Source organism: Streptococcus timonensis, assembly GCF_900095845.1.
Classification (GTDB): domain Bacteria; phylum Bacillota; class Bacilli; order Lactobacillales; family Streptococcaceae; genus Streptococcus; species Streptococcus timonensis.
Window position 1 is genome coordinate 519826 of record NZ_FMIX01000004.1, and the last position, 111695, is coordinate 631520.

At 33.8% G+C, this 111695-nt stretch carries 142 protein-coding genes, 9 pseudogenes and 1 other annotated feature (1 of these 152 running past the window's edge); of the genes and pseudogenes, 79 read left to right on the forward strand and 72 right to left on the reverse strand.

The window, feature by feature from the left end:
• Positions 1-213: 213 nt before the first annotated feature.
• From BQ2679_RS05915 to BQ2679_RS06000, 18 genes and pseudogenes are all read right to left on the reverse strand, one after another.
• Positions 214-726: an SMI1/KNR4 family protein gene (locus tag BQ2679_RS05915; protein WP_083237581.1), complete on the reverse strand. Its 513-nt coding sequence runs from the start codon at positions 724-726 to the stop codon at positions 214-216.
• Positions 716-1123 carry a hypothetical protein gene (locus tag BQ2679_RS05920; RefSeq protein ID WP_006148323.1) on the reverse strand — a complete coding sequence of 136 codons (408 nt, stop codon included), beginning with the start codon at positions 1121-1123 and terminating at the stop codon, positions 716-718. Before BQ2679_RS05920 ends, BQ2679_RS05915 begins: the two co-directional genes overlap by 11 nt.
• A 181-nt stretch (positions 1124-1304) precedes the next feature.
• On the reverse strand, positions 1305-1658 hold the full coding sequence (locus tag BQ2679_RS05925) for a type II toxin-antitoxin system RelE/ParE family toxin (protein WP_006148324.1): 354 nt from the start codon (positions 1656-1658) through the stop codon (positions 1305-1307).
• Positions 1648-1932 (reverse strand): type II toxin-antitoxin system RelB/ParD family antitoxin, encoded by a 285-nt coding sequence (gene relB / locus BQ2679_RS05930; RefSeq protein ID WP_006148325.1) that lies wholly within the window; start codon positions 1930-1932, stop codon positions 1648-1650. Before relB ends, BQ2679_RS05925 begins: the two co-directional genes overlap by 11 nt.
• Positions 1933-2407: 475 nt before the next feature.
• The gene (locus tag BQ2679_RS10965) at positions 2408-2680 is read right to left on the reverse strand and encodes an RHS domain-containing protein (RefSeq protein WP_115253943.1); all 273 of its coding nucleotides are present in this window, start codon (positions 2678-2680) and stop codon (positions 2408-2410) included.
• Between the two features lie 174 nt (positions 2681-2854).
• Positions 2855-3103, reverse strand: a complete 249-nt coding sequence (locus BQ2679_RS05940; RefSeq protein ID WP_075567288.1) for a hypothetical protein — start codon at positions 3101-3103, stop codon at positions 2855-2857.
• A gap of 242 nt (positions 3104-3345) precedes the next feature.
• On the reverse strand, positions 3346-3639 hold the full coding sequence (locus BQ2679_RS05945; protein ID WP_075567290.1) for a hypothetical protein: 294 nt from the start codon (positions 3637-3639) through the stop codon (positions 3346-3348).
• Between the two features lie 76 nt (positions 3640-3715).
• Positions 3716-4279, reverse strand: a complete 564-nt coding sequence (locus tag BQ2679_RS05950; RefSeq protein ID WP_075567292.1) for a DUF4303 domain-containing protein — start codon at positions 4277-4279, stop codon at positions 3716-3718.
• 133 nt (positions 4280-4412) lie between these two features.
• Positions 4413-4775, reverse strand: coding sequence for a cytochrome C biogenesis protein (locus BQ2679_RS05955; protein ID WP_075567294.1), 363 nt, complete (start codon positions 4773-4775; stop codon positions 4413-4415).
• Between the two features lie 49 nt (positions 4776-4824).
• On the reverse strand, positions 4825-5517 hold the full coding sequence (locus tag BQ2679_RS05960; protein ID WP_075567296.1) for a hypothetical protein: 693 nt from the start codon (positions 5515-5517) through the stop codon (positions 4825-4827).
• A 291-nt stretch (positions 5518-5808) separates the two neighbouring features.
• Entirely contained in the window at positions 5809-6714 is a 906-nt protein-coding gene (locus BQ2679_RS05965) for a hypothetical protein (RefSeq protein ID WP_075567298.1), read from the reverse strand.
• A gap of 366 nt (positions 6715-7080) precedes the next feature.
• Positions 7081-7335: pseudogene (locus tag BQ2679_RS10970) on the reverse strand (RHS repeat-associated core domain-containing protein); the annotation flags it as partial.
• A gap of 12 nt (positions 7336-7347) precedes the next feature.
• Positions 7348-7542, reverse strand: a complete 195-nt coding sequence (locus BQ2679_RS11270; protein ID WP_075567300.1) for an RHS domain-containing protein — start codon at positions 7540-7542, stop codon at positions 7348-7350.
• 71 nt (positions 7543-7613) lie between these two features.
• Positions 7614-8195: a hypothetical protein gene (locus BQ2679_RS05980; protein ID WP_075567302.1), complete on the reverse strand. Its 582-nt coding sequence runs from the start codon at positions 8193-8195 to the stop codon at positions 7614-7616.
• A gap of 242 nt (positions 8196-8437) precedes the next feature.
• Positions 8438-8902 carry a hypothetical protein gene (locus tag BQ2679_RS05985; protein WP_244491709.1) on the reverse strand — a complete coding sequence of 155 codons (465 nt, stop codon included), beginning with the start codon at positions 8900-8902 and terminating at the stop codon, positions 8438-8440.
• Between the two features lie 234 nt (positions 8903-9136).
• Positions 9137-9673 carry a hypothetical protein gene (locus tag BQ2679_RS05990; RefSeq protein ID WP_244491710.1) on the reverse strand — a complete coding sequence of 179 codons (537 nt, stop codon included), beginning with the start codon at positions 9671-9673 and terminating at the stop codon, positions 9137-9139.
• Between the two features lie 511 nt (positions 9674-10184).
• On the reverse strand, positions 10185-10529 hold the full coding sequence (locus BQ2679_RS05995; protein ID WP_075567307.1) for a hypothetical protein: 345 nt from the start codon (positions 10527-10529) through the stop codon (positions 10185-10187).
• A gap of 88 nt (positions 10530-10617) precedes the next feature.
• Complete coding sequence (locus BQ2679_RS06000) at positions 10618-10878, reverse strand: RHS repeat-associated core domain-containing protein (protein WP_244491711.1); 261 nt, start codon at positions 10876-10878, stop codon at positions 10618-10620.
• Here BQ2679_RS06000 and BQ2679_RS11155 point away from each other — a divergent pair.
• A complete protein-coding gene (locus BQ2679_RS11155) occupies positions 10822-10950 on the forward strand; it encodes a hypothetical protein (RefSeq protein ID WP_262362235.1) in 129 nt (42 codons plus the stop codon). The two genes, BQ2679_RS06000 and BQ2679_RS11155, sit on opposite strands and share 57 nt — an antisense overlap.
• Before the next feature lie 84 nt (positions 10951-11034).
• On the opposite strand, the gene BQ2679_RS06005 is transcribed toward BQ2679_RS11155, so the two are convergent.
• The 31 genes and pseudogenes from BQ2679_RS06005 to BQ2679_RS11250 form a co-directional block, all read right to left on the reverse strand.
• On the reverse strand, positions 11035-11427 hold the full coding sequence (locus BQ2679_RS06005) for a hypothetical protein (RefSeq protein WP_075567309.1): 393 nt from the start codon (positions 11425-11427) through the stop codon (positions 11035-11037).
• A 145-nt stretch (positions 11428-11572) separates the two neighbouring features.
• The gene (locus BQ2679_RS06010) at positions 11573-11806 is read right to left on the reverse strand and encodes a DUF7660 family protein (protein ID WP_075567311.1); all 234 of its coding nucleotides are present in this window, start codon (positions 11804-11806) and stop codon (positions 11573-11575) included.
• A 27-nt stretch (positions 11807-11833) separates the two neighbouring features.
• The gene (locus BQ2679_RS06015; protein ID WP_075567314.1) at positions 11834-12205 is read right to left on the reverse strand and encodes a DNA polymerase III; all 372 of its coding nucleotides are present in this window, start codon (positions 12203-12205) and stop codon (positions 11834-11836) included.
• A gap of 195 nt (positions 12206-12400) precedes the next feature.
• Complete coding sequence (locus BQ2679_RS06020; RefSeq protein ID WP_075567317.1) at positions 12401-13252, reverse strand: hypothetical protein; 852 nt, start codon at positions 13250-13252, stop codon at positions 12401-12403.
• Between the two features lie 241 nt (positions 13253-13493).
• Positions 13494-13982, reverse strand: a complete 489-nt coding sequence (locus BQ2679_RS06030) for a hypothetical protein (protein WP_075567322.1) — start codon at positions 13980-13982, stop codon at positions 13494-13496.
• On the reverse strand, positions 13960-14694 hold the full coding sequence (locus tag BQ2679_RS10500; RefSeq protein ID WP_167350216.1) for an RHS repeat-associated core domain-containing protein: 735 nt from the start codon (positions 14692-14694) through the stop codon (positions 13960-13962). Before BQ2679_RS10500 ends, BQ2679_RS06030 begins: the two co-directional genes overlap by 23 nt.
• A gap of 287 nt (positions 14695-14981) precedes the next feature.
• The gene (locus tag BQ2679_RS06040) at positions 14982-15314 is read right to left on the reverse strand and encodes a hypothetical protein (RefSeq protein ID WP_075567324.1); all 333 of its coding nucleotides are present in this window, start codon (positions 15312-15314) and stop codon (positions 14982-14984) included.
• Positions 15315-15656: 342 nt separating this feature from the next.
• Complete coding sequence (locus BQ2679_RS06045; protein WP_075567327.1) at positions 15657-15896, reverse strand: hypothetical protein; 240 nt, start codon at positions 15894-15896, stop codon at positions 15657-15659.
• Positions 15897-15989: 93 nt separating this feature from the next.
• A complete protein-coding gene (locus BQ2679_RS11235; RefSeq protein ID WP_142324049.1) occupies positions 15990-16088 on the reverse strand; it encodes a hypothetical protein in 99 nt (32 codons plus the stop codon).
• 14 nt (positions 16089-16102) lie between these two features.
• Positions 16103-16237, reverse strand: coding sequence for an RHS repeat-associated core domain-containing protein (locus BQ2679_RS10975; RefSeq protein WP_316244947.1), 135 nt, complete (start codon positions 16235-16237; stop codon positions 16103-16105).
• A gap of 92 nt (positions 16238-16329) precedes the next feature.
• Positions 16330-16458: pseudogene (locus tag BQ2679_RS11240) on the reverse strand (RHS domain-containing protein); the annotation flags it as partial.
• Between the two features lie 92 nt (positions 16459-16550).
• Positions 16551-16883, reverse strand: a complete 333-nt coding sequence (locus BQ2679_RS06055) for a hypothetical protein (protein ID WP_075567329.1) — start codon at positions 16881-16883, stop codon at positions 16551-16553.
• Positions 16884-16931: 48 nt separating this feature from the next.
• Entirely contained in the window at positions 16932-17492 is a 561-nt protein-coding gene (locus BQ2679_RS06060; RefSeq protein ID WP_209444053.1) for a cation:proton antiporter, read from the reverse strand.
• Entirely contained in the window at positions 17455-17655 is a 201-nt protein-coding gene (locus tag BQ2679_RS10505) for a hypothetical protein (protein WP_083237582.1), read from the reverse strand. The genes BQ2679_RS06060 and BQ2679_RS10505 overlap by 38 nt, the downstream gene beginning before the upstream one ends.
• Before the next feature lie 174 nt (positions 17656-17829).
• Complete coding sequence (locus BQ2679_RS06070) at positions 17830-18405, reverse strand: hypothetical protein (protein ID WP_075567332.1); 576 nt, start codon at positions 18403-18405, stop codon at positions 17830-17832.
• Between the two features lie 115 nt (positions 18406-18520).
• Positions 18521-18706 (reverse strand): hypothetical protein, encoded by a 186-nt coding sequence (locus BQ2679_RS10980; RefSeq protein ID WP_244491712.1) that lies wholly within the window; start codon positions 18704-18706, stop codon positions 18521-18523.
• A 522-nt stretch (positions 18707-19228) separates the two neighbouring features.
• On the reverse strand, positions 19229-19486 hold the full coding sequence (locus BQ2679_RS06085; protein WP_244491713.1) for a toxin C-terminal domain-containing protein: 258 nt from the start codon (positions 19484-19486) through the stop codon (positions 19229-19231).
• Positions 19487-19563: 77 nt separating this feature from the next.
• On the reverse strand, positions 19564-19734 hold the full coding sequence (locus BQ2679_RS06090; protein ID WP_208853955.1) for a hypothetical protein: 171 nt from the start codon (positions 19732-19734) through the stop codon (positions 19564-19566).
• Between the two features lie 151 nt (positions 19735-19885).
• A complete protein-coding gene (locus tag BQ2679_RS06095; protein WP_006148354.1) occupies positions 19886-20569 on the reverse strand; it encodes a hypothetical protein in 684 nt (227 codons plus the stop codon).
• A complete protein-coding gene (locus tag BQ2679_RS06100) occupies positions 20570-20977 on the reverse strand; it encodes an RHS repeat-associated core domain-containing protein (RefSeq protein WP_244491714.1) in 408 nt (135 codons plus the stop codon). It lies immediately after the preceding gene.
• A gap of 67 nt (positions 20978-21044) precedes the next feature.
• Positions 21045-21581 carry a hypothetical protein gene (locus BQ2679_RS06105; protein ID WP_075567340.1) on the reverse strand — a complete coding sequence of 179 codons (537 nt, stop codon included), beginning with the start codon at positions 21579-21581 and terminating at the stop codon, positions 21045-21047.
• A 130-nt stretch (positions 21582-21711) separates the two neighbouring features.
• Positions 21712-22551, reverse strand: a complete 840-nt coding sequence (locus tag BQ2679_RS06110) for a DUF2750 domain-containing protein (protein WP_075567342.1) — start codon at positions 22549-22551, stop codon at positions 21712-21714.
• A gap of 86 nt (positions 22552-22637) precedes the next feature.
• Entirely contained in the window at positions 22638-23006 is a 369-nt protein-coding gene (locus BQ2679_RS10985) for a polymorphic toxin type 8 domain-containing protein (RefSeq protein ID WP_209444054.1), read from the reverse strand.
• Positions 23003-23191: a hypothetical protein gene (locus BQ2679_RS10510; RefSeq protein WP_244491715.1), complete on the reverse strand. Its 189-nt coding sequence runs from the start codon at positions 23189-23191 to the stop codon at positions 23003-23005. Before BQ2679_RS10510 ends, BQ2679_RS10985 begins: the two co-directional genes overlap by 4 nt.
• A 136-nt stretch (positions 23192-23327) precedes the next feature.
• Positions 23328-23492 (reverse strand): hypothetical protein, encoded by a 165-nt coding sequence (locus BQ2679_RS11075; RefSeq protein ID WP_244491716.1) that lies wholly within the window; start codon positions 23490-23492, stop codon positions 23328-23330.
• 223 nt (positions 23493-23715) lie between these two features.
• Positions 23716-24192, reverse strand: coding sequence for a hypothetical protein (locus tag BQ2679_RS06130; RefSeq protein WP_075567280.1), 477 nt, complete (start codon positions 24190-24192; stop codon positions 23716-23718).
• A gap of 111 nt (positions 24193-24303) precedes the next feature.
• On the reverse strand, positions 24304-24600 hold the full coding sequence (locus tag BQ2679_RS10990) for an RHS domain-containing protein (protein WP_075567348.1): 297 nt from the start codon (positions 24598-24600) through the stop codon (positions 24304-24306).
• Positions 24601-24781: 181 nt separating this feature from the next.
• On the reverse strand, positions 24782-25054 hold the full coding sequence (locus BQ2679_RS06140; RefSeq protein WP_075567351.1) for a hypothetical protein: 273 nt from the start codon (positions 25052-25054) through the stop codon (positions 24782-24784).
• A gap of 102 nt (positions 25055-25156) precedes the next feature.
• Positions 25157-25732: a hypothetical protein gene (locus tag BQ2679_RS06145; protein WP_075567354.1), complete on the reverse strand. Its 576-nt coding sequence runs from the start codon at positions 25730-25732 to the stop codon at positions 25157-25159.
• 12 nt (positions 25733-25744) lie between these two features.
• Positions 25745-25993, reverse strand: a complete 249-nt coding sequence (locus BQ2679_RS11245; RefSeq protein ID WP_392392666.1) for a hypothetical protein — start codon at positions 25991-25993, stop codon at positions 25745-25747.
• Positions 25994-26157: 164 nt separating this feature from the next.
• Entirely contained in the window at positions 26158-26322 is a 165-nt protein-coding gene (locus tag BQ2679_RS11250; RefSeq protein WP_392392667.1) for an RHS repeat-associated core domain-containing protein, read from the reverse strand.
• On the opposite strand from BQ2679_RS11250, the gene BQ2679_RS11080 reads away from it, so the two are divergent.
• A complete protein-coding gene (locus BQ2679_RS11080) occupies positions 26275-26550 on the forward strand; it encodes a hypothetical protein (RefSeq protein WP_244491717.1) in 276 nt (91 codons plus the stop codon). The genes BQ2679_RS11250 and BQ2679_RS11080 overlap by 48 nt on opposite strands.
• 64 nt (positions 26551-26614) lie before the next feature.
• Here BQ2679_RS11080 and BQ2679_RS06160 read toward each other — a convergent pair whose 3' ends face one another.
• The 10 genes from BQ2679_RS06160 to BQ2679_RS06200 all read right to left on the reverse strand — a co-directional run bounded on the left by BQ2679_RS06160 (position 26615) and on the right by BQ2679_RS06200 (position 34019).
• A complete protein-coding gene (locus BQ2679_RS06160; protein WP_075567360.1) occupies positions 26615-27148 on the reverse strand; it encodes a CTP synthase in 534 nt (177 codons plus the stop codon).
• Positions 27149-27455: 307 nt separating this feature from the next.
• Positions 27456-27701 (reverse strand): hypothetical protein, encoded by a 246-nt coding sequence (locus tag BQ2679_RS06165; protein ID WP_075567363.1) that lies wholly within the window; start codon positions 27699-27701, stop codon positions 27456-27458.
• Between the two features lie 5 nt (positions 27702-27706).
• Positions 27707-28105 carry a hypothetical protein gene (locus BQ2679_RS11000; protein WP_187364745.1) on the reverse strand — a complete coding sequence of 133 codons (399 nt, stop codon included), beginning with the start codon at positions 28103-28105 and terminating at the stop codon, positions 27707-27709.
• Between the two features lie 51 nt (positions 28106-28156).
• Complete coding sequence (locus BQ2679_RS11005) at positions 28157-28486, reverse strand: RHS repeat-associated core domain-containing protein (RefSeq protein WP_209444055.1); 330 nt, start codon at positions 28484-28486, stop codon at positions 28157-28159.
• Positions 28487-28596: 110 nt separating this feature from the next.
• Positions 28597-29103, reverse strand: a complete 507-nt coding sequence (locus tag BQ2679_RS06175; RefSeq protein ID WP_244491718.1) for a hypothetical protein — start codon at positions 29101-29103, stop codon at positions 28597-28599.
• 222 nt (positions 29104-29325) lie between these two features.
• Positions 29326-29739 (reverse strand): hypothetical protein, encoded by a 414-nt coding sequence (locus tag BQ2679_RS06180; protein WP_209444056.1) that lies wholly within the window; start codon positions 29737-29739, stop codon positions 29326-29328.
• A gap of 114 nt (positions 29740-29853) precedes the next feature.
• The gene (locus tag BQ2679_RS11085) at positions 29854-30276 is read right to left on the reverse strand and encodes an RHS repeat-associated core domain-containing protein (RefSeq protein ID WP_244491719.1); all 423 of its coding nucleotides are present in this window, start codon (positions 30274-30276) and stop codon (positions 29854-29856) included.
• Positions 30206-31684, reverse strand: coding sequence for a glucose-6-phosphate dehydrogenase (zwf, locus tag BQ2679_RS06190; protein ID WP_075567367.1), 1479 nt, complete (start codon positions 31682-31684; stop codon positions 30206-30208). Before zwf ends, BQ2679_RS11085 begins: the two co-directional genes overlap by 71 nt.
• 149 nt (positions 31685-31833) lie before the next feature.
• Positions 31834-32574: an amino acid ABC transporter ATP-binding protein gene (locus tag BQ2679_RS06195; RefSeq protein ID WP_075567371.1), complete on the reverse strand. Its 741-nt coding sequence runs from the start codon at positions 32572-32574 to the stop codon at positions 31834-31836.
• Positions 32574-34019 carry an amino acid ABC transporter substrate-binding protein/permease gene (locus BQ2679_RS06200; RefSeq protein ID WP_075567373.1) on the reverse strand — a complete coding sequence of 482 codons (1446 nt, stop codon included), beginning with the start codon at positions 34017-34019 and terminating at the stop codon, positions 32574-32576. The genes BQ2679_RS06195 and BQ2679_RS06200 overlap by 1 nt, the downstream gene beginning before the upstream one ends.
• 176 nt (positions 34020-34195) lie before the next feature.
• Here BQ2679_RS06200 and BQ2679_RS06205 point away from each other — a divergent pair, with 176 nt between their 5' ends.
• The 8 genes from BQ2679_RS06205 (at position 34196) to BQ2679_RS06240 (ending at position 39998) form a co-directional block, all read left to right on the forward strand.
• On the forward strand, positions 34196-34822 hold the full coding sequence (locus BQ2679_RS06205; RefSeq protein ID WP_075567376.1) for a hypothetical protein: 627 nt from the start codon (positions 34196-34198) through the stop codon (positions 34820-34822).
• On the forward strand, positions 34812-36800 hold the full coding sequence (gene uvrB / locus BQ2679_RS06210; RefSeq protein WP_075567379.1) for an excinuclease ABC subunit UvrB: 1989 nt from the start codon (positions 34812-34814) through the stop codon (positions 36798-36800). Before BQ2679_RS06205 ends, uvrB begins: the two co-directional genes overlap by 11 nt.
• Positions 36801-36809: 9 nt before the next feature.
• Complete coding sequence (locus BQ2679_RS06215; RefSeq protein ID WP_075567382.1) at positions 36810-37373, forward strand: GNAT family N-acetyltransferase; 564 nt, start codon at positions 36810-36812, stop codon at positions 37371-37373.
• On the forward strand, positions 37339-37836 hold the full coding sequence (locus BQ2679_RS06220) for a GNAT family N-acetyltransferase (RefSeq protein ID WP_075567384.1): 498 nt from the start codon (positions 37339-37341) through the stop codon (positions 37834-37836). Before BQ2679_RS06215 ends, BQ2679_RS06220 begins: the two co-directional genes overlap by 35 nt.
• 93 nt (positions 37837-37929) lie before the next feature.
• Complete coding sequence (locus BQ2679_RS06225) at positions 37930-38556, forward strand: NAD(P)H-dependent oxidoreductase (protein ID WP_075567387.1); 627 nt, start codon at positions 37930-37932, stop codon at positions 38554-38556.
• On the forward strand, positions 38553-39074 hold the full coding sequence (locus BQ2679_RS06230; RefSeq protein WP_083237585.1) for a hypothetical protein: 522 nt from the start codon (positions 38553-38555) through the stop codon (positions 39072-39074). Before BQ2679_RS06225 ends, BQ2679_RS06230 begins: the two co-directional genes overlap by 4 nt.
• 2 nt (positions 39075-39076) lie before the next feature.
• On the forward strand, positions 39077-39511 hold the full coding sequence (locus BQ2679_RS06235; protein ID WP_075567390.1) for a hypothetical protein: 435 nt from the start codon (positions 39077-39079) through the stop codon (positions 39509-39511).
• Positions 39512-39530: 19 nt separating this feature from the next.
• Complete coding sequence (locus tag BQ2679_RS06240) at positions 39531-39998, forward strand: 8-oxo-dGTP diphosphatase (RefSeq protein ID WP_075567393.1); 468 nt, start codon at positions 39531-39533, stop codon at positions 39996-39998.
• On the opposite strand, the gene BQ2679_RS06245 is transcribed toward BQ2679_RS06240, so the two are convergent.
• Together BQ2679_RS06245 and BQ2679_RS06250 are read right to left on the reverse strand one after the other, a co-directional pair.
• Positions 39995-40510: a transcription repressor NadR gene (locus tag BQ2679_RS06245; protein ID WP_075567396.1), complete on the reverse strand. Its 516-nt coding sequence runs from the start codon at positions 40508-40510 to the stop codon at positions 39995-39997. The two genes, BQ2679_RS06240 and BQ2679_RS06245, sit on opposite strands and share 4 nt — an antisense overlap.
• A 17-nt stretch (positions 40511-40527) precedes the next feature.
• The gene (locus BQ2679_RS06250; RefSeq protein ID WP_075567399.1) at positions 40528-41055 is read right to left on the reverse strand and encodes an ECF transporter S component; all 528 of its coding nucleotides are present in this window, start codon (positions 41053-41055) and stop codon (positions 40528-40530) included.
• Positions 41056-41227: 172 nt separating this feature from the next.
• Positions 41228-41363, forward strand: a sequence feature (ribosomal protein L10 leader region).
• A gap of 38 nt (positions 41364-41401) precedes the next feature.
• On the opposite strand from BQ2679_RS06250, the gene rplJ reads away from it, so the two are divergent.
• From rplJ to BQ2679_RS06365, 22 genes are all read left to right on the forward strand, one after another.
• Positions 41402-41902 (forward strand): 50S ribosomal protein L10, encoded by a 501-nt coding sequence (gene rplJ / locus BQ2679_RS06260; protein WP_075567401.1) that lies wholly within the window; start codon positions 41402-41404, stop codon positions 41900-41902.
• A 75-nt stretch (positions 41903-41977) separates the two neighbouring features.
• Complete coding sequence (gene rplL, locus BQ2679_RS06265) at positions 41978-42346, forward strand: 50S ribosomal protein L7/L12 (protein ID WP_001196964.1); 369 nt, start codon at positions 41978-41980, stop codon at positions 42344-42346.
• A 201-nt stretch (positions 42347-42547) separates the two neighbouring features.
• Positions 42548-42721, forward strand: coding sequence for a hypothetical protein (locus BQ2679_RS10725; RefSeq protein WP_000159607.1), 174 nt, complete (start codon positions 42548-42550; stop codon positions 42719-42721).
• Positions 42718-43494 (forward strand): replication initiator protein A, encoded by a 777-nt coding sequence (locus tag BQ2679_RS06270; protein WP_075567402.1) that lies wholly within the window; start codon positions 42718-42720, stop codon positions 43492-43494. The genes BQ2679_RS10725 and BQ2679_RS06270 overlap by 4 nt, the downstream gene beginning before the upstream one ends.
• A 98-nt stretch (positions 43495-43592) precedes the next feature.
• Positions 43593-44951, forward strand: coding sequence for a DNA (cytosine-5-)-methyltransferase (gene dcm / locus BQ2679_RS06275; RefSeq protein ID WP_075567403.1), 1359 nt, complete (start codon positions 43593-43595; stop codon positions 44949-44951).
• Positions 44935-45384 (forward strand): hypothetical protein, encoded by a 450-nt coding sequence (locus BQ2679_RS06280; protein ID WP_075567404.1) that lies wholly within the window; start codon positions 44935-44937, stop codon positions 45382-45384. The genes dcm and BQ2679_RS06280 overlap by 17 nt, the downstream gene beginning before the upstream one ends.
• Entirely contained in the window at positions 45377-45757 is a 381-nt protein-coding gene (locus BQ2679_RS06285; RefSeq protein ID WP_001845485.1) for a thioredoxin domain-containing protein, read from the forward strand. Before BQ2679_RS06280 ends, BQ2679_RS06285 begins: the two co-directional genes overlap by 8 nt.
• Positions 45758-45769: 12 nt before the next feature.
• Positions 45770-46003, forward strand: a complete 234-nt coding sequence (locus BQ2679_RS06290) for a hypothetical protein (RefSeq protein WP_000840776.1) — start codon at positions 45770-45772, stop codon at positions 46001-46003.
• Positions 46004-46005: 2 nt separating this feature from the next.
• Positions 46006-46593 (forward strand): CPBP family intramembrane glutamic endopeptidase, encoded by a 588-nt coding sequence (locus BQ2679_RS06295; protein WP_075567405.1) that lies wholly within the window; start codon positions 46006-46008, stop codon positions 46591-46593.
• Between the two features lie 410 nt (positions 46594-47003).
• Positions 47004-47192, forward strand: a complete 189-nt coding sequence (locus tag BQ2679_RS11090; protein WP_075568065.1) for a hypothetical protein — start codon at positions 47004-47006, stop codon at positions 47190-47192.
• A gap of 32 nt (positions 47193-47224) precedes the next feature.
• The gene (locus BQ2679_RS06305) at positions 47225-47812 is read left to right on the forward strand and encodes an ABC transporter ATP-binding protein (protein WP_075567406.1); all 588 of its coding nucleotides are present in this window, start codon (positions 47225-47227) and stop codon (positions 47810-47812) included.
• A 3-nt stretch (positions 47813-47815) separates the two neighbouring features.
• Positions 47816-49024, forward strand: coding sequence for a hypothetical protein (locus tag BQ2679_RS06310; RefSeq protein WP_075567407.1), 1209 nt, complete (start codon positions 47816-47818; stop codon positions 49022-49024).
• Positions 49025-49433: 409 nt separating this feature from the next.
• On the forward strand, positions 49434-50024 hold the full coding sequence (locus BQ2679_RS06320) for a type IV toxin-antitoxin system AbiEi family antitoxin domain-containing protein (protein ID WP_075567408.1): 591 nt from the start codon (positions 49434-49436) through the stop codon (positions 50022-50024).
• Positions 50024-50860, forward strand: coding sequence for a nucleotidyl transferase AbiEii/AbiGii toxin family protein (locus tag BQ2679_RS06325; RefSeq protein WP_075567409.1), 837 nt, complete (start codon positions 50024-50026; stop codon positions 50858-50860). Before BQ2679_RS06320 ends, BQ2679_RS06325 begins: the two co-directional genes overlap by 1 nt.
• A 282-nt stretch (positions 50861-51142) precedes the next feature.
• Positions 51143-51442: a hypothetical protein gene (locus BQ2679_RS06330; RefSeq protein WP_075567410.1), complete on the forward strand. Its 300-nt coding sequence runs from the start codon at positions 51143-51145 to the stop codon at positions 51440-51442.
• On the forward strand, positions 51432-51920 hold the full coding sequence (locus BQ2679_RS06335; RefSeq protein ID WP_000093677.1) for a hypothetical protein: 489 nt from the start codon (positions 51432-51434) through the stop codon (positions 51918-51920). The genes BQ2679_RS06330 and BQ2679_RS06335 overlap by 11 nt, the downstream gene beginning before the upstream one ends.
• A complete protein-coding gene (locus BQ2679_RS06340; RefSeq protein ID WP_075568066.1) occupies positions 51920-53797 on the forward strand; it encodes a VirD4-like conjugal transfer protein, CD1115 family in 1878 nt (625 codons plus the stop codon). The genes BQ2679_RS06335 and BQ2679_RS06340 overlap by 1 nt, the downstream gene beginning before the upstream one ends.
• Positions 53798-53817: 20 nt before the next feature.
• Entirely contained in the window at positions 53818-54060 is a 243-nt protein-coding gene (locus BQ2679_RS06345; RefSeq protein WP_000627865.1) for a hypothetical protein, read from the forward strand.
• A gap of 16 nt (positions 54061-54076) precedes the next feature.
• Positions 54077-54931: a VirB6/TrbL-like conjugal transfer protein, CD1112 family gene (locus tag BQ2679_RS06350; RefSeq protein ID WP_001054257.1), complete on the forward strand. Its 855-nt coding sequence runs from the start codon at positions 54077-54079 to the stop codon at positions 54929-54931.
• A gap of 53 nt (positions 54932-54984) precedes the next feature.
• Positions 54985-55347: a PrgI family protein gene (locus BQ2679_RS06355; RefSeq protein ID WP_001097588.1), complete on the forward strand. Its 363-nt coding sequence runs from the start codon at positions 54985-54987 to the stop codon at positions 55345-55347.
• Positions 55295-57652, forward strand: coding sequence for a VirB4-like conjugal transfer ATPase, CD1110 family (locus tag BQ2679_RS06360; RefSeq protein ID WP_187364740.1), 2358 nt, complete (start codon positions 55295-55297; stop codon positions 57650-57652). The genes BQ2679_RS06355 and BQ2679_RS06360 overlap by 53 nt, the downstream gene beginning before the upstream one ends.
• Before the next feature lie 11 nt (positions 57653-57663).
• Entirely contained in the window at positions 57664-60477 is a 2814-nt protein-coding gene (locus BQ2679_RS06365) for a phage tail tip lysozyme (RefSeq protein ID WP_075567411.1), read from the forward strand.
• 34 nt (positions 60478-60511) lie between these two features.
• On the opposite strand, the gene BQ2679_RS06370 is transcribed toward BQ2679_RS06365, so the two are convergent.
• The 3 genes from BQ2679_RS06370 to BQ2679_RS10730 are packed head-to-tail and all read right to left on the reverse strand — an operon-like array spanning position 60512 to position 61605.
• The gene (locus BQ2679_RS06370; RefSeq protein WP_007520216.1) at positions 60512-61120 is read right to left on the reverse strand and encodes a hypothetical protein; all 609 of its coding nucleotides are present in this window, start codon (positions 61118-61120) and stop codon (positions 60512-60514) included.
• Between the two features lies 1 nt (position 61121).
• On the reverse strand, positions 61122-61286 hold the full coding sequence (locus BQ2679_RS10865; RefSeq protein ID WP_167350217.1) for a hypothetical protein: 165 nt from the start codon (positions 61284-61286) through the stop codon (positions 61122-61124).
• A 55-nt stretch (positions 61287-61341) separates the two neighbouring features.
• Complete coding sequence (locus tag BQ2679_RS10730) at positions 61342-61605, reverse strand: hypothetical protein (protein WP_142324050.1); 264 nt, start codon at positions 61603-61605, stop codon at positions 61342-61344.
• A 141-nt stretch (positions 61606-61746) separates the two neighbouring features.
• Between BQ2679_RS10730 and BQ2679_RS06380 the strand changes: the two genes are divergently transcribed.
• The 4 genes from BQ2679_RS06380 to BQ2679_RS06395 all read left to right on the forward strand — a co-directional run bounded on the left by BQ2679_RS06380 (position 61747) and on the right by BQ2679_RS06395 (position 69092).
• On the forward strand, positions 61747-62157 hold the full coding sequence (locus BQ2679_RS06380; protein WP_075567413.1) for a thrombospondin type 3 repeat-containing protein: 411 nt from the start codon (positions 61747-61749) through the stop codon (positions 62155-62157).
• A gap of 47 nt (positions 62158-62204) precedes the next feature.
• Positions 62205-68423 (forward strand): DEAD/DEAH box helicase family protein, encoded by a 6219-nt coding sequence (locus BQ2679_RS06385; RefSeq protein WP_187364742.1) that lies wholly within the window; start codon positions 62205-62207, stop codon positions 68421-68423.
• Positions 68424-68497: 74 nt separating this feature from the next.
• Positions 68498-68782, forward strand: coding sequence for a DUF5962 family protein (locus BQ2679_RS06390; protein ID WP_000969635.1), 285 nt, complete (start codon positions 68498-68500; stop codon positions 68780-68782).
• A 13-nt stretch (positions 68783-68795) separates the two neighbouring features.
• Positions 68796-69092 (forward strand): DUF5966 family protein, encoded by a 297-nt coding sequence (locus BQ2679_RS06395; protein ID WP_075567415.1) that lies wholly within the window; start codon positions 68796-68798, stop codon positions 69090-69092.
• A 13-nt stretch (positions 69093-69105) separates the two neighbouring features.
• On the opposite strand, the gene BQ2679_RS06400 is transcribed toward BQ2679_RS06395, so the two are convergent.
• Positions 69106-69303 carry a hypothetical protein gene (locus BQ2679_RS06400; protein ID WP_075567416.1) on the reverse strand — a complete coding sequence of 66 codons (198 nt, stop codon included), beginning with the start codon at positions 69301-69303 and terminating at the stop codon, positions 69106-69108.
• Between the two features lie 159 nt (positions 69304-69462).
• Here BQ2679_RS06400 and BQ2679_RS06405 point away from each other — a divergent pair, with 159 nt between their 5' ends.
• The 7 genes from BQ2679_RS06405 to BQ2679_RS06435 all read left to right on the forward strand — a co-directional run bounded on the left by BQ2679_RS06405 (position 69463) and on the right by BQ2679_RS06435 (position 73109).
• Complete coding sequence (locus BQ2679_RS06405) at positions 69463-70104, forward strand: peptidylprolyl isomerase (RefSeq protein WP_075567417.1); 642 nt, start codon at positions 69463-69465, stop codon at positions 70102-70104.
• A 9-nt stretch (positions 70105-70113) separates the two neighbouring features.
• Positions 70114-71199 carry a toprim domain-containing protein gene (locus BQ2679_RS06410; protein ID WP_075567418.1) on the forward strand — a complete coding sequence of 362 codons (1086 nt, stop codon included), beginning with the start codon at positions 70114-70116 and terminating at the stop codon, positions 71197-71199.
• 50 nt (positions 71200-71249) lie between these two features.
• Positions 71250-71483: a DUF5965 family protein gene (locus BQ2679_RS06415; RefSeq protein ID WP_000152419.1), complete on the forward strand. Its 234-nt coding sequence runs from the start codon at positions 71250-71252 to the stop codon at positions 71481-71483.
• On the forward strand, positions 71480-71863 hold the full coding sequence (locus tag BQ2679_RS06420) for a DUF5945 family protein (RefSeq protein WP_075567419.1): 384 nt from the start codon (positions 71480-71482) through the stop codon (positions 71861-71863). Before BQ2679_RS06415 ends, BQ2679_RS06420 begins: the two co-directional genes overlap by 4 nt.
• A gap of 38 nt (positions 71864-71901) precedes the next feature.
• Complete coding sequence (locus BQ2679_RS06425) at positions 71902-72177, forward strand: hypothetical protein (protein ID WP_000495444.1); 276 nt, start codon at positions 71902-71904, stop codon at positions 72175-72177.
• A gap of 81 nt (positions 72178-72258) precedes the next feature.
• Positions 72259-72891, forward strand: coding sequence for a DUF3990 domain-containing protein (locus BQ2679_RS06430; RefSeq protein ID WP_000424174.1), 633 nt, complete (start codon positions 72259-72261; stop codon positions 72889-72891).
• The gene (locus tag BQ2679_RS06435) at positions 72882-73109 is read left to right on the forward strand and encodes a hypothetical protein (protein ID WP_000301903.1); all 228 of its coding nucleotides are present in this window, start codon (positions 72882-72884) and stop codon (positions 73107-73109) included. Before BQ2679_RS06430 ends, BQ2679_RS06435 begins: the two co-directional genes overlap by 10 nt.
• 158 nt (positions 73110-73267) lie before the next feature.
• On the opposite strand, the pseudogene BQ2679_RS06440 reads toward BQ2679_RS06435, so the two are convergent.
• Positions 73268-73444, reverse strand: a pseudogene (locus BQ2679_RS06440) (transposase); the annotation flags it as partial.
• Here BQ2679_RS06440 and BQ2679_RS06445 point away from each other — a divergent pair.
• The 3 genes and pseudogenes from BQ2679_RS06445 to BQ2679_RS06455 all read left to right on the forward strand — a co-directional run.
• Positions 73430-73838, forward strand: a pseudogene (locus tag BQ2679_RS06445) (zeta toxin family protein); the annotation flags it as partial. The pseudogenes BQ2679_RS06440 and BQ2679_RS06445 overlap by 15 nt on opposite strands.
• Positions 73839-74816: 978 nt before the next feature.
• Entirely contained in the window at positions 74817-77318 is a 2502-nt protein-coding gene (locus BQ2679_RS06450) for a class III lanthionine synthetase LanKC N-terminal domain-containing protein (protein WP_083237586.1), read from the forward strand.
• A gap of 1 nt (position 77319) precedes the next feature.
• The gene (locus tag BQ2679_RS06455; RefSeq protein ID WP_075567420.1) at positions 77320-78558 is read left to right on the forward strand and encodes an MFS transporter; all 1239 of its coding nucleotides are present in this window, start codon (positions 77320-77322) and stop codon (positions 78556-78558) included.
• 232 nt (positions 78559-78790) lie between these two features.
• On the opposite strand, the pseudogene BQ2679_RS06460 reads toward BQ2679_RS06455, so the two are convergent.
• Both BQ2679_RS06460 and BQ2679_RS06465 read right to left on the reverse strand, forming a co-directional pair.
• A pseudogene (locus BQ2679_RS06460) lies at positions 78791-79099 on the reverse strand (transposase).
• A gap of 65 nt (positions 79100-79164) precedes the next feature.
• Positions 79165-80061: a tyrosine-type recombinase/integrase gene (locus BQ2679_RS06465; RefSeq protein WP_075567421.1), complete on the reverse strand. Its 897-nt coding sequence runs from the start codon at positions 80059-80061 to the stop codon at positions 79165-79167.
• 95 nt (positions 80062-80156) lie between these two features.
• Here BQ2679_RS06465 and BQ2679_RS06470 point away from each other — a divergent pair, with 95 nt between their 5' ends.
• Complete coding sequence (locus BQ2679_RS06470; RefSeq protein ID WP_075567422.1) at positions 80157-81146, forward strand: hypothetical protein; 990 nt, start codon at positions 80157-80159, stop codon at positions 81144-81146.
• Between the two features lie 20 nt (positions 81147-81166).
• Here the strand turns inward: BQ2679_RS06470 and BQ2679_RS06475 are convergent, their stop codons facing one another.
• Complete coding sequence (locus tag BQ2679_RS06475) at positions 81167-81883, reverse strand: hypothetical protein (protein ID WP_075567423.1); 717 nt, start codon at positions 81881-81883, stop codon at positions 81167-81169.
• 288 nt (positions 81884-82171) lie between these two features.
• On the opposite strand from BQ2679_RS06475, the gene BQ2679_RS06480 reads away from it, so the two are divergent.
• The 3 genes from BQ2679_RS06480 to BQ2679_RS06490 are packed head-to-tail and all read left to right on the forward strand — an operon-like array spanning position 82172 to position 83962.
• Entirely contained in the window at positions 82172-82936 is a 765-nt protein-coding gene (locus BQ2679_RS06480) for a hypothetical protein (protein WP_075567424.1), read from the forward strand.
• Between the two features lie 23 nt (positions 82937-82959).
• Complete coding sequence (locus BQ2679_RS06485) at positions 82960-83529, forward strand: hypothetical protein (protein WP_075567425.1); 570 nt, start codon at positions 82960-82962, stop codon at positions 83527-83529.
• Positions 83507-83962, forward strand: a complete 456-nt coding sequence (locus tag BQ2679_RS06490) for a hypothetical protein (protein ID WP_075567426.1) — start codon at positions 83507-83509, stop codon at positions 83960-83962. Before BQ2679_RS06485 ends, BQ2679_RS06490 begins: the two co-directional genes overlap by 23 nt.
• Before the next feature lie 253 nt (positions 83963-84215).
• Here BQ2679_RS06490 and BQ2679_RS11095 read toward each other — a convergent pair.
• Together BQ2679_RS11095 and BQ2679_RS06505 are read right to left on the reverse strand one after the other, a co-directional pair.
• Positions 84216-85053: pseudogene (locus tag BQ2679_RS11095) on the reverse strand (IS630 family transposase).
• Between the two features lie 62 nt (positions 85054-85115).
• Positions 85116-85967 (reverse strand): helix-turn-helix domain-containing protein, encoded by an 852-nt coding sequence (locus BQ2679_RS06505; RefSeq protein ID WP_075567429.1) that lies wholly within the window; start codon positions 85965-85967, stop codon positions 85116-85118.
• Between the two features lie 79 nt (positions 85968-86046).
• Here BQ2679_RS06505 and BQ2679_RS10735 point away from each other — a divergent pair, with 79 nt between their 5' ends.
• The 29 genes and pseudogenes from BQ2679_RS10735 to BQ2679_RS06645 all read left to right on the forward strand — a co-directional run bounded on the left by BQ2679_RS10735 (position 86047) and on the right by BQ2679_RS06645 (position 110719).
• Complete coding sequence (locus tag BQ2679_RS10735) at positions 86047-86118, forward strand: SHP2/SHP3 family peptide pheromone (protein WP_142324081.1); 72 nt, start codon at positions 86047-86049, stop codon at positions 86116-86118.
• Between the two features lie 398 nt (positions 86119-86516).
• Positions 86517-86657 (forward strand): annotated as a pseudogene (locus tag BQ2679_RS11255) (IS30 family transposase); the annotation flags it as partial.
• A 395-nt stretch (positions 86658-87052) separates the two neighbouring features.
• Entirely contained in the window at positions 87053-87976 is a 924-nt protein-coding gene (locus BQ2679_RS06515; RefSeq protein WP_075567430.1) for a site-2 protease family protein, read from the forward strand.
• Positions 87976-90102, forward strand: a complete 2127-nt coding sequence (locus BQ2679_RS06520) for a hypothetical protein (protein WP_075567431.1) — start codon at positions 87976-87978, stop codon at positions 90100-90102. Before BQ2679_RS06515 ends, BQ2679_RS06520 begins: the two co-directional genes overlap by 1 nt.
• A gap of 1 nt (position 90103) precedes the next feature.
• Positions 90104-90799, forward strand: coding sequence for a lantibiotic dehydratase C-terminal domain-containing protein (locus tag BQ2679_RS06525; protein WP_075567432.1), 696 nt, complete (start codon positions 90104-90106; stop codon positions 90797-90799).
• Positions 90786-92018, forward strand: a complete 1233-nt coding sequence (locus tag BQ2679_RS06530) for a YcaO-like family protein (protein ID WP_083237587.1) — start codon at positions 90786-90788, stop codon at positions 92016-92018. The genes BQ2679_RS06525 and BQ2679_RS06530 overlap by 14 nt, the downstream gene beginning before the upstream one ends.
• Positions 92019-92040: 22 nt before the next feature.
• The gene (locus BQ2679_RS06535) at positions 92041-92634 is read left to right on the forward strand and encodes a hypothetical protein (RefSeq protein ID WP_075567433.1); all 594 of its coding nucleotides are present in this window, start codon (positions 92041-92043) and stop codon (positions 92632-92634) included.
• Positions 92631-94112, forward strand: a complete 1482-nt coding sequence (locus BQ2679_RS06540) for a nitroreductase family protein (RefSeq protein ID WP_075567434.1) — start codon at positions 92631-92633, stop codon at positions 94110-94112. The genes BQ2679_RS06535 and BQ2679_RS06540 overlap by 4 nt, the downstream gene beginning before the upstream one ends.
• Complete coding sequence (locus tag BQ2679_RS06545) at positions 94105-94719, forward strand: hypothetical protein (RefSeq protein WP_075567435.1); 615 nt, start codon at positions 94105-94107, stop codon at positions 94717-94719. The genes BQ2679_RS06540 and BQ2679_RS06545 overlap by 8 nt, the downstream gene beginning before the upstream one ends.
• A 9-nt stretch (positions 94720-94728) precedes the next feature.
• Positions 94729-95433, forward strand: coding sequence for an ATP-binding cassette domain-containing protein (locus BQ2679_RS06550; RefSeq protein WP_075567436.1), 705 nt, complete (start codon positions 94729-94731; stop codon positions 95431-95433).
• A 3-nt stretch (positions 95434-95436) separates the two neighbouring features.
• Positions 95437-96207, forward strand: a complete 771-nt coding sequence (locus BQ2679_RS06555; protein ID WP_142324052.1) for a hypothetical protein — start codon at positions 95437-95439, stop codon at positions 96205-96207.
• Positions 96208-96395: 188 nt separating this feature from the next.
• Positions 96396-96569 (forward strand): thiocillin family RiPP, encoded by a 174-nt coding sequence (locus BQ2679_RS10740; RefSeq protein ID WP_142324053.1) that lies wholly within the window; start codon positions 96396-96398, stop codon positions 96567-96569.
• A gap of 37 nt (positions 96570-96606) precedes the next feature.
• The gene (locus BQ2679_RS06560; RefSeq protein WP_075567438.1) at positions 96607-96786 is read left to right on the forward strand and encodes a thiocillin family RiPP; all 180 of its coding nucleotides are present in this window, start codon (positions 96607-96609) and stop codon (positions 96784-96786) included.
• Between the two features lie 35 nt (positions 96787-96821).
• Complete coding sequence (locus BQ2679_RS06565; RefSeq protein WP_075567439.1) at positions 96822-97025, forward strand: thiocillin family RiPP; 204 nt, start codon at positions 96822-96824, stop codon at positions 97023-97025.
• A 492-nt stretch (positions 97026-97517) separates the two neighbouring features.
• Positions 97518-97962: pseudogene (locus tag BQ2679_RS10870) on the forward strand (XRE family transcriptional regulator).
• An 11-nt stretch (positions 97963-97973) separates the two neighbouring features.
• Positions 97974-98740: pseudogene (locus BQ2679_RS11100) on the forward strand (zeta toxin family protein).
• Positions 98741-98995: 255 nt separating this feature from the next.
• Positions 98996-99679 carry a LexA family transcriptional regulator gene (locus BQ2679_RS06580; protein ID WP_075567440.1) on the forward strand — a complete coding sequence of 228 codons (684 nt, stop codon included), beginning with the start codon at positions 98996-98998 and terminating at the stop codon, positions 99677-99679.
• 2 nt (positions 99680-99681) lie between these two features.
• Positions 99682-101097, forward strand: coding sequence for a Y-family DNA polymerase (locus BQ2679_RS06585; RefSeq protein ID WP_075567441.1), 1416 nt, complete (start codon positions 99682-99684; stop codon positions 101095-101097).
• Positions 101094-101471 (forward strand): hypothetical protein, encoded by a 378-nt coding sequence (locus BQ2679_RS06590; protein WP_075567442.1) that lies wholly within the window; start codon positions 101094-101096, stop codon positions 101469-101471. Before BQ2679_RS06585 ends, BQ2679_RS06590 begins: the two co-directional genes overlap by 4 nt.
• The gene (locus BQ2679_RS06595; RefSeq protein ID WP_037606793.1) at positions 101449-101739 is read left to right on the forward strand and encodes a DUF5960 family protein; all 291 of its coding nucleotides are present in this window, start codon (positions 101449-101451) and stop codon (positions 101737-101739) included. The genes BQ2679_RS06590 and BQ2679_RS06595 overlap by 23 nt, the downstream gene beginning before the upstream one ends.
• Before the next feature lie 295 nt (positions 101740-102034).
• Complete coding sequence (locus tag BQ2679_RS06600; RefSeq protein ID WP_037606791.1) at positions 102035-102391, forward strand: SAG1252 family conjugative relaxosome accessory protein; 357 nt, start codon at positions 102035-102037, stop codon at positions 102389-102391.
• 4 nt (positions 102392-102395) lie between these two features.
• Entirely contained in the window at positions 102396-102761 is a 366-nt protein-coding gene (locus tag BQ2679_RS06605; protein ID WP_037606789.1) for a MobC family plasmid mobilization relaxosome protein, read from the forward strand.
• Positions 102748-104577 carry an SAG1250 family conjugative relaxase gene (locus BQ2679_RS06610; RefSeq protein WP_075567443.1) on the forward strand — a complete coding sequence of 610 codons (1830 nt, stop codon included), beginning with the start codon at positions 102748-102750 and terminating at the stop codon, positions 104575-104577. The genes BQ2679_RS06605 and BQ2679_RS06610 overlap by 14 nt, the downstream gene beginning before the upstream one ends.
• Positions 104578-104680: 103 nt before the next feature.
• On the forward strand, positions 104681-104908 hold the full coding sequence (locus BQ2679_RS06615) for a helix-turn-helix domain-containing protein (RefSeq protein ID WP_037606785.1): 228 nt from the start codon (positions 104681-104683) through the stop codon (positions 104906-104908).
• Positions 104909-105177: 269 nt separating this feature from the next.
• On the forward strand, positions 105178-105447 hold the full coding sequence (locus BQ2679_RS06625) for a DUF3173 family protein (protein WP_000450956.1): 270 nt from the start codon (positions 105178-105180) through the stop codon (positions 105445-105447).
• Positions 105419-106606, forward strand: a complete 1188-nt coding sequence (locus tag BQ2679_RS06630) for a tyrosine-type recombinase/integrase (protein WP_075567444.1) — start codon at positions 105419-105421, stop codon at positions 106604-106606. Before BQ2679_RS06625 ends, BQ2679_RS06630 begins: the two co-directional genes overlap by 29 nt.
• Positions 106607-107265: 659 nt before the next feature.
• A complete protein-coding gene (gene glyQ, locus BQ2679_RS06635) occupies positions 107266-108183 on the forward strand; it encodes a glycine--tRNA ligase subunit alpha (RefSeq protein WP_075567445.1) in 918 nt (305 codons plus the stop codon).
• 212 nt (positions 108184-108395) lie between these two features.
• Positions 108396-110432, forward strand: coding sequence for a glycine--tRNA ligase subunit beta (glyS, locus tag BQ2679_RS06640; protein WP_075567446.1), 2037 nt, complete (start codon positions 108396-108398; stop codon positions 110430-110432).
• 29 nt (positions 110433-110461) lie between these two features.
• Entirely contained in the window at positions 110462-110719 is a 258-nt protein-coding gene (locus BQ2679_RS06645) for a DUF896 family protein (protein WP_075567447.1), read from the forward strand.
• 74 nt (positions 110720-110793) lie between these two features.
• Here BQ2679_RS06645 and BQ2679_RS06650 read toward each other — a convergent pair whose 3' ends face one another.
• A protein-coding gene (locus tag BQ2679_RS06650; RefSeq protein WP_075567448.1) for an NAD(P)H-dependent oxidoreductase crosses the window boundary here: on the reverse strand, positions 110794-111695 show its 3' portion. It continues 307 nt past the right edge of the window; 902 of the gene's 1209 nt are visible here — the last part of the coding sequence; its start codon lies beyond the right edge, outside the window — the gene reads right to left on this strand; its stop codon occupies positions 110794-110796.

Consider the following 111695-nt stretch of genomic DNA (forward strand, 5'->3'; position numbering starts at 1 on the left):
CAACAGATATGGACTTACTCAAACGATTTTTTAAACTTTTTTGTAAATCTCGTACACGCTGTCGCATTTGTGCCTGTAATCGACCATGATATGGTTACGGTAGGCGAAACCGCGTGCGTACAATTTTGCGCACACCTAACATCAGAATTGAAGGCTTCATGCGAGCTATGTCTTGTTACACTTACTATATATACACGACGCTACGCCAGTTTATTAATCATCAGGATTTTCTTCTAAACAATTTAAAAACTCATCAAATGATTTCGCAATAATAATTGAATTTTTTTTAAAATTAGCTTCTCTTGATATATTTTCACTCCATACATCCCTTACATAATAAATAATTTGCCGACTATTTTTTTCTAAACAGAGGTAATTCCCTCCCCAATCAAAAGCAAAAGGAATCAGATTTATAGGTAACTCATTAAGTTTCCATTCATTTATTGCTCTTCCTTCCAATGTAAAATCTGGATCATCCTCAAACTGCTTAGAATATTTCATTGGTATGAAGTCGCGAATTTCAATATAGTCATAATCAATATTATCATTGACAAAACAAGAAAGAGTGGGAGTACCTCCATTCCATTTGAAGTAATGCGACTTGAATGAAGCTGGAAAAGATACTTCTAAATTTTTTTCAACGTCATTGAAATCATTTTCAGATAAATTTTTATCACAATCGTAAAAACTAAGCAGAACAATCTCCTTTAACAATTTAACAAGCACCAGTTTTTTTCTTCTCCATTCTCTTTTGGAGCGGTTTTCCTACCTCAATGTTATTTTTATAAATTTTGATTAGATTTCCCATCTCATCATATTCATAAGCAAAATCCATTACTTTATTATCATTACTATATTTCTCAAATTTAATTAATTTTCCATCTTTATAAAACCCAGTATAATAAGACATAGTCTCTTTGCTTTTTCGGATATTATCTACCTTATCTAAATTGATTTCATCATACAATTTTGCAGGATGGTTATACTTAGGAAAAGTCATTCCTAAATAGTATCTAACAGTCAAATCATTATATTGAGTATTTTTTGTAAGTTGTTGTGACATTTTTAAAGCTCCTGTCAAAAGCAAAATAGTTCCAATCAATCCAATCAGTAACTTTTTCATTTTACTTGCTCCGATTTTAAACCGTATTTTACAAAAATATACTCTATAGTGTTTAAATCTTTATTAAATCAACGTTTCTAAAGGGGATATAGCTGTAAAATATTAGATATATACCGTATTGTTAAACCAAGACGGTACCAAAAATTAAGGTTTCGGAGCTTATAAACTTAAGAAAGTTGTCTCAAGTATTTGGCCTTTTTATATTGTCTTTTTGTAACAAAGTGACGTAGTCACTTTTAGTGTGGAATAGGTGAGATAAAAAAACAGTGTTTCGTTTTTGGTCAATGAAGTAAAGCAAAACATATTGATCTATAATTTTTCCTCGTGAGGGATACTTGCTGTTAATCTTTACTCCGATTTTCTCATCAGCGTCAAAGCCTGCTTCAGGAAAAATCTCTAAACTTTTTAAGCTGTCTAAAATTTTAGCCACAGTATTTTTGGCGGATTGAGGGGATAGAAGTACCGTAGCTATATAGTCGTGTATATTGTCGATAGCTTCCTCGACCTCTTTTGAAGCAATCACTTTATAAGCCATAACGTACCCTCATATCGTCTAGGGCAGTTCCTTCGCCTGCCTCGTATTCTCTCAAGGCACGCTCAGATTGGGCTTGTAATTCTTCAATCAACTGTTCTCTATGTAGATCTTCGGCCGTCTTAATAGGCAAATCTTGCTCCAGGACTATTTGCTCCACAAATAAAGAAATAGCATCTGTCATTGTCATTCCCTTTTCCTTGATAATTTTTCGAGCTTGTTCCATAGTGGCTTCATTCAGTTTAAAATTGTATTGTTTCGATAAAGTTATAGCCATGATATATCTCCAATCTATATGTTATAGATTGATTATATACTAGATATAGATTCTAATCAAGAAAAAAAGTTCTGTTTGATGACAGAACTAAGTTGTTTCAATAGAAGAAGTAGTGCTTTAGTTGACTGAAGTACTGAGCGGTCAAGAAAGCGTAATACAGAACATGCAAGCAGACAACCAAAAAGTGTTTTTCTCATAGCGTTACCTCATCACTAAATATATACCACAACTTATTTTTTAGCTGCGATTTCCTCGACGGTCTTCTTTTGAAAAATTCGATTTTTTCAATCGGAGTCATTTTGCGATATGTTTTGATAAAACCACGATAAATCAGATACCTTTTATCAGGATCAAGTAAGTCATTAAAGAGGTTAATAACTCCAGTTTTAAAGGTATCAATATCCTCAATAACAAGAAGAATATAAAGCGATTTTTTGTATTAATGGATGTTATAGTTATCCTTGAGATGAATTTTTTATAAGGACCTCTTGGGATGTGAGTTCTTATAAACCCGCTCATCTTTTTTCAGACGGACCCAGGAGGTGTATTCGCCGTACCACAAGAGGTTGCCGTCCTTATCGGTCATTTCTCTTGGAATGCCGATTTGGTCGTAGTGGAAGTAGTGGGTTTGTTGGTGGCTTTCGCCGTCTTCGTTGGTCCGGTTGTGTACCTGTGCTAAAGGATCGTAGGAATCCGGGTCGGTATAGATATAGGTATATCTGCCGTCCGGGTGGATTTCTTGCAGCAAATGGCTGCCGTCCTAAACGAATCCAGTTTTCTCTTCGAGGTTGTCTGAAGCTTCTCCGTCTTTCAGACGACCTTGCCTATCCTTTTGCCCAAGGCATCGTAGGTGTACGCCAAAGTTTCTTTCGTACCGTCTTTCTTGAAGATTTTGGCTTTAACCAATTTGTTGAGGCTCGTCTCAATCTACAGCTTGCTTATTATTAATAATAGATTTTTTAGCTATATGTATTAGATCTTTATAATTTTCCATAAAAGGTTCTTCTAATGTGGATTCTAATAAGCATTCTAAGTCATATATTATTTTTTGCTCAGCTTCATCAATAATTTCATTATTTTCAACGAACTTAACAAGCCATTCAAAAAAAACTAATACTTCATATTTGTTTAATTTTATAATATAGTCGTTAGACTCTTTTTTAATTTCCATAATATTATAATGCTCCTCGAGAAACTACATTTTGTAAATGACTGGTAATGAGATTGTTAAAGAACCAATATTTCAGACGACCTTAAAGAGGATAGTGAGGTCGTCTGAAAAACAGGAACCGTGTGCGTGCGTACCGCGAAGACTTTACGTCGGGATTGGAGGTTTCATGCGGGCTACGGCTGTCTGAATTTTTATCTTACAGGATATTGCCGTTGGGTCGGCTGATATTACATGTCAAATAATCATATTCTTGAATATAGAACCGTGTATTGATCTCCTAACTCCAACTTGAGTTTATTAAATAATTTTTCACCTTCGTATTTAAAAATATTTTCTTTCTCTATATTTTCAAATCTAGAGTTCAGAGGTTCATCTATATTTAAGGTTTTATCATATTTATGTGCCCACTCCAACAATTCTTCAGCAAGAGACTTTGATATTAGTAAAGAATATGGATCTATATTTCCAAAATTATCATCCTCCATACCCCATATGGGGAAACAGCCATAGTCAGGCATCAATTTAATTTTTTTCATTTTATCGTCCTATCTTATTACTCCACCTGCCGAATTTGCACCGACTATAACCCCATTACTTCCAGTAGTAACCGCTCTACGGCTTGCTTTGAAATCTATTTTTGAACGTAAGAAATTTATCATATGAATTTAGTTGTTCAGCAGAATAATTTTCCATAATTTCAGCATTATCACTATCTGCAATAGAAACAAAAAATATGACATTTTTTGTTTTTTCCTTATCTACACTTGCTATCGCTTTTTTAAATCCTTCTATAATTGAATCATATACTTCCGCCTGATATTGCTCAAAATTATCTTCTGATATTAATGTATTTGCATCATTAAGAATATTTTGAATCTCATTATTGAATATACTATCTATTTTCTCAGGAACCTCTCCAAGTCCTATTGCAAATTGAGGGTAATACCATTTAATAAAAGGCTGATCTTCTTTTGGGTAGTTTACTTTTTCTATTTCGTAGTGAGAAATAGTGTTAGCAGCCCAACCCAGATATGAACAATAGTCATCAATATATAATGTATAGGCAAAAACTTCATTAGAATTATATCTTTCTAATACAAATTTAAATGTCTCTGTAACTCCTTTAGATACATTCTGGATTAAATCTTGAATTATATAATTACTTAAAATACTCATTTTTATTTTCCTTTTATAAATTTTTGTTATCAATCAGTTTCTATGCACATTTACTACGTGATCCGTATTTTCAAAAACCTAACCACCAATTCTAGTTAATTGCTTGCTCATATATCTATCTGCTTGAGCTTTATTATACATAATTTCCTATCTTTTTTCTTAAAAATAAAAATATTTTAATCCAAAAGGGTGTTGTTAATCCCCAAATTCCTCCGAATATCAATCCTTCAAGGAGCATAAAACTCTCACTTTCGATTTGTATAGCTAATCCCAGCAGCATCCCAATTAACATTTGAATTATGGATAGATATTTAATATTTTTTCTTTCTAATTCCAAATGAAATAAAATAACTAGAAAGAAAGAGATAATCGGAAACACAATCAACTTAACTATCGTGTTATCCCCATAATAAGCCATCCATAACCAAATGAAAAACCAAGAAATTAAAATACTTATCCAATACTTTTGAATAAATTCTTTGACTTTAATTAACATGGAAGTCCTCCTTTGGTTATGATGTTTACAGTATATTCTTGAGATATATTTATTCATATAAAGTTAAATTCTTTTCTGTGCTTTTATATATATCTGTATAGAAATAAATTCTATTATCATTTATCTCTTTCAGATAAACCAAGTCTTCGATACCTCCAATATACTCAATTGATAAATCATCTAAATTTAATATTGCAAGCCTAAATCCAACAACCCAAAATCGTCTAATGAAAACAGGAATATATATTTTCCTATTGAAATACAACAAAGGCCCTCCAAAACCCTGTTCTTGAATAATAACTTGACCGTTAATGGACAGACTTCCAACTAGGGGAGAACCTTGATTAACTTCCATCAAATCAAGGTAACTAACTTCCCATTTGTCAAAAAAATTTTTTTCTTGAAAGTCTAAAGGAGTTTCATTCGAAATTTTTAACTTAGACATTTTTATTTTTTTTCTTGTCAAAGAATTGAAATCTTCTTCTAATTCTACAAGGAGTTTACCAACTTCATTATTAAATGGCCAAGAATCAATTACTATCCGAGACAATAAAAATTCTTTTCCTTTTTTTTGTTGAAAAATACTTTCTGAATTTAGATAATTAATCATGTCATATAGTTCATTTTTTATAGAAATCAATTGCTGTTTATTTGTATAACTATATTCATCACAATTATTAATCATTTTATCAATTTCGACTAAAACAATATTAATCTTTTTTATAAATTGCTCCTGATTCATTGTCTTATTAACCTTTCCAAGTCATTCATATATTTTTGTGTTTGTCCACCAGGAAACCCCAAACCTTGAGGTGCAGCTTTACTTTCAATAACAGTTGTTCCTAATAGCCATCGCGGCAGAAGCCGTGTAAATCGGGTTATTAACGAATATGATTACTTACGCCGTCTAACAAGTTTTTCAGATGGCCTGGTAAGCCATTGAAAGAAGAAACTGGGGCCGTACCTTGAGGCACGCACCCTACATGCGGGCTACAGTTTGCTACACTTGCTCTTCTAAAAGTTTACACTACGATTATTTAGTAAAACCAATTTCTTTTATTAACCTATCGACTAAATTATTTAAATTAATTCCTTTTGGTACTTCAATTTTAACATTATCACAAAATTTGAATAATAATTCCAAGAGGTATTCCTTATTATTTATATTAGGGATATATGGCATTATTTGTATACTCTCCTTTACAAAGGTACCAAAAAGAAATTTTTTACTCTTCTTTAATATAATCGGATTTAATAAATCTCCATTTCTATTAAATATTTCATAAGCATTTTGTTTGACATCGTCTGGTTCTAAATATAATTCAGCATCTTTGATATCGGCAAATAGACTAACGTCTCCACTATCAATTACAATAATTGGTATAATATTTCTATTATCGTTAATAATATATTCATGAGAATCTATTAATCTATCCACCCAAAAACTTGTCATAGTAACTATCTCTTCAAGATTAATACCATCATCAATATCACTAATTCCAATAGTGTAGATTAAAGCGGAGGGGTCTTTGATTACGCTTGCTTCAAAATCATCTGGAACAGGCGAAGCTTGAAATGATTTTATAAAGTCTTGAATTTTATCTTGATCTTTCATAATCACTATAGATACTGTTGAAGGGCCGCAGTCATATAAAGTATCTTCAAAAAAAAATTCATCAATTGGTTTTAAAAATTCAACTATTCCTATGCGATCAGGAATAAATCCCAATAAAAATCCTAATATTCCTTTTTTAAAATTACCATTCCATACTAAATTAACTTTAGTATTTTCTTTTAGCTTTCTAAAAAAATCTAAATCTTGACCACTTGTACCAAGAAAACAACGATAACAAGAAGAATTATTTACTATGTTCAGAAGAGTTTTCAAATTGTTTTGTGTCTCTTTTTCACTGCTCTCTCTTTTAATCTTTGTATACATAGTTCACCTTAATTTATATATTTACCTTTTAATATTGAAATGTCCAGGGTCTCGTGTCCTCCACCATAATCGACCTGGAGGAAGTCTTTTATTGCGTATATACTGATTAAATTGACGCAATTTGGGATTTCCTATTTGGTTAACATATCTACCATTTCTAGCCGGAGAAGCTTCCCACGAAATAGAGTTATTAGTTCGAAACCCTCCTGATCTACTATAAGATGGTTTTCTCCTATACCAGTTTCTAAAAGGACCAAAAGCGTTTCGGCATTTACCTATGGCCAATTTACCTACCTTGCCTAATACAGGGCCTGCTATCGCACCAATACCGGCACAGAGTGCAACACTTTCATAATCAATGTCGTTCTAATCTTTACCATTAATCACATTAGAAGCGACTTGCATACCCGCATCAGTTGCCGCACCCGTGAGTGCGCCCACTCCCATTGCAATCAGAATTGGTACAAAAGCTATATTTCCACTTGGGTCTATCCAGTCTTGAGCATTCGGCGCAAACTGATAAACGTTAAAGCCTCCTTCCAAACCAATCGGGTCCGGATTAACAAACCGCCCCGCATCAGGTTCATAATACCTGAAGAAGTTGTAGTGCAGCCCCGTTTCACGGTCGGCATACTAGTTTTGCAGGCGAAAGGGTTGGTAAGCACTATCCGTTACTCGAGTTTCTTCTTTCAGACGACCCCAGCCGGTATAGTTGCCGAACCACAAGAGGTTGCCGACTTTATCGGTTATCTCTCTTAGGATGCCGATTTGGTCGAAGTGGGAGTAGTGGGTTTGTTGGCCGCTTTCGCCTTCGTGCGTACCACACATGCCCTACGTCAGGATTGAAAGTTATATAATGACTACTGCTTGTTACTAATAAAAATTATATTATTGATCAATTAAGAATATTGCCAAAATCCAGCTATTACATCAATATTATCTTTCTTATCTTTTTCTTTATAATATATATATAATTTTCCATAATCAAACGGGTAATTACCATTAAGAAGATTATCTGGGTAATAATCTTCGTCTATACTCATCAAGTACAAATATCCATCTTCTTCTAGATTTTTATAAAAATAATCTTCTTCTTGAATTAGTTGCAATTCTCCTCCTACTGTTACTAAACCTGATAAATCATTACTATTTACTTTCCTATACGGTTCAAAATAAATCCTATTTAAGTTCATATTTGTAAATGAAGTAATTTTACTTTCCTCAGATTTTGGATGAGTAAAAACTTTTATTGCACAATTAGGATAAATATTATTATCAAGCATAATATCATGATTTTTAGGCAAGAAAATAGATAAGACAAAATTAGTTTTTAATGGATGTTCAAAACATCCATAAAACATCATTTCTGAAATACAATCTTGTTTATCATCAAAATATTTAGGAATATTTCCTCCTATTCGATTAAGGCTAATCTCCTTAATCTCGTTCAAAATAACTTTTTCTTGAATAGCTTTAGTCATTTTTAATTCCTTTCTTGTATTAAACTTATAAGTTGTTTTTACTAGCAAAATTTATTGCTAAAGCTCTTAAATTTGAAGCAAGTTTGGTTGCATAAGCACGAGCAGATGATTTTTCCCATCCTCTTCTTGACAAGCCTATATAGATTCCATATCTAGTTAAATTTGTATTTAACTCAATGTTATTCGTTGCCGATACTAGAAACCTTGGCTTATGTATTCGATTAACAAAATAATAAGTAGATTTAGGAATTATTTATTAACTTTTCGAGATATTCAATACTTCTGAGTAAATAATGTTCACCTATTTGCTGTATCAAATTTGATGAGTCCCCAAATAATATTTTTTCTAAATACTTTTTTAGAATTATAAGCTCATCTTTTTTTAAGAGATTTAAAGCGTGAGTGATGTTTTCTGCGGTAGGTATATTTATAATAAATTCTTCTATATTTACTGGAATATCATCATTTCTAATGCCATTGCTGATGCTATCAATAATTTTAGGCATTAAATAATTTATTCCTTCTGGTGAAAAAAAGATGAATGGTACTAAATTATGTTCATCAATAATAATTTTCTCTATTGGGGTATGTTCGTAATACTTAAATTCATCTTTAAATTCATCTATTTTATAGATGTTTTCTCGATAAAGGTTTTTGAACAATCCTTCTTTAGGGTAATCTCTGTAGGTAATTTTTAGGAAGGGCATATTTACCTCCATTATCTTAGATACTTTTACATTTATAATGATTTTTCCATGCGGTGTATTCGCCGAACTACAAGAGTATGCCGTCTTTATTGGTTAAATCTTGAGATACCGATTTGGTTGCAGTGGAAGTAGTGGGTTTGTTGGTCGCTTTCTCCGTCTTTGTTGGTCCAGTTATGTACCTGTGCCAAGGGTTCGGAAGAACTGGAGGTTTTGCTCGGGTTACGGCTTGCTATTTTATCTAGGGTAGCTCAATAATTTTATGAAATCATTTATTTCATCTTCATTAAAGCCATTTTCAAGATATTCTTTCTCGTAAAAAATAAAATCTAATAAATATTTTCTTGAATAATCATCTAAATTATTTTTAATTTTCTCAACTTGCATAAAAAATTTATTAGGTTCTATTAATTTTGTTATTAGTACATTTAACTCAAAATCACAATTTTTGCTTAAAATATTTAGATTTTGAAAAATCAAATCAGAAATATCCTGTTTTTGTAGGTCATTAAAGTTGAGTATAGATATTGCTCTCAGAAAATCAGAGATGCTTTGAACTACTATAAATTTATTATTGGATAATATACATTTAATAAATTTAAATTCATTCTCAGTAATTTCTATTTTATTTGGGAATATTTTTGATAATAAATACAATGCTCTACGTATATTTTTAGATGGTAGTGAATCTAGTAGTATAATTATTTGACTGAAATCTTCTTGTTCTAAAGAAGTTTCAATCATATTTTGTATATAAAAATCACTATTGCTCATAATTATCATGCTCCTATATCAATATTAAACTTCACATTGTTCCTACAAGACTTCCTCCTACCACAAAAGCACCACATACTCCCGCCGTTGAATATATACAAACACTAACTAGAACAACAGTTCCAACAAGGGCGACTGCTCATCAGCCACATTGCCGAAGTTCAGCGAGAATACCCGTCCGTTGCCGTTGGCGTCTTCCACCTCGTCCAGTGGGAAGAGGTGGAATCTTCATCAGAACCGTCTTCAGCAACCACCAAAGGGGCAAAATACAGCGCTATCGAACCGTCCAGAGAAGCAATGACATAATGCCCGTCCGGATTCTAACCGAGGAAGAATGGCGCATCGCCGAGATCGGCAAAGAGTGGGAAGGGGATGGGGGGAACGGAAGACGGAGCGGGTGGAGTCGGCCATGGAGTACTCCTGTTGGGGGATGGGGTTATCTAAAAATGTATTTCAAATAACCCTTTTATATTTTACAGGTAGTATTGAAGTTTGATTCCGTCTTGGCTAATTAGTTATGCCATATGATTTCCCTTGCAGAGCCAAAAGTAACTTTACTAATATTTTTGCTAACAATAATTCTTTTGTCTAATTTCCCAGAATATTTTGATTCTGCTAGTTTCTGAAATAAAACAACATTTAATTCATTGTCATTGTAAATAGTAGTTTCTATACTTGATATTCCCATTGCACTATTGCCAAGTAAACCTATCAAATGAGCTTCTCTATTTCCTTGAGCTCCAGTAATAGTAATTTTAAAATTCCAAATGTCATTAATATCAATTTCATTATTAGTTAACGAACAACCAGATGATATTATACTCATAAGAAATGGGATAATTGCTTTAATTTTCATAATGAACCTTATGATGAATTTAATGATGAAGAACCTGAAGATCTACCACTTGAGTGAATTGTTAGAGTACCAGATAAACCATAAATATCTATCCATAAGGTAGTATTAAATCCAAATTGATATAAATTAGTTTCCCTCCGAATCTAATCGGATCCTGATTAACAAACCGATCCGCATCAGGCTTATAATACCTGAAGAAGTTGTAGTGCAAGCCCGTCTCACGATCGACATATTGGTTGTGCAGTCTGAACGTCTGGTGCACGTTCTTGTAAACCCGCTCATCCTTTTTCAGATGACACCAGACTGTGTAGTTGCCGAACCACAAGAGGTTGCCGTCTTTATCGGTCATCTCTCTTGGGATACCGATTTGGTCACAGTGGAAGTAGTGGGTTCGTTGTCAGCTTTCGCCGTCTTCGGTTGACCAGTCGTGGACTTGCGTCAAGGGTTCGTGCGTACCTCACATACCCTACGTCAGGGTTGGAGGTTTCATGGGGGCTATAGTTTGCTAATTTTGGTTCGATTCCTGATATTTTGTTATATCAGAAATAGTGATATCTTCATTATTAAACATATCATCCCAAATTTGCTTATAAAGTTCTTTTGCGGTCATTTGTTGAGGTATTTCAAAGGCTGCGTCGGTACTAGGAAATTGATCATGTAGTCGTTCTTCTGTCCAGAAATTTAATCCAAATCTCAAACTTTCTTTAATTTTGAATTGGGTTGATATTGTAAAATTTTGATACTCGGGGTACAGATATTCTTTGACTAATCTCTTTACGCTATCTCGATTAACCAAATTCAGACCTGATAAGTCTTCAAGTTTGCTATCTATACCTTCGTGTAATAGTCCAAGAAAAAGTCTGATATATTCAGGACTGACTTTATACTTTTTATTCATTTAAATATCCCCCGAATTGAAACTAATTGACCAACTTTATTGAATATGGCTTGTACTTGAGATGTTTGGATTAAGGGTCCTCTTTGTTGGAATTCAATCCAAACTATAGTAGACTGAACTCAGTTCAACCTACGTTTACTTATTGCTATTCATATATTCGTGAGGCATTCAAAATGTCTGCTAACATACTCCAATTTAAAGTTTTGTTGTTATATTCTCTCATACCTATATTTTTATAGTATCCATCCATATCTTCAATCCAATTTTTCATGGCTTCTAAAAAGCTATCTAGTGTATTATTTTCAAAATCTTCTGTATGAATTTCAGTAATGAATTCTTTTAAAAAAACTAGAAAGTCATCTCTATTTTTAATTTCCATAATATAGTCCTCCTCGAGCAATGTCTTTCAGACGGCCTCAAAAGAGATATTGAGGCCGTCTGAAAATATAAAATTACTTTTTCGTAGCACGAATTTTTTTTTCAACCCATTCTCCAAAATAGTAACTTTCTCGGGAGGAGTTCCCCTATCCAAAGCATTCCACCAGTTATTTACTGGTTTAACAAATAATTGGAATCCTTCATCGGTTACATTGGATTTTCGGATGATCAAATCTTCTTTGATAGAGCCATCCTCATTAAATGGGTCAATATCAACAAGTAAGTTATTGTTTTTGAGAAACGTCATAAGTGCAATAGACATTCTGATAATATCTTCACGATAATCTTCATCAGCATTTGCTTCCCAAAATGTCTTAAAATTAAATAATGTCATATCCATGATAATCTCCTAAGGTAGTCTAATAATTTCAAATAATTCATCTGAAGGTGACGGAAGTGAGGTTGTGCGTCGCATTCGGGTTAGGCGATTTGACAGAGGTCGTCTGAAAGGCAGAAACTGCGTGCGTACCGCACACACCTTACGTCGGGATTGGAAGTTTCATGTGGTCTACGGCTTGCTATGGCTTACTTGTGATTACCAGCTAGTAATAGGTCTATGCAAATTTACCCAAAATTTTAATAATGATTGTTCAAAAAAACGAAATTCGGACAGATCTTTTTCTACAACTAGACCTAATTCTTTGAAAAGATATTTAGATTTCGTTCTCTCAATAACATCATATTGACTTAATAGCTCAGCAAGCCCTTTTTTTGATGATATATTGATTTCATTATAGTATATTGCAAGCTCTACTTTCTTATCATTGAAAATTGTAACCTCAGTTAACTTTTCATTATCAAACCTTAGTACAAAATTGTTTATCTCTATAATATTTTTTACCTTCGGGATAACATTGTTTGATATGTCATATTTTTTTATAACATCTGATAGAGAACAATTTAATTCAAAATCGCCTATGCTCTTATAAGGAATAAATATTAATTTTTCATGATTTAAAGTTGGGTTTTTAAGTTTACTTTTTTGAAAGTATGAGTACTTTTTACCTTTATTATCATATAAATCTCTTATAGTCTCATCGTAAATTAATATCTGCAGAAACAAATTATCCTTATAGTCAACATATAAAACTAAATTATACTTTGGAAAAATATAAAAATAATTTTCTTCATCCGAAACTTCTATTAGAGGATCCTCCTCTTCTAAAAATTTTTCAAGATTTGAAAAGTTAATAACTTTTCCATTTAAGCAAAATTCATCACAATTCCTCAAGGAAGATACAGTAATCAATTCTGAATCAGATTGTATCTTGTGTTTTCTATCAAACTCTAATGAATAATTGGGATTGTTTAAAATAACATCATCAAAGTCAGCCTTTTTTTGACCCAATACAATTCCATCCAATGAATTATTTAATATTTTCAACATAATATATATCCTTTCCTGTATTCGTCTATGTCAATTAGCTTCTCAGCCATCAGGAAAAACGACCTCTAGATAGAATGCCATTGCTAATGGTAATGAGATTGTTAAAGAACAAATGTTTCATACGACCTCAAAGAAGATAGTAAGGTCGTCTGAAAAGTGGAAACCGCGTGCGTGCGTACCGTACACACCCTACGTCAGGACGGAAGGTTTTGTGCGGGCTACGACTTGCTATAAATTTTTGTTAATTAGCCCACGTTTTTATATCATCTCTATAAGAATCTATTTTTTCTAGCTCCTGAAAATACTCATCAGAACCATTGCTTCTATTTTTTTTTGCACATAATAATCTAATTAATGAAGATGTTAAATCAATCATATCCATATTTTGATATTCTTTATCCAATAAGAAATTAGATATCTTTCTAAAATCTTCTTTCCCCAAATCAAAAAACGTTAACAGCTGTGCTGCAATAGATAAGGTCATCTCTTCATTATCTATGTATTTTTCTACTATTAGTTTTACTATTTTATCTTTTGTTTCTCTATTATCATGCCGAAATCTAGATAAAAATTTTAATATTTCAACTTTTACAAATTCATCTACATTTATAGAAAATAGTTCTTCTTCCAAATAATTCAAAAATTCTACAGACGGATTACCATCAAAATTATCGAGAAAATCCATTTTGCCATCATCATCCATTTTTTTATAATGTTCTATACTTTTCATACTTAAATTCCTTTAAATATAATGTTAAAAATATTAAATCAATATACCTCTTCAATTTTAATTGATACGTAATTTTAGTTGTTTCGTCAGGCATTTTTAATATATTCCTAGCTATTCTATCTGCTTGTCCTCCCCAAATAGAGTTTATAAGTTTGTCACCTACCTTCGTTACATCCGTTGGCTTGCCTCCTGTCCTCATATCCGGCTCATGTAGCCATGCCTTACAATCACCAGCAGGTTCTAATGTTTTGACAAAATTACGTCTTTCTTTTTCTACATCTTCGTTGTAAGTCCTAATTCTAGCTTTTAATCCAATCATACTCTCTTCTTGAATAATTTTATTCATAGCCTTTATTTGTCCTCTAATTTGCCTACGCAGTTCTGATATATTAGTATTTTTATCTGGTTTTATTGTATGACGATAAGTCAAACGAGCAAGCCCCCAATAATCAATCCAAATCTGCGCATTAGGCACAAAGAGATACAGATTCTCCCCACCCAACAACCCAATCGGGTCCTGATTCATAAACCTCACGGCCTCGGGCTCGTAATACCGCATCAGGTTGTAGTGCAGCCCGGTTTCTTCATCGAAGTATTGGTTTTTCAATCGGAAGAGTTTGTGAGCAGTTTCGGATATGTTGGTTTCACTCTTCAGGTTACCCCAACCGTAATAATTGCCGAACCAAACTAGGTTGCCATCCTTATCGGTCATCTCTCTCGGGATGCCGATTTGGTCGCAGTGGAAGTAGTGGGTTTGTTGTCAGCTTTCGCCGTCTTCGGTTGACCGGTCGTGGACTTCGCCAAGGGTTCATAGCTTTCGGGATCGGTGTAGATATAGGTATATTTGCCGTCCCAAACGAAGCGGGTTTCATCTTCGAGGTCGTCTGAAAGGCAGAAACTGCATAGGAACGTACTGCACTCACCACGCCAGAATTAAAAGTTTTATATATGTTACGCCTTGCTGGCGTTGGTAACCCAAACTACTCTTGCAGACTACATTTACAATAAATCAATGATATCCAAAGCTAAAATATCTTTTTTTGTGAGCTTTTTCCTGTCTTTATGCCTTAGATTTAATTTTACATTTTTGAATTTTATATTATCTATAAAAGAAAATTGATAAATTTTATTCTCTGTTTTATTAAAAATATACCCATAATATTTATTTTCATAGGTAGAATTTTCAACAAATTCTAGAAAGTAAATAACAGAATGTGGAGGAAAATGTTCTATTACGGCTTTTACCAAGTTTCTTTTTTCAGAATGTACATATTCATTAGTATCTAAAATATCTTCTAATAAGATTTCATTTGATAAATTTAGTGGTTCCATAAAAATCCTTATTTTTTAAATGCGGTAATTACACGGCGTAGTATACCCATACGTTTAGCACCTTTTTGAGAACTGCCACACATAGGTCTACTTGCAGCCATTGGGCGTTGTAGCCGTAGTTTGTGGTGTAACCAACAAGAGAGAATTTTGGTAGAGTTCGCGTGAAAGTATGTTTTCAGACGAACTCTACATCAATCAGTAATGAAATTGCTAAAGAATCGATAGCTCAGAGGCCTTCAGAGAAGATTTAGATGTCGCTTAAAAAGTAGAAGGCGCGTGTATGTTACGCACATCCCCCATACCATAATTAAAAGTTTCATACAGGCTACAGTTTGCTTTTTTTCATTCGAAAGAAAATTTTAACATTTTTGATAACCGATTTATAAAATATAGAATTGCCAAATGTTCATCTTGGTAACAGTATTCTTCGGTTCTCAATCCTCTTTCAGAATAGAATATATGCCATTTTTTATTTTCTTCAACAATACATAATGATTCATCATTTACTTCATTGATTGAGTAACTATCTTCTGGTACTCCTTTACTTTTAAGATATGAATTCAATTCATTAATTTTTAACATTTTCCTATTTTCACCTCTTCCAGATGCCCAGATTCTATATGATTTAACAGATTTTGGTAATTCATACTGTGTCCCTAATCCAATCTAACCGAATCACGGCATAATTTTACTTGCAGCTACATTATCAATTGGTTCCAGTACCCTATATATGGTATAAGGCTTTCCATTAGAACCAGGAGGCAAGACTCTCATAGGATATGGTGTTCCTACTGGAGATACAGATTGTCTCCGCCTGAAAGCCCAATCGGGTCCTGATTCACAAACCAACCTGCATCAGGCTTATAATACCTGAAGAAGTTGTAATGCAGCCCCGTTTCACGATCGGCGTACTTGTTTTGCAGGCGGAAGGGTTGGTATGCGCATCTTTATAAACCCGCTCATCCTTTTTCAGACGACCCCAGCCGGTATAGTTGCCGAACCACAAAAGGTTGCCGTCCTTATCGGTCATCTCATGCGGGATGCCGATTTGGTCGCAGTGGAAGAAGTGGGTTTGTTGTCTACTTTCGCCGTCTGAGTTGATGTGGTTTTGATAGGCGAAACCGCGCGCGTACGTACCGCACATATCCTACGTCAGGACTGAAGATCTCATACAGGCTAAGGCTTTCTACTACTTGCTTACATAAAAGTACGAGACCAATCATAGGTATATCTAGATTACAATAAATCTATTATAGGTAATTCGAGAATATCTTTCGTTGTTAACTCTCCAATTTTCTTTTCAATAAGAGACAACTTCCTATTTTTCACTAATTTGTCATCATGGAACACATATTCGTAGATTTTTCCATTTGTTTTATTATAGACATATCCATAATAATCATCCTGATTATCCTCATCTTCAACAAAATTCATAAAGAATACTTCATCGTCTTGCTTTAATCTCTCTATTACTGCACTGTATAAATTTGGCACCTCATTTACTACAAAATTTGTACATTCTAAAACACTTTCCAGCAAAATTTTAGAAGTTAATTCCTCAGACTCCATCAACTCAACTCCTATCTTTCTAAATAGTCTACTCAGGCTTGCATCCATTTATCTATATTTCTTAATATCCTGTAAGGTAATTATACTATTTCTTAAATCTTCTAAAAATAACAATTGAATTTCATATTCACGTTTTAAATTTTCGTCCTCTATTTTGCCATCTTCGGAATATGGGAAATTCGCTAAAGCATCTTTCCAGTTAATTATGTTTTCAGCACATGCAGCAAAGTAATAACTATCAGATGATTTTTGTTGTATACCTAGTAACATATTTCGAATTGAAGCTAATAATTCTATAGTTCCTTGTGTTTCTATCATATCATTCAATGGATCATCATCATCCCAATTTATATCTTCTATAGCTTTTTGAGAGATTCCAATATTTATTTGGGAGAAATCATACCAACCAGCTTTAATGATAGCATCACAGAGTTGGTAGTTCACATTTGAATTAGTTATTTTAGTCATATTTTCTTTTATTTTTTTCTCAAGGAGCAGTGCATTACAGCACCAAGCTGAAAATTTACATTTCTTTTGTAAATCAATTTGATCTAAAAGAGATTGTACTCTTTCAATATGCAATTCTATATTCATAATTTTTTCTTTCATTAATCATATACACCGCTAGCATCGTCAACACTTGGTCATCGAAGTACTGGTTCTGCAATCTGAACGGTTGATGTACATTCCGATAGACGCGCTCATCCTCTTTCAGACGACCCCAGCCGGTGTATTCGCCGTACCACAGCAAATTGCCGTCCTTATCGGTCATCTCTCTCGGGATACCGAGGTCGCAGTGGAAGAAGTGGAAGAAGTGGGTTTGTTGTCTACTTTCGCCGTCTGAGTTGATGTGGTTTAGACAGGCGAAACCGCGTGCGTGTCACATACACCCTTACGTTAGGATTGAAGATTTTGTGCAGGCTACAGCTTGCTACGACTTGCCCATTTATAGAGACTGTATGACTTCTGTATATCTATCTGATTTTTTATCCCAAAAAATGTACAAATAAGTAGTATCATGCTTCAACTTCGATATATCTAACTGTCCTAGAAACATTGCGGGAATATTATCGACGATAGGCCAATCAGGCTCCTGTAACCATTTGGGATATTTATCCATACAAATGAAATGTTCCTTAATAATCTTTTTAAAAGTGGTCGCAGTCTTAGGTTTGTACTTATCATACAAGAAATTTAAATAACCCATATCAGCAGGTATCCAGTTAGGAATAGTCTCCAAAATTAAATCGAATTTTTTTTCTGTCGTTGAATTCGAAGAGTACGGGATATGCTTGTAATCTAAAATTTCCCTGAAAATATCCATCAAATTCAACTTTGCATCAAGAAATGTCAAATCCTGACTAATTAAATATTCATAAGTGGAATTACTATTCATATAAGGTTTGGCTTTAGTACTTTCCAACAGGGAAATAAATTCTTGATTGGAAGACAATGCCATTTCCAATTCTTCAGTTGATAATTTTTCTTCCACAAAATTCTTTAAAATTTCTATTGCTTTCATAGCTAATCTCCTAGATTCCTATAAGGGTCAAGCGCTGCATGTTGTTCTCTAGTTACTTCTCTCAAATTAAAAGGACTATGCCTATTCTTCTACCCAAGGCGTCGTAGGTGTAGGATCAAGTTTCTTTTGTGCCGTCTTTTTTGAAGATTTTGGCTTTAACCAGTTGGTCATGCAGGTCGTAGAAAAAGTTCTGCACCTCGCCGTCGGCCAGTTCGCGGTGGATGAGGTTGTCGAAGTAGTCGTATTCATCATTTTTTTGTATTTCTAAAGTGTTTGGAGTTATATTTTCTTTGGGATCCATATCTTTTGTTAATTAATAATTTGGTTTTAAAATGGTTTAATTCTCTTAATTTGTTTGTATTTTATATATGGAGATATATATTTTTCAATATTTAATGTCGTTGATGAAGTATTAAAAAAACAGTATAAATCCTTATTGCATATGCAATATAAGTAATAATCATAGCCAAAATGGAACTCACAATTTCTGGAACATAATTTACACCAAATTTTTTCTCTCAAGATAAGTTTTAATAACTTAATCAAATCTTCTTCATTGGTTATTTTCTGATTGTTACTATATTGTTTTAAGTTATTGAAATTATCTAGTTCTTTTATTTTTAGAGATTTGATCTTATGTAATTTACAAATTTTTAATATAAGACAGATATATTCAGATTCAATTTTTGTGTATTCATTAAGAGAGACTATCCCTTTTCCTACATCAGAAAAACTCGTCCATTCTTCAGGCGAGGTACATAATATCTTTTTATCTTCGTTTGAGTATTTATGGTATTTTGTGATTCTATAAGAGAACTTCATTTTAATCTCCAATTCGTTTAAGTGCTGCATCATACGTACCTGAGCGTATTTGCTTACTATCCAATGCCTTAGCTGAATCAGCACCATTCCAAACACCTCCATTATGACTATCTACATCAGTAGTGATAAATATAGGACATCCCGATGGAGCAGTTTTTGTTTTCTTAAGAACGGGTCGTCCATGCGATATCACACTTGTTTTCGTGTATCCCAATGCTTTTGTAGCCTTATTTTCCTCTGAAGAGGTTATAAGTCCCAAAGGATCAATCCATTCTTGAGCATTCGGTGAAAACTGATACAGATTATCCCCACCCAACAACCTAATCGGGTCCTAATTCACAAACCGACCCGCATCAGGTTGTAGTGCAACCCAGCTTCATGGTCGCAAAACTGGTTCTGCAGACTGAACGGCTGGTGAGTAGTTCCGGATATGTTGGTTTCACTCTTCAGTTTACCCCAACCGTAATAATCTCCGAACCAAACCAGGTTACCTTCGCCATCGGTCATCTCTCTTGGGATACCGAGGTCGCAGTGGAAGAAGTGTAAGTAGTGGGTTTGTTGTCTACTTTCGCCGTCTGAGTTGATGTGGTTTTGATAGGCGAAACCGCGTACGTACCACACATACCCTACGTCAGTACTGAAGGTTTTATGTTAATTATTAAGTGTTTTGAATAAAGAAAATACCTGCTTGACTTCCAGATAGAAGTTTTTTCTTAACATTTTGGTCATAATAAAAATAACCAATGCCATTCTGAAAAATATGTAACTTTTTATCTATATCTTCTTCTAATAATTGCAAGCAAAAATTAAACTTAGGAGAAGGATATATTATATCTTGTTCAAAATAAGGATTGCCAAAAATTTTGGATACATCCAATCCCATCCCATTATCTTCAAAGAATAAATGTTCATTTTCATTGTATTTCGCATCGGCTTCTTTATCAACTTCATCAAGTCTTTCAAAAAATTTTCTTTCCAAAGAAATACTTCCTAAATCTTGCTTGCCGGTATCTTGTTCCCTTTCATAAAGAACAGCACAACTAAAACCATCATTTAGTAAAATTAAATCACCCTGACAATTAACAGTATATTTAGATGAAATAGAGTCTTTTACTCCTCCCAGTGCATGCTCCTCTATGGAAATAAAAACAGAGATATAATAATTTCTACGAGGAAATACATTTTCAGGTAAAAAGTCAGAATAAAGAGTAAATAGATGCGTTTGATAGGCATCAGAATTTGGAACTTTAGGCCATAATTCTAACGGAATATGGTCAGCTCCTCCTCCAATATAACCGATACTATGTGATGTTTTAGAAGAAGTAAAAAGTAATTTTGACATTTAAATTTCCTTAATAGCATTTATTTTTTTGCAAATTTTATTGCCTATTTGCGCATTTGGAGTAAACTGATACAAATTCTCTCCACCCAACAACCCAATCGAATCCTGATTCACAAACCGCCCCGCATCAGGCTTATAATACCTGAAGAAGTTGTAGTGCAGCCCCGTTTCAAGGTCGCAATACTGGTTTTGCAGGCGGAAGGGCTGATTCGCATCCTTGTAAACCCGCTCATCCTTTTTCAGATGACCCCAGCAGGTATAGTTGCCGAACCACAAGAGCTTGCCGTCCTTATCGGTCATATCTCTTGGGATGCTGATTTGGTCACAGTGGAAGTAGTGAGATTGTTGTCGGTTTTCTCCGTCTTCGTTGATGTAGTTTTGATAGGCGAAACCGCGTACGTACCGCACATATCCTATGTCAGAACTGAAGGTTTTGTGCGGGCTACGGATTACTATAACTTACTTACAGAATATTTCATGTTAGAGGTAGAAATTCCATCTTCAAATTATTACTCACAACTAATTCTTTGAATTTATCAGAAAAAGCCCAAATTAAATCATCATTTATATCTTTTGCACAAAACTCGAAGCCAGATATATTTTCAAAGAATACAGGTGGATAATCGATAAATTTCTCTCCATCTATTTCATAAAAATTTGATTTTTCCAAATTTACCAATTCAGCAGTTAATTTAATTTTTCCAAGGAAAAATTTAAATTCATCATTCTTAATTCTAAGTTTAGCTGGAAAAAAATCTAATTCATTTTTTAATGTATCAGCTAATTTATTAATAAAAGTTTCAGAGAACAATAACATCTTAGGAATTGTTTGAATATAATCTGTTTTAGAAATATTTTTGGAGGTATATCCACTCTGAGCTATAAAAACTGCTTCATCTGTATAATTGCCTTTATTGTAATTAATAAATTCCACAATTTTTCTATCATCCTGTTTTAAGTCCGCATAAGCATCTTTATTATCAACAGCAGAGTATATTTGATAAAGAGTCATCATTTTTTTCCTTTTTTACTATTACTTTTAGAAATTGGTGCAGTACAAGTATATTTTTAAAATGTTTATTTAAAGAACAAATATTTCAGACAACCTTACGGTTTGGTTAGATCTTGAACTGACTATTCGTTTAAAGATAAGGCAAATCTAAGGCCTCATCATAACTTTCATCTAAGATTTTATTGACTGAGGCGGCAAACTGAATAGCCTTCATATCAATAGTTTCAGGATTGTCAGAAATCGGAAAGACAGCTATACCTATATTATTTTCTATCAACCATGGTATTCCATCCTCTAAAAATTCTTCTATCTCAATTTCATAAATATCAGAATTCTTATCTTCAGAATTTGCCATAATTCTTGCGAATTCTAATTCAGGCCATATGGCTAAAGATGAATTTTTCTCATCTCCCCATAATATCCAATCTCCTTCTTCGTCTGCTAAAACATATAGAACTCCAGAGTCAGCTATCCTTTTTAAAGTATGCTCACAACGTTCTTGACTGGACAAATTAAGAATTGCATTTATTGCTTTTTGTTGTAAAACCATCGACAAATAAGGTAAATCAAATTCTTCCCCATACCACTCATAAAAATAGTCATTGATCATCTTAGCAAATTCAATTGGATCCAAAATAATAGTTTCTTTTTTTTCATCTATAGGAAAAATAGCTAATCTAATATTATTTTCAGACATTAAAGGAACGGTATCTTCTAAGAAGTTCTCTAGTTCCATTTCATCTATTCTCAATGCTTGAGGATTCCATTGGAGAGCTAACTCCGCAAACTCATATTCTGGAAAGATCATTAGATATTCTTTTCCTTCATCATCTTGCAAACATATCCAGTCATCCTTTCCATTTAGTAGGTATAAAGTTTCGATACCAGATATAGTTTTAATAGAATAATCCAATCTTTCTTTAGCTGATAATTTAACAATTGAATCAATTGCTTGTTTTGGCAGGCCCATTATTTAAATCCTTTCTACTTTCGTGAATCTTTGATTTCTTGCTCAGATTTTCCACCACATTTTTTTGATGCTCGCAAAGGTTGTCTTCAACCACCATTATCTTTTTTATGCTGAAGTCTATGTAATATTCTTGTCAAAAGACTCGTAAAGGTATAGCTAAACCCTTTCTTACTCTCATATCCTCTCCAGTGAGCTAAATCAAAGCTAGGTAGTAATCTCAAGGACAATTTAGTAGTTTTACCTAGACTCTTACGAGTCTCTACTCTTCTAATTTCATTCTGCACCCAGCCACGGACAAAACGAGGTTGAGATTTATCAGTTGCAAGTGCCCTAATACGTTCCTGTTTTCCTGCATAACTTCTTCGCAGTCCTAAAAAATCAACCCAATTTTGAATATTAGGAGTAAACTGATACAAATTCTCTCCACCCAACAACCCAATCGGATCCTGGTTCACAAACTGCCCTGCATCAGGTCGTAATACCTGAAGAAGTTGTAGTGCAGCCCGTTCTCATGGTCGCAATACTGGTTTTGCAGACGGAAGGTTTGGTAAGAGCTATTCGTTACCTTGGTTTCTTCTTTCAGACGACCCCAGCCGGTATAGTTGCCGAACCACAGTAAATTACCGTCTTTGTCGGTCATCTCTCTTGGGATGTCGATTTGGTCGCAGTGGAAGTAGCGGGTTTGGTTTTCGAGGTCGTCTGAAAATCGATTTCAGATAACCTTGATATTTAGCGTAACTCGACCTAACCTACGACTACTGTTTGTTAAGAGGAATTTATTGTCCTTGACCAAGAATTTCTTCTCCAATTATTGAATCTAACTCTATCCATGCTTCTTCAAGTTGATTAACAATAGAAGATTCATTTTTATTTGGATCGTCTTTTAAATTGAGATACCAAATATGTGTTAATTTCGGTATTTCATATAAATAAGACGCCAATCTTTTTTCAATTAGATTATGATTATGAGTATAATGCTTTATTTCATTTAAAATTTTTTATAATTCTTGATAGTCCTTTACATCGAATTCAAGATCCATTCTGACCTTATCAATAAAACTATTATTTTCAAGTTTTTCTAATAATTCTTTCATAGTAACCACCTTTAAGTTATACAAAGCCAAGGATTGCTTCTGCTGGAATAGTTTATTTATTTTAAAAAAGTTAAGCATTCACTCCAATAGAAATAGATAACACATCTTTCTCATTGTCGAGTAGAGATATATCGATGACTTTATCTATTTTATGACTAAAGAATTTTAAACAATAAAAATTAGGTTTGTTTATTAATTCTAGCCAATTGCTAATATTTTTTATTTTGATAATAAACAAGGGGAATAATTCTATTGGTATTTCAGCCGAATCATTTATTCCTCCATAAAAGTATACATAAGCAATATCATTTTCCTCTGGTGCAAAAAAATTTAATATTTCATTTTTTATCGATAAACTAAAATTTTCTTTTGATAATTCTATATTTCTATAGGGGGTAAAAGTACGATTTATTATGTCACATGAGAGTGGATATGGAATAATTTTTTCAGAATCTAAAATTAAATTATTTAAAAAATGAATCTCTTTCATTTTTTTCATTAAATTTTTTTGTTTTAAAGTAAAGATCTTATCTTCTAAAGTTGTCATGATACTATTTCCTATGTTGTACGGTTACATTATCTTTGTAGCACTTCCAAGAAAATGTACCATTCCCATTATTTCTTTTTTGACTAAGATTTCCATCCATTTTGGTAGTGGCTACATGCCAGTGCGGACAAGGATGTTTTGCAATCGGAAGGGTTGATATGCGCTATCCGTTACCTTGATTTCCTCTTTCAGACGACCCCAAGCGGTGTATTCGCCGTACCAAAAGAGATTGCCTTCATCATCGATCATCTCACGCGGGATGCCGATTAGGTCGCAGTGGAAGTAGTGGGTTTGTTGGCGGCTTTCGCCGTCTGCGGTTGTCCAGTTGCGTACCTGCGCCAAGGAGTCGTAGCTGTCGGGATCGGTGTAGATATAGGTATATCTGCCGTCCGGGTGGACTTCCTGCAAGAGGTGGCTGCCGTCCCAAACGAAGTGGGTTTGGTTTTAGAGGTCGTTCCCGCTTAAATAATGCGGGAATGACGTTTCTGAAATTTCTTCGTTTTTCAGACGACCTTTTAAATTGTAAGAACAAAACCCGCGTGCATGCCTTTGGGCACACATATTACGTGCGGGCTACGGTTTGCTAAAATCAATCATATTTACCATAAATTTCATGAATATAATCTTCTCCTAATATTTCTTTTCTTTGTTCTATTGTTAATGCATTCCAAAGAGTTTTGTAGTACAACTTATGGATAATAGGATAATATGTATCCCCAAATTTTTTAATGATATTAATATCTTCTGAACGACTTGGATCGTGAAAAATTTCATTTAGTTTATCCATTAACAGATAAATTTCCATAATATCTTCTTTATTCAGAATTTTCATATATTTTTTTCTTGTGTATTCTTTTTTCATAAAATCTCCCAAAATAAAACATTTTTATTTAAAAATTGGATTTCTACCATTTAAGATTAAATATCCTTTGTAGACTACGCTTGTTAAATAAAAAAATAAGTTTCAAAGTTCGTTATATTTTAATGGTAAGCATAAAGATTCCATGAAGATTTTAGCTTTTTCGGAAACAAAAACTCCTAATTTATCCCCAGCACCATAATAAAAATCTGATTCATTATTAATAACATAATCCCATTCTTGAGAAGAATTTTTATGAAAACTAATAGAATCATTAGCTTTTATCCACCACAAATTTGGCATTTTGTCTGCAATTGATTGATTGTGCCTACCTTTCTCAATTACATCATCAATGGAGTAATATTTTTCAAAATAATCTTCTGAAAGATTTTTCCAATCACACTTAATAATTTTATTTTTGACTGCAAGAATTGGAGTAAATCCAGTTAGTCCTGAGGCAAATAAAGAATCTTTAATTTTTTGGGAAACTATCAAGTTTCTATTTGATACATAGGCCTCTGGTACATCAGGACCTAGTCGATCAATATATATTTCAGGGCTAGGAACATTTCTAGTTTTTTTAGAGGCATTTCCTTCCCATAAAATATGAGCAAAATCGCCGTAAATATCAGTTTTTTTAGAAAATGAGGAAAGATCGCTATAAACTTCAAATAATTTCATAATTATCACCTTTTACAAAAAATCTATTATTTTTTTTCCAATTATAAAGGCAGTTGGCCCATTTTGTTTATATTTTCTAATATAATTTCTAGTTGCTCCAGGAATGTTGTGTTGTTTCATCATAACTTGTATTTGATCCAATATGTCAGATAATTTGAAATTAGGATTATTACTAAACCAAGTTTTCCATTGCTGGTTCCAACCTCTCCTATGTATATTATCATGTTTTTTTGCATCAATACGTACTATTTGCTGATCTATAAATTGCCGTCTTGCCTTTTTACTTTTAAGTCTACATTGTTCTAATTAAGCTACAAAATCTTCATCTTTAAGCATTTCTTGAGGAACAGTACGATGATCTCGCATCGCATTAGGCCTTTGTGATCTTAAGCGGTGGTTTGGCTTTCTATCCAAACCCCATGGATCTATCCAGCCTTGTATATTAGGCGTAAACTGATACAGGTTCTCCCCGCCAAACAACCAATCGGATCCTGATTCACAAACCGATCCGCCTCAGACTCATAATACCTGATGAAGTTGTAATGCAGTCCGATCTCTTCATCGAAGTATTGGTTTTGCAGTCTGAACAGCTAATGCGCATCCTTGTAAACCCTTTCATTCTTTTTCAGACGGCCCCAGGCGGTGTATTCGCCGAACCACAAGAGCTTGCTGTCCTTATCGGTCATCTCACGTGGGATGACGATTTGGTCGCGGTGGAAGTAGTGGGTTTGTTGGCGGCTTTCTCCTTCTTCGTTGATGTGGTTTTGACAGGCGAAACCGCGTGCGTACGTACCTCACATACCCTACGTCAGGACTGAAGGTTTTGTGCGGGCTACGACTTACTTTACATCGTAATTGGAAGTTTCATTGGCTACAGTTCGATTACACCTCGATAAAACATTCAAAAAAATCAAAGTGATTTTTATCGAATGCAATTAATAACTTGCCTTCAGGTATTTTTTTCCCTGTCATACCTCCTATGCAAATTCCGAGGTTCTTAAAAAGAATATATTTTTTTCCTTCAATAAATTCTGAATCGATGGCTTTAAGGTCTTCGATTGAATTTTTAAATATATCAATATCTCCTAATATGGGATTAGAATCTTTTAAGCAATATCCATAAACTAGTTTATCGTTTTCATAAACTAACTCACAAGCATTTCTATATTCCACCTTATTATTCATAATATTATCTTCAACCATTCTTGCTGGTTTTCCATATTTTTCTTGTACGTCCTCAAGAGAAGTACCAAATACAAAATCACCAATTGATTCATATGGCTTAATCAAGTAGTTCATATTAACCCTTTCCAATATATTTACATTAATAAAATTAGGAACATTTACCAATAATTCTACGAAATCTTGTTGCCTGTTTCCTAGAAATTCTTTCTGCCGTTTGGTTTCCGAAATCATCCTTCCTACATGATTTTATAAACGCCTTTTATTCTATTTCAAAGGCAACAGTATGATATGAAAATCTTTTTGTGCGTATATTTTTGACGAAATAAGATGAAAGTCGCCTGAAAGTTCGTTTTCAGACGACCTCTATGTCAACTGCTAATGAGATTGTTAATGAACAAATGATTCAGACAGCCTCAAAGAAGATAGTGAGGTCGTTTGAACAGAACCCGTGTGCGTGCGTACCGCACACCCTACGTCGGGATTGGAAGTTTCATGTGGTCTACGGCTTGCTTGGGCTACTTTACAGTTGATAATTAAATTAGAAAATTATGTCTAATACTCTATTTTTTAAAATAAATTCTTTTTTTAAATGTTCTAAAATATTATCTAACTCTCCCTTGCTTAAAATTTGGTTGGTCTTAGTAAATTTTGCTGTTTTCGCATATAGGGAAAAGTGAAACTCATTATTTGGAAAGGACATTTCTCCTTCAAATGAAATTTCATGTCCATTTAAAGAAACAATTAACATACCTCTTGAAATTTTTTCAATTACGAAATCATCCATAGTAATTACCTTTGAAATATAACAGTTGAAATCTTTGTTTTAGGATCTATTATTACTATTTTTATTATATTAGGATTGTTCTTCAAAGCGGGTAATTCTCTATTTTCCCATATATTTCCTGGTCGCAGATCTTTGCCAATAACGCCTGTTAGAGTACCAGAAGCGCATGTTGCATACTCTGATGAAATATCTTCCCATGCTTTAATGCTTGCTTGGTTATTTTGATCCCACGTAGGCATGATAATTTTTCTAGCTTCAATTAACATTTCTAATATTGTTCCTCCATTAGATTTGGCAATATCGGCAGCAATATGTTGTCCACCAATACCATTTGTTCTACCTGACCAAAAAAATGCTGTGTTTGGTTCTGTTTTAACTTTGCTATTTTCACAGCATTTATTCAAACCTAGAGGATCAACCCACTCCTGCGCATTCGGCGCAAAAGCATAAAAATTCTACCAGCCCACTAATCCTATGGGATCTTGATTGTTAAACCGTCCGATTCTACTGTCGTAGTACCTGAAGAAGTTGTAATAAAGCCCCGTCTTACGGTCGGCATACTGGTTCTGCAGGCGGAAGGGTTGGTAAGCATTATCCGTTACTCTAGTTTTCTCTTTCAGACGACCCCAGCCGGTGTAGTTGCCGAACCACAGCAAATTACCGTCCTTATCGGTCATCTCTCTAAGGATGCCGATTGGATCGCAGTGGAAGTAGTGGGTTTGTTGGCGGTTTTCGCCGTCTTCGTTGATGTGGTTTTGATAGGCGAAACCGCGTGCGTACCGCACACCCTACGTCGGGATTGGAGATTTCATGTGGGCTACGGCTTGCTACGTTCATTAATTTATGCCAACCTACGTTTTCTTTAATCTAAATCGAATTAACAAGAGCTTGGTTATTAATTACGGCCATTAAAGTCAAATTCTGTTGGATAATTTTCAATATTTTTTATATTTACTCGTTTAAAATTTATTAAAAAGCCAAATTCAGGTAATTCTTTTTCTTGCTTATTGTACTGCATATTATTTAATACAGATATGTTTAATTCATATGTTCCTATTTCTAATTCTATTCTATGGGCAATTAATTTTGAATCGCCATCAATTTCTATTGTTATTTGATTTGACTCTTTAAAATTATTGTATTTCCAATTATATAATTCACTATCACTCACTATCCATAGTCTGGTTTCAGGTTGGATATTAAAGTAAAAATCTGAGAAAGCTCTTTTTGATGACCAATTATTTGGAATATTTTCTTCATTGATATAGAAACTAAATTCTCCTGAATTTATATCTTGGATAGGAAATAATGAACCCTCCTTGCATAAGGTAATATAATGTTCTATATTTTTTTCCCAAAAAGATAATATATTTTTAGTTCTTAAACTGCTAATTTTTTTCATTGATACTTCTAATCTGTTGCTATCAATAATAAAAAATTTATAATCATAATTACTAATATTTAAATACATGTAAAAAACCTTAATCGTTAGTTTAAGATGAAGGTCGCCTGAAAGTTCGTTTTCAGACGACCTCTATGTTAACTGCCAATGAGATTGGTAAAGAACAAATGGTTCAGACGACCTCAAAGAAGATAGTGAGGTCGTCCTTACACAATTTAGATTCTAAATAGGGTTATCTTGTAGAAAGGTGTACCACATATCATCTATATCAGCACCATCAAATATATATTTATATCTACTTCCAAATATATATTCCTCAATAAATGAAGAGAAAGGAATACTTTTTCTACTATCAACATTAAATGTTACTTGATCATTGAGCCTATTTAAAAAAATTGGTTCATATAAAACTTGTCCTATTTCATAAGTATAGTCTTGTATATTTTTTGGTACTCTATATTGTCTATCCAATATCTCTTCTGTATTCCATAATTCTATATCTCCAAAAGAACCCCCATTACATAATAATAAAAATTGTTTATGTTCAGGTGCCAAAAATTGCTCTAGATGTTCACTTATCCTATCCGCACCTTGAGGAATATTTCCGTATAAAGGAGCATCAGGCAAGTCAGACAAACAATTTCTATAATGTTTAATTATTTAAGATAAATTCATAACAATTTCCAAATCAGGTTGCATTATTCTTTTTACCCTCTCAATTAATTTATTTGCAAAGTCTCGATTTCGGGCTTAATATTGTCTCCAAACTCTTTTAATTAAATCACTTTTGTAACATTTAGTTACAGAGGGATCTCGTTTAACTTTTTCTATTGTTACTAATTTTCCTGCATCACCGAGTTTTTTTAATGTTTCTGCTTTTCGTTGGAATTCTCGACGAGACATTCCAGTAACAAATTTTAATGTAATAGTAACAGGTGTTGATGACAAACCTAAAAAGTCAGCCCAGCTTGGCGCAAACTGATACAGGTTATCCCCACCTACCAACCCAATCGGGTCTTGATTTACAAACCGCCCGGCCTCAGGCTCATAATACCGCATCAGGTTGTAATACAGCCTGGTCTCTTCATCATAATACTGGTTTTCACTGTCGGTCAGCTGGCTGTAGATCAGGTTGCCATGTCCATTTAGCACCGTATTTTTCAAGTAAATCAAAGCTGGCTTGTGGTCCCATGCTACCTGATTTATAATCATGAAGAGGAACGCCATTATCAGCCCACAACTTCTCGATACGGTCAATCAATTCCCAAGAAGCGCTAACTTCTTCCCAATGGCTAAAGTTAGTTGAATCGTTATTCAATACATCGTAGATTAACTTTTCATAAGGATCTGGTGAAGCACCTGTAGCTGTAGCATCAGTTCTGTAGTCAAGCGAATTGTGTGCAAGTTTGAACTCTTCTCCAACTTCTTTACCGTTAAGACTGAGAGAGAAACCTTCTGTTGGTTGGATATAGATGGTCAAAATATTTGGTGCTAGAGGCTCTCCAAAAATGGAATCCATTTGCTTAAAGACGATATTGACATGCGTTCCCTTTTCAGTCATTCGTTTACCTGTACGGAAGAAGAATGGAACACCACGGAAACGGTCACTTTCAACAAAGAAAGCGCCTGAAGCAAAGGTTTCTGTCATTGATTCTGGGTTAACATTTGGTTCACTACGGTAAGAAATGTACTTCATACCATCAATTTTACCAGAACGGTATTGGCCTCTAATGAATTGTTCTTTGAGTTCTTCATCTGTTGGATGATAGAGGTTTTTAAAGACCTTGATTTTTTCAGCTCGAATATCATCTTTGGTAAAACTTGCTGGTTTGTCCATAGCAAGTAGAGAAAGAAGTTGAAGTGTGTGGTTTTGTACCATATCACGAAGGGCACCAGACTCATCGTAGTAGCCTCCACGCTCTTCAACACCGAGGCGTTCTGCAAATGTAATCTGAACATTATCGATGTGGTCACGATTCCAAACATTTTCAAAGATCATATTGGCAAAACGAACTGCAAAGATACTCTGAATCATCTCTTTACCAAGATAGTGGTCGATACGATAGATTTGCTCTTCGTTAAAAGTAGCTAGAAGCTCTTCATTTAGTTTGCTTGCGGTCTCATAGTCAGTACCGAAAGGTTTTTCAACAATCAAACGTTCAAAGCCTTTACCGTCAACGATTTGCTCTGACTTGAGATGTTTAGCAATAGTTCCAAAGAACTGAGGTGCCATAGATAAAAAGAAGAGTTTGTTGTTTTCAGTTTGATACTTTTCATTTAACTCTGCCTGAAGTTTGCGTAATTCGATATAGTGTTCTGTATCATTGACATCATGGCTTTGATAGTAGAAGTGACTAGCGAACTCTTGAGCCTCTTCTGCGCTATCTGCCAAGTCTAAAATAGATTCGACAACAACAGATTCAAAATATTCTTTACTCCATGGTCGACGAGCAGTTCCAATTACAGCAAAATGCTCTGAAAGATTACCTGATTTATAGAGTCTAAAAAGTGAAGGGTAGAGCTTGCGATGGGCCAAGTCTCCACTAGCACCGAAAATTGTAACAATAACTTTTGATGACATCCAGCTACCTAATTTCTATTTACTTTCCTAGATATTCTAGGCATGAGGAAACCCTCATTTTGATACCTTCTATTTTATCATAATTTTCAAAAAAATCCAAAATCCCAATATAAGTAAGAAAAAAACTGCAAGGTTTCCCTTGCAGTTTTTTAAGCATTGAGGACCTTGTCCAAAAATTCTTTTAGACGAGGGTGTTGTGGATTGTCAAAGATTTGATCAGGTGTCCCATCTTCTAGGAATTCACCGTCTGCTGTAAAGATAACTCGATTGGCAACCTTACGAGCAAATCCCATTTCGTGGGTTACGATAATCATGGTCATGCCTTGTTCAGCCAACTCTTTCATAACCTTGAGAACATCACCGACCATCTCAGGGTCAAGGGCAGAAGTTGGCTCGTCAAAGAGCATAATATCAGGGTTCATAGCTAAACCGCGAGCGATAGCTACACGTTGTTTTTGACCACCGGATAGGCTTTCAGGATTGGCATTGGCCTTGTCAGCAAGCCCAACTTTTTCAAGGAGTTCCATACCCAATTTTTCAGCTTCAGCCTTAGTCATTAATTTATGTTCTACAGGAGCGAAAGTGATATTTTCCAATACGGTCATATGTGGAAAGAGATTGAAGTGCTGGAACACCATTCCGATATTTTCACGAACATGGTCTACGTTGGTAGATTTATCCGTCAAATCATAGCCATTAACTGTGATGCTTCCTTTTGTTCCTTCTTCGAGGAGATTTAAGCTACGCAAGAAAGTTGACTTACCTGAACCAGAAGGTCCAATGATACAAACAACATCTCCTTCATAGAATTTTGCTGAAATTCCTTTAAGGACTTTGTTTTTACCATATTGTTTATGTAAGTTATGAACGTCAATTTTTAAATTTGCCATTATTGAATCCTCTTTTCTAAGCGTTTTGCTAGTCTAGTTAGAAGAGTGATAATCACAAGGTAGAAAACTGCGAGAATTGCATACATTTTGAAACTTTGGTAGTTACGAGCAATGATAATCTTACCAGTCTGGAAGAGTTCTACCAAACCGATTGCAGATACGATCGTTGTATCTTTCAAAGCGATAACAAATTGGTTGACGAAGTTTGGAAGCATGAGCTTGGTTGCTTGTGGCAAGACAATCTTACGCATGGTTTTTCCATATGAAATACCAAGACTTCGACTGGCTTCCATTTGTCCAACAGGAACAGCCTTGATACCACCACGAACAATTTCAGCAATGTAGGCAGCTGAGTTTAGGGAAAGTGCGATAGTACCAGCGACAAAGTCGTTGATTGGACTTTGTTGGCCTGTAAGAGATTCGATAAAGTTAGGAATTCCCCAGAAAATGAAGGCTGCGAGAATCATCAATGGAATACCACGGATAACGTCAACGAAAATCTCTGAAATCAAACGAAGTGATTTATAAGGGCTGACACTAAACATACCAAAGATGATTCCGATGAAAATCGCAATAACAAATGAAATGAGTGCTAATGAGAGGGTAATTCCAAGTCCGCTGAGAAGTTGTTTGTAGTTGTTTTTCAATAAGCCCCAGATAGTTGTTTCATCAGCGGTTGAAGTTGTAGTAGTAGAACCGCTAGCTAAATACTTATCAAGAATCTTTTGGAATTCTCCATTCGCCTTAAGGTTTGCGAGTCCCTTGTTAAACTTCTCTAGCAATTCTGGATTACTTCCTTTTTTAACTGCAAAGGCAGTTTCTCCGATTGGTGTACCTGCGATTGGTGTTTTTAACTTTTGTCCTTGACCGATAGAATATTTAATAACAGGTTCGTCATCCATAACGGCATCAATTGAACCAGTGTTTAAGCTATCATACATAGATGCAGCATCGGAAAAAGTTTTGATCTTGTAACCGTACTTGCTTTGATTCTCTGTTAAGAAGGTTTGTGAAGCAGTACCATTTTTCACACCAACAGTCTTACCATTCAAATCTTCATAAGAAGAAATGGTACTTGATTCTTTAACACCAAGAATGGTATTTGCTGTATAGTAAGAATCAGAGAAATCAAAAGTTTCTTTACGAGCATCAGTCACTGACATACCTGCAATGATACCGTCTGCTTGTCCAGATTGGACTGCGTTAATAGCAGCATCAAAACCTGGATTGGTAACCTCGATTTCAAAACCTTGGTCTTCAGCGATTGCCTTGATTAGATCCATATCGATACCAGTGTATTGATTGCTTGAGTCCTGGAAAACAAATGGCGCAAAAGATGAGTCACTGGCGATAACATACTTGGTTTTTTCTGTGTCGGCTTTTGCTATTCCTAGTGAAAGAATAGGAAATAAAATTAGCAAACAAGCTAGAATTTTTTTCTTCATGTGATGTCTCCTTTCAAGATATTTTCAAATTATATCAAAAAATTTAAAGAACGGCAAATGTTTTATGTTTTCATGTCAGAAGATATAACATATGGCAAAATGAGGTAGTCTGTTGAGAAAAAGAAACTCTTTCCTTTTTATGGTAAAATAGAAGGAGTACTTAGAAAGGAGAAAAGATGATTGTTAAGTTTGACAGAGGCTTGCTTAAAGTTCAAATTGCATTGGGCCTGTTTTTTTCTCTCGTTCCATTGTGGTTGATTATTTCTTCCCTTTTAAATGATTCTTTGTATGATGATTATTTTGGTAAACTCTTTGTCTTTTTCCTTCTTCTGCTTCCGCTATATTTCGGTATTTATGCGGTAGATGGTATGATGAATTTTAGTAAAACAAAGAAATTAATAGAAGTAGATGAGCAGACCTTCACCTATTATGGAAAACTTTTTGGCCGAAAAACGTTTGAAATCCCCTTATCTGATATCGACCTTGTCATGAAAGATTGGTCAAGTCCCATAGCCGATATTAAGCGCTCTTCCTCTCTTCTTTATTATTTGAAGCGGATTGAATACTTTTTATACCCCCAATTTGAATTGGGTGATAATAAAAGATACCGGGTTCTGATGATACTATTCAAAGATAGTGAGACGGCGATCAAATTCGATAAAAAACTTGGTTTTCAGTTGCCAAAGAAGAGAAAATATGTTGCAAAGAACCAAATCATACGAATTCCCGTTGATAGAGGAGAGGTTTTCTCAGATCAAGAAATGAATGACTATATAAACGAAAGGAACGGTCATGATAGATAGAAAAGTAAATAACAAATTTAAACTTGTCTCCAAATACCAACCGTCTGGGGATCAACCGCAGGCCATCGAGCAGTTGGTGGATAACATCGAGGGTGGTGAGAAGGCGCAAATCCTGATGGGAGCGACTGGTACGGGGAAGACCTATACCATGAGCCAGGTCATTGCCCAGGTCAATAAACCGACCCTGGTCATCGCCCACAATAAGACACTAGCAGGCCAGCTCTATGGGGAGTTCAAGGAATTTTTCCCTGAAAATGCTGTTGAGTATTTTGTATCTTACTATGATTATTACCAGCCAGAAGCCTATGTGCCTTCAAGCGATACTTATATAGAAAAAGACAGTTCAGTCAATGATGAAATTGATAAACTTCGCCACTCAGCAACTTCAGCTCTCTTGGAGCGTAATGACGTTATCATTGTGGCATCAGTTTCTTGTATCTATGGTTTGGGTTCGCCGAAGGAATATGCTGATAGTGTGGTAAGTTTGCGTCCGGGTCTTGAGATTTCTCGAGATAAATTGCTCAATGATTTGGTGGATATCCAGTTTGAGCGCAATGACATCGATTTTCAGCGTGGAAGATTCCGTGTACGTGGGGATGTGGTGGAGATTTTCCCAGCCTCTCGTGATGAGCATGCCTTTCGTGTTGAGTTCTTCGGAGATGAGATTGATCGTATTCGTGAAGTCGAAGCTCTAACTGGTCAAGTTCTGGGCGAAGTGGATCATTTGGCGATTTTCCCAGCTACCCACTTCGTGACCAATGATGACCATATGGAAGTAGCCATTGCTAAGATTGAGGCTGAGTTGGAGGAGCAGTTAGCTATCTTTGAGAAGGAAGGTAAGCTCCTTGAAGCGCAACGTTTGAAACAACGGACAGAGTACGATATCGAGATGCTCCGTGAGATGGGCTATACAAACGGCGTTGAAAACTACTCCCGTCACATGGATGGACGGAGTGAAGGAGAGCCTCCTTATACTCTTCTGGACTTCTTCCCAGATGATTTTTTGATTATGATTGATGAGAGCCACATGACCATGGGACAGATAAAGGGCATGTATAATGGAGACCGTTCACGTAAGGAAATGTTGGTGAATTATGGTTTCCGTTTGCCATCTGCCTTGGATAATCGTCCTCTCCGTCGTGAAGAGTTTGAAAGTCATGTTCACCAGATCGTCTATGTTTCAGCGACACCTGGTGATTATGAACACGAGCAGACTGATACCGTTATTGAGCAAATCATTCGTCCAACTGGTCTTTTGGATCCAGAAGTAGAAGTGCGCCCAACTATGGGACAAATTGATGATCTTTTGGGTGAAATCAATGCCCGTGTTGAAAAGAACGAACGTACCTTTATTACAACCTTGACCAAGAAAATGGCTGAAGACTTGACTGATTACTTCAAAGAAATGGGTATCAAGGTTAAATACATGCACTCGGATATCAAAACCTTGGAGCGAACGGAGATTATCCGTGACCTGCGTTTGGGTGTATTTGATGTCTTGGTCGGAATCAATCTGCTCCGTGAAGGGATTGACGTTCCAGAGGTAAGTTTGGTTGCTATTCTCGATGCCGACAAGGAAGGTTTCCTTCGTAATGAGCGTGGACTTATTCAGACCATCGGTCGTGCAGCTCGTAATAGTAAGGGGCATGTCATCATGTATGCTGATACTATGACTCAATCTATGCAAAAAGCCATCGATGAAACAGCTCGTCGTCGGAAAATCCAGATGGCCTATAATGAAGAACACGGTATCGTGCCACAAACGATTAAGAAAGAAATCCGTGACTTAATCTCTGTAACCAAGGTAGTTGCCAAGGAAGAGGACAAGGAAGTCGATATCAATAGCCTTAACAAACAAGAACGTAAAGAATTGGTTAAGAAACTGGAAAAACAAATGCAAGAAGCCGTCGAAGTGCTTGACTTTGAACTAGCAGCCCAGATTCGTGATATGATGTTGGAAGTCAAGGCGTTGGATTGAGGAATAAATATGATCGATTTAAGAAAACTAATTGAAGAAGATTTGGTGTCTTTGTGGGAAATTGCTTATTCACAATCTAATCCAATTTGGAAGCAGTATGATGCTCCCTATTATGACGATTATCAGCATTTTCCTAATTTTCAAGAATTTAAACTACAAAAATCAGAATCTACCCTAAACAACTCAAATCGCCTTGGTATTTTTGTTGATGATAAATTAGTTGGGACTGTTTCGCGCTACTGGGTATGTAAACAAACAAGATGGATGGAATTGGGAATTTGTATTTATGATAACAAATTTTGGAACTCTGGAATTGGAAAAGCTGCTATGCTACAGTGGATAGATCGGACATTTCAGGATTACTTGGAGTTGGAGCATCTTGGTTTGACAACTTGGTCAGGAAATTTTGGTATGATGAAATTGGCTGAGAAATTAAGAATGAAAAAAGAAGCTCATATTCCAAAAGTTCGTTATTATCAAGGCAAATATTTTGATAGTATTAAATATGGCATTTTGAGAGAAGAATGGGAGGAAGCAAATGGTCATCACTGTCAAACAGATGGAAACTCCTGAAGAGATAGAAGGCAAGTCCCTCGTTCACTGGCAAACGTGGAGAGAGGCTTATGATGACCTTTTACCTGCAGAGTTTCAGGAGACGATGACATTAGAAAGATGTCGATTCTTTAGTCAAAAATATCCAGAAAATACATTTATCGCGATGGATGGCATGAAGGTAGTTGGTTTTATCAGTTATGGAAACTTTCGTGATAAGGCCATTCAAGCTGGTGAAATCATAGCCTTATATGTTTTAAAAGATTACTATGGAAAAGGTGTGAGTGAACAGTTAATGCATGCTGCATTTGTTGCTCTCGATCATTTTTCTGAGATTTATTTATGGGTATTGAAAGAGAATAAGCGAGCCATTGCTTTCTATCAAAAAATGGGTTTTACTGTTGATGGTCAAGAAAAAATACTTGAACTTGGAAAACCTGTTAAGGAATTGCGGATGGTGTGTTCTTTAAATAAAGATTCCTAAAGACATATCTATCAATATTTGAACTATTATCAATTAATCAAGTGTAAAGAGTGAAAGAGATAGAATGAAACAAAGAAATGAAGGTGAGAACGAATGAAAATTCTAGTCATCAATGGACACCCTGATAAGGAAAGTTACTGTCAGGCTATTTTTCAAACCATTGTAGAAAACATTGACTCAGGTCGCCATGAACTTGAAGTCATCAACCTTAATGAAGAGGACTTTGATCCTGTTTTACGTTATGGCTATCGAAAACGTATGGACGAAGATTCTTTTATCCTTCGTTCTCAGGAATTAATTCAGTGGGCAGATCATTTCATTTTTGTTTATCCAATTTGGTGGAGTAGTATGCCTAGTTTATTGAAGGGTTGGATTGATCGTGTTTTCACGCCAGGAATTGCGTACTCTGCTAATGATCAGGGGAGTTTTATCTGGAATTACCTTAGAGGTAAGCAGTTTAAAAAGTTATTAAAAGGGAAAACAGCCAGTATTTACGCAACCTCCATGGCGCCCACTTGGTGGTACAAAATCTTTTCGGGTCCTATCAACATTCCAGATAGCTATGGCATCTCAGTTTTGAAAAATGCCGTCTTGAATCACTGTGGAATTAAAACCAAGCGGGTTTGCATACTAGGTGAAGTCGGCCGGGATGTGAATACCGCTAGTATGCGGGAACAGCATCTCAAAAAGGTCGCAGCAGAAGTGAAGAAACTATCATGAAACAAGATAATAAAAAAGAGAAAAAATCAAAAAAGTCCCATAAGCCAAATCGAAAAATGAGCTGGCTAGATAAAGTAAAATTGTGGTTGTTACAACATTCAAAAATAGCTTTTCTATTAGATAGTAGTATATTTTTTTTATCAGCTTTTGGGGTATTCTATTTGTTGTTTGGAACAACTCTTATTCCAAAACCCTATCAAAACTTCAATTATGTCTTTCCGCTCTTTCTGAATCTTATATTCTTAGCGAACATGCTTTATCACGGTGTTTTTAGATATACTTTTGATGGAATGCTGACAGTACATGATTTTGCAGATCCATTCTTGTACCTAAATGGAGTAGGTCTGTTGTTTCACTTGTTTTTTGGAATATCGAGTCGAAACAGAAAGAGTATTCCTTCCTTGCTAACCTTAGATCATCGCTATATTTGGTTCCCAATTCTTACTTATATAACCTTCTTCTTAGTGGCTACTTTGATCATTTTAATTTCCAAATATATTAAAAAGAAAAGGAGTTAATCATGCTAAAACATCTAACTATATTTAGGATTCTTTACCTTATGTTTCTTGTATTTGTCCTGATTCATTTTATCTTAGGCTTGTTCGGTTTTGCTTTTACACCTATTGTGTGGAACATCTGGTTATTTTGTCTTTGCCTTACTTTATTTATTCATCCATGGACTATCTTCTATAAAACTAGAATCTTTCAATGGCATCATTTAATTTTTCAGACTCTCAGTGGCTTTTTCGCTCTTTTAATCTGGTTAGTGATATTCTTTTTCCTATCTTTTATTCCAGACTCAGCTATGCCTATCAGTATAGACTATCAAGTCAATAGTAAGGACAAAGAGATAAGGATTAATAGAGGATTTTTTCTTGATGATATTCGAGAGTATCACGACTGGATTAATCCTTTGATTATGAAGTCTGAAGTTAAGTACATGATAGAAAATTAACCCTTAGAAAGTGAATCCTATGTCTCGAGCACAATTAACGATTTTAACAAATATTTGTCTGATTGAAGATCTTGAAAAGAAGCGCGTGGTTATGCAGTATCGATCACCCGAAAGTAACCACTGGTCTGGTTATACTTTTCCAGGAGGTCATATTGAAGATGGAGAGGCCTTTGCAGAGTCTGTTATTCGTGAAATCTATGAAGAAACAGGTCTAACTATCAGAAATCCTCAACTAGTTGGTATTAAAAATTGGCCACTGGATACAGGTGAGCGTTATATTGTCTTTTGTTATAAGGCTACTGAGTTCTCTGGTACCCTTCGTTCCTCAGATGAAGGAGAAGTTTCCTGGGTACAAAAAGACCAGATTCCAAATTTGAATCTGGCCTATGATATGTTACCCTTGATGGAGATGATGGAAGCTCCAGATAAGTCAGGATTTTTCTATCGTCATCGTACAGAAGATGGATGGGAAAAGAAGATATTCTAATCCTTTACTAAATAACCTAACTTGTCCAAGGCCTTCTCGATATAGAGGAGGTCTTGTTCGTTTTCAGCTTCGACTAGGTGATAATGGACGCCATCTGTTAATTCAGAAAGTGCTCTAAAGTCAGACCGTTCGACTTGCTCTAAAAAATGCTGAACGTCACGGCGACAAGAGAGTTTGAGCAAGGTTTCAATTTCCCCGTAGACAGGATGATCAATCAAGGTGTTCTGAACACGCCCCCCATTATCGACGATAGCTAGAAGTTCTTGACCGATTTCTTCCATCTCGTGCTTTACTTTAAACAGCTTGTGAACATACGGATTGGTTTTGCTTTCTTTATAAATATAGCCACGATTGGTTGATAAGATAGGAGCACCGTCTGCACGAAGAACTGCAATGTCCTGAACGATAATCTGGCGAGTGACATGAAAATGTTCTGCTAAGCTTTTTCCGTTTAGAGGTTTTTGAGCTTTTTCTAAGAGTTGTAGAAGTGCTTCTTTTCGATTTTTTGTCATATTCTTCTTTCTTAAGCTTAACGGCGTTTTTTCAATGCTTTATAAACAGCTAATGCTAAGTAATAGTCTACCATACTATGAATAATTGTACCAATACCGACCAAGACAAATAAGACATAGAACATATTTTCTACATTTGTTCCAGTTCCCGCATAAAAGATAATACAAGCAAAAACTTCTGCGATGGCATGAACCAAACCTAGTATAAAGTTAAAAATCAAAGAGGATTTTGGATTATCTAAGGTTTGAGGATGTTTTTGCAGATAGAAGGCTCCCAAAGTTCCGAAAAAGATATGGGAGAAAGCTCGAAGTACAATGACAATTGGATAACCAGCCATGAGGAATCCTAGGCTAGAAGCTATAATGACAAAGATTGCCATCCAAGGAGAAAGGAACATAGCAATAAAGATTGCAACGTGGCTTCCTAGAGTGTAAGAAGCGGGTGGAATAACAATCTTGAAGGGCATTATTAAGGGGATGAGGATTGCGATTGCAGTCAGCAGTGCTGTCAAAGTCATAAATTGTGTTTTCTTATGTGTATTCATAATAACTCCTTTTTAAATGTATATACAGTTGTATAGTACAATAAATAAACAGACATGTCAAGTATAGAAACTCATGTCACATGTACATTTCAATCTAAAATAAAAAAGACAAAATTTTTAAAAAAACAGGAGAAAACTCTTGCTTTATATTCTCAAGTATGTTAAACTAATTGATGGTTTGAAAAAACTGCCTAAGACAGTAGGGGAGCAAGACTCATAAAAATCCTACCGAGGACAAAACGTATCATGTAAAAAGAAGCGTATTGTACTTTCGTGTCTAGGTTTGGGCGCGTTTTTCTTTTGGAAAAATTCCCCAAGCAAAATAATTACGGAGGTGAACACACTAATGAGTGAAGCAATTATTGCTAAGAAAGCGGAACTAGTTGACGTAGTGGCTGAGAAAATGAAAGCTGCTGCATCTATCGTCGTTGTAGACGCTCGTGGTTTGACAGTTGAGCAAGATACAGTTCTTCGTCGTGAGCTTCGTGGAAGCGAAGTTGAGTATAAAGTTATTAAAAACTCAATCTTACGTCGTGCGGCTGAACAAGCTGGACTTGAAGATCTTGCATCTGTTTTTGTTGGACCATCTGCAGTAGCATTTTCTAACGAAGATGTTATCGCACCAGCGAAAATCTTGAACGACTTTGCTAAAAACGCTGAAGCACTTGAAATCAAGGGTGGTGCAATCGAAGGCGCTGTCGCATCAAAAGAAGAAATCGTTGCTCTTGCAACTCTTCCAAACCGCGAAGGACTTCTTTCTATGCTCCTTTCTGTACTTCAAGCGCCAGTGCGCAACGTTGCTCTTGCAGTCAAAGCGGTTGCAGACAACAAAGAAGACGCAGCTTAATTATAAGCTACGCAGCGTAGCCTAGCTACAAAAAAATAACAAAATTAAATTTAAACTTATTTGGAGGAAATAACAATGGCATTGAACATTGAAAATATTATTGCTGAAATTAAAGAAGCTTCAATCCTTGAATTGAACGACCTTGTAAAAGCTATCGAAGAAGAATTTGGTGTAACTGCAGCTGCTCCTGTAGCTGTTGCTGCAGCTGGTGCTGCTGACGCTGGTGCTGCTAAAGACTCATTTGACGTTGAATTGACAGCTGCTGGTGACAAGAAAGTCGGCGTTATCAAAGTTGTACGTGAAATTACTGGTCTTGGACTTAAAGAAGCTAAAGAACTTGTTGATGGTGCACCAGGTGTCATCAAAGAAGGCGTTCCAACTGCAGAAGCTGAAGAAATCAAAGCTAAATTGGAAGAAGCTGGAGCTTCAGTTACTCTTAAATAAGAGGCATATACCAATTAGAATTCGGAATACTATAGTATCAGCCTTTTAGAATCGTGAACACATTTTAGAAACTGATAAATTAATTTAGTTTCCTGCCAAAAACCCTACCAAAAATTAATTTGGCAGGGTTTTTCTTTTTAATAAAATTATTTTGGAGAACAGTTGAATATTGTTCTCCTTTTTTTATTTTATGGAGGGAAAATGACAAAAGAATTACAATCATCACGCTATATTGTCATTTCATTTTTAGTACGTGAAATGGGAATTGACATTGTTGAAGCCATCTCTCTTATGGCTGAATTAGAAAAAAGTGGCTTGGTTCGATTGGAATCAAGTGGAGATTTAATACTCAAAGAACTTGGAGGAGCGCTATGAAACGAATTACCGCAAATCAATACCAAACTTCAGAAAGGTATTATAAATTACCTAAAACTCTTTTTGAAGATGAGAAATATATGGATATGAAACTAGAAGTAAAGGTGGCTTATTCTATTTTAAAAGATCGTTTAGAATTATCTCTCAATCGTGGTTGGATAGATGAGGAAGACGCGGTCTATTTAGTATTTTCTAATTCTAAACTGATGAGGCTGTTAGGTTGTTCGAAGTCCAAATTACTGTCCATCAAAAAGACTCTTAAAGAATATGACTTAATTGATGAAGTTCAACAGTCTTCAAGTGAGAAAGGAAGACTAGCTAATAAGATTTATTTAGGGGAATTATCTTCTACCCCAGTATCTATTTCTGACAGGCCTAGTGTTAAAAAGAGACTAGGGCAGGTTGAAAATGAAACGGCCCCCGTCTCATATTCAGCCCCTAGTGAGACTGAAGTTAGTGAGACTAAATATAGTGAGACTGATTCTTTATTTAGTGAGGAGGAGGATAGGAATACTCAACCTATCTTGAAAAGAAAAGTAGAGAAGGTCACAAAATATGATCGAGATTATATTTGTGGATTGGTGCAAGATCAATTTAGACGAGAGGGTTTTTCTGAAACAGCCAGTGAAATTGCTATGACTGATTTTGAGAGAATCTATCGGTATGCTCTAGATAATGTTCGCTTTGTTAGACGAGCGGAAGTGCTTGCTGAATTTGTGTTTAACGGCTTGTATTCTGTTTGGAATAACCGTGTTAGAAAAGGAGGTGGTTAAATGTCGCCAATCGAGTGGATATTAGTTATGATCATTTTAATTTCAAGTGGTTTGACTCTTTGGACATTGATTGTAGATCAGAAAGGGGTGATCAAGAAATGAGATTTATTGATTTATTTTCAGGTATAGGTGGATTTCGGCTTGGAATGGAAAGTGTTGGACACGAGTGTATTGGATTTTGTGAGATTGATAAATTTGCTAGAGAATCTTATAAGTCCATTTTTCAAACGGAAGGAGAAATTGAATTTCATGACATACGAGATGTTTCAGATGACGAATTTAAAAAACTTAGAGGGAAAGTCGATATCATCTGTGGGGGATTCCCTTGTCAAGCATTTTCTATCGCAGGAAGACGATTGGGATTTGAAGATACTAGAGGAACTTTGTTCTTTGAAATTGCTCGGGCGGCCAAACAAATCCAACCACGTTTTCTTTTTCTTGAAAATGTTAAAGGCCTACTCAATCACGATAAGGGACGGACGTTCACCACAATCCTTACCACACTTGATGAGTTGGGGTTTGATGTTGAGTGGCAGGTGCTTAACAGTAAGGATTTTGGCGTTCCCCAAAACAGAGAGAGGGTGTTTATTATCGGACATTCTAGAAAGAAAAGTACCAGACTCTTATTTCCTTTCAGACGAGAAGGTCAAGCAACTAACTCTGAGATTTTAAAAACATTAGGGAATTTGAATCCATCAAAAAGTGGAATGAGCGGTAAAGTCTATTATTCAGAAGGTCTTGCGCCAACCTTAGTTCGTGGAAAAGGAGAAGGATTTAAAGTTGCGATTCCTTGTATGACACCAGACAGATTAGAAAAAAGACAAAATGGTAGACGTTTCAAGGATAATCAAGAGCCAATGTTTACTTTAAATACTCAAGATCGCCATGGTATTGTCGTTGTTGGAGATTTACCAACTAGCTTTAAGGAAACTGGTCGAGTTTATGGAAGTGAGGGGTTATCTCCAACACTGACTACAATGCAAGGTGGAGATAAAATTCCCAAAATACTAATTCCAGAACCAATCAAATTTCTAAAAGTACGGGAAGCAACGAAGAAAGGATACGCTCAAGCAGAAATAGGAGATTCAATCAATTTGGAAAGACCAAGTTCTCAGTATCGTCGTGGTAGAGTTGGAAAAGGTATAGCGAATACGTTAACAACTAGTGGACAAATGGGAGTAGTAGTTGCTAGTTATGAAGGAGAAGATAAACAAGTTTATCATGTAGCCGGTGTATTAATAGATGGACAATTTTACCGTTTGAGGATACGACGAATCACTCCTAAAGAGTGTTTTCGCTTGCAGGGCTTTCCTGATTGGGCTTTTGAAGCCGCTAGAAAAGTCTCTAGTAATAGTCAGCTCTATAAACAAGCTGGTAATAGTGTAACCGTTCCTGTGATTGCCGCAATCGCAAAGAAATTAAAAGAAATAGAGGAAAAAGATGAAAGCATTAAATAAAGAATCAATACTAGATTGTGATGAATTAGAAACAGAATTACATGATGCAGAAATCAAACAGCTGGATGAACAATTATTTTTGATACCCAATTATCCATGTGAGTTTGAAGTAACATTTTTAGATGATTACCATAAAAAACACAACTACCCACTATTTTACGAGTCCTATCTTCAAAACGTTATGGAATTCCTTGAAAGTCAAGACATAAAGAATGGGGTTGATGCCTTTGTAGATGATCATCAAAATCTCGTTTTTATTTTATATGGACAAGGCTATCGAGCCGAGGGAAAAGAGGGAATACTTACAACCCAAGTAACTGTAAAAGCTTCTGATGAAGATAAGAAACCGATTAACTTCTCAAATTTATTAGATTCCTTAATCGTCTCAGAATATCAAATGGAACCGAATCTTTGGGAGGTCTCCCATGATTGATCTCTATCTAAGTAAAAATAGCCAAAGAAATCAACTTCTTTTAGACTTCTTCCAAAACTATGGCATAGAGGTATCTTGTCATTCAGTTTCTGAAATGACAAAGGATAAATTAATTGAGATGATGAGCTATTCTTCAGATTGTTTTGAATTTTTATCTCCCAATTTATTACGATTTAAGAACCGTGACAATCTAAGATTAACGGATTTCGTTGAGATGATTTTAAAAAATCCTGAACTAACCATCAGACTTCCTCTTGCGGTTTCAAATAAGCGGGTTTATCCAAATCTGAATTTGGAAGAGGCTAGAGCTTTATTGCCAAGAGATACGAAACAATTGATTTACATGGCACAAACACATTATTTATCTAACTAAAGGAGAAGTAATATGGCTGAACGATTTTGGGAGAACTTGTCCATTATTTTGGCTGAAAGAAATATCAGCTGGATTGAGTTAACCAGAAAAATGTTTGCGGGAGAGTTTCACTATCCAAGTGAATTGAATCGTTTGTATCAAAAGATTCGCCACTATAAGATGGAACAACGAATGCCTCAAAGTCCATGGGTAGAAAGGATTGTGCAGGTATTAGATTTAGATTATGAAGATTTATTTCGGAGGTAACTATGAAAAGAATAATTCCAGTTTATATATTCCAACAAGTTAATGTCCTATTGCTATCTCTATACTTACTGAAATTGCTTTGTATAGGTGAGTTAACTATACTACAGATTCTTTATGGTGCGTCGCTCATTTCTTTTTTATGGATGTATGGTCAACGTAAACAAGCGCATAAGGTCAATATGAAAACTAGGATGAAATGGCTTGGTATTGGATTCGTTAGCCTACTGATTATAAGTCTATGTTTTAGTCTGATTCATGCTCAAGGAAGCACGAATCAAGCAAACTTAATTGGGCTTCAACATCAAGTTCCTTGGTTTTCATTTTTATTGTTCTTAATCAATGCGAGTATGGTTGAAGAATTTTTGTATCGAGAAATTTTATGGAACTTGGTTAGAAAATTAGATATTCGAGTTGCTTTGACAAGTGTTTTATTTGCCTTAGTACATCATCCAGGAACCATTTTAGCTTGGTGTTTATATGTTTCACTTGGGATGTTTTTAGGGATGGTGCGCTATAAATCGGACTTATGGGGCAGTATGGAGCTACATTTGGTGTGGAACCTACTAGTTTATAGTTTGCTGCTTTTTTAAAATAGGTGACCTGATTTTTAGGTAACTTCTAAAACTAACTTCCAGTTTCCCACAACCTAGCTTTTAGTATGAGAAAAACACGTGAAATCAGTGGAAATTTGTCTTAGACTAACCTCCACTGGTTTTCTTTTTCTTGATATATAAGAGTTCAAAAGCGAAAAGACTCAGAAAAAGGTGCACGACAAATAGCTCTAAAACAGAGTCGTCTTAGAGTAAATTTCAGTTGCTAGCGTTTAGTGTGAAACTTTTCAAATCAAACAAACTATTGCATAACAAATAAAAAAATGGTAAAATTAAAGCGCTTTCTAAAGTAAATATATTAGTGAAGTGAAAACCATGTGAAATTAGCAAAAGTCGTTTTATTAGCTAGTTTGTTATCTATTGGTCTTTTTCAATCCACTGTATCTGCTGTGACAGTCACTAAGAGTTATCGGTATGATTGGAATACTGTTTGGGAGTATACTACCAACTATCACGACCATCAATATATTTGGATTCCGTCAGGGTCTCGTTATGAAAGCTATTCTGAGTATAGAGTTGGCGGAGGCTGGAATTATGAACGTTTTGAGGTCATAAACTACTATACTGGCGGATATTAATAGTTAAACGTTTAGAAGAAGGAGAGATGGATATGTTAAGGCTTACTCATGTTACCTTAAAAACGCGACAAGTCATCTTGCAAGATGCGGATTTCACCTTTAAAAAGGGTAGGATTTATGGCCTTCTTGCTATCAATGGCTCTGGAAAGACGACACTATTCCGCGCCATTAGCAACTTAATTCCCATAAGTAGTGGAAATATCGCAGTCCCTCCTTCTTTATTTTATTATGAAAGTGTTGAATGGCTGGATGGTAACCTAAGTGGGATGGACTACCTTCGTCTTATAAAAAACATCTGGAAGTCAGACCTGAACTTGAGGGAGGAAATCGCCTACTGGGAAATGTCTGATTATATCAGCCTTCCCATTCGCAAGTATTCCTTAGGTATGAAGCAACGCTTGGTGATTGCCATGTATTTTCTCAGTCAAGCGAAATGTTGGCTCATGGATGAGATTACAAATGGCTTAGATGAGTATTATCGACAGAAATTTTTTGATAGGCTAGCAGAAATCGATAGACAAGAGCAGCTGGTTCTTTTAAGTTCCCACTACAAAGAGGAGTTAGTGGGGATTTGCGATAGCATCGTAACCATTCGTCAGGGACAGGTAGAAGAGGTTTAGTTTATGAAAGATGTTAGTCTATTTTTATTGAAAAAAGTTTTCAAAAGTCGCTTAAACTGGATTATCTTAGCTTTATTTGTATCTGTACTCGGTGTTACCTTTTATTTCAATAGTCGGACTGCAAACTCAGTTAGCTTGGAGGGAGAGTTGGAAACTCGTCTTGTAGCAATTGAGAGAGTCATCAATGAATATGAAGAGAAACTCTCCCAAATATCTGACACCAGCTCGGAGGAATACCAAATTGCTAAAAATAATTTAGACGTGCAAAAAAATCATTTAACTCAAAAGACAGAAATTCTGACTTTATTAAAAGAAGGGCGATGGAAAGAAGCCTACTATTTGCAGTGGCAAGATGAAGAGAAGAATTATGAAAGGATATCAAATACCCCGACTTCTAGCTCTGAACTAAAAATGGGGGTTGACCGCGAGCGAAAGATTTACCAAGCCTTATATCCCTTGAACATAAAAGCGCACAATTTAGATTATCCGACCCACGGGATTGATCAGATTGTCTGGATTTTAGAGGTTATCATCCCAAGCTTGTTTGTGATTGCTATTATTTTTATGCTAACGCAACTATTTGCAGAAAGATATCAAAATCATCTGGACACAGCTCAGTTATATCCTTTTTCAAAAGTGACATTTGCAATGTCCTCTCTTGGAGTTGGAGTGGGCTATGTAACTGTGCTGTTTATCGGAATCAGCGGATTTTCTTTTCTAGTGGGAAGTCTGATAAGTGGCTTTGGACAGTTAGATTATCCCTACCCGATTTATAGCTTAGTGAATCAAGAGGTAACTATTGGAAAGATACAAGATGTGTTATTTCCTAGCTTGCTCTTAACTTTCTTGGCTTTTATCGTTATTGTGGAAGTCGTTTACTTGATTGCTTACTTTTTCAAGCAAAAAATGCCTGTCCTCTTTATTTCCTTAATTGGGATAGTTGGCTTATTGTTTGGTATCCAAACCATTCAGCCTCTTCAGAGGATTGCGCATCTGATTCCCTTTACTTACTTGCGTTCAGTGGAGATTTTGTCTGGAAGATTACCTAAGCAAATTGATAATGTCAATCTAAATTGGAGTATGGGGATGGTTATACTTCCTTGCCTGGTTATCCTTTTGTTAGTGGGGATCTTATTTATCGAAAGGTGGGGAAGTTCACAGAAAAAAGAAATTTTTAATAGATCCTCGCTTTCCTATAGGGAAAATAAGTAAAAACTAACATAGAGAGGGAATCAACTTGATTCTCTCTTTTTTAGGAGAAAATTCAAATGACTTATACTTTGGAATAGCTAAAGACTTTTGATGGACAGATTGATATTCTCAATGTTAAGATGGATTGCTTGGCCAATACTATTGAGAAAAATGTTTCTCAGTATAAATATATTTATCAGACAGATATGGAGAACTGTCCTGGAATTATTCTATCAGTCCCAAACTCCTCCATTCCTCATCTATTAGGATTATCTAGAGAATATCGGATTACTTCTTCTTTATAATAGCTGGTCTGTCTTACGTATGGATTAATTTTGAAATAAAAAAACTAAATGAATTGATTTTAAAGAAATAAAATGCTAACATTTATAGTAGATGTTAGCATTTTATTTCTAAAAAGGAGAATAATATGGTTGATAAAAGAGAGAAACTGATGAACTCTTTCAATCAGTATGGTTTTTTAACTTTTAAACAAGTAATAGATGAAAATTTACACTACAAAACCTTATTAAAAATGGTTGCAGAAGGAAAAATCGATGCTGAAGAAAAAGGGTTATATCGCTTACCTGATATTTATTTAGATGAGTGGTTTGTCCTTCAGTATCGATTTCCAAAGGGAATCTTTTCTTTGGAGACAGCACTTTGGTTACATGGTTTATCTTTGACTATCCCTTCTAACATGACGATGAGTTTTCCTTATGGTACGAATACCAAAAACATTAAGGAAGCAGATATATGTCCTATTATTTTACGCTCTCACTATAGTGAAGGAATTATTGAAATAGAGCGCCTTCCTGGTCAATTTATTAAAGTTTATGAAGTTGAACGAGTTTTGGTTGAATGCCTAAGACCAGTTCATCAGGTGGATCTTCAAATTATTGCACCAGCGTTTAAAAAATATTTTCAACAAAATAAAATTCATTTACACAAATTATTTTATTATGCCCAGCTATTTAAAGTAACTGATAAGTTACAATCTTATACGGAGGTACTATCTTAATGTTTTCAAATGCGAATGGCTTTAAAGCAAAAATCAAAAACATTTCAAAAGATAAGGGAATTCCAGCTCAACAAGTACAACAACATTATTTAATTGAGCAAGTGTTAAAGCTGATTTCTACTAGTTCTTATAGAGATTCGTTCATTGTAAAAGGAGGGTATCTAATAGGTCAAATGATTGGACTAGATAAGCGAACCACAATGGATTTAGATGTCACTCTGAAGGGAACCGAAATGAGCAGAGAAAATTTGATTCATATCTTTGAAGAGATTCTTTGTTCTAAAACTGATGGATTTTCATTTTCAGTAGATAAGCTAGAACCTATTCGCCAAGATGATGAATATGGAGGATTTTCATTAAAATTAAATGCAACTTTTGATACATTAAAGGAGGTTGTTTTTATTGATATTACTACTGGTGATAAGATCACACCAAGAGAAATTACTTATTCAATGACTTCTATCTTTACTAATGAAAGCATCAAGATATGGACATATAATATAGAGACTGTACTTGCTGAAAAGTTAGAAACGATCATTAGTAGGGGATTAGCTTCGACACGCCCACGTGATCGATATGATCTTTTCACCTTGTATAAACTTAGAAAAGAAGAGATTAATCTTGAAGTATTAAAAAATGCACTTGAGAATACGGCAGAAAAACGTAAAAGTAAAGATACTATTTATAATTGGGAAGAACAAGTGAGAGGAATTGAAATTTCTGATTATCAGAAAGAGCTATGGATTCGTTATCAACGCCAATTTAAGTATGCTAAAGATATCTCATTTGATAACTCTGTTCAGGCTATTAGGGAAATTATGCAACAAATATTTTAGTGCAAAAGTAACTCATTCGTAAAGCAGTGAGTTGCTTTTTTTATTCCAACAATCTCAAAAATGTGATAAAAATTTCAACTACTCTTATCTATAATAAAGCTACCTGTTCTTTGAAAATTGAATCCACTCCGTCTTGATTAGCGTGCCTGTGTAAGTAGGGACTGAGAGTTTTTCCCTGTGAAGGGCAACTGGCACAAGACGTGTGTGAGAATTTTCTAACAGACACGGAGTTTATCGTTACCAGACTTAAACGATGCGACAAACTAGATAAAGGAGTTAATCATGAAGGTAGTAAACTTGTATGATTTGAAACAAATGGGAAATAAAGGTGGTTGTACCATCCAATTGATTAATCACTTTCCTTTTGGTATGGGCTTAGGACATCTCAAAAAAGACTACATTGAATTTAAACGTGTTGGTATCTTTAATGGGAAAGCAGTAGAAGTTACTCTTCGAGAACCTTATTCGAGAGATCTACTGAAGGTTGTCAAGTCGATTAAGCAACGTCAGAAATTGATAGCTTATCGTTATAAAGAAGGAAAGCTGCTATTTGTGAAGAAGGAGGCATCAGATGTCCTCTGAACAACAGGAACGAATGGCAGTTCAATATGCTGAGCGTAGTCTTTTATTCACTGTCAAAAGTCTTTTAAAGATTCTAGAATGGTCTAGACGTCAGGCTTTAGCACAGGATTCCGCCTATAAGATAGGGGTGCAGAAATTAGAAGAATTGCTACAATCTCCTTATTCGATTGATACGATTAATCTGAAAAAAGATTTTTTAGACAAACCAATTGATATAGAGAAATTTAAAGCTTTTTTAGAAAAAGAAGAGATTCCTTTAGCCATCGCTTGGCAAGGGGATTCTCTACATTTCTACACGAAAGACCGTTCGATTCTAGACAATCATTTAGACCATCTGTTAGAAAAAATGGTTAATGATCCGGAGAAATTAGCTGATTTTACCATGGATAAGTCATTAGACGATGCAATTGATGAGGCTAAATCCCAAATTACCTTTAGACAAGAAGGTGCCGTCAAACAGAAAGAGATGGTGAGATGATGTACAGTGGAAAGAAATTCCTACTATTCTCACTGTTAGGTATCTTACTAGGCTATCTTTTTCATCGTTTGACGCTTTTGTATGATTCCTATTCTGGAAATACATTAGATAAATGGACTCATCTCCTGATGGAAGGTCAAGATGAAGTTCTTCAGTCGCCATGGAATGTTTCTTTTACTGGAAAATCAAGTGCTTTTTTTCTACTAGGTTTTGTGATGATGCTGCTGGTTTATCTCTATTTAGAGACTGGAAAAAAACAATACCGAGAAGGGGTAGAATACGGGAGCGCCCGTTTTGGAACTCTAAAAGAAAAGAAGCACTTTTACGGTAAGGAATTTTCTCATGATACGATCTTAGCACAAGATGTTCGTCTGACATTATTAGATAAAAAACCAGCCCAATATGATAGGAATAAGAATATTGCGGTGATTGGAGGTTCAGGAAGTGGGAAGACATTTCGCTTTGTGAAACCCAATCTGATTCAGATGAATAGTTCTAATATTGTCGTGGATCCTAAAGATCACTTGGCCGAAAAGACAGGCAAACTCTTTTTAGAACATGGCTACCAAGTAAAGGTGCTAGATTTAGTCAATATGAAGAACTCAGATGGCTTCAATCCTTTTCGCTATATAGAGACAGAAAATGATTTGAATCGCATGCTGACGGTTTATTTCAATAACACCAAAGGCTCTGGCTCCCGTAGTGATCCATTTTGGGATGAAGCTTCTATGACTTTGGTACGAGCTTTAGCCTCTTACTTGGTCGATTTCTATAATCCACCCAAAACAAGAGAACAGCTCATAGAAGAAAGTCGTTTAAGTCAAAAAGAATACCAAAACTTGTTGAAACGTCAAAAAAAAGAGGTGGAAGAGCGAAAAAAACGAGGGCGTTATCCAAGTTTTTCTGAAATCTCAAAACTTATTAAACACTTATCCAAGGGTGAAAATCAAGAAAAAAGTGTCTTAGAAATTCTATTTGAAAATTATGCTAAAAAGTATGGAACTGAAAATTTTACCATGCGAAATTGGGAAGATTTTCAAAATTATAAGGATAAGACTCTGGATTCTGTTATAGCTGTAACCACTGCTAAATTTGCTCTCTTCAATATTCAAAGTGTCATGGATTTGACCAAAAGAGATACCCTTGATATGAAGACATGGGGCAAGGAAAAATCAATGGTTTACTTAGTTATCCCAGATAACGATAGTACCTTTCGCTTTCTTTCAGCCCTCTTTTTTTCAACCGTATTTCAAACCCTAACAAGACAAGCAGATATTGATTTTAAGGGTCAATTGCCTCTTCATGTGAGAGTCTATTTAGATGAGTTCGCAAATATCGGAGAAATTCCAGATTTTGCTGAACAAACCTCAACAGTCCGTTCTCGGAATATGAGTCTCGTTCCAATTCTACAAAATATTGCTCAACTTCAAGGACTCTATAAAGAAAAAGAAGCTTGGAAAACTATTCTTGGGAACTGTGATAGCTTAGTCTACTTAGGTGGTAATGACGAAGATACCTTTAAATTTATGAGTGGCTTACTCGGTAAACAAACCATTGATGTTCGAAATACTAGTCGTTCCTTTGGTCAAACAGGTTCAGGATCCCTTTCTCATCAAAAGATTGCTCGTGATTTAATGACACCTGATGAAGTCGGAAATATGAAACGGTATGAATGCTTGGTTCGAATTGCCAATATGCCTGTCTTTAAAAGCAAAAAGTACAATTCAACTAAGCATCCAAACTGGAAGTACCTAGCCAATCAAGAAACCGATGAACGGTGGTGGAACTATCAGATCAAACCTTTGAATCAAAGTCAGGAAAATCATCTTGAAGGCCTTAGAATTCGTGATTTAACTTTTGAATCTAGTTTAAAATAAAAATAGAAAAGAGGAAATAGATGATTACGCATTTTAAAGGTTTTGTTTATGGAGTAGACGCAAGTGCTATGTTTGCACAAGCTATGTCTTTGTTACAGAAGGGATTGATTGCGGTTGGTGCCTTTCTCGTTGTTGTAGGGATTGTCAACCTTGCAACCAATATTAAAGATGGTGGACCAGGTGTTCGGAATGCCATTCTTGAAATTGTCGGTGGTGTTATGGTCGGGGCTGCTGGAGCCTTTGTAACTCAAATTTCAATTTAGGAGGATAAACAATGACATGAATCTTAGTTTAGTCTCACCCTTTGTTTACCTTGCATCTGAAAAAATATCAGCTGAAAATTTATTTGAAGGATTTAATGTGGATTTACAATCTACGGTAGATCTGATTAAATCTCTATCTAGCTACAATCCAACAGTTTGGACTTATATGTCTAGTATTACTAAAAGCGTCATGCAGCCTCTTGGAGTTGCGATTTTATCAGTTGTTCTCATCTTAGAATTTTCGAAGATGGCAAAGAAAATTGCTAACTCAGGAGGAGCGATGACCTTTGAAGCATTAGCACCGATGTTGATTAGTTATATTATGGTCGCAGTTGTAATTACCAACACTACCGTGATTGTAGAAGCCATCATCGGGATTGCGAGTCACGCCATTGAGCAAGTGGCCTCGATTGTGGCTCACGGTGGGGCAAAGTATGATACCATCTCTGGATTAAAAGGGTCAGGATTTATTGGCCGGATGATTGTGGGCTTTTTCGCCCTCCTCATTTGGCTTGTTCGGATAGTAAGTGCTGCCATGGTTAATCTTTTGGTATCTATTCGATTTATTCAACTCTACCTTATGATTCCATTTGCCCCTCTTACGATTCCAACATTTTTAAGTGATGAATGGAAGTCTATTGGTATTGGCTATTTAAAAAATATTATGGTCTATGCGGTACAAGGGGTTCTTATTTTTCTGATTGTTTCTCTTGTTCCTTTGTTTGAATCTGCTGGGAAAATAGCTGTTTCAAATGGTGCAGGAGTCTTGCAATCACTTGCGATTATGTTTGGTAGTTTGGTACAAGCTATCTTACTGATTATTGCCCTCGTTGGTTCTCAACGTACGGCTCGCTCAATCTTAGGTATGTAATTAGATAAAGGCTAGGAAGTAATTGCTTCTTAGCCTTTTTAGAAAGGAAAGTCATGAATACACGTGTCTTTAAAGACATCTCAAAATACCAACATAGGGCTTGGTTAGGTTTCACTACAAGGCAAATCATCTTTGTTTTACCAGCCTTTATTGTCACAATTATTGTTTTGGGCTTGAATCTCTTTTTCTGGCAATTTGGAGATTGGTTTGTTTACGGTTTTGTGTTTGCCTTTACCATCCCCCTCATGCTTTTTGGAGTCTATAAACCCAATGATTTATATTTTGAACATTATTTGAAATACCGTCTTCATTTTGAATTAACGGTTCCCCTACGCACAATTACAGGAAAGAAAGGACATGAACATGAAAAGAAAATCAAATACATTAAAGAAACAAAAAGCTTCAATGACTTATAAAAAGGAAGAAGTTAAAGGGAAAAAAGAGGAAGTGTTACCCTCTACGGCGAATACCATTTCCTATCAAGCCCTGTATCAAAATGGTCTGATGCAGGTAAAAGAAGATTATTTCTCACAAAGCTATTTACTTGGTGATGTCAATTACCAGACCGTTGGTTTAGAAGACAAGGGGGCAATCATTGAGAAGTATTCTGATTTGATTAACTCCCTAGATGACCAAACCAACTTCCAATTGACTATCTTTAATAAAAGATTGAATTTAGAAAAATTCAGACAAAGTGTTTTGTATGAGGAAAAAGAAGATGGATATGATAGCTATCGTAAAGAATTGAATCGGATGATGAATCAGAATTTAGACAGTGGTGAAAATAATTTTTCAGCTTTGAAACTGATTAGCTTTGGTAGAAAGGATGCTAATCCCAAACAAGCCTATCGTTCCTTGTCCCAAATTGGAGAATATTTCAAGAGTGGTTTCTCAGAAATTGATGCACGTTTTGAATCCTTGGCTGGTGAAGAACGTGTCAACTTGTTGGCGGATATGCTTAGAGGAGAACACCATCTTCCTTTTTCTTACCGTGATTTAACGAGATCGGGTCAGACAACTCGTCACTTCATAGCACCTAATCTCTTGGATTTTAAAAACAAGAATTACCTACAAATCAATGACCGCTTATTGCAGATTGTCTATGTGAGAGACTACGGCATGGAATTAGGGGATCAGTTTATTCGAGACCTCATGCAAGGAGATTTGGAATTGATTGTAAGCCTTCATGCTCAAAGTTCGACTAAGGCAGATGCTATGAAGAAACTACGAACAAAGAAGACCTTGATGGAATCTCAAAAGATTGGGGAACAACAAAAACTAGCTCGTACAGGTATCTATTTGGAAAAAGTAGGTCATGTATTAGAAAGCAATATCGATGAAGCTGAGGAACTCTTAAAAACCATGACCGAGACAGGAGATAAACTATTTCAAACGGTCTTCTTGATTGGTGTTTTTGGTCAGGATGAAGAAGAACTCAAACAAGCCCTAGACACGATTCAACAAGTGGCCGGCTCAAATGACCTAATGATTGATAAACTTCCATATATGCAAGAAGCAGCTTTTAATAGTTTGCTGCCATTTGGTTGTGATTTTTTAGAGGGAGTATCACGGAGTTTATTAACATCTAATGTAGCAGTGAACTCACCTTGGACTTCAGTAGATTTACAAGATCGTAGTGGGAAATATTATGGTATCAATCAAATCTCAAGCAATATTATTACCATTGATCGTAGCCTATTAAATACACCGTCTGGTTTGATTTTAGGGACATCTGGAGCTGGAAAAGGGATGGCAACCAAGCATGAAATTATCACGACCAAAATCAAGGAATCTGGTGAAAATACAGAAATTATCATTGTGGATCCAGAAGCGGAGTACAGTGTCATTGGACGGGCTTTTGGTGGAGAAATGATTGATATTGCGCCCGATTCTCAAACTTATCTCAATGTCCTTGACTTGTCTGAGGAAAATATGGATGAGGATCCTGTAAAGGTAAAATCAGAATTTCTTTTATCCTTTATCGGTAAGTTATTGGATAGAAAAATGGATGGGAGAGAAAAATCGATTATCGACCGAGTTACCAGACTCACCTATCAGTCATTTAAAGAGCCTTCTTTGGAAGAATGGGTCTTTGTCTTGAGCCAACAACCAGAAGAAGAAGCGCAGAATCTGGCACTTGATATGGAACTGTATGTCGAAGGTTCTCTTGATATTTTTTCTCATAAGACCAATATTCAGACAGGATCTAACTTCTTAATCTATAACGTTAAAAAGTTAGGAGATGAGCTGAAACAAATCGCTCTTATGGTAGTGTTTGATCAGATATGGAATCGTGTTGTTCGGAACCAAAAATTAGGGAAGAAGACCTGGATTTATTTTGATGAAATGCAGCTTCTCTTATTAGATAAATATGCCAGTGATTTCTTCTTTAAATTGTGGAGTCGTGTCAGAAAATATGGAGCCAGTCCGACTGGGATAACCCAAAATGTCGAAACCTTATTGTTAGATCCAAATGGTAGACGGATTATTGCAAATAGTGAATTTATGATTCTCCTCAAGCAAGCAAAAAATGACCGAGAAGAATTGGTTCAACTCTTAGGATTGTCAAAAGAACTTGAAAAATACCTAGTCAATCCAGAAAAAGGTGCAGGACTGATAAAAGCTGGTTCCGTTGTAGTTCCCTTTAAAAATAAGATTCCTAAAGGTACTCAATTGTTTGATATCATGAGTACAGATCCTGATAAAATGGCTTCTAATTAAGGGGAAGGTAAATGAAGGATAAAAGAGAAATCATACGTGCCCGAAAGGCATTTAGAAGAAGTCTAAAAGATGAGAAGAAATTCTTGAAAAAAGGAAAGAAGGAGGTGAAGAAACAGAAAAAAGATTCCGCTGTACTGGATGAAAAAAGATGGAAAAAAGAGATAAAGGAAAAGTTAGAGGAGATGAGAGAAGCTTCAAAGGCTAGAGTAAAACAAGCAAATGAAGACTACAATCATATTCTTCAAAATAGTCCTCCATCTCTTTTAAATCGCAAAGAACTAAGAGACAGACGATTGCCTCATGCTAGGAAACGATTGAAAATAGCCAAGAAGCAATTTAAGGAAGCCAAGGTAGAAGCAAAAGAAGAAAGAAAAGAGAGTCGTAAAGAAAGAAAAACCAATCAAAAATTTTTCTACGGTCAGGAATCGAAACATAAATCTAATTTTTTCTTTCAAGGGAAGAGTTTAGAAGAATTAAAAGCTAAGAAAGAAGTCAAGGCCGCAAAAGAGAATCTAAAATCTACTAAACAAGCCTATAAGTCCAAAAAAGTCAGTAGGAAAGCCAAAACTTTTCTTTATGTCCTTGGACGTGAAGGTGGAGAGTTAGCTTCAGATAATGAAGATTTAGAAGGCTATCGCACACTTCAAGAGACAATTAGAAAAGGAAAACGCTACAGTCGCCTTTCTTATAACCTTGGAAAAGCTAGTGTCAAAACAGGACAAGCAACAGGTCGTTTTACCAAGAAAAGACTGACCAACACAAAAGAGCGATACCATCATTTTAAGGATGGAAAAGGATGGAAACTATCGAAAGATAACCCAAGTTCCCTTAAAAATCGGTTTCGAAAATTAAAGAAACAAAGTCTTACGAGTGTCCGAAATATCTATCAAAAACTAAAAGCAGCCTTTTCCTTCTTTACATTTACGGCTGGAAATCCTGCAACATGGATAGTTGGAGGATTAGTCTTTCTTCTCTTACTTATGATGAGCTTCTTTTTAGGATTTTCATCTGCTAGTTTGATTCAACAAGATGAATTTGAATTAACAAAAGCTTATACCCACCTAACTTGGGAAGACGCAGAACATACTCGTACAAATGACAAAGGAATTACCTATTACACAAAAGTTGATGATGTGATGGGGTATATGAACTTTAAATTCCATGACTATGAGTTACACAAACCAGTTCACTTATTTAGTTCAGAAACTTACAAGGATTATCTATCTACTTTGTGGCATGATTTAAACGATGGGGAAGATTTGAAATCCATGCAAGACCTCTATGAAACTCCTAAGTATAAACTATCGAAAGACGATCAAGAGGAAATGAAGGAACTAAAAGAAGAAGGTATCTATGCTTCCATGCAGGAATTGGACAATCCATTTGAAGGGAAAAGTAACGAAGATAGTTTGACCATGACTTATCGTTACGGATATTATGATCTAGACGGAAAACCTACCCTTCAGGAGTACATTCTACTAGAAGCAAAGGCTCACCAAACAATTGTCGCACCAATGGATGGAGTTGTATCTCTAGATGGAGACAATGTTATTCTCACTAACGGAAAAGGAGAGAATGAGAGTCGATTGACCTTGTATTCTATTCATAATGGCCGTGCGATTGAGGGAACAAGAGTCCTAACAGGTGATATTATTGGTGAAACACCAGACGATACAGGTTTGAAAGTTTCCTATCAAAAGTATAAGAACAAGAAAGAAAAATTGGTGTATGTCAATCCGCAATTTTATTTTCCAAAAGTCATTCAACTTCAGACCACTATCTTACCAGCCATTGGTCAGTTTGGTGGGGATGAGTTTGAACGAGCAAAACATATTTATGAGTTTTTGAAATCTCAAGGGGCAAGTCCCCAAGCCATTGCGGCTATTTTAGGAAATTGGTCGGTAGAGTCTTCTATCAATCCTAAACGAGCTGAGGGAGATTATTTATCTCCTCCAGTTGGCGCTACCGATTCCTCATGGGATAATGAAACCTGGTTAGCGATAGGAGGACCAGCCATTTATAGTGGTGCTTATCCTAATATTCTTCATAGAGGTTTAGGTTTAGGGCAATGGACGGATACTGCAGATGGTTCAACACGTCATACAGCTTTATTGAATTATGCACATAGCAAAAATAAGAAGTGGTATGATTTAGACCTCCAACTTGATTTTATGCTTCATGGGGATAGTCCTTACTATCAAAGTTGGTTAAAGGATTTCTTTAAAAATACGGGCAGTGCAGCCAATCTCGCCCAACTCTTCCTTACCTATTGGGAGGGAAATTCTGGTGACAAACTACTGGAAAGACAAACCAGAGCAACGGAATGGTATTACCAAATTGAAAAAGGTTTTAGCCAAACAAATGGAGGTCAGGCAAAAAGTGACCCGCAATCCCTTGAAGGTGTTCGTGGAGACTTGTATGATCATTCTGTTCCTGGTGGTGGAGATGGTATGGCTTATGCTTATGGACAATGTACATGGGGTGTTGCGGCTCGTATGAACCAGTTAGGCTTAAAATTAAAAGGTAGAAATGGAGAAAAGATTTCAATCATTAATACCATGGGAAATGGTCAGGACTGGGTTGCGACAGCTTCAAGTCTTGGTGGGGAAACTGGCTCTACACCAAGAGCAGGTGCCATTGTTTCTTTTGTGGGAGGTACACATGGCACACCAGCCATCTACGGTCATGTGGCTTTTGTAGAGAAAGTGTATGATGATGGTTCTTTCCTAGTTTCTGAAACAAACTATGGTGGCAATCCTAACTATACCTTTAGAAAAATCTCTCAAGCAGATAGTGACATCAGTTTTGCTTATACGGTGAAATAAAAGAATCATGTCATCAGTTTAGGTGACATGATTCTTATTTTTTATAGAGTGACATATTTAACGCCATAGGCTGATAACTTACTTGATGATCGTCTTTAATCAATTGACTGTAAGTAACAAATCCGAACTGTTCATAAAATTGAATGACTTTAGGATGATTGATACTATCTAAAAATACCATCTGAGTTCCTACAATTGCTCGAAATTCTTCAATTTTTTGAATTACAATTTCAAATAACTCTTGTCCTGATAGTTTATTTAGCTTTGTGTTTTTGCCGAATTGACCGATAAGTAACACAGGGAGATAATCAATATTTTTGGGACTTTTCCCTTTTAGGACGAGTTTCTTTTTTAAGGATTCCTCTAAATCAGAAATATCAACAACTTTGAGAGATAAACTAAAGAATCCTATGATGTTATTTGTTTCAGTTTCTTCAACGATAAAATTACGAGAACGATGTTGTTTTTCAAAATTGGGAGCTTTATCAGATAGATAAGTCAACATCTCTTCATTATCTTTGAAATTAACATTTTCTAAAATGATAGTTTTAAATAGCTCCTGAACTTGTTTCTCAGTTTTATCAGGAGCCAGCACTTGAATATTTTCAAGATATTGCTTAAGTGGTGTTACTTGAATTGTCATCTTACAGATACTTTAAAATGAGTTTATTTTTCGTTGGAGCGGTAGCGTCTTGTGATTCAATAGATTTCAAGACTGCTTGTAGCTTTTTAGATGGTTCATGATTAAGAATTTTTAGAGCATCTTCGTTTGTTAGTTTTATATCACGTGTTAAACTGATTGTAGCCATTTGTTCTACCTCCTGTTTCTACTTAAATTCATTATAGCTTATTTTGAACAAAAGTTCAATCTAAAGATAGTGTATGTTTTCTATAGTGTATAAATCCAAAATAAGTTTTTCTCTTGCGTTTGTAGCTCATATTCGTTAGAATAATGGTGTAGATGAGTGGTCGGCTCATGGTCAATCTGATAGTAATCTTGGACATAAGGGCCAAGCGGTGGCGGACACCAGAACAAAATCCGATAGCAATCTTGGACGTAAGGGCCAAGCGGTGGCAGACACCAGAATAAACCGACTGACTAGGTGGCTTACAGGTTCTGTAAGTCATCTTTTTACTTTGATAATAATGTTTTATCATTTTAAGGAGAACGCAGTTTTGGCTCGTTCTCTTTTTTGTTGTGATACTTCTTTCAAGGAATATTTGGTAGGATTGGAGTGAAAAAAGATTAACTAGGAAAGAAGGAAGTATATGGAAGCCATTTATCAACGTGATTCGGATCAAGATGGATTAACTGATGCTCAAGAATTGGCGCTAGGAACCAATCCTCTTAGCGCAGATTCTGATGGTGATGGACGTTCAGATTTAGTGGAAGTAGAAGAAGGAACCAATCCCTTAGAAAAAGATTTACAAGACATAGGCCAAACAAGTCTAACTGAACCATCTTCAGTATTTATGGAAATGAAACAAAAGATTTCAGATATGATGGAGAGTCACTACAAGGAATTTATACAGGCTCTGATTAGTATTGAAACAGGGATTGAAAACCAACAAGACCTAGAAGACTTATATACTTACTACATGAGAACAGATGCCGTTTCTCTTTTGTCTAGTGATTTAGAAACCAGTCCTCAAGAGGTTGAAATGGAGATAGAGTTGTAGGGGAATCATGTGATTCTCCTATTTTCGTATAGATGAAAGGAGCGAGTATGGAAGTAATGCAATTATTGGCTATGTTTCGTGGAACAATTTCAAAAGATAGGGAGAAAATGAACCTATTTCTTCGTTATCAAGCGCAACATTTTGATGAGAAATGGCAGGACTTGGTAGAGAGTTTTTTGGCTGAAGAGGGCAAGATAGAAGAGATACCTCATGTGTATTCGTTTCATCAAGATATTATTTCTTTCCTAGAAGCTAGTTCTGAAAATAATGACCAAGATTTAGAAAGTTACACAAGAAATTTTGGACAAGCAGGTCTAGATAAATTATCTCAATTAAGTAGTTGGGAGAAATACTTGGTGCTAGAAGTCGCAACCTATAACCTTTCCACTCGATTTTATATCCAATCTGAAAAAGAGAAGCTAACACCATTAAGTGAGCTTGTATTTCATCAGAATCAGGATGTCAATTTAGTCAATGTCTATCGGGTTGCGAATAATCTATCTGACCGTATTAGTAGAGATATAGAGGAATTTCTTCTAATGGTTGATTCCAAAGAACTAAAAAAAGAGGTTCTTGAGATTCATTTTGAAGAAAAAGAGGAAGATGTTCTAGCCTATTTGGGTTCAGAATTGATGGCTACTTTAGATACCGTTACGGATCTTGTCCATCATGAAGAAAACTACACACAACTCCCACTGATACAAAAACTGAAGATTATTACTCATTTTGATGAAGTGAAAGCTATAAGAGAAAAGTCTAATCAAGTAGAGGAATCTTTATCTCCTTCAAGTGATATTGAACAGGAAACGGAAGAAACGAACTCTTTTTCTAATGTCGATAAAATAGTAGAAGAAGCTTTGAGGGAATATCCAATTGGTTCACAAGTAAGTTATAAAGGACAAGTATTTCAGTTGGTTTCGATTGAAAATGCTCAGTTAAATGACTTGGTTCGCCTAGAACTATTCAGTGATTCCAACCAGTTATTTGAAGAGAATCCTATCTTATACTTGAACAGTTTGGAAGAGATTGAACAAGTCTTGTCTCATGTAGAACTTGAAAAAGAAGATTCAGAGATTGAGATTGATCCATCAAGTGAAAGTCAGGAAATAGATTTGTTTTCCTACCTGGAAGAAGATAATGAAAAGGAAAAGGAGAAGGAAACAAAACCTTTAATTTCAGGTATAGAAGAGACGGATGTTACTGTTCAAGATTTTGTTTTTCCAGATGACTTAGAGGACTTTTATCCTAAGACAAATCGAGAAAAGATTGAAACGAATATCGCCGCAATTGAACTTGTTAAAAGATTAGAAAAAGAGGGACGACAAGCGAATCCAGAAGAACAAGAACTACTAGCCAAGTATGTTGGATGGGGTGGTCTTGCCAATGAATTTTTCGATGAACTCAATCCAAAGTACGAATCAGAACGTTTAACTCTTAGGAGCTTAGTAAGTAAATCAGAATACTCCACCATGAAACAAAGTTCTCTTACAGCCTATTATACAGACCCACTGATTATTCGCCAGATTTGGCAAAAATTACTGGATGATGGTTTTGAAGGAGGAAGGATTTTAGATCCTTCTATGGGGACTGGGAACTTCTTTGCGGCTATGCCTAGAAGTATACGAGAGAGGTCAGAACTCTATGGAGTTGAATTAGACAGCGTGACAGGCGCAATCGCAAAACAACTCCACCCCAATACCCATATTGAAGTGCGAGGATTTGAAGAAGTTTCCTATCAAAATAATAGTTTTGATTTAGTCTTAACGAATGTTCCTTTTGGAAATTTTCGCATTGCAGATAAAAACTATGATAAACCTTATATGATTCATGATTACTTTGTCAAACACTCACTTGATTTAGTAAGAGATGGAGGACAAGTTTCGATTATCTCTTCTATTGGCACAATGGATAAACGGACAGATAATGTCTTACAAGAGATTAAATCCAACACTCATTTTTTAGGGGGAGTTCGTTTGCCGGATACGGCTTTTAAAAAGATTGCAGGTACTCGAGTGACCACAGACCTCCTCTTCTTTCAAAAGGATCAAGCAAAGAATCTTAATGAAGAGGAACTAGTTTTTAGTGGTTCTATTCCCTTTGAGGAGGATAAGCGTGTCTGGATCAATCCTTATTTTGATGGGAAATACAATACACAAGTTTTGGGTCAATATGAGGTACGTAATTTTAATGGAGGAACCCTCAATGTTAAGGGGGTATCAGAAACATTAGCTACTGACATAATGAAAGCATTAGAGAATGTAGAAGCACCTAAACAAATTGACAATTCTTTGAAAGTACCTGTTTTTATCCAAGAAGAAGTGGATAATTCTATCCCAAGTCGTATACGTGAGGACTTAACGCTCTATTCTTTTGGATATGAGGGAAATCAAATTTATTACCGAGATACGCATGGCATTCGGAAAAGTTCAAAAGTTGACGAAATTAGTTATTATGTAGATGAAAAGGGAGATTTTAAAGCTTGGGACAGTTCTTTGTCTGAACATAAAATAGACCGATTCGTGCAACTTCATTTGACTGATGAGGAAGCACTAGATGTATACAAGTCAGAAGAAGCGAGTAAAAGGGGGAAATATAAGGGACTGTTCAAAAAAACTGTCTTTTATGAAAGTCCCTTATCGGATAAGGATATTAGTCGCATTAAGGGCATGGTTGATTTGAGAGAGACCTATCAATCCTTAATTGAAATTCAACGTCATCCAGATTATAGTCGGACAGATTTTCAGGTATTACTTAGTAAACTCAATCGTGACTATGATCGCTTTGTAAGTCAATTTGGATACTTGAATGCCTCAGTCAATCGGAACTTATTTGATAGTGACGATAAGTATTCCTTACTAGCAAGTTTAGAAGATGAATACATTGATTCTAAAGATCAGAAAGTAAAATATAAAAAATCTTTAGCCTTTGAGAAAGCATTGGTTAGGCCAGAGAGAGTGATTACAAGAGTATCAACGGCTTTAGATGCCTTAAACTCTAGTTTATCGGATGGTAGAGGGGTTGATTTAGACTATATGGTATCAATTTATCCCGAACATAGCCAAGCTGCTATTTTAGATGAGTTGGGAGACCTGATTTTAATGGATCCAGAAAGTTATTTAAGAGGAGAAAGAAAATATCTTTCTAAGAACCAGTTTTTATCAGGAGATATTCTCAACAAGATAGAAGTAGTTCAACTATTAGTGGAGGAAAACAACCAAGAATATGATTGGAGCCATGCTTTAGATTTGTTAGAATCTGTTCGCCCTCCAAGGATTCATCTGGCAGATATTGAGTTTAAAATAGGGTCACGTTGGATACCTCAATCTGTTTATGGTAAATTTGCCTTTGAATGTTTTACCAATCGTGAATTTGAATTGTCTTCGCCTGATGTTGAACAAGTCATTGAAGTGAATCCTGTCGATGGCCAAGTTCATTTAAGGACATCATTTGCTTATCGCTATCCAAGTGCCAAAGATAGTAGTCTTGGAGTTAGTGGGTCACGTTATGATACAGGAAGAAAGATTTTTGAGAATTTACTTAATTCGAACCAACCGACTATTACTATGACTGTTACGGAAGGAGAAAAGAAAAAGACTATCACAGATTTGGAAAAAACCTCTGTTCTAAGAGCAAAAGAGCAGCATTTACAAGAGCTCTTTCAAGAATTTGTCTCACGGTATCCAGAAGTCCAACAAGTCATTGAAGAAAGTTACAATCGTCTTTATAATCGGACGGTTAGTCGAGAGTATGATGGTAGCCATCTAGTCATTGATGGCTTGGCACAAAACATCAGTCTTCGTCCTCATCAAGAGAATGCCATTCAAAGAATCGTAGAAGAAAAAAGAGCCTTGTTAGCTCATGAAGTAGGTTCAGGAAAGACCTTGACCATGCTTGGTGCTGGGTTTAAATTAAAGGAGTTGGGGATGGTTCATAAGCCCTTGTATGTAGTGCCCTCTAGTTTGTCTGCTCAATTTGGTCAAGAAATCATGAAATTTTTCCCTACTAAAAAAGTCTTTGTGACCACTAAGAAAGATTTTGTGAAGGCGAGAAGAAAACAATTTGTTTCTCGTATTATTACAGGAGATTACGATGCCATTGTCATTGGGGATTCTCAATTTGAAAAAATCCCTGTCAGTAAGGAAAGACAGATGAATTATATCGAGGATAAACTCAATGAACTACGAGAGATTAAAACACATTCTGAAAATAAGTACACCGTTAAAGAAGCAGAGCAATCAATAAGTGGTCTTGAGAGACAGTTGGAAGAACTCCAACGCTTTAATCGTGATAGTTTTATTGATTTTGAGAACTTAGGAATTGATTTTCTCTTTGTGGATGAAGCACATCACTTTAAAAATATACGTCCAATTACTGGACTTGGAAATGTAGCAGGGATCACCAATACAACGTCTAAGAAGAATGTGGATATGGAAATGAAGATTCGACAGATTCAGGAAGAACATGATTTTAAAAATATTGTCTTTGCGACAGGAACACCTGTTTCAAATTCAATTAGTGAGCTGTATACTATGATGAACTATATTCAACCGGATATCTTAAAACGCTATCAAGTTGATTATTTTGACTCTTGGGTAGGTGCTTTTGGAGAAATTCAAAACTCTATGGAATTAACTCCTACAGGGGATAAGTACCAGCCTAAGAAACGATTTAAAAAGTTTGTCAATCTACCTGAGTTGATGAAAATCTATAAAGAAACAGCCGACATTCAAACACAAGATATGTTGGATTTACCTGTACCAGAAGCCCATATTATCCCTATTGAGAGTGAGTTAACTGAAAACCAGAAACTCTATTTAGAAGAATTAGTTATGAGGTCAGATATGGTCAAATGTGGAACAGTTGATCCGAGTCAGGATAACATGTTAAAGATAACAGGTGAGGCACGGAAACTAGCTATTGATATGCGTTTATTGGACTCTAGTTATAGTCTAGCAGACAATCATAAACTGCTTCAGGTAGTGGATAATGTTGAAAGAATTTATCGTGAGGGAATGGAAAATAAGGCTACTCAGATGATTTTTTCAGATATTGGAACACCTAAGAAAAAGGATAATGGCTTTGATGTCTATTCTGAAATAAAGGCTTTATTAGTTGATAGAGGAATCCCTAGTAAGGAAATTGCCTTTGTACATGATGCCAATAGTGATGAAAAAAAGAATAGTTTGTCTCGAAAGGTCAATGCAGGAGAGGTGCGGATTCTCCTTGCCTCAACTGAAAAAGGAGGAACAGGTTTAAATGTTCAGAGCAAGATGAAAGCAGTTCACCATCTGGATGTCCCTTGGAGACCAAGTGATATTCAGCAACGCAATGGACGGATTATCCGACAGGGAAATGAAAACAAGGAAGTGGATATTTACCACTACATTACCAAAGGTTCATTTGATAATTATCTATGGGCAACTCAGGAGAACAAACTCCGTTATATTAAGCAGATTATGACTTCTAAGGAGCCGATTCGTGCTGCAGAAGACATTGATGAACAGACTATGACAGCTTCTGATTTTAAGGCACTAGCAACAGGTAATCCTTATCTCAAATATAAGATGGAACTAGAGAATGATCTAACTCTATTAGAAAATCAAAGACGCGCCTTTCAACGCAGCAAGGATCACTATCGTCATACAATCTCCTACTGTGAAGAAAATATGCCCATTCTTGAGAAACGATTAAGCAAGTATGAAGGCGACATTCAACAGTCTGAAATGACGAAAGAACAGGCATTTTCTATGACAGTAGGCAAGCAAGTTTTTGAGCAACGAGCTGAAGCGGGGGAATCCTTACACCGTTTTATCCGTCATAATCAAGCTGACAGCAAAGAATTCCGTACCCTAGCAAGCTATCGAGGATTTGACATTAAAATGCTTAGTCTTCCAACGGATCAGCCTCTTCCTGAAACCTTCTCTGTTAAGATTGTAGGAGAAAATCAATATTCTGTCAGTTTAGATTTGTATTCTCCTTTGGGGACAATTCAAAGACTCCAACATACGATTGATCACATTAAAGAGGACCAAGTGAAAACTCAGAACTTATTGGATGAATTAAAGGATAAATGGAATACTGCTAAGGTAGAAATTGAGAAAAACTTTCCAAAGGAAGAGGATTATCAAACAAAAAAGGCCGAATACGATGTACTCGCGCCATTGATTGAAACGGAAACGGATTTAGATATTATTGATCAGGCCTTAAGACAATTCCATGAAAAAGGAAAAGAAAAGCAAGAACAACTTTCTTTTGAATTGGAGTAAGAAATAGATACAAATAGCGGACAAAAAAAGAAAAGCGCGGTAGAATAAAGATAGAAAGAAACGAGGTAACGATTATGATGGAAGATACCTATTATCAATTAGAAGAGGCTTTGGTACAGGGATTTCAAACACCTGAAGAATACCAAGCCTACAAGGAGTTAAAGGAACATTATGAGGAAGTGACAGGCGATTACAGCTTTTCTATACGAGAACTTACTAGTCAATTGGAAATCGCTCTTCAGAATCATCGAGGTGTGGACTTTGAAGAACATGAGAAAGAGGAGTATTTGGACTTAGTTCAAAAATTAGAAGAGTTTGATTCCTCTCTTGCCACCCATTATCGTCAATTGATTGACTAGAAAGGAGAAAGTCATGAATGATTTACTCCTTATCCCAGTAATTTTTTTAGCAGTAGGAGGAATTCTCATTCTTTTATGGAGACTCTTTCTTATTGCCAGTGGACTTTTCCTTATTGGTTTTATCAGTTTTCTTATTTTCGTGGAGGTCTATGGAATTTATCTGTTCTTTACTGAACCGACTTTATACTTTGATGATATCAGACAACATGGTTTAACTAGTTTTACGGCTGTGTACCTTTTCATCAATCTGATGTTGGTTCTAGGATTCAGTTGGCGTTTCATAAACTCCAAAACTAAGAAAAGTATGTAAACTTGTTAGATGGTTAAAAAACTTTATCTGAATCTAAATTCGGATAAGGTTTTTTATTAGCCTTGATTCTTTCATATACTTCATAACTAAATTGGAGTAATAATTTATGAAAATCGTTATCCTCACTATTATTACTTGTATTTATGGCTTGTTTATGTCGTTCAATATGAGAAAGAGCTCTTCTCAAATTTTCTCCTTTTAATTTGTTCATATTTATATTATAAACTGAAGACAGCTAATTTTGATATTTTTCTCTGAACTGTACGATTTTGCGCCTGAAATGTAGGAATTACCTTTCGTTGTGATGTGATAAAACTTACAAGTTCTTTTTGTTATTCTTGACCTAGTTTTTATAGAAAGAAGGTCTAAGATGTTAAATAAAGTCAAAACTAAAGCCTTAATTGGTTTTGGAGCAGTGGCTGCGACTAGCTTTATTCTCATGATGGGATATACTGCTGGTCAACATTCTACTGCTAAACAAAGTCGCAAAGAAATCGAATTGGCTGCAGCTAAACTTGTAGAGGACAAACAAGCAGAAGATAAAGCCAGCATTTTGTCATCAGATACTGTAAAAGAATTTTTGACACAGTACTATACGAAAGAAAAGCTCGGAGAAAATAATACACGTATTCAACCTTATATGACTGAATCAGCTTATTCTCAAGAATTGTCAAGTCAAAATGATGCCATGAACCAAGTTTATAAGGACTATATTTTGGATTATCATTTTGAAAAAGCAGATATCTTTGTCAATCAGACTACGAATCAAGCCATTGCCATGGTCTCTTATAATGTAACCTATGTATCTGATTTAAAGAATGCCAACCAATCAAAGACAAATCAAACAGAAACCAGAACTGTTAAATTGTCCTATTCTAAACTACCTGGTAAGTTATTGGTCAACCAAGTACAGGTTTGGAAATCTGGGTTAGATGATTTAGATAAGGCAACTCCCAAAACTTTAGAAGAATCCTCATCTGTTCCATCATTACCAAATACTACAACAAAATGATGATATTGCATGGAAATAGAAGAATGTAAGCAAATTTCAATTCTTGATGTAGCCAATCGTTTAGGTATCACCTTTAAACAAGTTTCGAGCAGTGTCTATGAACATCCTGAACACGATTCATTTCGGATTTTTTCAACTACCAATACTTTTAAATGGTTTTCAAGAGATATTCAAGGTGATGTCATTGATTTTGTTCGACTTGTTCAGGGAATTTCCTTTAAAGAAGCTCTAGCCTTTCTTTCTGAAGAACCTTTTCAAAAAGAAGCTGTTCAAGAAAAAAGAGAGAGACCATTTTATTATCCTTTAAAGAGAATAGAAGATTCTAACTGTAGTCTGGCCAGATATTACTTAACAGAATGTAGAGGAATTTCAGAAGAAATCGTACAAAGGATGATTCAACAAGGTTTGATAGCACAAGCCAGTTGGAAAACAAATGAAACTGTTGAACCTGTTATTGTTTTTAAAAGTTTTGATCATCGTCACAAACTGCAGGCAGCAAGCTTACAGGGGATTTATAAGAATCACTCTCTTCCTAGAGAGAGGCTGAAAACGATTCTAAAAGGAAGCCATGGATATATTGGAATATCCTTTGATATTGGTAAACCAAATAGACTGGTCTTTTGTGAATCGTTCGTCGATTTGATGAGCTATTACGAACTTCATCAACAAAATCTATCTGATGTTCGTTTGGTATCTATGGAGGGATTAAAAAGGTCTGTTGTCGCTTATCAAACTTTACGACTGATAGCTGAAGAAAATCAGAAGTTGGAATTTTTAGATACAGTAATACCTTCAAAGTTATTGCCTTTAATCAATACAATTCGTGATACAACCAGCTATTTTGATAATCATCCTGATTTATTGACACTGGCAGTAGATTGTGATGATGCAGGTAAAGATTTTTCTGATAAGTTATCTCAAGCTGGATTGCCTGTTTTACTGGATTTACCTGATAATGAATCTGGGAAAGAAAAAGTAGACTGGAACGATATTCTTCGAGAAAAGAAATCAGATTTACAATTGATGATCGAGAATGCAAAAGAGACATTTGGAAATCCACCAGTAAGACAAACCTCTCAATGTTTAGAATTGTGATAACAAAATCAAGATGTTTTAGCTAATATTAGAATGAAGGAGGATCGTATATGACCATTATTGAACGCTTAGAAGAAAAGGTCACTAGGCAAGAAAGTAAGGTAGCAAGAGAGACAGAAAAACTCGCTGCTTACAAAGAACAACTGGAGACAGCGATGTTTGCGACGTTCAAAAGGCGTCAAAGCATTAGTCACATGAGTTTTGAAGAAGCTCTTGACCATGCCTTTGGTAAAGAAAGACAATTCGATGATTCTGAATTTAGAAAGGATGAAATGAGTGAATGACAAAAGATTGGAATTTTAATCAACCATTAGAAAGCAAATCAGAAAATCAAGAAGATCCAGATAAAATTGCGGCCTTATTTGGAAATCATCAAGGAGGTAATGATGTAAATTATGAAGCAGCTTTTCAAAAGCGAAAACAAGCACCTGTGACGGAATCAAATTCTAGTTCTAAACCCAAAGTTACAGAGGTTAGAACAGGAAAAGAGACAGATATCACTACAAGTTATCAGCAACATCTTAAAAGGCTTATTGCGGATAACAATAGTGATATTCAAAGCAGTCAAAAGAAAATTGAAGAACTACATACTTTGATTGACACTAAGAATAAAGACAATAAGAAATTGCAGTCCATTTATGATGCGATTTCCGAATTAGACTAAGCAGTCCTGATAGGCTGCTTTTTTTTGAGAGGTTATAGATGTTTACAACATTTTTTAAGAAAAATCACGACAATAGTGATGTATTTAAGAAGCTAATTCATAGACTATCTGATATGTCTGTCCAAGATCTTGAAAAAATAGACCGACTGCTAGATATCATTTTCACTCCAAATCAAGAATCACAACAAATAAAAACAGAATTAACTGACAGAGAAGAAACTTTGGACGACACATTAAAGGAAGCTAAGAATCAACTTCATAAGGAACAATTGGAGAAGAATTTAGAGAGATTTAGGAAAGACGGAAGGAAGTGAATAGTTTTATAAAATTTTCTTTTACTGGAATAAATTCTTGTGTTATACTTTTTGTATAGACTAGAGAAGGAAGTAAATATTTTGGAGTTGACTACCAAGCAGGAAAAGCAACTAGGTCAGACGCAGTGGTTTCATGCTACATTATTGAGACATTTAGAATCCTTAAAAAAAGGAATCGATGTTAAATTTAATTTAGGAAGTGAGCTAGACTTTGGACCTGGTTTCTATATCACACCTGACTTTGAACAAGCTAGAAAATTTATTAACAAGCAAGTTGAAGTATTAAATCGAAGCACCTCTAATAATAATATTTTTGACTCAGAAGAAGAAGTAGGAATTATAGTAGAATTTCGTATTTCAAATTTTATAGAAATTTTTAAGAACCCTGACTATCATTGTCACTATTTTGCAAAACATAAAAAGTCAGAGTCAGATTTAGATTTTGCTGAATTTGTCGTTCAAAATCGGGAAAATCCAGATGAATTACAACACCATTTTGATTTTATCTATGGTGTTCAGACTGATGACAATCCAACCCAAGCTTTAGCTCGTTTTCGTCAGAATGAAATTACAAAAGAAGAAATGCTTGCTGAGTTTAGAAAACCATATTCTTTTAAACAATTATCCATCCACAACCAATCTTTTTGTGATATAATGAAAATAGAGAAGGTTTATCAATCAAAAACAGGAGAGGAGTTACAAAAATGGCAGTAGTATCATTGGAAAATAATATTAAACTATATAGTTCAGAATTATTTCAAGCACTATTAAAAGCCTCTAATTATAAATTGGATAAGCGTATTGCTCAGACTGTTGCAGAAGGCTATGCTCGTAATCTAGATTATTCTGATCCTGAACTGATGCATGTTGGTGTAACTTCGGTTGCTAACAATCTGCTTACAAAAATTAAACAAGAGTATTTTAATGTATAGTATTTTGAAAAGCCACCGAAAAAGGAATTACTCTTTAAGGTGGCTTTTTTAGAAGTAAAGTTTAGGCTAGAAAAACAAGAAGTAACGCACCAAAAATGGTGCATTTCTTTTTTCTAAATGTTATGGCTCTTTGTCAACTGTAGTGGGTTGAAGAAAAGCTAAGATCTAGAAAGGACACATTTCATTCTTTCTTTTTTGATGTTCAGAGCGATAAAAATCCGTTTTTTGAAGTTTTCAAAGTTTCGAAAACCAAAGGCATTTCGTTTGATGAGTTTAATGAGATTATTAGTCGCTTTCAATTTGGCGTTAGAATAGGGTAGTTGAAGGTCGTTGACGTTCCAAAGGAAACAGCACAACTCTTGAAAAGTATGGGAGATGAAGTACAATTAGCTTTGATTGCGACAAAGCCATCTGAGCACCCTTATCCGTTATGAAGAACTGTACGCTATCAATTCAGATCAAGCACGCGCAACTCTAAAAGAACATCATGATTTCATTGTAAATCATCTAGTTGATAATACAAGACAATTGGAAAAACTAGCTATCTTTGAAAGAATTCAAATTTACCAACGAGATAGAAGTTGTGTATATGATTCAAGAGAAGACAAAACTTCAGCAGCAACCGTTCTACATGATTTACTATTTGGAGAATGGAATCAAGTCGAGAAAGAGATGCTTAAATCTGGAGAAGAAAGATTGAAAGATTTAACTAATCGAAATGGTAGTTAGAACACAAATTTTAAAATATAATCTACTTATAACTTTTGTTAGTTGTTTGAGGTGGTCGAAAAGTCTTTAGAATCAAAAAAACGCATAGTATTAGGTGTTGAAACTTGATACTATGCGTTTTCTTCAGGAATTGAGATTTTGCCCATCTCTTTTTATTATATTTAAGGATACTTGAAAGTTATATTTTAGAAAAACAATTATGGAGTTCTAAATACGGAATATAGTATAAATGCGGATTCAAATTTATTGAGAAGAGAAATTCTCCAAAGGAAAAGAACCCCACAAGAAAAATCGATATAGATAAGTCGCTATTATTCAGAAATGAGTCAAATTAATTTATATTATTTTAGAATCATATTTAAATTCTCTTGTGCTTATTAGATTTTGAATTCTATCAAGTGGTATATTCATTATTTATGTGTTTTATGAACGGTGCATTATTTTCACACAAAAATGTAGGCTTTAACATCGTATATTTTTCTGTGATCTGCGTATTTGAAATATAAAATGGTTTTAATAAATTTCGTTTTGTTATTTGGAAAATTATAAATTTTAAAACTTATTATTGAATTTTCAGAACTATCGGAAAAATAAAAATAAACAGTATATTCAGAAAACTATTGACACACAAAAAAACAAGTGCTAAAATGTACTTAGAAAGTTAGAGGAACTAAAAGTTATCTAAATTTTATATTTAAAGGTGGTATTTAGATAAAAAAGTTTAGTCAGACGAACCACTAGCTTGCTCTATGCTTTCTGGAGTTTTTTTAAAACAGGAGGATAAGAAAATGGAACAAATGTTGTTTGAATTGGAACTTCTTCCAGAGGATGAAGTTATTGTTACTGGTCTCCCTAAATATTGTTCTTTTACTTGTTTAATTACAGGTAATTAATTATACTTTGTTTAAAATAAGTATCTTTACTTACAAAATAGGCTAGTGCTGTGTCTCTAGCCTTTTTTAATAATAGGAGTTTGTTATGGATTTATTAGAGAAAGAATATTTAAAATGTGATAAAAATTTTCAACATGGTGATATTTGGAATTACTATTATTTATCAGATAATGTTCCTGCACAAGGATGGAAAATACATATAAGCTCCCAAATAAAAGATGCTGTAGATATTTTTAAGATTGTGTATAAAATATCCCAACTAAATAATTGTAGCTTTAAAGTTGTTAAAAATTTAAAGGAATTAAAAAAAATTAATTCCCCAAGAGAAATGAGTCCTACAGCTAACAAGTTTATAACTCTATATCCTAATTCAGAATCTGAAGCTAAGAGTATGATTTTTAATCTTACTAGTAAATTATCAGAATTTAAGGCCCCCAAAATACTATCTGATTATCAATGTGGACTACATTCTCCAGTTCATTATAGATATGGGGCTTTTTTAAAAAAACAAGCTTATGATGAAAAGAATAAAAAGGTCATTTATTTATTGTTAGATGAAAGTAACAATAATTATGTTGAAGATAGACGACAAAATTTTCCTAGTCTTCCTAGTTGGAAAAAAGATTTGTTTTCGGAAGAAGAAAAAAAGAATTATTTTCAAACTGCACGTGAAATATCAACCAAAGACTCTACTATAAATAAATATAAAATGGAAAAAATTATTAAGAGATCAAATAAAGGGAATGTTTATCGGGCGATTAGAAGATCGGACGGACAAAAAGTAATTATCAAACAATCAAGACCTTTTGTGAATTACGATGATGAAGGAGAATGGACAGCTATTGATGATATAAAAAATGAGGCTTTCATGCTAAAAAAATTAGTCAATAAAACTTATACTACTAATTTAATTGATGAATTTTATATAGTGGATGATTATTTTATTGTTCAAGAAATGGTTGACGGGTTAAACTTTGAAGAATTTATTAAAGAAACAGAAGCTAATGAAAATATTAGAGAAAAATCGTTAAATAATATAGTTGACATAGTAAATGATGTTCATGAATTGGGATATAAACTTGTAGATATAGGTCCTACAAATTTTATATACACTAAAAAAGGTGATGTAATATTAATAGATTTGGAAGCACTGACTCCTATTGAGGATAAGGTGAGAAGAATCAAAACTCCAATGATGGTTAATCCAGATACCGACTTAACTACCAGTTCAGTTCAGCAAGATTATTTTAGTTTAGCACTAATCGGATTTTTTTTGTTAACTGGTGATTTTTTATCTTTTTCAAAAGGTGATCCAAAAACAGGATTATCGGTCTTTATAAAAATATGTCATCTAATAAAAATAGCGAATTTAAACAATAAGATCACTAAACAACAAGAATACTGGCTATACGATTTATTAATGATGAGCCAAGGAGAAAAAATCAAAAAAATAAAACATTTACAGGATTTTCCAAGAGACACTCTTTTTAATACTCCAGATTTTCTAAGTTATTTTGAAAAATATAATTTTAAAGAAGAAGCCTTGAATATAAAATCATATTTAATCACTAAATCTATGGATAAACTCGGTCGTTTGTTTCCATCAAATGAGTTTGGTGAATTCGTAAGTCCTGCATCTTTTCAACATGGCTTTGGAGGGTTTTTATTTTTTATGAATAAATTTTATGTTGTGGAAGATGGAGATACTGTTAAAGAATGGATTACAAATTTAGAAAATTATGAGGCAAGTAGTTATTTACATGGTTCCTCTCTATTATTTGGTGAGGCAGGATTACTATTTGGAATATTAGATAGGTATGAAAAAACAAAGGAAATATACTTAATAGATATAAGCAAGAGAATAGTTGATAATTTAATGAAAATTTATGACAATATTAGTAACTTTGATTTTGCTATAGGAAAGTCTGGTATCTTACTCAGCTTAATGAAGTATTATACTATTTTCAATGATAAAGATTTAGGAGAATTTATCAAAATAAGGATAAATGATTTATATGTTTTATTAGATTCTGATAAGAAAGAAGGTATATATTTTTATAATTTTGCACATGGTTGCTCAGGTATTGCCTATGTATTAACAGTATATACTGATATTTTTGGAGATATTCGTTATCAAAATAAACTACAAAAATTTTCTGATGAAATATCTGAATTGCTAGAAGAAAAGCTTTCAAGTTTTTCTAAATTAGATAATTTAGGTCTTTCTTGGTGTGAAGGAATCTCAGGATTAATATTATATCTTTGTTTGATTGATAAAGAGAGATACTCTGATGTAATCTATAAATCACAACTTGAAATGCTACAACAATATGAAACTATGGGAACTACTTTTTGTCATGGTTTAAGTAGTTTATTGCAAACAGCAGTATACAATAAAAATCAAAAGGTTGAACAATTGATAAAAAGAATTTTATTGACCCGTTCTTATCGTAAGGATAATGGACTATTGCTATTTCAAGGAGAAGATGGAATGAATAGTTATTTTGACTTTGGTGTGGGAAGTATAGGTATTTATTGGGTTTTACTCGGTTATACATTTCCATTTGAATTAAGTAAAGGAGACTAATATGCATATTTTTCTTAAAAATAGGGCTTTTCGTCAGCTAACAGTGAATGAGTGGGTTTCAAGTTTTGGAGACACTATTTTTTACTTAGCTTTTATCAATTATGTCTCTTCTTATGTCTTTGCTCCCTTAGCTATATTTTTGATTAGTCTGTCAGAAACCATTCCACAGGTCTTGCAGCTTTTTACTGGGGTTATAGCTGATTTTCAAAAAAACCGAATTAGCAAGTATATTTCTATCCTCTTTATCAAAGTCCTCCTCTATTCTGGAGTGGCTTTGCTCCTGACAAGTACCGACTTCTCTCTCTTTTCTGTTTTCTTTATTTGCAGCATGAACTTAATTTCAGATACGATTGGTTTTCTTGCAGGGTACATGTTGACACCGATTTACATACGGCTAATAAACGATGATATGACGGAGGCTATGGGTTTTAGGCAGTCCACGAGTTCCATTGTACGTTTGATAGGTAATCTCAGCGGAGGAGTCTTTTTAGGACTGTTTAGTATTTCTACTCTAGCTTTTGTAAATGTTTTAACCTTTTTATTTGCTTTTCTGGGAAGTCTCCTTATCCGAAACCGCTTGAAAAAAGAGGAAGAAAAAATCGAAGTTCCTCCTTATGTAGGAATGAGTAGCTTTTTCCAGCATTTGAAAGGGTCAATGAAATTATTGATGACTATGGAAGATGTCATGGTCTTGCTTTGGATTTTGTCTATTAGTCAAGCTGTTTTGATGATGGTAGAGCCTGTCAGTGCGATCCTACTGATTAAACATCCGTTCATGGGTTTGTCAACAGGGCAAAGCCTAGCAATTTTGATAATGATAAGCCTTCTCCATGTTATTTTAGGTGGACTTCTGAGTGGATTCTTATCTAAAAAAATTTCTATTCGCCTGAATATTTATTGGAGTCTATTGATGGAATTTCTCATTGTTATAGGTTTTCTACGTGGAAGTTTTTTACTTATTTTACTCGGAAGTGCAGGGGATGCTCTCTCGGCAGGAGTCTTGAGTCCTCGCTTGCAAGCCATGATTTTTGGAATCATTCCTGAGGAGTTAATGGGATCAGTTCAATCATCCATCAATGTTATCAACTTGCTTATCCCAGCTGTCCTATCCCTTGCTCTCGTATTTCTTGCAACAAGTGCTGGTCTGAAAGTTGTTGCTTTTGCTCTTATAATTTTACTACTTATAGCAGTCTATCTAGTTTACCAGATGAAAAACTTACCAAACCAAGAAGAAGTTTAGCTAGAATGTTATGGATAGGTCAGTTTTTACTTGAGAGTTTTATGGAATCGTATTCTCTTTGTATTTGATTATAGATATTTCTTACAACTGTTTTGAACTAAAAATGATAAATTTTTAGGTTAAGTTAGTTAAAAAGAAGAAATTCTTTGTCTAATTTGTAGTCCAAATATTTTTTTGATAGTTATTAATCTAAATTCTGGCTCTTTGTCAACTGTAGTGGGTTGAAGAAAAGCTAAGATCGAGAAAGGACACGTTTCGTCCTTTCTTTTTTGATGTTCAGAGCGATAAAAATCTTTTTTAAGTTTTCAAAGTTCCGAAATCCAAAGGTATTTCATTTGATAAGTTTGATGAGATTATTGGTCGCTTCTAATTTGGCGTTTGAATAGGGTAGTTGAAGGGCACTGACAATCTTCTCTTTATCTTTGAGGAATGTTTTAAAGACAGTCTGAAAAAATGGAGTTCTTAATACGGAATATAGTATAAATGCTGATTCAAAGTGAAGTTTTATATGTTTTTTGCTTTTGTTGAGTATAAAATCTATTAACTACAGTCGAACTACAAAAATTAATTTAAGATGAAGTGAACTGTAGACTTTGGAGATGTCTCTTACTCGATTTCAGAATGAATTACTGATATGGGATTAAAAGAACTAAGTATTTCTTTTTGTTTTGAATGAGATACGTGAGTATAGATTTGTGTGATTGATATAGAACTATGTCCAAGAATTTGTTGAATATATCGAATATCTACATCACTATCTAGAAGCATTGTCGCAAAGCTATGTCTAAACATATGCGGTGTAATAGTTCTAGAAAAGTTATTTTGTTCAACGATTCTCTTTATTAATAAACGTACACTTTGCTCTGACAATGGTTTAAGTGAATGTTTCCCTGGAAACAAGAAATCATTGGATTCATTCCTTGTTTTATTTATATATGTTTCTAATAAATTGAATGTTTTTTGATCTCCTAAAAATAGGATACGTTCTTTCTTACCCTTTCCTATAATCTGGAGTGTCTTATTGGAAAGATTAATGTCTTTGAGATGAATGTGGCAAAGTTCAGAAATTCTGATGCCTGTTGAAAGTAAAAGTGAAATAATTAGTAGATTTCTTTCAGCGTGTTGTTTTTGATAGTCAGTTTTAGATACAATTACTTTCTGTTCTAAATATATAAAAATGCTTTTCAAAATGTCATACGGAATCGTTTTAGGCAATACTTTTTCAGTTCTAAATTGAAAGCGCAATTGATTGAAGGGATTCTCTTCAATTATGTTCTGGTATTTTAGATAGTTATAAAACACCTTCATACAAGCAATTTTTCTTCTTAATGTATTCGTTTTTATGTTAGATCGTGTCAACTGTTCTATATAGGCTTCGATATTATCATAGTCTGAGTTATAAAATTGCATAAGATCATTCTTATAAGCGCGAATCGTGTGTGAACTCAAACGCTTATGAGTTTTGCAAAAATCTAAGTAAGTAGAAATAAGTTTATAATCCATAAAAATCTCCTTTATCATTAATCATGCTATTATAAACCTATTTGAGTGCTTTGTATAGTGATAATAAATTGTTATCGGTAGGAGAGAGAAAATTTATGAGAGAAAGTTATTCTATAGAACTAGTTAATAAAGGCGATGATGATGATTTTTTAAAAGCATTAAAAATCTATGATAATGTTACTCCAGTTACTATTAAGACTGACCCAAATGACTTTATTTATTGGGTTGACAATCCTATCGAAGAGTTTAGAATAAATATTTTTAAAATATACTGTAATGAAAAACTTATTGGGATGACAATGACTAGTTTTCTTAGTCGCACAAAAACAATGATATTAGAATATATTGCAGTCGAAAAATCATATCGAAAAAATGTCGTATATCTTTCTTGTCTAAATCTGCTCGGACAATATTTCAGTAATGAAAAAAATTACTCCATTAATTATTGGGCCACTGATATCAACAATGATAAGAATGGCCAAGGAACTGATTCTGAAAGCAAAATGTTTCAAATAATCCTAGATCTTGAAGGATATAAAAAAATTGATGCCCCGTTTAAAACACCCAGCTTAGGTATGACTGATATACCAGGATTTGAGGCGTACATTATGATTAAATCAACAGATAATATCAAATCACTTTCTAAAACAATATACGGAGGCATAATAAAGTCTATATTTTTTGACTATTACTTCCAATGGTATCAGAAACTATTATCCAAAAATGACTTTTCAGAATATCAAAATGAATTAAGATCAACTTATAAAAAATTAGAAAAAAGTATCGATACAATTTCTGACCCCATCCAGATTTTAGATGAGGGTTATAAAGTCTTTAAGGAAACAACTGGACCTACTCCAATAACTAAATCAAATAATTTGAGTTATATATTAAATGGAATATATGTATATTTGGTGACAGCTGTTATATCTTTATCTTTAGGAGTAATATTAAGTCTAATTACTGTACATTTTGCTTTTAACAATATAACTGATAAAGGTGAAATAATTGCTTCTATCATTGCTGGTACAATGGCAATTCCAGTAATAGGTAGCATTTTCACTAACTTAAATAAGAAAAAATAATAATAATAAACAACTAGCATTTAAACTTTAGTGCTAGTTGTTTTACATCTTATAATGATGTTAGCAGAATGTTTTTTAAAATAATGGATTTTATTTAAAAATTTATCTAGAAATGTAAATTTACTCGCAAAGTTTTCAGAATTGAAAAATCTTAGAGCTAGCGAACTCAAGATATGAAAACCAGCAATTTCAATAATTTCAAAATTGTTTAGCTTCAAAAGGGAAATAATATAATCGAAGGAGAAAATATATATAACATGATTGGAGTCAATGTAATTTGTTGAAACAATTGACATAGGTTTATCATAATAATCAGTGAAAAGATATTCGAAAGAACTACTATTTTCAAATTCAAGAATTAAATCTCCGTCTTCCTTAAGCCATTTTTGAAAATTTTCTATAACTTTATAAGAATTGCAATAATTAATTACACTGCCAACACAAATAATAGAGTCAAAATTATTTGTCTGAAGAAGATTAGAGGATTCTAAGTTTCCAATAACTGCATCTTCTATATCTTTAACCTTTTCCTCAGAAATATCCAAGTGTATCATTGGCGATGTGATACCATAAGTATTTCCACCTGAACCTGCATTTAAAATATTTCCAGTATAGTGTTGTTTTTGCAAAAATGAGATAATAGAGTTTTGACTGTATTTATACCAATTATTTATTTCCCACATTTGATCATGTTTATTGTAAAACTCTCTGACTACATCAGGATTAACTTTATCCATTCTCTATTCAATTCTCCTACCGATAACAATTTATTATCACTAGTATACCATAAATTCATCTTTAACAGTTTGATTTGTATAATGATTTTTTTGTCTTGAATTGAAAAAATTACCTATTGAACTATCATAAAAAATTGAAATAATAACAAATATTTGATAGAATGGTATAGTATAGTTTATAGTTTTAGCTAGAAATGACTATATCTAAAATTGATTACCCATTTTAAGAAATATATGGGTATGATTAAACATATTATTATTTTTGAATAATTTTAGAGTAAAGAGAAAATGCAAGAATTTTATGATAAATTTTGTAAAAAAAGAGAGAACCAAGATGAATTATATTTCTTTAATGGATATCAAGGAGAAGTTGAATTAAACAGAAGTAACATAGACTTGCAAAAAGAATCCGAAGTTCTTCTTGTAAGATATGCTAGTCCAAAATCAAATTTTGACAGGTTGCGATATACAAATTTTAACTATGATGAAGATACTCAAAAGGATAATTCATTTTCATTTGAATCGGAACTTGCAAAATTTGAAAAAGATTCACAACGATTTGTTCCAGATTTGAATAAAAACAAGGAGGTGTATTTCCTTCCGACAAATCTGGAATCAATAGTAAAACAAATAATTAATGGTAATAGAAGAAAAGTACCTGACATTCTAATTCCTTTAATTCCAAATGATATTCAGAGGAGCTTTGATTTTACATTTACTCCTACGCAATTCGAAATTGTTACTTATGAAAATATTGGTCAATTTGCTACTTCATTTATTAAATTAGAAGAGCCCTCGAGTGTTTGCGAAGTAAAAGAACAAATGGATTGTATAAAACACAGTATAAATGATAAGTTTGTTGATGGTATAGACGATTACTTTGTTGGTGATTTAGATCAAGGATTCGGAATGATGGAACGTGACTTTAAAAAAAAATATACTACACCAAGTACTTTTCACTATAATTTTGTATTGAAGAACAATGAAAAGGATAGTATGGTGAATTTACTAAAAACATTAAGTGAAAAATTTATACCATTTCCGTTTGAATAAAAAATGAGTGGAGGAAAAATAATATGATAAAGCAAAATATAAATAATTTTGATAAAATTATGAATATTGTAGAGCAAAATGATATAAAAATGCCTTTACTAGCAATAAATGAACCGATCTTTGGTATTGTATCTCACTTAGATAAGATTTACACGATTTATGTCATGCAAGATAGGACTTTGTTGAAAGATAATCATTTGGTAGATATTAAAGAAATTTTAATTACTGAACCTAACCTTACTAATCTTTACAAAGTAATAGATGGTGAAATTTCAATTCATAGTTTCTTTTCGAAATCTAATAATTATAGTATTGGAAAAATTGCTAATAAAATTTTTCCAAAAGTGGAAATTAATGATTTTTCGAAAATTTCAAATAAAATTCCTTCAATGGATTTACATTTGAATTTGAATGATTATTGTACGCAATACTACAAAAATAACATAAAAAGTCGCTGTAAGCGTTTAAAAGAATACAATAACTTTAATAATAGTCTTACTTTTACGAATAATAAAAATGTGGAAGTGAAAAAACAGATAGAAGCTCTAGATATACATTGGGAACTTAAAGATGAAATATATAGTAATAGATAATGGTTGTAAAATTAATACATTAGAGTATAATACATTTGAGATAGACGAGTATAATTCTGGTGAGACAATTTCAGAGAGCCAAGAAGTTAACCTTTCTATAAAAATAGGGTTTAATAAGGAGAATATATTAAAAAGAGTTCTATTATTAGATGTTTTTGTAGAAGGTAAACATGAAGCTATCTTATTACGTAATCTTCATTTAGATTTATTTTACGAATTTGAATATAAAGAAGAATATAATGAAGCTGTTTTGGATAGTCTAGATATGTATATGATAAAACATTTTTTAACAGAAACTGATAAAATTGTTAAGAATATAACTTCATTAGATCAATTAACATCTTTTTCTTTAAAAGATGCAATAACAGATGTTACAGAGAAAGTACCAGCGAATCTTTCTGTAACGGTGGAACAAGTTGGTCATTATAAATAATTTTTAAGTTTAACATATTATTTTAAAGATAGCTTAGAGTCAAAACCACTTTATAAAGTATAATAAAAAGTTCTTTAATAAAATGAGCTCTTTGTAAGCTATAGTGGATTGATGAAAAGTTATAAAAAGAGAGGATCAAATCGGTCCAATATAATTAAGCCAGAAATTCAAATACGATTCTGTATTTGGGTTTCTTTTTTTATGGGCTAAACTGATAGTTAAGGAGGTGCTTTCCATGATATAGTCATTTAGTTTAAAAAAAGCGCTCCAAGCATTCAAAAAAATTTGGAACTTCCCTTAATAAATCCGTCACTTTCTTTTTCAAGATAGCCCAAGCTTGCTCAGTAGGCTTCAAATCTGGTGAATAAGGTGGTAGAGGTAAGAAAAAGTGTTTATCTTGAATGCAAAGTTCATCCAAAATGTTCTTGGGATGAAAACTAGCATTGTCCATGACAATAACATGAGATGTCTTCAAAGCAGGCAGGAGTTGCGTTTTGAACCACTTCACAAAGAAGTCACTCGTCATGCTTTCCTTGTAAACCATGGGAGCTATAAACTCTCCGTCTACTTGTCCTTCAACAATTGAAGTCCGCTCAAAACGCCGTCCGCTAATCTTTTCATAGACTTTCTCCCCTCTAGGAGCCCGTGCATAAGGACGATAGAAGTAGAGATTGATTCCCGTTTCGTCAATATATACGATTGGTAAGTCTTTTAGGTTATCCAAAATATCAAGAAATTCAGCGACTTTCTCTGGATTTTGTTTCTTAAAGCTAGTCGTCTTTTTTTAAAGTGACCTTAATCTGCTTTAAAGCTGCCCATACTGAAGGAATAGCACAATCAAAATGTGCTGCAATTTCCAGTAAAAAAGCGTCTGGATGAGCCTCTACAAAGGCTTTCAATTCCTCTAAAGGAATCTTTCGCTTTTTGACGACTCGCTTTTTCCGCTCTAAGTGTTCTTGTTCACGTAATTTTTTTTCCCAAGTGAAGAGAGTTCTGACGCCAACATCAAAAACTTTGGCTGCCTCGACATGGCTGTGTCCCTCTTTGATGTAATCTAATGCTCGTTGTTTAAAATCTGTACCATATGCCATAGCTTTATTATGACATGCCCGTTTGAAACTAAGCAACTATAAATGGTAGAGAATCATTTCATCTATTTTTTGTTTACCAGTTTATAGAAATGGCTAGTATAGTGTAATTTTAACTTGTCTTCTCCTAAAATATCAAGGACTTGTATGGCCTGTTTCATTTTTTCAATTCCGCTATCTGAATGACGCTTAAATTCAAAGTAACCAGTTGCATAGAGAAAAACTGTCTGTTCATAAAAGTTTAATTCATTATCTAATAATGCTTTTATTTCGGTGATTAGACAAGTACAGTTTGAAAATTCTTCCTTATCTACGCTCAGAATTAGACAATTAATGGCCAATTGAGTGACAATTCGCTTATTTGTTTTATTCAATGAAGAGTAGATGTAATTGTTCAACATTTCCTTTGTTAATAGGAAGTAGGAGTTGTAGTTTATTGTTCGTACACAGTTACCTAATAAAGTGATTTCATAGTAACCCCATTTTTCAACTTTAAAGAGATAATCTGTCAATTGAAGTAATTCTTTATTTGATGGAATAATGCTGGAATCCATTGTATGTAGAATGGATTTTATCATTGTTTTCTCGAAAGAATTTAAAGTGTAAAGTGATGAGTCAGAAAGTAGAGCAGCTATATTTTTGATGTTATGTGATGAATATTGCTTACGAATATATTGAACCAAATTAGCGAATAATTCAGCATTAGTATAATCTTCATTATGTAAAACAAGAAACTCATCTAAAGTAATGTGTAATTTGTCTAAAATATTGATAAGTCGAATACAAGATATCTCTGATTCCCCACGTTCGAATCTAGATATTTGAGATTTTGAAAGATGTTCATCTGCTACAGAGCATAGACTAATTTGTTTTCCTTTACGAACTTTTCTAAGTGTGATGCCAAGTTTTGATTTCATAATTTCCCATTTTCCCAACAAAAATTAAATCCGTTTTTATTTATTGTACAATAAATAAAAACGGAAAGGAAGTCCGAGTATGAAGAAAATTTCAAAATTTTTGACGATTTTGGTTTTGGTGATGGATATTATCATAATTGTTGGTGGGTAAAATGCTTAAGTGTACACTTAAGTCTTTAGAATATTCTAAAGACTTAAGATTTTATAGGTACATAGTATGAAATACAGAGATAAATTTACATAATATCAATTTATTTTAGGTACATTTTATAGAATAAAATACGGTATTTATAATTTGGGAGGTTTTAATTGAAAAAACAGAATTTATTTAAAATATCAAATAATGTATAAGAGTATTCAAATGCTCTTAATACTATGGGTTTAAATTTTCAAGGAGAAATTCCTGTTTTTGTTGACCACAAAAGAGAAGATTTACTTCATAATATTAAGCGAATTAACAACGAATATTCCGAATGCTATAAAACAACGCCAATTTACCAATTTCTTTGCAGACGCCTATTTATCTTGATAGAGAGGAAGAATTGAACAACAAATGGCTCACTAAGAGAATATTTCTCAAAGAAAACTGATTTATCCAATATCTCTTATGAGTATTTGAACAAGACATTATATGATAACAATTACAGACAACGGAAATGTTGGTTTACAAAATTGAATGTTAAGTTTTAATAGATTTTTTAAAGTGAATATGGAACTTATTCTTGTAATTTTGCTATAAAATGAACAATTTTCTTAATATGTAATTTAAAGCATAGTAAGATCAGAGGTGAATTATTCACAACCGAATCGATTTATGAAGGATACCAATCAAAATTCAGAAGTACATGTTACAATAGGGACAGTTGCTTTATGGTTATTCATAAACTTGTGATATGTTTTTCCTAGTGAGAGAAAATTATTACTGTGTGATAAAATCATGATTAATTGAAATTCTAGCTACGTATTGGTATTTTTAATAATTATCAGTAAATTAAGAATAAATCAATTTGTAGCAACTTAAAGAAAGTATAATATTTGAGCTCCGGCAGTAGCTAACTGTACTAAATATCAAGTAAGGACTATCAATGTTAATAAACCCAAATTTTAAAATAGAGGATTTAGGAGAAAATCAGTTGTTTTTTATCAATAAAAATAAGGGTACAGGATACTATGTTGATAATATTAATTTAAGCGGGTTAAGAAAACTTGAAGAGCAAGGAATTTTTTTACAACCTTTGAAAAAAATTGGATATTATATAGAAGAAAATATGAATATTCCCATTGCAAAGTTAAGTTGGACTAATAACCTTTACCCTAATTGTAATTTATCCAGTAATACCGTTTTTTATTTGCTTATATCAATGTTTATGATTTTCCTTAGCGTTTTAGCATTAACAGTTATGAAATTTCCATTAGCAGATATAAATAATCTCAAAGTGGAGGGGATTGGGTATATATATATATTAGGGATATTTTATACTGGTATATATTTGATACATGAAAACTTTCATATTATTGTTGCAAGGTTACAAGGGATTGAGGTAAAAAAAATAGGTTTTAAGTTTAAATATTACATTTTTCCAATTGCTTTTGTAAAAATTTTGCCAACAGGCAAGGATAGAGTTAGAGCTAATATCGCTTTAGCTGGAAATGTTGCAGATTTATTACTATTAATAATTTATTATTTTATTTGCTTGATATCAAAGAATGTTTATTTCTATTACGTACTTTTTTTTCAATTTGGTTTAGCATTTTGGAACTATAATATTTTATTGCCAACAGATTTTCATTTATTTTTAATATCATACTTTAAAAGACGTAATTTTAGAAGTAAAGCGCTTAATTACACAAAAGATTTCTTTTTCCACCCTTCATTCGAAAAGATTACAAAGATAACTAAGACGAATGTCATATATTTATTATATGGTGGTGCTACAACATTTTTTTTTATTTATATTTATTTCAGTTTATTTTGGATGGCATATACATATATAATTAAAGGAGGGTGATGTTATTGTATTTTAAAAGAGAATCATTATTTAATAATAGTGATAAGGAAAAGCTTATAGATATTGACACTGACTATTTTAAAAAAATAAAAAAAATTGAAAACAAATTGGATTCCATAACAAATGAACTATTAACCGTTTTGAATGTTGAAATGCAATCATTTTATGAAATTAATAATAAGATTGCTTTGAAGAAGCTGATGAAGTTGAAGAGAAGTATACGACAAAATAAAAAAATTAAGCAAAATTTTAGCTCATTTAAAGAGATAGATACTTTAATCAGAAAAAGAGAAATTTATAAAGAAAAACTTGTTTCTTTAACGAATCAGCTAGAGGAAATTTTTCAAAAAAGAATAAATAATTATGATTTTTTTATGAATGATCCCTTATTTGTTAGAGCCTTAAATTACACGAATAGAGATTTTTTTGAAGAATTAAATAAAAATAAGAGAGAGAAGGCGACATTAAGCATAAGAAAAGAGAAAAGCTTGTATAACTATATTCAAAGAGCAACAGTTAAATGTAGCCCTCTATCTTATTTCGGTACAACTGTATTTGAGGGAGATGGTTTAGACAAAATTGATAGTTTTAATAATAATAATATTTACATTACAATATTATTATTTGCTCTATCTAATATAGATAGTACAAAGTATAAATTAAGATATAGATTCGGTCCATTGATTGAGGATAGAGGTAAGATGTTTATTTTACACGAGAAATATTTTCTATCTAGTCAGCACAAACCATGGATATTAAAAAGGGAAGATAGAGCATACCATAACTCCTTAATAGGGTTATTTAAAATTATGTTTAATAATAATGACTCAGTTTATGGTGAATATATTGAAGATATGTTAAAAGATAGTCCTTTTTTTGACTTTGATTTTTTAGTTTCATCTGAGTTAATTTATATAGACTTTAATTATTATTTGAAGAATCCTCAAAATCTGCTAACCCTATTGTATAACGATAAAATGTTTAGTGATAAAAAAAATCTGCTTAATTATTTGAGAGGCGAAGTCAATCCTGATATGGAGCAGATGATAAAAAAAGAGTTTCATGAGGTACTTAATTTTATTGACAATAGATCAATAAAAAAAAGATTTAAAGATTTTATAACTCGCGTCCCCCTTATTTACCATAATTCTTATTCATTAGGTAGTGTCGACAAAGAATTCAATATAGAAGTTGAATGTTTTAAGGATTTTATTGAGGAAAATACTTTATCAAAGCTCTACACAACTTGTATGGTTCAAGTATCAAGTAAGTTTGGAAATACAAATGTATTAGAACTGTTAAACTATATAAATGATCACTTTAAAGAACTAATTACTCACACAAAACCTAGTATTACCTATTCTGGTGTAAAAAAAAGTCTATTAGTTTTTTTTCAAAAAACCAATGATGGGATGATTTTAGAAAATAATTTAAATATAGGATTAGGGGTTCTTTCAAGAGAATTGTCATACTTAAAATCTTATAACTTTGATATTTTTCAAAAGTATCATGAGAATATTCAAAAGTTGTTCAATAATGAAGCAGAGGTGTATGAATTAGTGATAGATTCTGAAAGTTCAAATAACCTTCGTGAAAGTTTTTCTAATTTTCCGAAGCTTTATTGGCCATATGATATTAAATATTTAAGTTTTAATATTGATGATAATAGATTACAATTTTTATTTAAAGGTAAGCCTATTAATCTTATTTATACTGGTGCGGTTCCTTATCATTTATTTTTTGGAACTAAACGTTTATTGCTAGAAATTATTCACCCGTATAAAGTGAACTATGAAAGAATGAAAAAAAGTAATGATGAAAAGAGGAAGAAGAAGGTTTTATCTAGAAACTATTTTCAAAATATTAGTAATAAAACAAATTTTGAATTTTATCTATTTATTCATAATTTTTTTGAGGAGAATAAACTACCAAAAGAATTTTTTTTAACGGAAAAATCTTCTTTTAGGAATAACAAACCAGTTTGGTTTTCACTTGATTCTTCAAACTCTTTAACTATTTTAAAAACTATTCTAGATAAGAGGGATTACGACTTACATGTAGCTCTTCCCAATAGTTTTGAAAGTAAGACAACAGAATATGTAGCTTGGTTAATAGAAGGTTATTAGTATGTGGTACAGTTTTCATATTTATGGTATAGAAGCAATAAATTTTTTCAAAACTATTTCAAATGATAAATATAAATCAATAAAAAAGTTTTTTATTTATTATATGGATATGGAAGGATTTCATGTTCGTTTGAGAATCTTTTTAGAAAATAAAAATAAGAAAAATGTGATTTTCAATGATTTGTCAAAGGATTTTAATGAGTACATTATTTTAGAAAAGTTATATGATCCTGAATACAATATTTTAGGAGAAAAGCTAGATACTTATGAGGAGTATTCTGCCATCTTGTCTAGAGATATTATTGAAAAAAATATATATAAACCGTCTTTTAACTTTATTAAAATAGCGATTTTTAATTTTGTTTCTGAAATTTTAGCAGATGATACATTATATTTTTTAGAAAAATATATAGATTTTTGGAAAGGTTCTTTCTTTATAAGAAAATTTCACTCAGTTGTTTCAAATTTCAATGAGGATTGTGGAGATTTGGATTATTTTGAAATACTGAATCAATATTGGATTAAGGAAGCTGAGGCTATCCGGAATAATTTAGATTATGAAAGTATCAACAGATCATTACTATTTAAAATTTGTCATATGACTTTTAATAAATTAGGGTACACAATTGTTGATGAAGTAAATCTTTTTGAGGAAATTTTAAATGAACACCAGGGAGTAAAATATGGAAGGTATTAATATTCAAAATAAAGAATTGATTTCACCTAGAGGAATTAAAGGTGATGTGAGACTATTTTTAAGTAGAGTGTCAACAAAAGGATATCCTGAGCTTCCTTCCTCTATGTCAGGGGCTGGAACAAGTCCATTTAATGATAAAGACAGAGGGATCTTTCTTTCAGAGATGGAAGCTATTGAACGTATAGCGAATAGTATAAATACCAGTCGTTGTCTTGTATCTGATGCAGAGTCTCTAGGTGATTTGGCAGCAGATATGGATGAATTTCCTACTATTTCAAAAATAAGCGAGCCAGCTTCCATTAATAATGAATTTAGCTCTAAGAAGCTATTGCGATGGGTACAATCTATTGAGATACAAAGTAAAAGTCGGAAATATATCCCATTAGAATTCGTTTGTTTATACACAAATCGCCTATTTAATGGGGAGGGCATTACCAATCCTATATCAACTGGTATGTCCGTACATGATACTTATACACTTGCTATTTTGAATGGAATTTATGAAGTGATTGAAAGGGATGCGATTGCTTTAACATGGTTATTGCAGTATCCTGGGAAAAGAATAACCAATAAGCCATATGGATTAGATTTTAATGTTTTTGATAATGAGTTTTTGGGAAATACAGAGTTATATGATGTCTCAACGATTGACGGAATATATACATTTTGCTTAAAAGCCAAGAGTTATCATAATCAAAATATTTCTACAGTGTTGATGTTTGCTACTCATATTAATCCGATGGAAGCATTAAAAAAACTAAAAAAGGAATTAATTTCAGTAATCTATAGTATGGTTGAATCTAGTAAATTTTTCCCAGATATTATTAATCAGAATTATAATGATTTTGTCTCTGTGGAGCAAGGTGGCTTATATATGGCTCATCAAAAAAATCAGGATTATTTTAACTTTTTTAATACAGCTCAAGAAATTGTTTTTGATGAAAAGTTCGATAATATATTTGAGAATGAGGGTGAAGAACTAAAATATATCAAAGGTCTGTTGAAAAATAGAAGTATTTATGTTACAGACTTAACAAATCGTGAATGTAGAGAGAGGGGCATAAAAGCTGTTAAAGTAAATATTCCATCTCTACAACCGATTTCATTTGTTCATAGAAGTAGATTTTTACGTCATAAACGCATAAAAGAGTATTCAATAGAGAAGTTGGGTCATTATGAATTTGAAAAACTGAACTTAATGCCCCTACCCTTTTCGTAGTAGAAAGTGAGAGCAATCATTTATGAAAATTATCGTTTCGGGAATCAGTACTGTACTTAATGAATTTTATAATGAAGCACAGAAAGTGTTTACTAATCAAGGTGATACCGTTTTGTATGAAGCTTATAAAATTGAAAAAAACTATTATGATAGTGACATATTGTTTCTTGTTTTTGATGGTATGCCATTAAATTTTTTTGAAAATCAAAGTATTTATAGTACTGGGATTATCATTCCGATTTTTATAGACTCTAGTAAATTTTACGTAGGCGGAATATTAAAGCAGTCTTATCATAAAGGGGAAGTTTGTGGGAAATGTATGCTTGGTAGAATGAAAGAATTTATTGGTGTTAGTCCGATGTATGATTGTATTTTTTCTCAAACTAATTTCAATCCAGTAATGGTTAGAAAAATAACTATTTATAATTTTATGAGAAGTCTTTTCTCATATATTATAAAATCAAACAACAAATTATGTCAAAACATCTTAGTATATTCTTTTGATATGAATACTTTTTTTACAAGTTATCAGATAGGATATACCAAGTGTCCTAATTGTGATTTTAATGATTATAACCAAATTGATAAATTATTCGACGAAATGGAGTTCTTATGATAAGCTTTTTTAATGATCCTATGGTAAAGTTCCCCAAATATCCGTTCTTGTTGCCAACTATTTCTATTTTTGAAGATTCTGGTTATATTTTTTATGGTTCTGTTGATGGGCCATTTAAACTTAATGGTAAGAAAACATATGAAGTTGTTTCAAAGATTATACCCTTAATCCGAAAGAAACATACTGTTTTTGAAATTATAGAAAAAACGTCTTTATCTGAAGATGTTGTATTCAAATTTCTACAGATTTTGTATATAAAATCATGTCTAGTAGATTATGTAGAGTATGAAAGGTTGAGTTTAAATGATAAAAATCTGCTGACTTCTTTGTCTCATCATAAGAATTATCGTTCCCTAGCTGATTATAAAGTCTCTTTAGAAAAAAGAAATATTTTTATTTCATCTCACTTTCAAAAACTTGTTTCCCGATTAGCTGCCCTGCTTACGGAGGTAGGCTTTAAGATTATAGATTCAGCCAATGAAATAGATGATGATACATTGATTTTATGTATTAACAATACTACAATTATTGAAAATTACTACCAAAATAATGAAGTGATTTATTTTGGAATTCAACGAGACTATTTACAAGTTGGTCCAGTTTTTTTTGATAAGGCAGTAAAACCGTCAATGTATATGCCAGACATTGATAGTAACAGTTTTATTAATGAATTGAATTGGTGTAGTCAAATAGCATCTATGATTATTAGTTTTTTTATGGAATGTAGCCAAACAATTCCCGTAGATCGATTTTATATTATTGATGCTAATGGAGAACTAAGTAGTACTACGAAAATTCCTTATTTTAAGAATTTTACTGGTGTAAATAAAATTGTAGCTGAATATGAAGATTCTTGTAAATTTCTTGCAACTAAATATCTTAATAAAAATAATCATTTGGTTCACTATAAAGATTCTAATTTAAAGCTAACATTTAACAATAATACTTCAAGTTTTTGGGAGAAGTTGCCTGTTGAACAAAAATTTAAATCTTCTAACATTGATAACCTTATAAAGAGTATTACTGATTTTAAAGAAAATAGTAATAAAAAATTTAGTCCAACTGGTGGCGCTCTAAATTCAACATTGTTATATATCATAAATTATGATGATGATGAGCTGTATGGTAGAGGAATCTATTATTATTCAAATATAGATAAATCCTATTATAGAATTAACGATAAAGTGGACAATCCGAGTATGGAGGAAATTCTTCGACATGATTCGCATCAGTATAAGTGTATTATCGTACCTGTAAGTGATATATCTGTTATTGCATCTAAATACAATGAATTCGCTTTTAAAGTTGCAAACTTGAATCTTGGAGTAGCTCTATCTTATATTTTTGAAAAAGCAAGTTCAAGTAACGTTTTGGTAGATATTATATTTGAATTTGATGAGGAGCAATTGCTAAAATGTTTTTCAACGACTAATAATAGTGAAAGTATTGGATATGCAGTGGGGATAAAAAATGATTAAAAAAATTGTACAAGAAACTAGAGTTTCTCTTGATAAAAAAAGATTATTACAATCATGCTTGTTTGAAGATAATTATGTAAATATTGGAGAACGATCTTTAAACTCAAGAGAATCTTTTAGAGAGTTTTCTAAGAGTGTAGCTCCAAAATCTACTTTAGAAGATCTAATGGATTATTATGAACATTTCAAACAAAACCTTTCTCTATTTTCTTTGAGTGAAGATGATGTAAGCTTTTGTTTCGTAGATAATAAATCAATGATTTCTAGAGAGAAAAAAATTTATAAAATTATTAATAATAATGTTGAAGAAATTATATCAGAAAGTTTGATTACTAAAGATTCGCTATATATACAAGAAGAAATGCACAATGCAACGGTTGTTATCTTTTTCTTGTGGAATACTCAAAATTTGGAAAACTTTGATACAGTTTTTTACAAGGATATTCTCTTTATCAGCGGATTTCTTGGACATCAGTTATCAATTTTAGCTACTCGAAAAGAAACTAGAGGAACAGTTTTTGCGGGAATTACACTTGTTGAATTTTTTGGTCTGACTAAGAATTCTTTGAATACCCAAATGCCAGTTTTCGCGTTTGCAGTAGAATAGGGGATAAAAATGGAAAAATTAGTTATATCTAATGTTGTTAAAACATACAAAGACACAGTTGCTTTAAGGGATGTGAATCTAGAATTGGAAAAAGGTAAGAGGTATTTTTTACTTGGAAAAAACGGATCAGGAAAATCTACTTTAATTGATTGTATCGCAGGGCATATAAGCTATACGGGCAGTATTACTTATAATAAAAAGGTTCAATTTTATAGAGAAATAGCTTATCAACCTCAGCATTTTAATATACTAGAAAATTTGAAAGTGTCAGAAGTAATCAATTTTTTTAAATCTTCGGTCTCGTCGTATCGGTTTGATCAGGAGCTCTATAATTTTCTTGAGATTGCTAATATTTTAAAGAAAAAGGTGAAATCTTTATCAGGTGGACAGCGTAAATCCCTATCAATATTCATTTCATTAGTAATGAATAAGAAAATTGTAATTTTGGATGAACCATTTTCAGAGTTGGATTTTGAAAAGAAAAAAGAACTCAGTCAGTACTTATCCCAAAATTATCTTGATAAATTATTCATTGTTATTAGTCATGAATTAGAGGATATGCAGTTATTCACGAGTGATTTGATAATTTTAGATAATGGTAATGTCAAGTGTTGTGGAGACTATAATAATCTGTTCTCTAACTATAAAGTAAATACCATAGAAGATTTATATTTTGCAATTACTGGGAAGACAATATATGAAAAGAGGATTTAAATATTGAAAAAAATATTACGGATGATTAAGTTTAGTTTTTTAGAAAATATGAGAAATTATGGAATCATTATCAGTTCAATTATTCCATCTACTGTATTTTTAATTGTTGGTTTAGCAATTAAAAATATATTAAATAATACAGATACTATAAGTTTGTTAATCTATGGGCAATTTTTACCTATGAGTTTGATGCTACTCGCTTTATCATTCTCTTTCACTTTAAACATTAGTAGTTTTACAGAAAAAAGACAAACAAATTTTTTTAATTTTTTATCACATACTGATGTTAGTAATCTAGAATTTTATATTGGTACTTTTGTAGCTATGCTCTTGTTGTTTAATGTATTCCAATTACCTCTTTTACTTTTGTTCTTATCAATAGTGAAAAATATGTATACTCACATTATCCCCCTTAGTATTGCTTCAAATATTATTTTTATAGTGATGTATCCATTAGGAATATTAATTTCCTTATTTATTAAGAGTGTGTCTAAAGTTAATGCAATCATGACACCTGTAAATTTGATATTGATGTTTTCAATCTCAATGCCAACTTTATTCGCTAGTTTATTAGGGAAGGAAGTCACGATATTTTACCCGTATCTTTTTTGGAATCCCCTGATAATTTTGAATGATTTTATTTTATTTGAAATGAATATAAGTGAAAAAATGTGGTTATCCAAAGAACTCTCTCTCTTTTTATTGTTTATCTTGTTTTTTGTATTCACTTTAGTGGTTTATTGTTTGGAAAAAAGAAGAATTCGGGAAATTTGAAAATATCCCCTATTAAAAAATAACTTATCTTACGATATAAATGTCCCCCGGTACTAGCAGGTTAAATTCTATTTTAACCTGCTAGTACCGGGGGAGATTAAAAATACGTGAATTGTAATTGAGAGCGGTGATAATCTTATGCAACAGTTAATGTATTTTTAAATTATAAAGAGAGGAGGAATAGAATAATGGAACATATTCTAGAAGAAATAAATCCATTTATTACTGAAGAACTTTTTTTGGAAGAACAGTTAGAAATGGATAATATGGCAGCTTCATGGGGCACTATTAGCTCAGCAAGTTCAGGTTCTTGTCCAGCATCAACGGTTGCTTCAGCTTCTTCAGCTTCTAGTATTGGGTAATAATGACATCAGAAAAATATTTTAGAAAAGGATAAAAATGGAAAATATTATTGATATTGAATTAGTAAGCTCAACGGACCTTTTTGTAGAGGAACAGTTGGAAATGGATAATATGGCTGGAACATGGGGTTCTGCTTCATCATTTTCCTCTGCATCGACTTTTGGAAGTTGTACAGCTACTGCTTCAAGCGCAGGCAGTGCATCGTCCTTCGGTTAGTTTGATTAATTTATCATAGAAAAAGGGTATTGAAAATGGAAAATATTTATAACACTACTATCTCTACTATTAATCCCAGTGTTATGGAAGATGTTTATATAGAAGAGCAATTTGATGAAGCGGAGCTAGCAGGTTTCACTACTGCGGGTTCATTTGCGACTGGAGGTAGCTTTGCATGTGCTGGTAGTTGCGGTAGCTCTATATCAACTGGTTCCTCAGTATCTACTGCAGGTAACTAATCTATTATGAAAAAAACATTTAGAACCCTAACGAGTGGGTTTGGAAATTCAGATGATGTTATTCGGCTAAGGCTTGACATAACTTCCTCTAACGGGTTTATAATAAGGTGGTCGAAGTAAAAGCTATTGTTGATGATCAAACTGGAGAAGTTAGATTATTTGTGGATCCAGACATGCTTAGGTAGCAATAACTAAATAAATATCTCCCCCTGGTTTGGCTACTTGAAGGTATTACTTTGATTTTTCTAATTATTTAATAGACCTATTAAATAATTTTGTTATAAAACTGTAAATTCAACTTAAAATTGAATTTTGAAACTGGGCAAAAACTCAATTTCAGGAGAAAATGAAGTAAATCTTTCCACAATAAAACGTATAGTATCAAGGTTTTAACACTTGATATTATGCGTTTTTTTGATTTTAAAGATTTTTTACCCAGTCTCCATGATTTCTAAATGTTGCAATAGTATTATAAAGTAAAAAGAAATTGCCATGGTTGGAGACCATATCAAATCTTTACGAAAGTCACTTGACATGACACAACCATAATTTGCACGAATTTGGGATACTTTATGCAATACCATTAGTCGTTACTAGAACGGTACAAGTCTAATTTTAGCAGAACTGATATTATAGTATTTGCCAGAAGTTCAACGTATCCTCCGTAGATATTATGGGTGGAGAAAAGATGTTAAATACAGTTGAAGATTACGAACTGACTTTAATCAAGGAATGTGGGAGGAATATCTTAACTCGACTTTATCGTTATCAATACATTCAATATATTTCCTTTGATGATGTGACTAATCCGTGGATTTTGATGAATGATGACATGTCTGTTATAGTGAATACCAACATCTATCTGCTGTCTACTTTAGAAGAACTGCAACGTTACAGTAGATGTATCGTGTACATGCTAAAAAAATCAGAAAAGTGAATGGTAGCTTAATGAATTTACATGATTATAGTGAGAATGAGTTTGCCCGTGCCGTAGATCGCAATATTCGAATACTAATGAAAGGATAGTAAATGTGCCAAAATCCAATAGTTATCTTACTACGTGGACAATGCGAAGTATAAAGACAACTGTTTATTATATCAAACTTAAAGAGTTTCAGGGCAATATAATCATTATTGATGGTTATAATTTTGGAGCGCAGCATCCACATTATCTGAATCTCCAATAATTTATGGAAAGGATAGTATTGAAAACACCAAACGATTTTCAGGTAAACTGGTGGATTCCTTTGTAGAAAAATTAAGTGATATGAGCTATAATCTTTTAATCAAGGTAAACTTGCGAACGGTTGACGAACCAAAGAACTAACAGAATTATTGAAAAGTAAGAGGATAATGTTCAATTAGATTTAATCACCACAAAATCTGAACTGTTCAATTATAGCATACTTATCTAAAATAAAGGACTATATGCTATTAATTTCGACTAGACACGAGCGAATACTAGAGAACTTCATGACCTAATAGTGAACAGTATCGTTGATAATACACGACAACTGGAAGAATTAGCTATCTTTGAAAGAATTCAAATTTATCAAAGAGATAGAAGTTGTGTATATGATTCAAAAGAAGATAAGACTTCAGCAGCAGATATTCTTCAAGACTTACTGTTTGGCGAGTGGAGTCAGGTAGAGAAGAATATGCTTAAATTAGGAGAAGAAAGATTGAAAGATTTAACTAATCGAAATGGTTGTTAGATCATGAGTTTTAAAATATAGTCTATTGGATCGTCATTAAAAAAATAACGATCCTTTTTTTATTTTCTATTTTTTCTGGTTCTTTATCTTTTTCAAAAGTTATAACTTTCTTAAGTGATGGTTTCCTAACAATGTAAGTACAAATTAAGCACAGTTTATGATTATTTTAAATCTTGGGGGGTTATTAAACTCTTGATTTTTTCAACAAGCTATGGTATTCTTTTGTTAGTTAATAAACTTACAAAAGGAGAACAAATGTTTTCACCTACTAAATTAAAAGAAAAAAGAGAAAGTCAAGGATTATCTCAATCTCAACTTGCATCCAGTTTGGGAATTAGTAGAGCTTCGTACTTTAATTGGGAATCAGGTAAAACAAAACCGAATCAAAATAATCTAAGCAAATTGAGTGAGATTTTGAATGTAGACCCTCGATATTTTGAATCAGAGTATGAAATAGTAGAAACCTATCTCAAACTAACGGAAAGGAATCAAGAAGCAACACTTCATTATGCTAAAGAACTGCTGAACAATCAAAACTTCAAAGTTTTAGAAGTTTCTGAACGATTTGCTTATAAGGTCTATGAAAAATTATCAGCTGGTACAGGAACAGCTTATTTTGATGATGGTAATTACGATACAGTTTACTTCAATCATCAATTTGATTATGACTTTGCATCATGGGTGTTTGGTAATTCAATGGAACCGACATATGAAAATGGTTCAGTTGCTCTTATTAAGCAAACAGGATTTGATTATGACGGAGCTATTTATGCGATAGATTGGGATGGTCAAACTTATATAAAGAAAGTTTATCGTGAAGAAAATGGGCTTCGTTTAGTTTCACTCAATCGGAACTATTCAGATAAGTTTGCGCCATATGATGAGAATCCTCGCATTATAGGGAAAATCATTGGGAACTTTATGCCTTTAGAGGACTAAGTATGAGTTGGTTTGATTATAGTCTCGAACCTAAAAGTGACATTGCCTTTATTGATATGAAATCTTTTTACGCAAGTGTAGAATGTGTAGATAGAGGATTACACCCACTTAAGACTTCGCTTTGTGTTATGAGCCGTGCAGATAATTCTGCTGGTTTAATCCTTGCTTCCTCTCCTATGTTTAAAAAGGTATTTGGGAAATCAAATGTTGGACGTTCCTATGATTTACCATTTGATATAAAGACTCGAAAATTTTCTTACTATAATGCTAGAAAACAAGGCTTACCGACAACGATAGATTATGTCCGTTATATTGAGGAATGGGCAAAATCAACTGTGATTGTTCCTCCGAGAATGGATACTTATATTGAAGTCAATATGGATATTCAAAAAATCTTTCAAGATTTTGCGGCACCAGACGATATTTATCCCTATTCAATTGATGAAGGATTTATTGATTTAACCAGTTCATTAAATTATTTTGTGTCAGATAAAAGTATTGGACGGAAAGATAAGTTAGATATCATTTCAGCTGCAATGCAAAAAAAGATCTGGAGAAAAACAGGAATCTATTCTACGGTAGGTATGTCTAATGCCAATCCCTTATTAGCTAAGTTGGCACTTGATAATGAAGCTAAAAGAACTCCGACAATGAGAGCCAATTGGTCCTATGAAGATGTTGAAAAGAAAGTATGGACTATTCCTAAAATGACAGATTTCTGGGGAATTGGAAATCGAATGGAGAAGAGATTACATAATCTAAGTATCTTTTCGATTAAAGAATTGGCACAGGCTAATCCAGACTTGATAAAAAAAGAGCTTGGCATTATGGGTCTAGAGTTATGGTTTCATGCCAATGGGATTGACGAAAGCAATGTTCATAAACCATATAAGCCGAAGTCAAAAGGGATAGGGAACTCGCAAGTTTTACCTAGAGATTATGTAAAGCAAAGAGATATTGAAATTATACTTCGTGAAATGGCAGAACAAGTTGCGGTTAGATTGAGAAGAGCAGGTAAAAAAGCAACAGTCGTTTCTATACACTTAGGGTATTCTAAAGTGGAACAGAAGAGATCTATTCATACTCAAATGAAGATTGAGCCGACCAATCAAACAGCACAACTGACAAACTACGTTTTAAAGTTATTTCATACTAAATATACTTCAGGTGCAATCAGGAATGTTGCAGTTAACTATTCAGGTTTAGTAGACGGATCTTTTGGATTGATTTCATTGTTTGATGATATTGAGAAAATAGAAAAAGAAGAAAGGCTCCAGTCCGCAATCGATGCTATTCGAACAGAATTTGGTTTTACTTCATTATTGAAAGGAAATGCCCTAGACCAGGCTTCTAGAACAATTGCAAGGAGTAAACTCATCGGAGGACATTCAGCTGGAGGATTAGATGGGCTAAAATGATAAATCGTTCTTATTTACCTTTTTTGTCTGCAAGAGAGTATCAAGATCGTGGAATGGCTAAGTGGATGGGATTCTTTTTGTCAGAGCATTCAAGTTCTCTTTGGGAAGAAAAAAATAAAGATGATATCTCCATTTCCCTATCAATGGAAGAGAAAGTTCTATTTGTTCGTCAACTTTATACGAATGTATTCCCTGCAACTTTTGTTTTTAAGCATTCAAGTAGAAGAAAAGTAGTATCAGGTATTGTAAAAGAAATTAGAAAAGAGTCTATATCTATTAAAACAGACACTGGTTTTCTACGATTAAAATGGGAAGATATACTCGATATTCAGATAGAAGGAGAGAGTCTAGATGAATCGGAAAGAATTATATGATGATAAATTGCAACTAGATTATTTTTCGGATTCTTATTTACGGTTTGAATCAGATTTTTACAAGTATTCAGCTTTAGATATACCATTAACATTTATCACTGATGACATTTTACGCACAATGGCTATGTCTCAAAAACATTATTTTAAACTTAATAAAAGCAAATCTTTAGACGGTCGTGATCATTACTTTGTTTTTTCTATCAAGATGAACAAAGACAGTAGTGGCATTAGACAGTATGAATATCAGAGACATTGTTTTAATTTGTAAGAGTCCGACAGGGCTCTTTTTCTGTGATAATTTTATCAAAAAGTATTTGTTATACTTTTTTTTAATTTAGATTTATCTTGGGGGTTTGGGGGCGTGCCACCACATTGTCATATCGTTTGTTTTTTTGAACCGTGAGGTTTGAAATGGCAGACGATATGATATTTGGGATATTGTGGACACAATATCTGAGCTCGCAAAGCCTTACAAAAATGTTGAATCTATTTTGTAAAACGTACTGACAGTGTCTGTAAGCTTACATTGTCAGTACAGGTATCAATGAAGGAGGAAAAATCATGTGAAAAGAGATATACGTAGTATTCGGAAACAATTTCGCTTAACAGAAACGGAAGAAAAACAAATACTAGATTTAATGAGAGAGAAAGGAGAGGATAATTTTTCTGATTTTCTCCGTAAAAGCTTACTATTGTCTAATGGACAAAAACAGATAGAAAAATGGTTCAACCTTTGGAAAAAACAAAAGTTGGAACAAATTAGCCGTGATGTTCATGAAGTATTCATAATTGCTAAAACAAATCATCAGGTTACTCACGAACATGTTTCTATTTTGTTAACTTGTATTCAGGAATTAATTAAAGAGGTAGAAAAAACAGGTTCTCTTAGTGAAGATTTTCGTAACAAATACATGAGGTAGTAGAGTGGAGCACCGATATAGAACAAATTTAAAAAAAGTCTTTTTATCTGACCTAGAATTAGTCAAATTAAATGAAAATATCTCAAAAAGTAACTGCTTATCATTCTCAGAATATGCTAGACGAACTCTACTAGATCCTGGTATAAATTTTATCACCATTGATACAAATAGTTATCAAGATTTGATTTTTGAATTAAAACGAATCGGAAATAATATTAATCAAATAGCTAGAAGCATAAATTATTCGAATTTAATAACGGAAGTTGAATTAAATGAGTTGAGAAAAGGTATAGAAGAGTTAATAGTAGAAGTGGAGAAAGATTTTCTTATTCGATCTGAAAAATTGAGGAAATTTTATGGTCATCACTAAACACTTTGCGATTCATGGAAAAAATTATCGTAGTAAACTAATCAAATATATTTTGAATCCAAGTAAAACAAAAAATCTAACACTAGTTTCAGATTTTGGTATGAGAAATTATTTAGATTTTCCTAGTTATAAAGAACTAGTGAAGATGTACAATGATAATTTTTTAAGTAATGATACTCTTTATGAATTTCGTCATGATAGGCATGAAGTAAATCAACGAAAAATTCATTCTCATCACATCATTCAGTCCTTTTCTCCAGATGACCATCTCACTCCTGAACAAATCAATCGAATTGGTTATGAGACAGCTAAAGAGTTGACAGCAGGTAGATTTCGTTTTATTGTAGCAACTCATGTCGATAAAGATCATATCCACAATCACATCATCCTAAATTCAATTGATCAGAATTCTGATAAAAAATTTCTATGGGATTATAAAGCAGAACGTAATCTAAGAATGGTTTCAGATCGTCTTTCAAAAATTGTAGGCGCAAAAATTATAGAAAATCGTTATTCTCATCATCAGTATGAAGTTTATCGCAAAACAAATTACAAATATGAAATAAAACAACGAGTATATTTTCTAATCGAGAACTCGAAAAATTTTGAAGATTTCAAGAAAAAAGCAAAAGCTTTACATTTAAAAATTGATTTTAGACACAAGCATGTTACTTTTTTTATGACTGATTCAAATATGAAACAAGTCGTACGTGATAATAAATTGAATAGAAAACAACCTTATAATGAAACATATTTTAAGAAAAAGTTTGTTCAAAGGGAAATAATAAACATCTTAGAATTTTTGCTTCCAAAAATGAAGAATATGAATGAATTGATTCAACAAGCAGAATTTTTTGGCTTAAAAATAATTCCGAAAGCAAAACATGTTCTATTTGAGTTTGATGGGATTAAGCTTTCAGAGCAGGAATTGGTAAAATCGAATCAGTATAGTGTTAGTTATTTTCAAGACTATTTTAATAACAAAAATGAAACTTTTGTCTTAGATAATAACAATTTAGTTGAGCTTTACAATGAAGAAAAGCTAATTAAAGAAAAAAAGTTGCCGACAGAAGATGTGGTATGGAAATCCTATCAAGATTTCAAGAGAAATAGGGATGCTGTTCATGAGTTTGAAGTAGAGTTGAATCTTAATCAAATAGAAGAAGTAGTAGACGATGGAATTTACATTAAGGTACAGTTTGGTATCCGACAAGAAGGACTTATTTTTGTACCAAATATTCAAATCACTATGGAAGAAGAAAAAGTTAAAGTATTTCTCAGAGAAACTAGTTCTTACTATGTATATCATAAAGATTCAGCAGAAAAAAATCGCTTTATGAAAGGTAAAACTTTGATTAGACAATTTAATCTTCAGTATGAAACGCAGTATATGTATAGAAGAATTTCTCTTAGCAAAATTAAAGAAAAAATAGAACAATTAGATTTTCTTATATCTGCGGAAAATAGTTCGAATGATTTTGAAGATATAACAAATGATTTCATTGCCCAAATATCATATCTAGAGAATATGATTGAACAAGTCCAAAATAAAATTGATGATTTAACTAATTTAGAGGAAGTATTGTTGAATAATACGACAAATAGTTCTAGCAATTTAGAAAATAGTATTCAAGGTAAAAGTTCAGTAGATACAATAGAGAAGGATTTATGCATATATAAAGGAAAGATTGAAACACTGAAGGAACAACACAGAGAAGCAATAAATTTATTTGAAATGTTTAATAAAACAATAAAGAAATATAAGAAAAAACAAAATATGAAATCTAACAAGGAAAAAGAGATACATATAGAGTAAATACTTTCCTAATAAGTATGTATAAAAGACTTTCGTGTGCCAATTTGTCACATTTCATAAAATAAGAAATCAACTATACTATACTTATTTTAGGAGACATTAGATGTTGAAAAGGATTAGAGATTTACGCGAGGATACTGATTTGACACAAGAGTATGTTGCAAAAACAATCTTAAATTGTACAAGATCAGCATATTCTAAAATGGAATCAGGTACCAGATTAATCTCTATAGATGACCTTATCAAACTTGCAGATTTTTATAATGTAAGTTTAGATTACCTTGTAGGTCGAGTGGATAATAAAGAAGACCATTACTCCAAAAAGTATTAGGTTAAGAAAGCACATTGACAATTGAATAGTCCAAAATGGTACTTTCCTCATTTGTGGAGCAGTTTTGAATGGCTCGCCATGATAAGAGCGATATTAAAACCATCAATAAAATAGAGCGATACTTTATATGCCATGATACAAATGATATACAATGATACTTCTGACCGTTCAGGCTGCCACCGTAAAAGAGCAGCAAGTGAAATTCTTATGATGACTTCATCAGTCATGCCATGGAGGTGAAAAAATCTAAGAAAGGAAGTAGTAAAATCATGGAAACAGTAAACTATAAAGATTTAGTTGCGATTGGTTTTCCAGAGCACACATCGAGAAATATTATTAGACAAGCAAAAAAGATTGCGGTAAAAAAGTTTGAAGAAGCTAGAAAAAATGATAAGAATGCGGTACAATTAGGATGTTCACCTTTCGATAATAAAAGGTTAGGCATTGCTCCTAAAAATATTGTAGAAAATTTAATTGGTATTTCTTTTTCAGATATAGAAGGTGAGAAAAATGGTTATATCAAAGACAAAGAAATATAAAGGTGTATACAAAGATTCAAAAGGAAAAATTTATTTTCAAATTGAATTAGGAGTTGATCCAATAACTGGGAAAAGAATTCAAAAGAAAGGAAGGAAAAATCAACAGGGACTACCGTTTAATTCTTTTAAGGAAGCATATGAAGAGATACTTCGTTTAAAACATGAATTTGTGAACTCTACTATTAATAATAGTTTTCTAACTTTTAGAGAGTTTATGGAAGAGATTTATTTAAAATATTATCAACAAAAAGTTCAATTTGTAACTTATCAAACCGCTTTACCACATCATCAGTTATTTATTAAGCAATTTGGTAGTAAAAAATTATCAGATATTAGTACTATTGACTGTGAAAGATTTCGCTTAGCTATTATAGACAAGTATTCTAGTAACTATGCTAAAAATATGTGGTCTAGATTTAAAGCATGTCTGGGCTATGCAGAAAGATTGGGTTATATTGATAGAGTTCCTTTTAAAGGATTAGATAATCCTAGAGGAAAGCACCCTGATACAAAATTTTGGACATTTGATGAATTTAAGAAGGTAATAAACTCTTTTGATATTAGTGAGTATGAGGGACTCCATAATTACATGACGATCTGGTTATATTTTATGACTGGTTTAAGAGTTAGTGAGGGTATTGCTCTTAAATGGGAAGATATTGATTTTGAACGTAAATGGATTCATGTTCATTCGACGATTGAGAAGGATAAAAACGGTGTATGGTATGCTAAACAACAAACAAAGACAGTAGCAGGGAATCGTAAAATTGATTTAGATGATTTTACGATTACAATACTTAAAAAATGGCGAGAAGTTCAAATCAAGAATAATGATAAAGATTATGTAATATCACGTTTTGGTGCCCCCTTGTGTAAGTCTACAATTTCTAGGATAATAAAAAGGCATGCTAAGATTACTGGTGTACCAGAAATTACGGGGAAAGGATTAAGACATAGTCATGCATCTTATCTTATAAATGTGTTACATAAGGATACTTTATATGTTTCATATCGATTAGGACATGCTGATAAGTCAACCACGTTGAATACATATAGTCATTGGTATTATTCAGGTGATTCAACAATTTCAGAAGAGATTACAAGCAGTTTAGATAATCTTGGATTATCAATTTACCTACCAAATTCCTGCCAGAGTTGAAAATTGAGGAATTAACCCACTAATACTGGGAGAAAATAGGATTTGCAAATTATTACTCTTAAATAATAGAGCGACTACATTTGTAGCTTAAAAACATGATTAAACCGCTATTCTTAGGAGTAGCGGTTTTTTTCTTTTTGTTCAAAAAGGGGCAAAAAAGGGACAACGATGTTAAATTGGTGTGTCTAGTTTAGATGATTTAGAAAAGATTCCTTATGAAAATAATTTACTTTTGAATTTCATTTTGTTATAATAGACCCAAGAAAGAATATCTTATCAGTAGATCCTAAGCGAGCCTGTGGTAGTGGGAGTCAGGTGGTTGAGAGATAAGTGTGGCGCTTTTGGTATTTTTTAAAAAATAATGAAGTAATAAATTAGGGTGGAACCGCGTTTCTGACGCCCCTAGGTCACACGACTTAGGAGCGAAGACACGGTTCTTTTTGTATTCTAGGTCGCAAGAAATCATTTTAAATTAAGGAGTATTCAATGTCTAAGAAATTAACATTTCACTGTGTCAGTGGCAGAGACCTCCTTACAGTCGGACTGCCCCACGCTCATCACTAGGTTGCCTGAGCTAGACGCAGTACTAACTCGTCTTGCCTCGTATAATCGACGAGGCAGACTCGTGTCGCAAGAAATTATAGAAAAAGGAGAAAACAATGTCTAAAAAATTGACTTTCCAGGAAATTATCCTTACTTTACAACAATACTGGAATGATCAGGGTTGCATGCTGATGCAGGCTTATGATAATGAAAAGGGTGCAGGTACAATGAGTCCTTACACTTTCCTTCGTGCTATTGGTCCTGAGCCATGGAATGCGGCTTATGTAGAGCCATCACGTCGTCCTGCTGACGGTCGTTACGGAGAAAACCCAAATCGTCTCTACCAACACCACCAATTCCAAGTGGTTATGAAGCCATCTCCATCAAATATCCAAGAGCTTTACCTTGAGTCTTTGGAAAAATTAGGTATCAATCCATTAGAACACGATATCCGTTTCGTTGAAGATAACTGGGAAAACCCATCAACTGGTTCTGCTGGTCTTGGTTGGGAAGTTTGGCTTGACGGTATGGAAATCACGCAGTTCACATACTTCCAACAAGTCGGTGGTTTGCCAACTGGTCCTGTTACTGCTGAGGTAACCTATGGGCTAGAACGTTTGACTTCCTACATCCAGGAAGTAGATTCTGTTTATGATATCGAATGGGCTCCAGGAGTTAAATATGGAGAAATCTTCCTTCAACCAGAATACGAACACTCAAAATACAGCTTTGAAGTTTCTGACCAAGATATGCTTCTTGAAAACTTCGAAAAATTTGAAAAAGAAGCAGGACGTGCTTTGGAGTTGGGTCTGGTTCACCCTGCCTATGACTATGTTTTGAAATGTTCACATACTTTTAACTTGCTAGATGCTCGTGGAGCAGTATCCGTTACAGAACGTGCCGGTTACATTGCTCGCATCCGTAACCTGGCCCGTGTCGTAGCTAAGACCTTCGTTGCAGAACGTAAGAAACTCGGCTACCCACTTCTTGACGAAGCTACACGCGCAAAACTTCTAGCAGAAGAGGAAGAATAGACAGAATTACAGGAATAAATGACTGAAAGTCGACCGTAGGTCGCTAAATAAAACAAGACCTCTGTAGTGAAAGTCGGATAAGAAGTTTCTTATCCGACTGGGGAACTGACTAGACTTAAGGCTTGACAGTTAGCAATGAAACCGAAGGTTTGCTTGCGTCCCCCACTACTAAAGGTCTTGTTGAAGAACATTAATTGTGTAAAGGAAGAAACATGACAAAAAACTTATTAGTAGAACTAGGACTCGAAGAGTTACCAGCCTACGTTGTCACACCAAGTGAAAAACAACTGGGTGAAAAAATGGCAGCCTTCTTGGATGACAACCGCCTTTCATATGAAGGGATTCAAACATTTTCAACTCCTAGACGTTTAGCAGTCCGGGTACTTGGATTGGCAGACCAGCAGACTGATTTGACTGAAGATTTTAAAGGACCTTCTAAGAAAATTGCTTTGGATGCAGAAGGAAACTTTTCTAAAGCAGCAGAAGGGTTTGTTCGTGGAAAAGGATTGACTGTAGAAGATATCGAATTCCGTGAAATTAAAGGGGAAGAATATGTTTATGTAACGAAACATGAAGCAGGAAAGCCAGCTAAGGATGTTTTGGTAGGTGTCGCAGATGTTTTAGCTGGCTTAACATTCCCAGTTAGCATGCATTGGGCAAATAACAGTTTTGAATATATCCGTCCAGTGCATACATTGATAGTCCTATTGGATGAAGAAGCTCTTGATTTGGATTTCTTGGATATTCACTCTGGACGAGTTAGCCGTGGACATCGTTTCTTGGGTCACGATGTAGAAATTCAGCATGCAGATACTTATGAGAGTGACTTACGAAAGGTATTTGTTATTGCAGATAGCACTGAGCGTGAAAATATGATTCGTGAGCAGATCAAGACTATTGAAGCAGAAGAAGGAGTTAAAGTTCAAATTGAGGAAGGACTTTTAAACGAAGTCTTAAACTTGGTCGAATATCCAACTGCTTTTATAGGTAATTTTGATCCTAAGTACTTAGAAGTTCCAGAAGAAGTTTTGGTTACTTCAATGGAAACTCATCAACGTTATTTTGTTGTCCGTGATCTTGATGGAAACCTAAGACCAAACTTCATTTCAGTTCGTAACGGAAATGCTGAACACTTGGGAAATGTCATTCGAGGAAATGAGAAAGTCTTGGTTGCCCGTTTGGAAGATGGAGAATTCTTCTGGCGTGAAGACCAAAAACTCAAGATTGAAGATTTAGTTGCTAAACTTTCACATGTTACCTTCCATGAAAAGATTGGTTCTCTTCGTGAACACATGATTCGTACAGGGCAGATTGCTATCCTGCTAGCAGAAAAAGCTGGTTTATCAGTTGATGAATCTATTGATCTTGCTCGTGCTGCTGCCATTTATAAGTTTGACCTCTTGACTGGTATGGTCGGTGAGTTTGATGAATTGCAAGGAATCATGGGTGAGAAGTATGCTCTTCTTGCAGGTGAAAATGCTGCAGTGGCGCAAGCTATTCGAGAGCACTATCTTCCAGATTCAGCTGACGGAGTTCTTCCTGAATCTAAAGTTGGAGCAATTCTTGCACTAGCCGATAAATTAGATACTCTCTTATCTTTCTTCTCTGTTGGTTTGATTCCATCTGGTTCAAACGACCCTTATGCCCTTCGTCGTGCAACACAAGGGATTGTTCGAATCTTAGAGGACTTCGGTTGGCATATTCCAATGGACGAGTTGATTGCGAGTCTTTATGCTTTATCGTTTGATAGTTTAACTTACGATAACCAAGAAGAGGTACTTAACTTCATCAAAGCTCGTGTTGATAAGATGATGGGTTCTACTGCAAAAGATATTAAAGAAGCTGTTCTGGCAAGTTCAAACTTTGTTGTTTCTGATATGATTGCAGCCGCAGAAGCTCTTTCAGAAGCTGCGAAAACTGAAGATTACAAATCATCAGTTGAGTCATTATCTCGTGCCTTTAACCTAGCAGAAAAGGCAGAAGGTTCAGTCAAAGTTGATGCAAGTCTCTTTGAAAATGACCAGGAAAAAGAATTAGCTCAAGCAGTAGAAAAACTTGAATTGAAAGGTTCAGCAAGTGATAAATTAGATCAACTATTTGGTCTTAGCCCAGTTATTGATGCTTTCTTTGATAACACTATGGTTATGGCTGAAGATCAGAAGGTTAAGAATAATCGTTTGGCTATTCTAGCTGAACTTGTCAATAAAGCAAAAACAGTGGCTGCTTTTAATCTTCTTAATACAAAATAGTAATTGAAAAGTAGATTGGAGATCCAAATATGACACCAGAAAAAATCGCTCGTATTAATGAGCTTGCTAGAAAGAAAAAAACAGAAGGCTTGACTGCGGAAGAAAAAGTAGAACAAGCCAAACTTCGTGAAGAATACATCGAAGGTTATCGTCGTGCAGTTCGTCATCACGTTGAAGGAATCAAAGTGGTGGATGAAGAGGGTAATGATGTCACTCCAGAAAAACTTCGTCAGGTCCAACGTGAAAAAGGTTTGCACGGAAGAAGTTTGGATGATCCGAATTCTTAGATTGAAAAACTCGGTTAGATTTATCTAACCGAGTTTTTATGTAAAGATGAAGCTAAATGTAGTTGACAATATAACTATTTGCTTGCTCCAGAAGTTGCGTCTGCACTATTATTAGAAGATTCAGCTCCGCTACCATGGTTTGTTGATGGGGGAACAGATCCGTTACCAGCGACTAGCCGTTGACCAGTTTCTTGTAGGTACCAGTCAAGCCATGGTTGGAAATTAAATACGATTTCGTTAATTCCTGCATATGATCCGTCAGGATAGTACATAGCTTGGTAGTTGTGAGTATTAATGACACCAGCTGGAGAACCTGGAACAATGGTACGTACGTATTCTTGGTTTCCATTGCGAAGTGTACCGATAACCCACTCTACATTTTTCATACGTGCGGGTGGTAGTGAACCATGGATTGTTGACATTCGGCCACCTGATTGGGAAGGAACTCGCTTCGCAAACATAGTATTAGGGTCTTGATGAACATTGTTGTAGTAAAGGAATTGGTTGTTATCATCAGCATATGTCAATTCGAAAGGCATAGCTTTCAAGAACATATCAATTTGGTTTACTGTAAGAATACCATGGTCAAGTTTGACGTATGTATCACCTGAAACAGCACCTGTAATTTCTGCAACTTTTTCTACCCATTCTGGATCATCTGGGTCAACTTCTGTGATAGTTGTGGCAATTGGTTTTCCACAATCCAAGTCTTCTGGTTCAATTGGTTTTGGTTTTTTCAATTTTGAAACGACTCCTACGTATTTGACAAAATTATCCAAGCAAGTTTCGAGGAATTTTACAGTTCCTTCGTTGGTGATGTTTCCATCGTTATCGAAAGCTTCTTTAGCTTTTCCAAGAAGGAATTCATTTCCTGGTAATGTGTATGCATTTACTCCTGGTGCATCTAGAATCTTTCGTAGATGAACTTGGGCACGTGAAGTACCTTGGTCGTAGTATGATGCTCCCACAATCATAA

What these genes read in the sequence shown, in the direction of transcription:
- BQ2679_RS06060 (WP_209444053.1), bottom strand. Translation starts at nt 17,492, where the DNA reads ATGAAAGAAAAAATTATGAATATAGAATTGCATATTGAAAGAGTACAA.
- BQ2679_RS06005 (WP_075567309.1), bottom strand. Translation starts at nt 11,427, where the DNA reads ATGAATAAAAAGTATAAAGTCAGTCCTGAATATATCAGACTTTTTCTT.
- BQ2679_RS05985 (WP_244491709.1), bottom strand. Translation starts at nt 8,902, where the DNA reads ATGCCCTTCCTAAAAATTACCTACAGAGATTACCCTAAAGAAGGATTG.
- BQ2679_RS06400 (WP_075567416.1), bottom strand. Translation starts at nt 69,303, where the DNA reads ATGAACAAATTAAAAGGAGAAAATTTGAGAAGAGCTCTTTCTCATATT.
- BQ2679_RS06390 (WP_000969635.1), top strand. Translation starts at nt 68,498, where the DNA reads ATGATGGAAGATACCTATTATCAATTAGAAGAGGCTTTGGTACAGGGA.
- BQ2679_RS06070 (WP_075567332.1), bottom strand. Translation starts at nt 18,405, where the DNA reads ATGAAAGCAATAGAAATTTTAAAGAATTTTGTGGAAGAAAAATTATCA.
- BQ2679_RS06145 (WP_075567354.1), bottom strand. Translation starts at nt 25,732, where the DNA reads ATGAAATTATTTGAAGTTTATAGCGATCTTTCCTCATTTTCTAAAAAA.
- BQ2679_RS06560 (WP_075567438.1), top strand. Translation starts at nt 96,607, where the DNA reads ATGGAAAATATTATTGATATTGAATTAGTAAGCTCAACGGACCTTTTT.
- BQ2679_RS06235 (WP_075567390.1), top strand. Translation starts at nt 39,077, where the DNA reads ATGCTAAAACATCTAACTATATTTAGGATTCTTTACCTTATGTTTCTT.
- BQ2679_RS06195 (WP_075567371.1), bottom strand. Translation starts at nt 32,574, where the DNA reads ATGGCAAATTTAAAAATTGACGTTCATAACTTACATAAACAATATGGT.
- BQ2679_RS06215 (WP_075567382.1), top strand. Translation starts at nt 36,810, where the DNA reads ATGATCGATTTAAGAAAACTAATTGAAGAAGATTTGGTGTCTTTGTGG.
- BQ2679_RS06230 (WP_083237585.1), top strand. Translation starts at nt 38,553, where the DNA reads ATGAAACAAGATAATAAAAAAGAGAAAAAATCAAAAAAGTCCCATAAG.
- relB (WP_006148325.1), bottom strand. Translation starts at nt 1,932, where the DNA reads ATGGCTATAACTTTATCGAAACAATACAATTTTAAACTGAATGAAGCC.
- BQ2679_RS06270 (WP_075567402.1), top strand. Translation starts at nt 42,718, where the DNA reads ATGAAACGAATTACCGCAAATCAATACCAAACTTCAGAAAGGTATTAT.
- BQ2679_RS06515 (WP_075567430.1), top strand. Translation starts at nt 87,053, where the DNA reads ATGTTAATAAACCCAAATTTTAAAATAGAGGATTTAGGAGAAAATCAG.
- BQ2679_RS06345 (WP_000627865.1), top strand. Translation starts at nt 53,818, where the DNA reads ATGATTACGCATTTTAAAGGTTTTGTTTATGGAGTAGACGCAAGTGCT.
- BQ2679_RS06310 (WP_075567407.1), top strand. Translation starts at nt 47,816, where the DNA reads ATGAAAGATGTTAGTCTATTTTTATTGAAAAAAGTTTTCAAAAGTCGC.
- uvrB (WP_075567379.1), top strand. Translation starts at nt 34,812, where the DNA reads ATGATAGATAGAAAAGTAAATAACAAATTTAAACTTGTCTCCAAATAC.
- BQ2679_RS06160 (WP_075567360.1), bottom strand. Translation starts at nt 27,148, where the DNA reads ATGATTTCGGAAACCAAACGGCAGAAAGAATTTCTAGGAAACAGGCAA.
- BQ2679_RS06290 (WP_000840776.1), top strand. Translation starts at nt 45,770, where the DNA reads ATGGCTGAACGATTTTGGGAGAACTTGTCCATTATTTTGGCTGAAAGA.
- BQ2679_RS06365 (WP_075567411.1), top strand. Translation starts at nt 57,664, where the DNA reads ATGAAGGATAAAAGAGAAATCATACGTGCCCGAAAGGCATTTAGAAGA.
- BQ2679_RS06110 (WP_075567342.1), bottom strand. Translation starts at nt 22,551, where the DNA reads ATGGGCCTGCCAAAACAAGCAATTGATTCAATTGTTAAATTATCAGCT.
- BQ2679_RS06355 (WP_001097588.1), top strand. Translation starts at nt 54,985, where the DNA reads ATGAATACACGTGTCTTTAAAGACATCTCAAAATACCAACATAGGGCT.
- BQ2679_RS06285 (WP_001845485.1), top strand. Translation starts at nt 45,377, where the DNA reads ATGATTGATCTCTATCTAAGTAAAAATAGCCAAAGAAATCAACTTCTT.
- BQ2679_RS05990 (WP_244491710.1), bottom strand. Translation starts at nt 9,673, where the DNA reads ATGAGCAATAGTGATTTTTATATACAAAATATGATTGAAACTTCTTTA.
- BQ2679_RS06455 (WP_075567420.1), top strand. Translation starts at nt 77,320, where the DNA reads ATGCATATTTTTCTTAAAAATAGGGCTTTTCGTCAGCTAACAGTGAAT.
- BQ2679_RS06055 (WP_075567329.1), bottom strand. Translation starts at nt 16,883, where the DNA reads ATGGAGTCTGAGGAATTAACTTCTAAAATTTTGCTGGAAAGTGTTTTA.
- zwf (WP_075567367.1), bottom strand. Translation starts at nt 31,684, where the DNA reads ATGTCATCAAAAGTTATTGTTACAATTTTCGGTGCTAGTGGAGACTTG.
- BQ2679_RS06535 (WP_075567433.1), top strand. Translation starts at nt 92,041, where the DNA reads ATGAAAATTATCGTTTCGGGAATCAGTACTGTACTTAATGAATTTTAT.
- BQ2679_RS06320 (WP_075567408.1), top strand. Translation starts at nt 49,434, where the DNA reads ATGGTTGATAAAAGAGAGAAACTGATGAACTCTTTCAATCAGTATGGT.
- BQ2679_RS06485 (WP_075567425.1), top strand. Translation starts at nt 82,960, where the DNA reads ATGATAAAGCAAAATATAAATAATTTTGATAAAATTATGAATATTGTA.
- rplJ (WP_075567401.1), top strand. Translation starts at nt 41,402, where the DNA reads ATGAGTGAAGCAATTATTGCTAAGAAAGCGGAACTAGTTGACGTAGTG.
- BQ2679_RS06610 (WP_075567443.1), top strand. Translation starts at nt 102,748, where the DNA reads ATGGTCATCACTAAACACTTTGCGATTCATGGAAAAAATTATCGTAGT.
- BQ2679_RS06020 (WP_075567317.1), bottom strand. Translation starts at nt 13,252, where the DNA reads ATGTTGAAAATATTAAATAATTCATTGGATGGAATTGTATTGGGTCAA.
- BQ2679_RS06645 (WP_075567447.1), top strand. Translation starts at nt 110,462, where the DNA reads ATGACACCAGAAAAAATCGCTCGTATTAATGAGCTTGCTAGAAAGAAA.
- BQ2679_RS06010 (WP_075567311.1), bottom strand. Translation starts at nt 11,806, where the DNA reads ATGGAAATTAAAAATAGAGATGACTTTCTAGTTTTTTTAAAAGAATTC.
- glyQ (WP_075567445.1), top strand. Translation starts at nt 107,266, where the DNA reads ATGTCTAAAAAATTGACTTTCCAGGAAATTATCCTTACTTTACAACAA.
- BQ2679_RS06595 (WP_037606793.1), top strand. Translation starts at nt 101,449, where the DNA reads ATGAATCGGAAAGAATTATATGATGATAAATTGCAACTAGATTATTTT.
- BQ2679_RS06240 (WP_075567393.1), top strand. Translation starts at nt 39,531, where the DNA reads ATGTCTCGAGCACAATTAACGATTTTAACAAATATTTGTCTGATTGAA.
- BQ2679_RS10730 (WP_142324050.1), bottom strand. Translation starts at nt 61,605, where the DNA reads ATGACTTACAGAACCTGTAAGCCACCTAGTCAGTCGGTTTATTCTGGT.
- BQ2679_RS06305 (WP_075567406.1), top strand. Translation starts at nt 47,225, where the DNA reads ATGTTAAGGCTTACTCATGTTACCTTAAAAACGCGACAAGTCATCTTG.
- BQ2679_RS06250 (WP_075567399.1), bottom strand. Translation starts at nt 41,055, where the DNA reads ATGAATACACATAAGAAAACACAATTTATGACTTTGACAGCACTGCTG.
- BQ2679_RS06565 (WP_075567439.1), top strand. Translation starts at nt 96,822, where the DNA reads ATGGAAAATATTTATAACACTACTATCTCTACTATTAATCCCAGTGTT.
- BQ2679_RS06350 (WP_001054257.1), top strand. Translation starts at nt 54,077, where the DNA reads ATGAATCTTAGTTTAGTCTCACCCTTTGTTTACCTTGCATCTGAAAAA.
- dcm (WP_075567403.1), top strand. Translation starts at nt 43,593, where the DNA reads ATGAGATTTATTGATTTATTTTCAGGTATAGGTGGATTTCGGCTTGGA.
- BQ2679_RS06395 (WP_075567415.1), top strand. Translation starts at nt 68,796, where the DNA reads ATGAATGATTTACTCCTTATCCCAGTAATTTTTTTAGCAGTAGGAGGA.
- BQ2679_RS10865 (WP_167350217.1), bottom strand. Translation starts at nt 61,286, where the DNA reads ATGGCTACAATCAGTTTAACACGTGATATAAAACTAACAAACGAAGAT.
- BQ2679_RS06015 (WP_075567314.1), bottom strand. Translation starts at nt 12,205, where the DNA reads ATGGATATGACATTATTTAATTTTAAGACATTTTGGGAAGCAAATGCT.
- BQ2679_RS05995 (WP_075567307.1), bottom strand. Translation starts at nt 10,529, where the DNA reads ATGAAAATTAAAGCAATTATCCCATTTCTTATGAGTATAATATCATCT.
- BQ2679_RS11080 (WP_244491717.1), top strand. Translation starts at nt 26,275, where the DNA reads ATGCAGTCCGATCTCTTCATCGAAGTATTGGTTTTGCAGTCTGAACAG.
- BQ2679_RS05920 (WP_006148323.1), bottom strand. Translation starts at nt 1,123, where the DNA reads ATGAAAAAGTTACTGATTGGATTGATTGGAACTATTTTGCTTTTGACA.
- BQ2679_RS06040 (WP_075567324.1), bottom strand. Translation starts at nt 15,314, where the DNA reads ATGGAACCACTAAATTTATCAAATGAAATCTTATTAGAAGATATTTTA.
- rplL (WP_001196964.1), top strand. Translation starts at nt 41,978, where the DNA reads ATGGCATTGAACATTGAAAATATTATTGCTGAAATTAAAGAAGCTTCA.
- BQ2679_RS06580 (WP_075567440.1), top strand. Translation starts at nt 98,996, where the DNA reads ATGTTTTCACCTACTAAATTAAAAGAAAAAAGAGAAAGTCAAGGATTA.
- BQ2679_RS06545 (WP_075567435.1), top strand. Translation starts at nt 94,105, where the DNA reads ATGATTAAAAAAATTGTACAAGAAACTAGAGTTTCTCTTGATAAAAAA.
- BQ2679_RS06550 (WP_075567436.1), top strand. Translation starts at nt 94,729, where the DNA reads ATGGAAAAATTAGTTATATCTAATGTTGTTAAAACATACAAAGACACA.
- BQ2679_RS06340 (WP_075568066.1), top strand. Translation starts at nt 51,920, where the DNA reads ATGTACAGTGGAAAGAAATTCCTACTATTCTCACTGTTAGGTATCTTA.
- BQ2679_RS06450 (WP_083237586.1), top strand. Translation starts at nt 74,817, where the DNA reads ATGGATTTATTAGAGAAAGAATATTTAAAATGTGATAAAAATTTTCAA.
- BQ2679_RS05945 (WP_075567290.1), bottom strand. Translation starts at nt 3,639, where the DNA reads ATGAAAAAAATTAAATTGATGCCTGACTATGGCTGTTTCCCCATATGG.
- BQ2679_RS06175 (WP_244491718.1), bottom strand. Translation starts at nt 29,103, where the DNA reads ATGAAAAAAATTAGCAGTTTAAGAACTAAAAATATATTATCTTTTTGG.
- BQ2679_RS06095 (WP_006148354.1), bottom strand. Translation starts at nt 20,569, where the DNA reads ATGTCAAAATTACTTTTTACTTCTTCTAAAACATCACATAGTATCGGT.
- BQ2679_RS06630 (WP_075567444.1), top strand. Translation starts at nt 105,419, where the DNA reads ATGGTTATATCAAAGACAAAGAAATATAAAGGTGTATACAAAGATTCA.
- BQ2679_RS06625 (WP_000450956.1), top strand. Translation starts at nt 105,178, where the DNA reads ATGGAAACAGTAAACTATAAAGATTTAGTTGCGATTGGTTTTCCAGAG.
- BQ2679_RS06530 (WP_083237587.1), top strand. Translation starts at nt 90,786, where the DNA reads ATGGAAGGTATTAATATTCAAAATAAAGAATTGATTTCACCTAGAGGA.
- BQ2679_RS05940 (WP_075567288.1), bottom strand. Translation starts at nt 3,103, where the DNA reads ATGGAAATTAAAAAAGAGTCTAACGACTATATTATAAAATTAAACAAA.
- BQ2679_RS06140 (WP_075567351.1), bottom strand. Translation starts at nt 25,054, where the DNA reads ATGAAAAAAGAATACACAAGAAAAAAATATATGAAAATTCTGAATAAA.
- BQ2679_RS06520 (WP_075567431.1), top strand. Translation starts at nt 87,976, where the DNA reads ATGTTATTGTATTTTAAAAGAGAATCATTATTTAATAATAGTGATAAG.
- BQ2679_RS06525 (WP_075567432.1), top strand. Translation starts at nt 90,104, where the DNA reads ATGTGGTACAGTTTTCATATTTATGGTATAGAAGCAATAAATTTTTTC.
- BQ2679_RS06200 (WP_075567373.1), bottom strand. Translation starts at nt 34,019, where the DNA reads ATGAAGAAAAAAATTCTAGCTTGTTTGCTAATTTTATTTCCTATTCTT.
- BQ2679_RS05955 (WP_075567294.1), bottom strand. Translation starts at nt 4,775, where the DNA reads ATGTTAATTAAAGTCAAAGAATTTATTCAAAAGTATTGGATAAGTATT.
- BQ2679_RS10500 (WP_167350216.1), bottom strand. Translation starts at nt 14,694, where the DNA reads ATGACCGATAAGGATGGCAACCTAGTTTGGTTCGGCAATTATTACGGT.
- BQ2679_RS06165 (WP_075567363.1), bottom strand. Translation starts at nt 27,701, where the DNA reads ATGGATGATTTCGTAATTGAAAAAATTTCAAGAGGTATGTTAATTGTT.
- BQ2679_RS06330 (WP_075567410.1), top strand. Translation starts at nt 51,143, where the DNA reads ATGAAGGTAGTAAACTTGTATGATTTGAAACAAATGGGAAATAAAGGT.
- BQ2679_RS06465 (WP_075567421.1), bottom strand. Translation starts at nt 80,061, where the DNA reads ATGGATTATAAACTTATTTCTACTTACTTAGATTTTTGCAAAACTCAT.
- BQ2679_RS06130 (WP_075567280.1), bottom strand. Translation starts at nt 24,192, where the DNA reads ATGACAACTTTAGAAGATAAGATCTTTACTTTAAAACAAAAAAATTTA.
- BQ2679_RS06045 (WP_075567327.1), bottom strand. Translation starts at nt 15,896, where the DNA reads ATGTTAAAAATTAATGAATTGAATTCATATCTTAAAAGTAAAGGAGTA.
- BQ2679_RS05950 (WP_075567292.1), bottom strand. Translation starts at nt 4,279, where the DNA reads ATGAGTATTTTAAGTAATTATATAATTCAAGATTTAATCCAGAATGTA.
- BQ2679_RS05965 (WP_075567298.1), bottom strand. Translation starts at nt 6,714, where the DNA reads ATGTATACAAAGATTAAAAGAGAGAGCAGTGAAAAAGAGACACAAAAC.
- BQ2679_RS10740 (WP_142324053.1), top strand. Translation starts at nt 96,396, where the DNA reads ATGGAACATATTCTAGAAGAAATAAATCCATTTATTACTGAAGAACTT.
- BQ2679_RS06420 (WP_075567419.1), top strand. Translation starts at nt 71,480, where the DNA reads ATGACAAAAGATTGGAATTTTAATCAACCATTAGAAAGCAAATCAGAA.
- BQ2679_RS06405 (WP_075567417.1), top strand. Translation starts at nt 69,463, where the DNA reads ATGTTAAATAAAGTCAAAACTAAAGCCTTAATTGGTTTTGGAGCAGTG.
- BQ2679_RS06380 (WP_075567413.1), top strand. Translation starts at nt 61,747, where the DNA reads ATGGAAGCCATTTATCAACGTGATTCGGATCAAGATGGATTAACTGAT.
- BQ2679_RS10510 (WP_244491715.1), bottom strand. Translation starts at nt 23,191, where the DNA reads ATGACCGACAAAGACGGTAATTTACTGTGGTTCGGCAACTATACCGGC.
- BQ2679_RS05980 (WP_075567302.1), bottom strand. Translation starts at nt 8,195, where the DNA reads ATGACTAAAGCTATTCAAGAAAAAGTTATTTTGAACGAGATTAAGGAG.
- BQ2679_RS06615 (WP_037606785.1), top strand. Translation starts at nt 104,681, where the DNA reads ATGTTGAAAAGGATTAGAGATTTACGCGAGGATACTGATTTGACACAA.
- BQ2679_RS06385 (WP_187364742.1), top strand. Translation starts at nt 62,205, where the DNA reads ATGGAAGTAATGCAATTATTGGCTATGTTTCGTGGAACAATTTCAAAA.
- BQ2679_RS05960 (WP_075567296.1), bottom strand. Translation starts at nt 5,517, where the DNA reads ATGAATCAGGAGCAATTTATAAAAAAGATTAATATTGTTTTAGTCGAA.
- BQ2679_RS10505 (WP_083237582.1), bottom strand. Translation starts at nt 17,655, where the DNA reads ATGACCGATAAGGACGGCAATTTGCTGTGGTACGGCGAATACACCGGC.
- BQ2679_RS06325 (WP_075567409.1), top strand. Translation starts at nt 50,024, where the DNA reads ATGTTTTCAAATGCGAATGGCTTTAAAGCAAAAATCAAAAACATTTCA.
- BQ2679_RS06105 (WP_075567340.1), bottom strand. Translation starts at nt 21,581, where the DNA reads ATGACTCTTTATCAAATATACTCTGCTGTTGATAATAAAGATGCTTAT.
- BQ2679_RS06370 (WP_007520216.1), bottom strand. Translation starts at nt 61,120, where the DNA reads ATGACAATTCAAGTAACACCACTTAAGCAATATCTTGAAAATATTCAA.
- BQ2679_RS06470 (WP_075567422.1), top strand. Translation starts at nt 80,157, where the DNA reads ATGAGAGAAAGTTATTCTATAGAACTAGTTAATAAAGGCGATGATGAT.
- BQ2679_RS06220 (WP_075567384.1), top strand. Translation starts at nt 37,339, where the DNA reads ATGGTCATCACTGTCAAACAGATGGAAACTCCTGAAGAGATAGAAGGC.
- BQ2679_RS06540 (WP_075567434.1), top strand. Translation starts at nt 92,631, where the DNA reads ATGATAAGCTTTTTTAATGATCCTATGGTAAAGTTCCCCAAATATCCG.
- BQ2679_RS06480 (WP_075567424.1), top strand. Translation starts at nt 82,172, where the DNA reads ATGCAAGAATTTTATGATAAATTTTGTAAAAAAAGAGAGAACCAAGAT.
- BQ2679_RS06435 (WP_000301903.1), top strand. Translation starts at nt 72,882, where the DNA reads ATGGCAGTAGTATCATTGGAAAATAATATTAAACTATATAGTTCAGAA.
- BQ2679_RS06585 (WP_075567441.1), top strand. Translation starts at nt 99,682, where the DNA reads ATGAGTTGGTTTGATTATAGTCTCGAACCTAAAAGTGACATTGCCTTT.
- BQ2679_RS06205 (WP_075567376.1), top strand. Translation starts at nt 34,196, where the DNA reads ATGATTGTTAAGTTTGACAGAGGCTTGCTTAAAGTTCAAATTGCATTG.
- BQ2679_RS06090 (WP_208853955.1), bottom strand. Translation starts at nt 19,734, where the DNA reads ATGACCGATGGCGAAGGTAACCTGGTTTGGTTCGGAGATTATTACGGT.
- BQ2679_RS06245 (WP_075567396.1), bottom strand. Translation starts at nt 40,510, where the DNA reads ATGACAAAAAATCGAAAAGAAGCACTTCTACAACTCTTAGAAAAAGCT.
- BQ2679_RS06490 (WP_075567426.1), top strand. Translation starts at nt 83,507, where the DNA reads ATGAAATATATAGTAATAGATAATGGTTGTAAAATTAATACATTAGAG.
- glyS (WP_075567446.1), top strand. Translation starts at nt 108,396, where the DNA reads ATGACAAAAAACTTATTAGTAGAACTAGGACTCGAAGAGTTACCAGCC.
- BQ2679_RS11235 (WP_142324049.1), bottom strand. Translation starts at nt 16,088, where the DNA reads ATGAGAGTCTTGCCTCCTGGTTCTAATGGAAAGCCTTATACCATATAT.
- BQ2679_RS06000 (WP_244491711.1), bottom strand. Translation starts at nt 10,878, where the DNA reads ATGACCGATAAAGACGGCAACCTCTTGTGGTTCGGCAACTACACAGTC.
- BQ2679_RS11270 (WP_075567300.1), bottom strand. Translation starts at nt 7,542, where the DNA reads ATGTGTGGTACGCACGAAGGCGAAAGCGGCCAACAAACCCACTACTCC.
- BQ2679_RS06425 (WP_000495444.1), top strand. Translation starts at nt 71,902, where the DNA reads ATGTTTACAACATTTTTTAAGAAAAATCACGACAATAGTGATGTATTT.
- BQ2679_RS06295 (WP_075567405.1), top strand. Translation starts at nt 46,006, where the DNA reads ATGAAAAGAATAATTCCAGTTTATATATTCCAACAAGTTAATGTCCTA.
- BQ2679_RS06335 (WP_000093677.1), top strand. Translation starts at nt 51,432, where the DNA reads ATGTCCTCTGAACAACAGGAACGAATGGCAGTTCAATATGCTGAGCGT.
- BQ2679_RS06030 (WP_075567322.1), bottom strand. Translation starts at nt 13,982, where the DNA reads ATGAAAAGTATAGAACATTATAAAAAAATGGATGATGATGGCAAAATG.
- BQ2679_RS05925 (WP_006148324.1), bottom strand. Translation starts at nt 1,658, where the DNA reads ATGGCTTATAAAGTGATTGCTTCAAAAGAGGTCGAGGAAGCTATCGAC.
- BQ2679_RS06280 (WP_075567404.1), top strand. Translation starts at nt 44,935, where the DNA reads ATGAAAGCATTAAATAAAGAATCAATACTAGATTGTGATGAATTAGAA.
- BQ2679_RS06590 (WP_075567442.1), top strand. Translation starts at nt 101,094, where the DNA reads ATGATAAATCGTTCTTATTTACCTTTTTTGTCTGCAAGAGAGTATCAA.
- BQ2679_RS06475 (WP_075567423.1), bottom strand. Translation starts at nt 81,883, where the DNA reads ATGGATAAAGTTAATCCTGATGTAGTCAGAGAGTTTTACAATAAACAT.
- BQ2679_RS10725 (WP_000159607.1), top strand. Translation starts at nt 42,548, where the DNA reads ATGACAAAAGAATTACAATCATCACGCTATATTGTCATTTCATTTTTA.
- BQ2679_RS06505 (WP_075567429.1), bottom strand. Translation starts at nt 85,967, where the DNA reads ATGAAATCAAAACTTGGCATCACACTTAGAAAAGTTCGTAAAGGAAAA.
- BQ2679_RS06360 (WP_187364740.1), top strand. Translation starts at nt 55,295, where the DNA reads ATGAAAAGAAAATCAAATACATTAAAGAAACAAAAAGCTTCAATGACT.
- BQ2679_RS10980 (WP_244491712.1), bottom strand. Translation starts at nt 18,706, where the DNA reads ATGGATCCCAAAGAAAATATAACTCCAAACACTTTAGAAATACAAAAA.
- BQ2679_RS11155 (WP_262362235.1), top strand. Translation starts at nt 10,822, where the DNA reads ATGACACCAGACTGTGTAGTTGCCGAACCACAAGAGGTTGCCGTCTTT.
- BQ2679_RS06415 (WP_000152419.1), top strand. Translation starts at nt 71,250, where the DNA reads ATGACCATTATTGAACGCTTAGAAGAAAAGGTCACTAGGCAAGAAAGT.
- BQ2679_RS06225 (WP_075567387.1), top strand. Translation starts at nt 37,930, where the DNA reads ATGAAAATTCTAGTCATCAATGGACACCCTGATAAGGAAAGTTACTGT.
- BQ2679_RS06410 (WP_075567418.1), top strand. Translation starts at nt 70,114, where the DNA reads ATGGAAATAGAAGAATGTAAGCAAATTTCAATTCTTGATGTAGCCAAT.